This window comes from Weizmannia agrestimuris (assembly GCF_943193165.1).
GTDB classification, from domain to species: Bacteria; Bacillota; Bacilli; order Bacillales; family Bacillaceae_C; genus Weizmannia; species Weizmannia faecalis.
Genome location: NZ_CALPDC010000001.1, coordinates 115,344 through 230,686, shown reverse-complemented (window position 1 = coordinate 230,686; position 115,343 = coordinate 115,344). Strand labels below are relative to the sequence as shown.

Annotated in this window: 102 protein-coding genes, 1 pseudogene and 1 riboswitch (2 of these 104 cut by a window edge); of the genes and pseudogenes, 21 read left to right on the top strand and 82 right to left on the bottom strand. The window is 48.0% G+C overall.

The annotated features are described in order from the left end of the window. The 8 genes from NFR98_RS01095 to trhO all read right to left on the bottom strand — a co-directional run. On the bottom strand, positions 1-1,639 hold the 5' portion of the coding sequence (locus NFR98_RS01095) for a DNA topoisomerase III (RefSeq protein WP_035185002.1). It extends 527 nt beyond the left edge of the window; only the first 1,639 of its 2,166 coding nucleotides appear in the window; the start codon lies at positions 1,637-1,639; its stop codon lies beyond the left edge, outside the window. Between the two features lie 237 nt (positions 1,640-1,876). Further along, the gene (locus NFR98_RS01090) at positions 1,877-2,671 is read right to left on the bottom strand and encodes a 3D domain-containing protein (RefSeq protein ID WP_014098419.1); all 795 of its coding nucleotides are present in this window, start codon (positions 2,669-2,671) and stop codon (positions 1,877-1,879) included. A gap of 213 nt (positions 2,672-2,884) precedes the next feature. After that, entirely contained in the window at positions 2,885-4,414 is a 1,530-nt protein-coding gene (locus NFR98_RS01085; protein WP_017550812.1) for an FAD-dependent oxidoreductase, read from the bottom strand. Positions 4,415-4,481: 67 nt separating this feature from the next. After that, positions 4,482-4,943, bottom strand: a complete 462-nt coding sequence (locus NFR98_RS01080; protein WP_014098421.1) for a CBS domain-containing protein — start codon at positions 4,941-4,943, stop codon at positions 4,482-4,484. Between the two features lie 77 nt (positions 4,944-5,020). Continuing rightward, the gene (locus tag NFR98_RS01075) at positions 5,021-5,875 is read right to left on the bottom strand and encodes an MBL fold metallo-hydrolase (RefSeq protein ID WP_026683479.1); all 855 of its coding nucleotides are present in this window, start codon (positions 5,873-5,875) and stop codon (positions 5,021-5,023) included. 195 nt (positions 5,876-6,070) lie between these two features. Further along, the gene (thiT, locus tag NFR98_RS01070; RefSeq protein WP_014098423.1) at positions 6,071-6,661 is read right to left on the bottom strand and encodes an energy-coupled thiamine transporter ThiT; all 591 of its coding nucleotides are present in this window, start codon (positions 6,659-6,661) and stop codon (positions 6,071-6,073) included. 48 nt (positions 6,662-6,709) lie between these two features. Next, a riboswitch (TPP riboswitch) is annotated at positions 6,710-6,810 on the bottom strand. Positions 6,811-6,867: 57 nt separating this feature from the next. After that, positions 6,868-7,542, bottom strand: a complete 675-nt coding sequence (locus tag NFR98_RS01065) for an SOS response-associated peptidase (RefSeq protein ID WP_046720820.1) — start codon at positions 7,540-7,542, stop codon at positions 6,868-6,870. Between the two features lie 379 nt (positions 7,543-7,921). After that, positions 7,922-8,896 (bottom strand): oxygen-dependent tRNA uridine(34) hydroxylase TrhO, encoded by a 975-nt coding sequence (gene trhO / locus NFR98_RS01060; protein ID WP_035188893.1) that lies wholly within the window; start codon positions 8,894-8,896, stop codon positions 7,922-7,924. 204 nt (positions 8,897-9,100) lie between these two features. Here trhO and NFR98_RS01055 point away from each other — a divergent pair, with 204 nt between their 5' ends. The 3 genes from NFR98_RS01055 (at position 9,101) to yidC (ending at position 13,748) form a co-directional block, all read left to right on the top strand. Further along, positions 9,101-11,188 carry a DNA topoisomerase III gene (locus NFR98_RS01055; RefSeq protein WP_017550807.1) on the top strand — a complete coding sequence of 696 codons (2,088 nt, stop codon included), beginning with the start codon at positions 9,101-9,103 and terminating at the stop codon, positions 11,186-11,188. Positions 11,189-11,555: 367 nt separating this feature from the next. Next, positions 11,556-12,446, top strand: a complete 891-nt coding sequence (locus NFR98_RS01050) for a YitT family protein (protein ID WP_014098427.1) — start codon at positions 11,556-11,558, stop codon at positions 12,444-12,446. A gap of 525 nt (positions 12,447-12,971) precedes the next feature. Beyond that, positions 12,972-13,748, top strand: a complete 777-nt coding sequence (gene yidC, locus NFR98_RS01045) for a membrane protein insertase YidC (protein ID WP_014098429.1) — start codon at positions 12,972-12,974, stop codon at positions 13,746-13,748. Positions 13,749-13,856: 108 nt separating this feature from the next. Here the strand turns inward: yidC and NFR98_RS01040 are convergent, their stop codons facing one another. Next, the gene (locus NFR98_RS01040; protein ID WP_225620986.1) at positions 13,857-14,411 is read right to left on the bottom strand and encodes a Rok-like winged helix domain-containing protein; all 555 of its coding nucleotides are present in this window, start codon (positions 14,409-14,411) and stop codon (positions 13,857-13,859) included. A gap of 304 nt (positions 14,412-14,715) precedes the next feature. On the opposite strand from NFR98_RS01040, the gene NFR98_RS01035 reads away from it, so the two are divergent. Continuing rightward, positions 14,716-16,200, top strand: a complete 1,485-nt coding sequence (locus tag NFR98_RS01035; RefSeq protein WP_061087309.1) for an aldehyde dehydrogenase family protein — start codon at positions 14,716-14,718, stop codon at positions 16,198-16,200. A 52-nt stretch (positions 16,201-16,252) separates the two neighbouring features. Here the strand turns inward: NFR98_RS01035 and odhB are convergent, their stop codons facing one another. Continuing rightward, on the bottom strand, positions 16,253-17,560 hold the full coding sequence (gene odhB / locus NFR98_RS01030; protein ID WP_026683484.1) for a 2-oxoglutarate dehydrogenase complex dihydrolipoyllysine-residue succinyltransferase: 1,308 nt from the start codon (positions 17,558-17,560) through the stop codon (positions 16,253-16,255). Between the two features lie 163 nt (positions 17,561-17,723). After that, the gene (locus NFR98_RS01025; RefSeq protein ID WP_211062159.1) at positions 17,724-20,558 is read right to left on the bottom strand and encodes a 2-oxoglutarate dehydrogenase E1 component; all 2,835 of its coding nucleotides are present in this window, start codon (positions 20,556-20,558) and stop codon (positions 17,724-17,726) included. 297 nt (positions 20,559-20,855) lie between these two features. On the opposite strand from NFR98_RS01025, the gene NFR98_RS01020 reads away from it, so the two are divergent. Next, positions 20,856-21,305 carry an HSP20-like chaperone gene (locus NFR98_RS01020; RefSeq protein ID WP_026683486.1) on the top strand — a complete coding sequence of 150 codons (450 nt, stop codon included), beginning with the start codon at positions 20,856-20,858 and terminating at the stop codon, positions 21,303-21,305. Between the two features lie 147 nt (positions 21,306-21,452). Here NFR98_RS01020 and NFR98_RS01015 read toward each other — a convergent pair whose 3' ends face one another. Continuing rightward, positions 21,453-22,883, bottom strand: a complete 1,431-nt coding sequence (locus NFR98_RS01015) for a HAMP domain-containing histidine kinase (RefSeq protein WP_017550799.1) — start codon at positions 22,881-22,883, stop codon at positions 21,453-21,455. After that, positions 22,880-23,563 carry a response regulator transcription factor gene (locus tag NFR98_RS01010; protein WP_014098436.1) on the bottom strand — a complete coding sequence of 228 codons (684 nt, stop codon included), beginning with the start codon at positions 23,561-23,563 and terminating at the stop codon, positions 22,880-22,882. Before NFR98_RS01010 ends, NFR98_RS01015 begins: the two co-directional genes overlap by 4 nt. Before the next feature lie 256 nt (positions 23,564-23,819). Here NFR98_RS01010 and NFR98_RS01005 point away from each other — a divergent pair, with 256 nt between their 5' ends. The 4 genes from NFR98_RS01005 (at position 23,820) to NFR98_RS00990 (ending at position 28,627) form a co-directional block, all read left to right on the top strand. Then, positions 23,820-25,082: an MFS transporter gene (locus NFR98_RS01005; RefSeq protein ID WP_110133987.1), complete on the top strand. Its 1,263-nt coding sequence runs from the start codon at positions 23,820-23,822 to the stop codon at positions 25,080-25,082. 90 nt (positions 25,083-25,172) lie between these two features. Further along, positions 25,173-27,242 carry a thioredoxin domain-containing protein gene (locus NFR98_RS01000; protein ID WP_251459525.1) on the top strand — a complete coding sequence of 690 codons (2,070 nt, stop codon included), beginning with the start codon at positions 25,173-25,175 and terminating at the stop codon, positions 27,240-27,242. 274 nt (positions 27,243-27,516) lie between these two features. Continuing rightward, on the top strand, positions 27,517-27,870 hold the full coding sequence (locus tag NFR98_RS00995) for a VOC family protein (protein ID WP_014098439.1): 354 nt from the start codon (positions 27,517-27,519) through the stop codon (positions 27,868-27,870). A gap of 187 nt (positions 27,871-28,057) precedes the next feature. Next, positions 28,058-28,627: a PadR family transcriptional regulator gene (locus tag NFR98_RS00990; RefSeq protein ID WP_014098440.1), complete on the top strand. Its 570-nt coding sequence runs from the start codon at positions 28,058-28,060 to the stop codon at positions 28,625-28,627. Between the two features lie 127 nt (positions 28,628-28,754). Here the strand turns inward: NFR98_RS00990 and ltaS are convergent, their stop codons facing one another. From ltaS to ku, 3 genes are all read right to left on the bottom strand, one after another. Then, the gene (gene ltaS, locus NFR98_RS00985) at positions 28,755-30,740 is read right to left on the bottom strand and encodes a lipoteichoic acid synthase (protein WP_014098441.1); all 1,986 of its coding nucleotides are present in this window, start codon (positions 30,738-30,740) and stop codon (positions 28,755-28,757) included. 213 nt (positions 30,741-30,953) lie between these two features. Further along, positions 30,954-31,601, bottom strand: coding sequence for a phosphatase PAP2 family protein (locus tag NFR98_RS00980; RefSeq protein WP_017550793.1), 648 nt, complete (start codon positions 31,599-31,601; stop codon positions 30,954-30,956). 91 nt (positions 31,602-31,692) lie between these two features. Beyond that, complete coding sequence (ku, locus tag NFR98_RS00975; protein WP_251459524.1) at positions 31,693-32,526, bottom strand: non-homologous end joining protein Ku; 834 nt, start codon at positions 32,524-32,526, stop codon at positions 31,693-31,695. A 90-nt stretch (positions 32,527-32,616) separates the two neighbouring features. Between ku and NFR98_RS00970 the strand changes: the two genes are divergently transcribed. Beyond that, entirely contained in the window at positions 32,617-34,458 is a 1,842-nt protein-coding gene (locus NFR98_RS00970; RefSeq protein WP_061577826.1) for a DNA ligase D, read from the top strand. 58 nt (positions 34,459-34,516) lie between these two features. Here the strand turns inward: NFR98_RS00970 and dapF are convergent, their stop codons facing one another. Beyond that, positions 34,517-35,512 carry a diaminopimelate epimerase gene (gene dapF, locus NFR98_RS00965; RefSeq protein ID WP_014098447.1) on the bottom strand — a complete coding sequence of 332 codons (996 nt, stop codon included), beginning with the start codon at positions 35,510-35,512 and terminating at the stop codon, positions 34,517-34,519. Between the two features lie 63 nt (positions 35,513-35,575). Beyond that, positions 35,576-36,310, bottom strand: coding sequence for a hypothetical protein (locus NFR98_RS00960; protein WP_251459523.1), 735 nt, complete (start codon positions 36,308-36,310; stop codon positions 35,576-35,578). Between the two features lie 184 nt (positions 36,311-36,494). On the opposite strand from NFR98_RS00960, the gene NFR98_RS00955 reads away from it, so the two are divergent. After that, positions 36,495-37,859, top strand: coding sequence for an MATE family efflux transporter (locus NFR98_RS00955; protein WP_017550790.1), 1,365 nt, complete (start codon positions 36,495-36,497; stop codon positions 37,857-37,859). Positions 37,860-37,989: 130 nt separating this feature from the next. Here NFR98_RS00955 and NFR98_RS00950 read toward each other — a convergent pair whose 3' ends face one another. The 7 genes from NFR98_RS00950 to NFR98_RS00920 form a co-directional block, all read right to left on the bottom strand. Next, positions 37,990-38,727 (bottom strand): CAP domain-containing protein, encoded by a 738-nt coding sequence (locus NFR98_RS00950; RefSeq protein ID WP_110133981.1) that lies wholly within the window; start codon positions 38,725-38,727, stop codon positions 37,990-37,992. Positions 38,728-39,106: 379 nt separating this feature from the next. Beyond that, complete coding sequence (locus tag NFR98_RS00945; RefSeq protein ID WP_014098451.1) at positions 39,107-39,544, bottom strand: MarR family winged helix-turn-helix transcriptional regulator; 438 nt, start codon at positions 39,542-39,544, stop codon at positions 39,107-39,109. 108 nt (positions 39,545-39,652) lie between these two features. After that, positions 39,653-41,146, bottom strand: coding sequence for a lmo1851 family serine protease (locus tag NFR98_RS00940; protein WP_035188546.1), 1,494 nt, complete (start codon positions 41,144-41,146; stop codon positions 39,653-39,655). Positions 41,147-41,216: 70 nt separating this feature from the next. Further along, a complete protein-coding gene (locus tag NFR98_RS00935) occupies positions 41,217-42,011 on the bottom strand; it encodes a M15 family metallopeptidase (protein WP_014098453.1) in 795 nt (264 codons plus the stop codon). Positions 42,012-42,386: 375 nt separating this feature from the next. Then, positions 42,387-42,566, bottom strand: a complete 180-nt coding sequence (locus NFR98_RS00930; protein WP_014098455.1) for a YozD family protein — start codon at positions 42,564-42,566, stop codon at positions 42,387-42,389. 102 nt (positions 42,567-42,668) lie between these two features. Next, the gene (yodN, locus tag NFR98_RS00925; protein WP_035188544.1) at positions 42,669-43,310 is read right to left on the bottom strand and encodes a germination protein YodN; all 642 of its coding nucleotides are present in this window, start codon (positions 43,308-43,310) and stop codon (positions 42,669-42,671) included. 86 nt (positions 43,311-43,396) lie between these two features. Then, complete coding sequence (locus NFR98_RS00920; RefSeq protein WP_014098457.1) at positions 43,397-43,615, bottom strand: YozE family protein; 219 nt, start codon at positions 43,613-43,615, stop codon at positions 43,397-43,399. A gap of 178 nt (positions 43,616-43,793) precedes the next feature. On the opposite strand from NFR98_RS00920, the gene NFR98_RS00915 reads away from it, so the two are divergent. Further along, a complete protein-coding gene (locus NFR98_RS00915) occupies positions 43,794-45,590 on the top strand; it encodes a methyl-accepting chemotaxis protein (RefSeq protein WP_035188542.1) in 1,797 nt (598 codons plus the stop codon). 48 nt (positions 45,591-45,638) lie between these two features. On the opposite strand, the pseudogene NFR98_RS15870 reads toward NFR98_RS00915, so the two are convergent. The 3 genes and pseudogenes from NFR98_RS15870 to msrA all read right to left on the bottom strand — a co-directional run. Beyond that, a pseudogene (locus NFR98_RS15870) lies at positions 45,639-45,728 on the bottom strand (YjcZ family sporulation protein); the annotation flags it as partial. Positions 45,729-45,921: 193 nt separating this feature from the next. Further along, positions 45,922-46,344: a peptide-methionine (R)-S-oxide reductase MsrB gene (gene msrB, locus NFR98_RS00905; protein WP_017550782.1), complete on the bottom strand. Its 423-nt coding sequence runs from the start codon at positions 46,342-46,344 to the stop codon at positions 45,922-45,924. Then, positions 46,334-46,870: a peptide-methionine (S)-S-oxide reductase MsrA gene (gene msrA / locus NFR98_RS00900; RefSeq protein WP_017550781.1), complete on the bottom strand. Its 537-nt coding sequence runs from the start codon at positions 46,868-46,870 to the stop codon at positions 46,334-46,336. Before msrA ends, msrB begins: the two co-directional genes overlap by 11 nt. Positions 46,871-47,004: 134 nt before the next feature. Here msrA and NFR98_RS00895 point away from each other — a divergent pair, with 134 nt between their 5' ends. Continuing rightward, entirely contained in the window at positions 47,005-48,381 is a 1,377-nt protein-coding gene (locus tag NFR98_RS00895; RefSeq protein WP_035188539.1) for an RsmF rRNA methyltransferase first C-terminal domain-containing protein, read from the top strand. A 145-nt stretch (positions 48,382-48,526) separates the two neighbouring features. Here NFR98_RS00895 and NFR98_RS00890 read toward each other — a convergent pair whose 3' ends face one another. After that, positions 48,527-49,084: a YpmS family protein gene (locus tag NFR98_RS00890; RefSeq protein WP_035188536.1), complete on the bottom strand. Its 558-nt coding sequence runs from the start codon at positions 49,082-49,084 to the stop codon at positions 48,527-48,529. 26 nt (positions 49,085-49,110) lie between these two features. Beyond that, on the bottom strand, positions 49,111-49,884 hold the full coding sequence (locus NFR98_RS00885) for an SGNH/GDSL hydrolase family protein (RefSeq protein WP_035188533.1): 774 nt from the start codon (positions 49,882-49,884) through the stop codon (positions 49,111-49,113). 180 nt (positions 49,885-50,064) lie between these two features. On the opposite strand from NFR98_RS00885, the gene trhA reads away from it, so the two are divergent. Then, on the top strand, positions 50,065-50,703 hold the full coding sequence (trhA, locus tag NFR98_RS00880) for a PAQR family membrane homeostasis protein TrhA (protein WP_017550777.1): 639 nt from the start codon (positions 50,065-50,067) through the stop codon (positions 50,701-50,703). Between the two features lie 40 nt (positions 50,704-50,743). Here trhA and NFR98_RS00875 read toward each other — a convergent pair whose 3' ends face one another. From NFR98_RS00875 to mntR, 10 genes are all read right to left on the bottom strand, one after another. Next, the gene (locus tag NFR98_RS00875; protein ID WP_035188530.1) at positions 50,744-51,232 is read right to left on the bottom strand and encodes a dihydrofolate reductase; all 489 of its coding nucleotides are present in this window, start codon (positions 51,230-51,232) and stop codon (positions 50,744-50,746) included. Beyond that, positions 51,229-52,023 carry a thymidylate synthase gene (locus tag NFR98_RS00870; protein WP_026104540.1) on the bottom strand — a complete coding sequence of 265 codons (795 nt, stop codon included), beginning with the start codon at positions 52,021-52,023 and terminating at the stop codon, positions 51,229-51,231. The genes NFR98_RS00875 and NFR98_RS00870 overlap by 4 nt, the downstream gene beginning before the upstream one ends. Positions 52,024-52,333: 310 nt before the next feature. After that, complete coding sequence (locus NFR98_RS00865) at positions 52,334-52,912, bottom strand: YpjP family protein (RefSeq protein ID WP_017550773.1); 579 nt, start codon at positions 52,910-52,912, stop codon at positions 52,334-52,336. A 110-nt stretch (positions 52,913-53,022) separates the two neighbouring features. After that, on the bottom strand, positions 53,023-53,460 hold the full coding sequence (locus tag NFR98_RS00860) for a BrxA/BrxB family bacilliredoxin (RefSeq protein ID WP_017550772.1): 438 nt from the start codon (positions 53,458-53,460) through the stop codon (positions 53,023-53,025). A 259-nt stretch (positions 53,461-53,719) separates the two neighbouring features. Further along, a complete protein-coding gene (locus tag NFR98_RS00855) occupies positions 53,720-54,844 on the bottom strand; it encodes a conserved virulence factor C family protein (RefSeq protein WP_026683687.1) in 1,125 nt (374 codons plus the stop codon). Between the two features lie 254 nt (positions 54,845-55,098). Then, a complete protein-coding gene (locus NFR98_RS00850; RefSeq protein WP_026683686.1) occupies positions 55,099-56,982 on the bottom strand; it encodes an ABC-F family ATP-binding cassette domain-containing protein in 1,884 nt (627 codons plus the stop codon). Continuing rightward, positions 56,979-57,629, bottom strand: coding sequence for an HD domain-containing protein (locus NFR98_RS00845; protein WP_035185082.1), 651 nt, complete (start codon positions 57,627-57,629; stop codon positions 56,979-56,981). Before NFR98_RS00845 ends, NFR98_RS00850 begins: the two co-directional genes overlap by 4 nt. 83 nt (positions 57,630-57,712) lie before the next feature. Beyond that, a complete protein-coding gene (locus NFR98_RS00840) occupies positions 57,713-58,213 on the bottom strand; it encodes a hypothetical protein (protein WP_026683684.1) in 501 nt (166 codons plus the stop codon). Between the two features lie 14 nt (positions 58,214-58,227). Next, entirely contained in the window at positions 58,228-59,913 is a 1,686-nt protein-coding gene (locus NFR98_RS00835) for a formate--tetrahydrofolate ligase (RefSeq protein WP_014098473.1), read from the bottom strand. A 312-nt stretch (positions 59,914-60,225) separates the two neighbouring features. Continuing rightward, a complete protein-coding gene (mntR, locus tag NFR98_RS00830) occupies positions 60,226-60,645 on the bottom strand; it encodes a transcriptional regulator MntR (protein ID WP_014098475.1) in 420 nt (139 codons plus the stop codon). Between the two features lie 313 nt (positions 60,646-60,958). On the opposite strand from mntR, the gene cspD reads away from it, so the two are divergent. Continuing rightward, the gene (cspD, locus tag NFR98_RS00825; protein WP_013859190.1) at positions 60,959-61,162 is read left to right on the top strand and encodes a cold-shock protein CspD; all 204 of its coding nucleotides are present in this window, start codon (positions 60,959-60,961) and stop codon (positions 61,160-61,162) included. Between the two features lie 234 nt (positions 61,163-61,396). On the opposite strand, the gene NFR98_RS00820 is transcribed toward cspD, so the two are convergent. Next, positions 61,397-61,573: a zinc-finger domain-containing protein gene (locus NFR98_RS00820; protein WP_014098476.1), complete on the bottom strand. Its 177-nt coding sequence runs from the start codon at positions 61,571-61,573 to the stop codon at positions 61,397-61,399. 141 nt (positions 61,574-61,714) lie between these two features. Between NFR98_RS00820 and sspL the strand changes: the two genes are divergently transcribed. Next, positions 61,715-61,855 (top strand): small, acid-soluble spore protein L, encoded by a 141-nt coding sequence (gene sspL, locus NFR98_RS00815; protein WP_013859188.1) that lies wholly within the window; start codon positions 61,715-61,717, stop codon positions 61,853-61,855. Between the two features lie 87 nt (positions 61,856-61,942). On the opposite strand, the gene NFR98_RS00810 is transcribed toward sspL, so the two are convergent. From NFR98_RS00810 to miaA, 6 genes are all read right to left on the bottom strand, one after another. Continuing rightward, entirely contained in the window at positions 61,943-62,842 is a 900-nt protein-coding gene (locus NFR98_RS00810; RefSeq protein WP_026683683.1) for a 5'-3' exonuclease, read from the bottom strand. A 138-nt stretch (positions 62,843-62,980) separates the two neighbouring features. After that, on the bottom strand, positions 62,981-64,252 hold the full coding sequence (locus NFR98_RS00805; protein ID WP_014098478.1) for a methionine gamma-lyase family protein: 1,272 nt from the start codon (positions 64,250-64,252) through the stop codon (positions 62,981-62,983). Between the two features lie 73 nt (positions 64,253-64,325). Beyond that, on the bottom strand, positions 64,326-65,576 hold the full coding sequence (gene hflX / locus NFR98_RS00800; protein ID WP_014098479.1) for a GTPase HflX: 1,251 nt from the start codon (positions 65,574-65,576) through the stop codon (positions 64,326-64,328). A gap of 283 nt (positions 65,577-65,859) precedes the next feature. Beyond that, complete coding sequence (gene spoVK / locus NFR98_RS00795) at positions 65,860-66,801, bottom strand: stage V sporulation protein K (RefSeq protein WP_014098480.1); 942 nt, start codon at positions 66,799-66,801, stop codon at positions 65,860-65,862. A gap of 269 nt (positions 66,802-67,070) precedes the next feature. Next, positions 67,071-67,301, bottom strand: coding sequence for an RNA chaperone Hfq (hfq, locus tag NFR98_RS00790; RefSeq protein ID WP_013859183.1), 231 nt, complete (start codon positions 67,299-67,301; stop codon positions 67,071-67,073). 174 nt (positions 67,302-67,475) lie between these two features. Continuing rightward, positions 67,476-68,429: a tRNA (adenosine(37)-N6)-dimethylallyltransferase MiaA gene (miaA, locus tag NFR98_RS00785; protein WP_026683682.1), complete on the bottom strand. Its 954-nt coding sequence runs from the start codon at positions 68,427-68,429 to the stop codon at positions 67,476-67,478. A gap of 259 nt (positions 68,430-68,688) precedes the next feature. On the opposite strand from miaA, the gene NFR98_RS00780 reads away from it, so the two are divergent. The 5 genes from NFR98_RS00780 to NFR98_RS00760 all read left to right on the top strand — a co-directional run bounded on the left by NFR98_RS00780 (position 68,689) and on the right by NFR98_RS00760 (position 70,410). Then, positions 68,689-68,871 (top strand): hypothetical protein, encoded by a 183-nt coding sequence (locus tag NFR98_RS00780; RefSeq protein ID WP_014098483.1) that lies wholly within the window; start codon positions 68,689-68,691, stop codon positions 68,869-68,871. 89 nt (positions 68,872-68,960) lie between these two features. Next, complete coding sequence (locus tag NFR98_RS00775; RefSeq protein WP_014098484.1) at positions 68,961-69,170, top strand: aspartyl-phosphate phosphatase Spo0E family protein; 210 nt, start codon at positions 68,961-68,963, stop codon at positions 69,168-69,170. Beyond that, on the top strand, positions 69,163-69,456 hold the full coding sequence (locus NFR98_RS00770) for a hypothetical protein (RefSeq protein WP_026683681.1): 294 nt from the start codon (positions 69,163-69,165) through the stop codon (positions 69,454-69,456). The genes NFR98_RS00775 and NFR98_RS00770 overlap by 8 nt, the downstream gene beginning before the upstream one ends. A gap of 80 nt (positions 69,457-69,536) precedes the next feature. Then, complete coding sequence (locus NFR98_RS00765) at positions 69,537-69,896, top strand: hypothetical protein (protein ID WP_026683680.1); 360 nt, start codon at positions 69,537-69,539, stop codon at positions 69,894-69,896. Between the two features lie 247 nt (positions 69,897-70,143). After that, complete coding sequence (locus NFR98_RS00760) at positions 70,144-70,410, top strand: excalibur calcium-binding domain-containing protein (RefSeq protein ID WP_014098487.1); 267 nt, start codon at positions 70,144-70,146, stop codon at positions 70,408-70,410. A gap of 319 nt (positions 70,411-70,729) precedes the next feature. Here the strand turns inward: NFR98_RS00760 and mutL are convergent, their stop codons facing one another. The 35 genes from mutL to NFR98_RS00585 all read right to left on the bottom strand — a co-directional run. After that, the gene (gene mutL / locus NFR98_RS00755; protein WP_017551562.1) at positions 70,730-72,646 is read right to left on the bottom strand and encodes a DNA mismatch repair endonuclease MutL; all 1,917 of its coding nucleotides are present in this window, start codon (positions 72,644-72,646) and stop codon (positions 70,730-70,732) included. Between the two features lie 15 nt (positions 72,647-72,661). Next, positions 72,662-75,289: a DNA mismatch repair protein MutS gene (gene mutS, locus NFR98_RS00750; protein ID WP_014098489.1), complete on the bottom strand. Its 2,628-nt coding sequence runs from the start codon at positions 75,287-75,289 to the stop codon at positions 72,662-72,664. A 259-nt stretch (positions 75,290-75,548) separates the two neighbouring features. Continuing rightward, positions 75,549-76,088 (bottom strand): outer spore coat protein CotE, encoded by a 540-nt coding sequence (locus tag NFR98_RS00745; RefSeq protein ID WP_014098490.1) that lies wholly within the window; start codon positions 76,086-76,088, stop codon positions 75,549-75,551. 189 nt (positions 76,089-76,277) lie between these two features. Then, positions 76,278-76,706 carry a regulatory iron-sulfur-containing complex subunit RicA gene (gene ricA, locus NFR98_RS00740; RefSeq protein ID WP_014098491.1) on the bottom strand — a complete coding sequence of 143 codons (429 nt, stop codon included), beginning with the start codon at positions 76,704-76,706 and terminating at the stop codon, positions 76,278-76,280. Next, on the bottom strand, positions 76,706-78,253 hold the full coding sequence (miaB, locus tag NFR98_RS00735) for a tRNA (N6-isopentenyl adenosine(37)-C2)-methylthiotransferase MiaB (protein ID WP_014098492.1): 1,548 nt from the start codon (positions 78,251-78,253) through the stop codon (positions 76,706-76,708). The genes ricA and miaB overlap by 1 nt, the downstream gene beginning before the upstream one ends. Positions 78,254-78,595: 342 nt before the next feature. Further along, positions 78,596-79,969 carry a putrescine aminotransferase gene (locus NFR98_RS00730; protein WP_014098493.1) on the bottom strand — a complete coding sequence of 458 codons (1,374 nt, stop codon included), beginning with the start codon at positions 79,967-79,969 and terminating at the stop codon, positions 78,596-78,598. Positions 79,970-79,982: 13 nt separating this feature from the next. Beyond that, positions 79,983-81,482 carry an aldehyde dehydrogenase family protein gene (locus NFR98_RS00725; protein WP_014098494.1) on the bottom strand — a complete coding sequence of 500 codons (1,500 nt, stop codon included), beginning with the start codon at positions 81,480-81,482 and terminating at the stop codon, positions 79,983-79,985. 291 nt (positions 81,483-81,773) lie between these two features. Further along, positions 81,774-83,909 (bottom strand): sigma 54-interacting transcriptional regulator, encoded by a 2,136-nt coding sequence (locus tag NFR98_RS00720; protein ID WP_014098495.1) that lies wholly within the window; start codon positions 83,907-83,909, stop codon positions 81,774-81,776. A gap of 121 nt (positions 83,910-84,030) precedes the next feature. Further along, the gene (locus tag NFR98_RS00715; protein WP_172653414.1) at positions 84,031-85,392 is read right to left on the bottom strand and encodes an APC family permease; all 1,362 of its coding nucleotides are present in this window, start codon (positions 85,390-85,392) and stop codon (positions 84,031-84,033) included. 331 nt (positions 85,393-85,723) lie between these two features. Next, on the bottom strand, positions 85,724-86,995 hold the full coding sequence (locus NFR98_RS00710; protein ID WP_014098497.1) for a peptidase U32 family protein: 1,272 nt from the start codon (positions 86,993-86,995) through the stop codon (positions 85,724-85,726). Positions 86,996-87,005: 10 nt separating this feature from the next. Then, positions 87,006-87,917, bottom strand: a complete 912-nt coding sequence (locus NFR98_RS00705) for a peptidase U32 family protein (protein WP_014098498.1) — start codon at positions 87,915-87,917, stop codon at positions 87,006-87,008. A gap of 189 nt (positions 87,918-88,106) precedes the next feature. Further along, positions 88,107-88,367: a stage V sporulation protein SpoVS gene (spoVS, locus tag NFR98_RS00700; RefSeq protein WP_014098499.1), complete on the bottom strand. Its 261-nt coding sequence runs from the start codon at positions 88,365-88,367 to the stop codon at positions 88,107-88,109. Positions 88,368-88,741: 374 nt separating this feature from the next. Then, the gene (locus NFR98_RS00695) at positions 88,742-89,542 is read right to left on the bottom strand and encodes a TIGR00282 family metallophosphoesterase (protein WP_014098500.1); all 801 of its coding nucleotides are present in this window, start codon (positions 89,540-89,542) and stop codon (positions 88,742-88,744) included. Between the two features lie 86 nt (positions 89,543-89,628). Further along, entirely contained in the window at positions 89,629-91,191 is a 1,563-nt protein-coding gene (gene rny, locus NFR98_RS00690; RefSeq protein ID WP_014098501.1) for a ribonuclease Y, read from the bottom strand. Positions 91,192-91,673: 482 nt separating this feature from the next. Beyond that, positions 91,674-92,741: a recombinase RecA gene (gene recA, locus NFR98_RS00685; RefSeq protein ID WP_014098502.1), complete on the bottom strand. Its 1,068-nt coding sequence runs from the start codon at positions 92,739-92,741 to the stop codon at positions 91,674-91,676. A 267-nt stretch (positions 92,742-93,008) separates the two neighbouring features. After that, complete coding sequence (locus tag NFR98_RS00680; protein WP_251459520.1) at positions 93,009-94,241, bottom strand: competence/damage-inducible protein A; 1,233 nt, start codon at positions 94,239-94,241, stop codon at positions 93,009-93,011. Positions 94,242-94,400: 159 nt separating this feature from the next. Next, entirely contained in the window at positions 94,401-94,979 is a 579-nt protein-coding gene (gene pgsA / locus NFR98_RS00675; protein ID WP_046720784.1) for a CDP-diacylglycerol--glycerol-3-phosphate 3-phosphatidyltransferase, read from the bottom strand. Between the two features lie 56 nt (positions 94,980-95,035). Beyond that, positions 95,036-95,941, bottom strand: coding sequence for a helix-turn-helix domain-containing protein (locus tag NFR98_RS00670; protein ID WP_017551555.1), 906 nt, complete (start codon positions 95,939-95,941; stop codon positions 95,036-95,038). A 16-nt stretch (positions 95,942-95,957) separates the two neighbouring features. Continuing rightward, positions 95,958-96,749, bottom strand: a complete 792-nt coding sequence (locus NFR98_RS00665) for a DUF3388 domain-containing protein (protein ID WP_014098506.1) — start codon at positions 96,747-96,749, stop codon at positions 95,958-95,960. A 197-nt stretch (positions 96,750-96,946) separates the two neighbouring features. Then, on the bottom strand, positions 96,947-97,207 hold the full coding sequence (locus tag NFR98_RS00660; protein WP_013859159.1) for a DUF3243 domain-containing protein: 261 nt from the start codon (positions 97,205-97,207) through the stop codon (positions 96,947-96,949). Positions 97,208-97,390: 183 nt separating this feature from the next. Further along, a complete protein-coding gene (ymfI, locus tag NFR98_RS00655) occupies positions 97,391-98,113 on the bottom strand; it encodes an elongation factor P 5-aminopentanone reductase (protein ID WP_017551554.1) in 723 nt (240 codons plus the stop codon). A gap of 37 nt (positions 98,114-98,150) precedes the next feature. Then, the gene (gene yfmH / locus NFR98_RS00650; RefSeq protein WP_251459518.1) at positions 98,151-99,437 is read right to left on the bottom strand and encodes an EF-P 5-aminopentanol modification-associated protein YfmH; all 1,287 of its coding nucleotides are present in this window, start codon (positions 99,435-99,437) and stop codon (positions 98,151-98,153) included. Further along, on the bottom strand, positions 99,438-100,712 hold the full coding sequence (gene yfmF, locus NFR98_RS00645) for an EF-P 5-aminopentanol modification-associated protein YfmF (RefSeq protein WP_014098509.1): 1,275 nt from the start codon (positions 100,710-100,712) through the stop codon (positions 99,438-99,440). Between the two features lie 183 nt (positions 100,713-100,895). Then, on the bottom strand, positions 100,896-101,855 hold the full coding sequence (locus NFR98_RS00640) for an ABC transporter permease (protein ID WP_035185109.1): 960 nt from the start codon (positions 101,853-101,855) through the stop codon (positions 100,896-100,898). Between the two features lies 1 nt (position 101,856). Beyond that, positions 101,857-102,900, bottom strand: coding sequence for an ABC transporter permease (locus tag NFR98_RS00635; protein ID WP_061087331.1), 1,044 nt, complete (start codon positions 102,898-102,900; stop codon positions 101,857-101,859). Continuing rightward, positions 102,893-104,428 (bottom strand): ABC transporter ATP-binding protein, encoded by a 1,536-nt coding sequence (locus NFR98_RS00630; protein WP_014098512.1) that lies wholly within the window; start codon positions 104,426-104,428, stop codon positions 102,893-102,895. Before NFR98_RS00630 ends, NFR98_RS00635 begins: the two co-directional genes overlap by 8 nt. Positions 104,429-104,591: 163 nt before the next feature. Then, the gene (locus NFR98_RS00625; protein WP_014098513.1) at positions 104,592-105,656 is read right to left on the bottom strand and encodes a BMP family lipoprotein; all 1,065 of its coding nucleotides are present in this window, start codon (positions 105,654-105,656) and stop codon (positions 104,592-104,594) included. Positions 105,657-105,852: 196 nt separating this feature from the next. Beyond that, a complete protein-coding gene (locus NFR98_RS00620; RefSeq protein ID WP_251459516.1) occupies positions 105,853-108,204 on the bottom strand; it encodes a DNA translocase FtsK in 2,352 nt (783 codons plus the stop codon). Between the two features lie 121 nt (positions 108,205-108,325). Then, positions 108,326-108,541 carry a YlzJ-like family protein gene (locus NFR98_RS00615; RefSeq protein WP_014098515.1) on the bottom strand — a complete coding sequence of 72 codons (216 nt, stop codon included), beginning with the start codon at positions 108,539-108,541 and terminating at the stop codon, positions 108,326-108,328. After that, positions 108,538-109,275, bottom strand: coding sequence for a ClpP family protease (locus NFR98_RS00610; protein WP_014098516.1), 738 nt, complete (start codon positions 109,273-109,275; stop codon positions 108,538-108,540). The genes NFR98_RS00615 and NFR98_RS00610 overlap by 4 nt, the downstream gene beginning before the upstream one ends. 213 nt (positions 109,276-109,488) lie before the next feature. Beyond that, on the bottom strand, positions 109,489-111,159 hold the full coding sequence (locus tag NFR98_RS00605; RefSeq protein ID WP_251459514.1) for a ribonuclease J: 1,671 nt from the start codon (positions 111,157-111,159) through the stop codon (positions 109,489-109,491). Positions 111,160-111,636: 477 nt separating this feature from the next. Continuing rightward, entirely contained in the window at positions 111,637-112,509 is an 873-nt protein-coding gene (gene dapA / locus NFR98_RS00600) for a 4-hydroxy-tetrahydrodipicolinate synthase (RefSeq protein ID WP_046720791.1), read from the bottom strand. Positions 112,510-112,581: 72 nt separating this feature from the next. Then, positions 112,582-113,826 (bottom strand): aspartate kinase, encoded by a 1,245-nt coding sequence (gene dapG / locus NFR98_RS00595; protein WP_017551547.1) that lies wholly within the window; start codon positions 113,824-113,826, stop codon positions 112,582-112,584. A gap of 267 nt (positions 113,827-114,093) precedes the next feature. After that, complete coding sequence (locus NFR98_RS00590; RefSeq protein ID WP_026104627.1) at positions 114,094-115,140, bottom strand: aspartate-semialdehyde dehydrogenase; 1,047 nt, start codon at positions 115,138-115,140, stop codon at positions 114,094-114,096. Positions 115,141-115,243: 103 nt separating this feature from the next. Continuing rightward, a protein-coding gene (locus tag NFR98_RS00585) for a dipicolinate synthase subunit B (RefSeq protein ID WP_013859144.1) crosses the window boundary here: on the bottom strand, positions 115,244-115,343 show its end. The gene runs 506 nt beyond the window's last position; 100 of the gene's 606 nt are visible here — the last part of the coding sequence; its start codon lies beyond the right edge, outside the window — the gene reads right to left on this strand; it ends in the stop codon at positions 115,244-115,246.

Genomic DNA, 115,343 nt, shown 5'->3' with positions numbered 1-115,343 from the left:
CAGTGGCATAGACCTGATTCTTTTTCACCTCAATATACTTCCGGTCTTTTAAAATGGTGATGACGCCGGCCCTTGTTGCTTCCGTACCGAGCCCTTCCACTTCCGCCATGACTTTTTCTAGTTCCCTATCCTCAATATATTTTCCGGCCGTTTTCATCAGCGTGATGAGCTGGCCTTCCGTGTACCGTTTCGGCGGCTGCGTTTTGCCTTCTTTGACGTTTGTATCGATGACAACCCCTTTTTCCCCCTGCTTTACATCCGGCAAAATTCCATCTTTTTCCTTTTCTTTCGAAAAAATGACTTTGCGCCAGCCTTCCGCTTCCATTTGCGTGCCCTTGGAAAGAAATGTTGCACGGCTATCCACGACCGTTTTCACCGTCGTGTAATGAAAAACGGCATTGCCGTAATGGGCAGCAATAAGGCGGCGGACGATCATATCATAAATTTTTTTCTCACCGTCCGGAAGACTGCCTGGTGCCACAACCTGTTCGGTCGGAATTATCGCGTAGTGGTCGGAAACCTTTTTCTCATTTACATAACGCTTATTTTGAAGGATGGAACGCTTTGGAAGCGGGAAATACGGAGCATATTCCGGGCAGGCGGATAGTTTTTCCAAAATACCGGGAAAAGTTTCGGCTTCCCCTTTTGTCACGTATTGGGAATCGGAACGGGGATAGGAAACGATCCCTTTTTGGTAGAGGGATTGGACAAGATCAAGCGTTTTTTTCGGTGGAAATTGAAAAGCCCTGTTCGCGGCTGCCTGCAAAGATGACAAGTTAAACAACAGCGGAGGCTGGAATTCCTTTTTTTCTTTTTTCAATTCTGCAACTTCCGCCGGTTTTTGGCGGCAAAATGCGGCAATCCGTGCTGCCATGGCCGGGTCATTCAAACGCGATTCGCCATCTTTCACCCATTTGCCTTCGTATTGTTTGTCATCAAATTGAAACATTGCGGTGACTTCCCAAAACGGTTCGGGTTTAAAATGTTCAATTTCCAGCTCCCTTTTTACGATTAAAGCGAGCGTAGGTGTCTGGACGCGACCGACCGAAAAGACATCGCGCATGCCTTTTTGCCTTAAAAGCAGGCTGTAGACACGGGAGGCGTTCATGCCAACCAGCCAGTCTGCACAAGCGCGGGCGTATGCTTCATCATACAAAGGGCGGGTGTCTTCATCATGTAATAAATGGCGGAACCCTTCCCGGATCGACTGCGGGGTTAAAGACGAGATCCATAGACGCCGGAGCGGTTTTTTGGCGCCGCACAAATGAAGGATGTTGCGGATGATCAGTTCCCCTTCGCGGCCGGCATCGCCTGCATGAATAATATTTGTTACACGCGCGTCTTTTACCAGTTTTTTGACGATTTGAAATTGATTGTATTTTGACTTTGCCACTTCATATTTGAATGTTTCCGGGAGAATCGGCAGCGTTTCCAGTTTCCACTGCTCCCAGGCGGGATTGTAATGTTCCGGCGGGACGAGCTGGGTTAAATGGCCGATCGCCCATGTGCAGAAAGCGCCTTCCGGGAAGATCTCATTCGGCCGGATTTCAATATACCCCTCCCGTTTCACATGCGGAAAAACCGAACAAAGGGTGCGCCCCTGGTCAGGTTTTTCAGCGATGATCAAAGGAAAAGACAAACAGATCACTCCTTTCTTTTTCTAGCTCTACTTTACAATGTTTTTCACACGCTGCCAAGAAAAAATAAACGCCCGGCCGGGTAAATCCTTTTCCACTGGATTTACGCGGCCGGGCGGCGTTTCAAAATGCGGTATTTCCCCCATCGTTCATTGTCACTTCCTAAATGGTTGTTTTCTGTTTTGCTGTGCCTGTTGAATGTTTCGGGTGCAAGTACCGGATCACCATCCGTGCGCCCATTAATTCAGCACGGTGATTTGGATCGTACGGCGCCCCCAGTTGGCGGCTTTTCCTGAATCCGGGACGAGGACATCGATACGGTTTCCTTTAATGGCGCCGCCCGTATCACCTGCAACAGCGGTCCCGTACCCTTCGACATATACTTTTGAACCGAGCGGAATCACGTTCGGATCGACGGCAATCACTTTTGCGTTTGGATTATTTTTAACATTGATGCCGGTCGCTGTAACGCCGGAGCAGCCCGGATCATTGGCTGTATAAGCGGTCGCGGTGACGGTCATCGTTTTTCCCTGCGGTTTTGGAGCCGCCTCTTTGGAAGATTCCACGTGCACGGTCGGCTTTTTCACGTCCACTTTTGCATTTTCCGTGTTTGTTTGCGGCTGGACGGAAACTTCCGCTGCACGTTCTTTTACTGTCACTTTGCTGTTCGGATTGGAACGAATCACGATTTGATCATGCGGGAAAATGACATCCGATGACAGATCGTTCCATTCTTTTATTTGTTCAACCGGCACGCCGTATTTTTTCGAGATATCCGACAGCGTGTCACCGGCTTTAATGACATAAACGTTTTTCGGGGAAATGGTTAACTTTTGTGAAGGATAAATCATTTCGGTGGAAAGTTGGTTATTTTGTTTTAATGTTTTAACGGATGTATTGTATTTTTGAGAGATCCCCCAAAGTGTATCCCCCGGTTTTACGGTATAAGTATCCGGCGCTGCGGCTTGTGCATTGACAGCCATTACGCTTGTGATTGTCACCGCAGCTGCAAGTGCTGATACTGCTTTTTTCATAAATTGTAACCTCCTCTTTTTGCCGGCTTTTGTGCCAACACCGTAAATCCTAACACACGGATTTAACAGGCGGATAACGGCAAAATGTTGATTTGGTTACACAAAAACGCTTCTTTGTAATCCCGTGAAAAATTTGTAACATAGGCATAAAGTCACGAATTCGCGCATAGAAGCAGAAAAACACCGTCGAATTGCGGCGGTGTTTGCAGCACTTTAGTCCTGTTGATCGATTTTTTTCAGCGGTTCTTTCGCCGGCCCTTCTACCACTTCGCCTGTACAAGCAAACCGCGAACCGTGGCACGGGCAGTCCCATGTGCGGTCTCCCGAGTTCCATTTCACTTCACAGCCCATATGGGTACACGTCGTATCAAGCAGATAGATGTTCCCGTCCTGGTCTTTGTAGGCGCCTGCCCGCTTTCCATTGATACGGACAACGGCCCCTTCGTCATTTTTTAACGCATCTAAAGATTGATTCCGCATGTCAAGTTTTCCTTTGACGAGCTGCCCGGCAACATCGACATTTGCCGAGATAAATTTTTTGACCATCGGATCCGCTTCAAAACGCTGCGGGGAAAAGATACCGGCATAAGGATTTTCTTTTTGCATAATCCGGTCCCGCATCAGCATGGCGGCGAGATGGGTGCCGGTCATCCCCCATTTGCGGAACCCTGTTGCGACCATGACCCTTTCTTCATTTTTGGTAATGGGGCCGATATAAGGGATTTTATCTAATGTGGTCATATCCTGGGCTGACCAGCGACAGCAGAATGCCCCTATTCCGAATGTTTCTTCTGCAAATTGCTGCAATGCTTCATAGTGGCGGATCTCCGGTTCCCCATGGCCGGTTTTATGGTTCTCTCCGCCGACCAAAAGCAGTTTTTCCCCGGCTCCTTCCGCTTCCCGGAATGAACGCGACGGCTGCTCCGCATTAATGTACATGCCGCCCGGAAAAGGTTTTACAGGTTTCACGGCAAGCAAGTACGAACGTTCCGGATACATTCTTGAGAAATACAAGCCTTTCGCATTGTAAAAAGGATAGTGTGTACAGATGCAAATGTATTTGCACGTCATGGTATGCCCTTTTTCCGTTTTGATTTTTAATGGGCTGCCAAAATCGATATCTTTCGCAGTGGTTTGTTCAAAAATCGGGACATTTTTGTCCATTAAATATTCAATCAGTGCTTTTAAGTACGAAAGCGGATGGAACTGTGCCTGCCCGGCCATTTTCACCGCTTTTTTCCCGGGAATCCCGTCCGGCAGCGAACCGATCCATTCTCCCGGGATGCCGAGGGTTTCATACGCCTGCATTTCTTTTTCCAGTTTTTCAATATATGCATCGGAATTGGTATAGAGAAAGGCATCCTGCCGCGAAAAATCACAGCGGATCCCGTGCTTCAGGATCGTTTGTTCAATGAACGATGCAGCTGTTTCGTTTGCTTTGTAATAAAGGGATGCTTTTTCTTTTCCTATATGCTGGATCAATTCATCATAAATGAGCCCGTGCTGTGCGGTGATTTTTGCCGTCGTATGCCCGCTTGTGCCATTTGCAATGGATCCGGCATCAAACAGGATCGTTTTATACCCTTCGTTTGCCAGCAAATAGGTAGTTACAATCCCGGCCATTCCGGCACCCACAACGGCCACATCGGCTTCCATATCCTGCGTTAACGATGGAAATTGCGGCATCGTGACCGTTTTGCGCCACAACGGTTCAGGAGATTGCGGCATTGAAGTTCCGTTCATGATTTGACCTCCCCGAAAGACTGTTATGTATAGTCTTCCCCGGGGAGGCCGGTCTAAACATTGCGATTTAGCTGTTGAGCAATTTATCCGTAATCTGGCGCATGATATCGCCTCTTGAGATGACGCCGACAACACGCCCTGCCTGATTGACGACCGGAAGCTTTTTAAAATGGTGTTTTGCCAGAATCCTGAGCGCATTTTCAAAATCGTCTTCAGGCCTTACCGTATACAGTTCCCGCCGTTTCATAATCTTTTCCACCGGGAAGTCCAGGCTGTGCACCAATTTTTCATTAAAGTCTTCCTGCTCATTTACCACGATCGTAATATAAAAATCGTAAACGGTCCGTGCCTTTGGCTGCAAAAAGCGGATGACATCCCCGTCGCTGATCATACCGAGCAGCTTTCCTTCCGCGTCCACGACCGGTACGCCGCCGATCCGGTGGTGGGCAAGCACCTTTAACAGTTCCCGGATCGTTGTCTCTTTTTTTACCGTAATAACATCCCGGATCATAAAATCTTTGACTTCCAATTTTCTCGCCCCTTTATATCCATCCATTTACAAATTATTGTAAACCTTTGCGGGGAAGGAAGCAATGAACAAACCGCCTATTGTGTGCCATCTACGTATTTCCCGTGATCCGGGAGCGCGATTTCATCAAATCTGGATGCAAGGTCCTCAAGCCCTTTCCTCAAGCCGGAGCCAGACATCGGGATCCCGTGGCCGCAAACAGCAGTTTCCGGCTTTAAAGCAGCTAATTTTTCAACTGAGCGTTTGGCCGCTTTCCAGTCATTTGTAAAATAGCGCGGTGGCCCGTTTACTTCCTGCCTTTGCACCAGCACTTTCCAAAATTCATCCTGCCTGACGGTGATAAATGCGTCCCCCGTGATCAACACGCTGTCTGCTCCCCTGAAGAACGACACATGCCCTCTCGAATGGCCGGGCGTATGGATCCATTTCCAGCCCGGCAAAAACGGGACCGTCCCGTCTTCGGGAAGGGGCTGGACAGCATGGCCAAGATCAACCGGTTCATTCGGATAAATCATGGAAATCTTCGCCAGCAGGCCGCCTTCAACGGACGGATCGGGATCCGGATACGTTTCACGCCCGGTTAAATAGGGCAACTCCAATCGATGTGCAAAAACCGGCACGTCCCACTTTTCCAATAATGGCGCAATCGCTCCGACATGGTCAAAATGGCCGTGCGTCAGTAAAACCGCTTTTGGTTTTGCCTTTTCCCCGAAGCGTGCCCGCACGGCTGAAAATATCGCTTCGGCAGAACCCGGCATGCCGGCATCCACGAGGACAAATGCATTGGTTCCGGCCCTGCCGATCAGGCACACATTGACAATTTGGATGGTAAGGCAATAGATATCCGGCAGCAATTCCCTGCCTGTTCCGCTTTCAATCGAAGTCATCGGGATGACCCGGTGGCCAAACGGGTGATGAATGTCTTTGTCCATAAAATCCCCTTCTTTCATTTTCCTTCTATTTATCTTTTCCCGTTTCTCGAAAGCCTTACCCGTAACCTCCTATCATCAACCGAAAAAGCAGTCAAAACCGGACTGCCGACTTTACAAGGCGCCTGTTACCATGAAGCCTGGTGCCTTCAGCGAAAACGGCAAGGCGCAGTTGGCCTTGCCGTTTTCAAGTTGCTTTTATGCCGCATGCCTGTGTGGATTGCGGTATTTTGTCAGCAGCTGCGGGGCGGCATTCAAGAGAATCGCCGCAACAGCTGCGCATAAAATCGCATTCCCAATCATCGTGCCGCCGTTCATGATGAGAGAATAGAGAAACGCCGACTGTCCTTTAGGCGCATAGGAACCCCAAAAAATCACGCCGGCTACGAAATGCCAGAAATAGCGGGCGAAACTTCCGGTAAGAACGGAAAGGCATATCCAAAAAGTCATCGTGCCCTTTTTATCGTGACGACAGCTTCTTTCGACAAGCGGCCGGAAAAGCCCGGCAAACCCGATGAACGAAAAAGCGACCGGATATTCCATGATGCCCTGAAGCGGGTTAAGAATATCATTAGCATCACCGGTGACGATCTGCAGCAGGCTCCAAATAAATCCGGAAGCAACACTTGCTTTAAATCCCCAGCGAAAAGCGACCACAAAAATCGGCAGCATGGCAAACGACAGAGAAATCGCGGACGTCACCTTAATGGACGGCAATAAGTCCAACACGAGCGCGAACGCCGCAAAAATAGCCGCTTCAATCATAGCCTGTAAACTTAATTTGCCCATAAAAAAATCCCCCTTTTGGTATGCATGAACATAACGAACCATGGGAGGACAAAAGAAATTCCACATCCCTACGCCGGCATTAACCGGACAGGTTCAAAGGGTCAGAACATGGCGTTCACTCTCAGCTTAACGCTCCCCCTGTGGTTACGTTCATGAAATTGTCACCTTTATGATAAACTTTTTGCCACAACATTTCAACAAAAAATTTAATCTTTTGGCAATAACAGCTCCGGAAAATTGTTTTTCGGCGAATTGACGCGTTCAGATACGGCATACATTTCCATTAGGTCTGCATCATACTGCGAAAGGAGTGGCAACAGCCGGCCCGCCTCAGTGACCGATGTGTCCAGCCATTTTTCTTCATCTTCCCTGCGTAAAATCACCGGCATCCGGTCGTGAATTTTTGCCATCATCCTGTTCGCCTTTGTCGTTAAAATCGTGCAAGTAAAGACCGGATTCCCTTCCTGGTCCATCCATTTTTCCCAAAGCCCGGCCATCGCAAAAATGCCCCTGTTCTTAAGCCTGATCCGCATCGGCGCCCGGGTGCCGTCTTTTCGGTTCCACTCAAAAAAAGAATCGGCCGGAATGAGGCAGCGCCGCCTTTTCACTGCCTCCCGGAAACCCGGTTTCTGAAATACGGTTTCGCTTCTGGCATTGATCATCTTATGCCCGATTTTCGGATCTTTTGCCCAGGAAGGAATCAAGCCCCATTTTAAAAAACCGAGTCTGTACTGCCCATGGGCGCTGATCACGGCAGCCACCATTTGCGAAGGCGCGACATTATAACTTTTGGCATATTCACTGCTTGAAAAAGAAGCTTTGGCATGGAACCTTTCTTCCAATTCATTTACAGATGCCGTTAACGTGTACCTCCCGCACATCCAAATCCCGCCTTTCTTTCTATCCTGAAAATATTGCCCGCTGATTTTCATCCTCTGCCATACCGCGTATGAAGCGGCAAAGATGCCCATTTTTCCCCATTTTACACAAAAAACAGGCAGATAAAAAGGATTTGGCCCAGTTGCACCAAATCCTTTCTCTGTTCCGGAACGCACCGCTTGTTAACCCTGCCCCCGAGCTGGGATGTTTGCAGCAGTTCCCGGTTTTTCTTCTCTTTTTCACATTCCGCTCTTTAGGCCTTGTTTCTTTCAAGAAAATGCCGTTTCCGAAGCAAGGAATCGTTCCGGCAGGGAGCGAGCACGGTTTCCATGCCCTTTTTCACCATCCGCTTTCCGGATCGTAAGGTTAAAAGCCACCCGGTTACCGGTTTAACGCCGCGTCTTCTTCTTCGATCCGGCGCAGCCGTTCAGCCACTTCTTCCGGTGTAAGGCCGTGTTCTTTTACATATAAGTTATTTGGTACGGTGCGGCATTCATGCGAGCAACTCCGCATATATTTATGTTCATTTTCTTCCGAGCATAAAATTTGCTTGTTGCAGGCCGGGTTGGCGCAGTTGACATAACGTTCGCACGGTTCCCCCGTAAAATAATCCCGGCCGACAACGACATGTTCTTTTCGGTTGACCGGAACGGAAATCCGTTCGTCGAATACATACAGTTTGCCGTCCCACAGCTCGCCCTGCACTTCCGGATCCTTTCCGTATGTTACAATCCCGCCGTGCAGTTGGCCGACATCTTCAAACCCCTCTTCCAAAAGCCAGCCCGAAAATTTTTCACAACGGATGCCGCCTGTGCAATACGTCACAATTCTTTTGCCTTTTAATTGATCTTTATGTTCGCGCACCCATCCCGGCAGTTCACGGAAAGCGCGGATATCCGGGCGCAATGCCCCGCGGAAATGCCCGAGATCATACTCATAATCATTGCGCGCATCCAGTACGACGGTATCTTCAGCCAGCAGCGCCTCGCGAAATTCTTTCGGAGACAAATATTTTCCCGTTTTTTCATTCGGATTGATGTCTTTTTCAAGCCGCAGCGTAACCAGTTCCTTGCGCGGGCGGACGTGCATTTTTTTAAACGCATGGCCATCTGCTTCATCTTCTTTAAAGACCATGTCCCGGAACCGGGGATCGGCGTGCATCTTTTCTTTATATTTGGTTGTTTGTTCAACCGTTCCGGAAACGGTGCCGTTGATCCCTTCTTTGGCAACGAGGATACGCCCCTTTAAACCGGTCTCTTTGCAAAACTGCAAATGTTCGGCTGCAAAGGCTTCCGGATTTTCAATTTCAACATACTTGTAATACAATAAGACTCTGTACGGCTTTGTTTGTTCCATTATTGATAACCACCTATCCAATTATATTTGCAAGATATAATGCAGGCTTTCAGGTTACACTGTCTCTTACAAACCACCATTTTACCAAAAGCCCGTTTGCATTTCAAAATTTTCACTGTGAAAACAGAAGAAACGAAATGATTTATCAATCCTGTTTGATGCGTTATACTTGTTCAGACAGGAATAAAAGAAAGGTGTTATGCAATGAAATCGCTTGTACTCGCCGAAAAGCCGAGCGTCGGGCGCGAACTTGCGCGCGTCCTCGGCTGCACGGAAAATAAAAAACGTTATATTGAGGGGCCGCGCTATATCGTGACATGGGCGCTCGGCCATTTGATCGAACTGAAAATGCCGGAAGATTATCATCCGAAATATAAAGAATGGCGTATGGAAGACCTGCCGATTCTTCCGGATAAAATGGAAATTAAAACAATCCGGCAGACCTATCCGCAATATAAAGCGATCGAACAGCTTGGCAAAAGAAGCGACATCAAAGACTGCATTATCGCAACCGATGCCGGGCGCGAAGGCGAACTTGTCGCACGCTGGATTCTGGAAAAAATGCGCTGGAAAAAACCGGTGAAACGGTTATGGATTTCTTCCCAGACCGATAAAGCGATTAAAGACGGATTCAAACAGTTAAAACCGGCAAAGCAGTATGACAATCTGTACCACTCCGCCGTTTGCCGCAGCGAAGCAGACTGGCTGATCGGATTGAACGTCTCCCGTGCTTTAACCGTGAAATACAACGATCCGCTCTCCGCCGGGCGCGTGCAGACGCCGACATTGGCGATGGTGCTCGAGCGCGAACGGGAAATCCAGTCTTTTGTGCCGAAAAAATACTGGACCATTGAAGCGCTCGCCGGAAAACTCGAAGTATCGTATGACCAGCATGGCGAAAAACGGATATTTGACGAGCAAAAAGCAAATGCCATACATGCGGCTTTATCCGGGCAGACTGCCGTCGTGACAGAGGTGATCCGCAAACAGAAGCAAGAGCAGCAGCCGCTCCCTTACGATTTGACGGAACTGCAACGCGATGCCAACCACCGTTTTGGTTTTACAGCAAAAAAAACATTGAACGTGCTGCAAAACTTATATGAACAGCATAAACTCGTTACCTACCCGCGCACCGATTCGAAATATTTGACGAAAGATATGGAAAATACGATGTACGACCGGCTGCTTGCGGTGAAAGATGCATACAAAGAAGAAGTTCAGCCGGTCCTTTCCCGGAAAGGTAAAATACTGGCCAAACGTGTCATCAATGATGCGAAGGTGACGGACCACCATGCGATTATTCCAACAGATGAACGCCCGGCCTTATCAGATTTGTCTGCCGATGAACGGAAAATCTATGATCTGATCGTAAAACGGTTCCTTGCGCTATTCTATCCGGTTTATGAATATGAAACCGTCCAATTTAAACTTCAAGCAGGCGGAAAAACCATGACCGGGCGGACAATGGCCGTGAAAAATGCCGGTTTTACCGCTGTTTTGCACCATGAACAGGAGCGGGAAAATACGACGCTGCTTTCGATCAAAGAAGGAAAAAAATTTAAGCTGGAACAAATCCGGCTCAGCCAGCATTTAACCGAAGCACCGAAACGGTATTCCGAAGCGGATATTCTTTCGAGAATGGAAAAATACGGACTCGGGACGCCGGCAACACGCGCCGATATCATTGAACGGCTCGTCTCCTCCGAAACGATCAGCCGTGAGTCCGGCCGCCTTGTGCCGACCCCGAAAGGCAAGCAACTGATCGACCTTGTCAATGACGAGCTAAAATCGCCGGAACTCACCGCCAAATGGGAAGAACAGCTTGAAGCAATTGCCCGCGGAAAAGGCAACCCGAAGCAGTTTTTGGAAACCATCCGCCGGGAAACCGTACGCCTCGTCCGTGAAATCCGGACGAGTGACAAAAAATACCGCGCCCACAATTTAACGGGAACAAAATGCCCGGAATGCGGTTCCCTTATGAAAGAAGTAAACGGAAAAGACGGGAAAAAGCTTGTCTGTTCAAACCGGGAATGCCGGTTTACAAAGCGGAAAAGCCCGAAACTATCAAATAGGCGCTGCCCGACCTGCCATAAAAAGATGGAGATTCATCACGGCAAATCCGGCGTCTATTTCCAGTGCCGCCACTGCAATATTGTCCAAAAAGCAGACGAAAAGAAAAAAACTTTGTCAAAACATGAAGAAAAGAAATTGCTGCAAAAATACACAAAGAAAGAGGAAAGTTTCGGCAACAGCCTGGCAGATGCTTTAAAAGCCGCCTTGGAAAAAGAATAGATTGGATATTTGAAAAGCCCGGCCGAGCCGGGCTTTTTTTATAAACATTTTCGCGGTCAATACGGGCAATTTGGGCCCCTAAAAGCGCGCCCTTCCCCATGATTCAAAACGGCCGGGAAAAATTTAAACAACATGGAAATGCATATTCATTCACTTTTTAACTTTCTTATAATATAATTATATTATAGATATTTATACCGCTTTTTCTCATCTGTTTGATCGGGAGCGTCCTTCATTGTAAATATTTTTTCGTTCTCCGGTTCAGGGAAAAATCCTTGGCTTTGGAAAACCCCGCTCTTAAAGGAACGGCTTATGTATGCGTAAAATGTACATTTTTTCACAAAAACATTTGGAAAGGGGATAAAATATGGAAGAAACGGCAAAAACATATGCCCAATTCAGGCAGAAGAAAAATAAGTGGGCGGTACTTGGCCAGCGTTTTATCTTTGTCAGCCTCGGCGCGATGATTATGGGGGTTGCCCTCGAGCTGTTCCTTGTCCCGAACCAGATTCTGGACGGCGGCATCACCGGCATCTCGATTATCCTTTCCCACCTTGCCGGCTGGAAACTGGGGCCAGTTATTTTCATCTTAAATCTCCCATTCTTTTATATCGGGTACAAGCAAATCGGGAAAACTTTTGCCTTGACCACCCTTTACGGCATCTCCATCATGTCGGTGACAACCATCCTGCTGACCCCTGTAAAAGTGTTTACGGATGATTTGCTGCTGTGTACGGTTTTTGGCGGTATTATCCTTGGCATCGGCGTCGGCCTTGTCATCCGCTGGGGTGGCTGCCTTGACGGAACAGAAGCGCTTGCCATTCTATTAAACAAAAAGCTTCCTTTCTCTGTCGGTGAAATCATACTCGGTCTCAATCTCTTCATTTTTACCTGTGCCGGCTTTGTGTTCAGCTGGAAATATGCTATGTATTCGGTCATTACCTATTTTATCGCCACAAAAGCAATCGACGTGGTTGTACAGGGGCTGGATGAATCCAAATCGGTATGGATCATCAGCGACGAGATGTATGACATCGGTGATGCGATCATGGCCCGCCTCGGCCGCGGGGTAACCTATCTAAACGGGGAAGGCGCTTATACCGGAGACAATAAAAAAGTCATTTTCTGCGTCATCACCCGCCTTGAGGAAGCAAAATTGAAATCGATTGTAGAAGAATTTGACAAAAGCGCCTTTATCGCGGTTGGAAACATATCAGAAGTGCGCGGCGGCAGATTTAAGAAGAAAGACATTCACTAACAGCGTAACTGAGGACTGTCCATCCGGGCAGTCCCGTTTTATATGCGCGTAAAAATTTTTCCATTTTCATGCTGCCCGGGCATACTCCCCCTCCCTTAAATTAGGATTCTTTCGCAGTGTATGGTAAAATGATGATTACGATTGTAAAACAGACAAAATTAAAGTATACTTTGTACTGATCTCTTTAAAGTGAGTGAATAGCTTTGATTCAAAACATCATCGATTTTGTAAATGACCCGGCCGTCTGCACGCTGTCATTTTACGTACTGGCAGCAGGTTTTCTTTATTTGAGCCGGTTTGTGATCAGGCCGGCAGCGTTTGTTGAAGCAAGGCCTGCCGCCGTCATGCAGGATTTTACTGTACACACTCGCCCGGCTGCGGAATGCCGGTGCAATTTCTTTACGATTTGGATTTTAAGTTGCGTCAGAATACGGACATATCCTTCTGAAGATCCTGATTCGGAACCGGATTTAAGACCGGTCAGAAAGGACAGGATTTGTGCAATATACTAAAGGAGGATATTTCATGAAAAGATTTTTCAGTTTTACATTGGTTTTAAGCAGTTTGCTGTTCGTTTTAAGCGCATGTTCAAATTCAACAAACAGCACGCACAGCGGTGGATTTTTCCATCATTATTTTGTTTCCCCGTTTTCAGTTGTCATTAAAGCAACGGCCCAGCTGCTTCATGGTGATTACGGGATTGCCATTATTGTTTTGACGTTAATCATCCGGCTGATTCTCATGCCTTTTATGCTGCATACATTCAAAAAACAGCAAATCATGCAGGATAAAATGAAAGTTTTGAAGCCGGAAATGGATAAGCTGCAGACAAAAATCAAAGCGGCCAAAACGAAAGAAGAACAGGCAAAGCTGCAGCAGGAAATGATGGGGTTGTATCAAAAACACGGCGTTAACCCGCTGAATATGGGCTGCCTGCCGATTATCATCCAAATGCCGATTTTAATGGGGTTTTATTATGCGATCCGCGGCTCGAAAGAAATCGCCACCCACTCCTTTTTATGGTTTAATCTCGGACAAACAGATATTCCGATGGCCATTCTCGCTGGTGTCATTTATTTTATCCAAGCCCAAATTTCACTGATCGGTATTCCTGAGGAACAGAAGAAACAAATGAAATATATGATGCTCATGTCGCCGATCATGATCCTTTTTGTTTCTTTTTCAGCTCCGGCGGTTCTGCCGCTGTACTGGACAGTGAGCGGGCTCTTTATGATCGGACAAACACTGATTCAGAAAAAATTTTATCAGTCCCATCCGCCGAAGGAAGAATCCAATTCATAATTGTATCTGATCATCAAAATATAAAAAAGCGGCGGGTCACAGTTGATGTGTTCCCGCCGCTTTTATGTTGTTTACAGCCCCGGGTTTCCGGGGATTTTTTATACCGGTTTACTTCTGTTCAGTAACTGCCTCGTTTTCCTCCGGCAAGTTCTCATTTTGCTCCATTTCCTGATGCGGTTCTTCCGTATTTGCTGTATCATTCACAAATTCGTACAACCCACGGTCCGGTTTGCGGATACGCGGATCGAGTTTTTCGACGGATTTCATGAAAGAGGTCATATTAGCGATTTTATAGCCGGTTTTTTCTTCGATCATCCGCTGCAGTTCAGCCCCTCTGATCGGTTCCGAAACGTTTTTTAGTATTTGGATAGCCTCTTCTCTCATCTTGCCCGACCTGCCCTTTTTTGACGACCGCGATTTCCGCACCTTTCTTTCATTCGTAAGGGCTTCGCCGCCTGAGGTTTCCGGCGAGACGGACGCAAGCGCATTAAAAGATACATATTCCGGTTTGCCGGATGCTTTTACCTGCTGGCCTTCATTTTCATCCAGCTCCCTTAATCTTTTAAAAATATTTTCCCGTTCTTTTTGGAATTCCTGTATAACCCGAATCTCAGCGTCTTCCAGCTGCTCCAGGCGGATTTTTAGTGCCATTCTCTCATTCATTGTCAATTTTATCCCTCGTTTCTTAAAATATATGTATATATAGATTATAATATGAAACTAGTAAAATAAAAAGATAAAATAATTATTTTTTATTAGAAAATTAGTAGCGAATAATTATTCATAAAGGGGTATGTCGAATTTTTGCGATTTTCCGCAGATTATGTTCAAATTATTCGAATGATTTCTATTGCGTCTATTTTTGATATTTAGTAGAATATGGATGTAAGCGCTGACAGGCTGGCGCACAAAGCAAGTATATAAGGAGGCTTGTCTCCTTGAAATTAACATAAATGGAGGGGTTGGAATGGAACAATTAACCGTGCAGTTGGATGAAAGGGTTCAGCATTTCCTTCAGGGCAAAAAGAAAATGTTCATCAACGGGCAATTTGTTGAAAGTGCATCCGGAAAAACATTTGATACGCCGAATCCGGCTACCGGCGAAACGCTGGCTACGATCTATGAAGGGAATAAACAAGATATCGACCGTGCCGTACAAGCAGCCAGAAAAGCATTTGACGAAGGCCCGTGGCCGCGGATGAACCCTGCCGATAGAAGCCGGTTAATGTATAAATTGGCGGATCTGATGGAAGAGCACCGGGAAGCGCTGGCGCAGCTCGAAACGCTCGACAACGGGAAACCGATCCGTGAAACGGCAAATGCCGATATTCCGCTTGCCATCGAACATATGCGGTATTATGCCGGCTGGACAACGAAAATCACCGGCCAGACCATTCCCGTAAACGGCCCTTACTTTAACTATACCCGCCATGAACCGGTCGGGGTTGTCGGGCAAATTATCCCTTGGAACTTCCCTCTTTTAATGGCAATGTGGAAAATGGGTGCCGCGCTTGCGACCGGCTGCACGATTATCTTAAAACCGGCTGAACAAACGCCGCTTTCCGCCCTTTACTTGGCGCAGCTGGTAAGCGAGGCTGGCTTCCCGGACGGCGTTGTCAATATTGTGCCAGGCTTTGGGGAAACTGCCGGAGCCGCCCTTGTCGACCACCCGCTTGTAGATAAAATTGCCTTTACCGGTTCTACTGAAGTCGGAAAACTGATTATGGCCAATGCCTCGAAAACGTTAAAACGGGTGACGCTCGAACTTGGCGGAAAATCCCCGAATATTATTTTGCCAGATGCCGACTTGTCGAAAGCGATTCCTGGCGCCTTAAACGGTGTCATGTTCAACCAGGGGCAAGTATGCTGTGCCGGTTCGCGCGTGTTCATTCAAAAGAAACATTTTGATAATGTCATTGCCGATATGGCCTCCCACGCCCAGTCGATTAAGCAGGGCTTCGGGCTCAATAAAGATACGGAAATGGGGCCGCTTGTTTCAGATGAGCAGCAAGCGCGCGTTTTGAATTACATTGAAAAAGGACTCGATGAAGGAGCGGAAATTGTAACAGGCGGGAAAAAACCGCGTGAAGAAGGCTTCTTTGTTGAACCGACGATTTTTGCAGATGTCCGTGATGAGATGACGATCGCCAAAGAGGAAATTTTCGGTCCTGTTATTGCGGCCATGCCATATGAATCCCTTGATGAAGTAATCAGCCGCGCCAACAGCAGCGAGTACGGGCTTGCGGCAGGGGTTTGGACGGAAAATGTGGCCAATGCGCACTATATTGCAAACCGTCTCCGTGCGGGCACAGTTTGGGTCAACTGCTACAATGTGTTTGATGCCGCTTCCCCGTTTGGCGGTTATAAACAATCCGGCATTGGACGTGAAATGGGTTCTTACGCACTCCAAAACTATACGGAAGTCAAAAGCGTCTGGATTGCCAACCCTTAAAGGGCACCAAAAAGAAAAGCATCGGCAAAACCGATGCTTTTCTTTCATACTATTAAGATTCCAGCAGCAAATCTTCAGGGTTTTCAATTAATGTCTTCACCGTTTTCAAGAAACCGACAGCATCCTTTCCGTCAATGACGCGGTGGTCATAGGAAAGCGCCACGTACATCATCGGGCGGATCTCAATTCGGTCTCCATCGACTGCAACCGGGCGTTTTTGTATGGTGTGCATGCCGAGGATACCAACCTGTGTCCCGTTGATAATCGGTGTCGAGAACAACGAGCCGAAGACACCGCCGTTTGTAATCGTAAAGGTTCCCCCCTGCAGATCGCTTAATGCAAGTTTATTATCGCGTGCTTTTTGGGCAAATGCAGCAATATCCGCTTCAATTTCCGCGAACGATTTCCGGTCGCAATCCCGGACAACCGGTACGACAAGCCCTTCTTCTGTGGATACTGCAATGCCGATATCATAATATTTTTTCAGCAGCAGCTCATTGCCCTGAATCTCCGCATTAACATACGGATATTTCTTCAATCCCGCAACCACGGCTTTTGTAAAGAACGACATAAAACCGAGACGGATGTCATGATCTTTAACGAACTGTTCTTTTTTCCGCTTTCTTAAATCCATGACAGCTGTCATATCAATTTCGTTGAATGTCGTCAGCATCGCCGTTGTCTGTGTCACTTCAACGAGCCGTTTTGCGATCGTCTGGCGGCGGCGTGACATGCGGATTCTTTCAATCGGTTTGCCGGCTTCTTCCGGCACAACTTTTCCAGCTGCAGGTTTTTCCGGTGCTGCCGGCGCTTTTGCCGCAGCTTGCGGATTGAAAGTTTCCACATCTTGTTTCCTTACCCTGCCAAGCGGATCCACTGCCGGCACTTGCGATAAGTCAATGCCTTTTTCGCGTGCCAGTTTGCGGGCAGCCGGAGAAGCAATCGGGCGGCTTTCGCTTTCTTCCTGAGCCGGCTTTTGTTGTTCCGGAGCAGACGCTTGTGTTTGCGCCGGCTTTTGCTGTTCCGCAGCAAAAGCTTGTGTTTGTGCCGGCGCCTCTGCTTGTGCCGGTTGTGGTGCTTCCGCTTCTTTTTGCGGCGCGGATGGCGTTGCACTGTTTTCCCCTGTTCCTTCGCCGACAATTGCAATGACATCGCCAACTTGTACTGTGTCCCCTTCTTCAAAAAGGAGGGACTGGACGACACCCTCTTCTTCCGAAATGACTTCTACATTTACTTTATCTGTCTCAAGTTCTACAATATATTCACCTTTGTCCACATGGTCCCCCGGATGTTTCAACCATTGTGCAATGGTTCCTTCCGTGATGGATTCTGCCAGTTCAGGCACTTTAATTTCAGCCACAACACTTGTCCTCCCTTAAAAGTATCACTTTTTTTATATCAAAGCCTCCTCCTTCATCTTCCGAGCAGCGCGGCATGTGCGGGCTGCAGGATGAAGCGGGCAAAGCAGCGGTTATTTTGCGCATATTGAAGCCCCCGCCCCTTTGGAAGGAGCGGGCCGCCGTTTAAGGGCGGGTAATGGCTTCAGTCAGAATTCTGTTTTGTTCCTTTTTATGGACGACCGGGTCGCCTTCCGACGGGCTTGATCTTCTCGGCCGGCCGATGTACCGGATTTCCGCTCCCTGAGGCGCCAGCTTTCTTAAATACGGTTCAACGAAAGACCAGGAACCCATATTTTTCGGCTCCTCTTGCATCCATACAATTTCTTTCGCGTTTTTAAAGCGCGCGAACATTTCCTTTAATTCCTGTTCAGGGAAAGGATAAATTTGCTCAACCCTTACCGTATGCAGCCAGCTGGTATTTTCCGCACTGTTCAGCTTTTCTTCCAAGTCTACAGCCACTTTCCCGCTGCAAAGCAGGATTCTTTCGACTGCATCCGTATTTTTCGTACCCGGGCCTTCCAGCACGGTGTGGAATTTTCCGTCCGTCAGTACAGACGGCTCTACAGATGCCAGCGGGTGGCGAAGCAGGCTTTTTGGCGTCATGAGAATGAGCGGGCGGATTTCTTCTTTTGCCAGCCATTTTGCCTGCCTTCTTAAAATATGGAAGTATTGGCCGGCTGTCGAAACATTTGCCACTGTCCAGTTGTTTTCCGCTGCCAGTTGCAGGAAGCGTTCCACCCTGCCGCTTGAATGTTCCGGACCCTGTCCTTCGTATCCGTGCGGCAGCATCATGACAAGCCCTGATTTTTGCCCCCATTTTGCCCTGCCAGATGAAATGAACTGGTCAAACATCACTTGCGCCATGTTTGCAAAATCGCCGAACTGGGCTTCCCAAATGACGAGCGTATCTGGCGAAAAGACGTTATAGCCGTATTCAAAGCCAACGACGCCAGCTTCAGTCAGCGGACTGTTATAAATGGCAAATGAAGTTTGAACGCCGGACAGATGATGGTGCGGAATGTATTCTTCCCCCGTCTGTTCGTCGTGCAGGACGAGATTGCGCTGAGCGAACGTGCCGCGCTGTGTATCCTGGCCGGTAAACCGGATCGGCACGCCATCTTTTAAAATGGCTGCAAACGCGAGCGCTTCCGCATGGGCCCAGTCAATTTTTCCCTTGCCGTCAAAGACGTGTTCGCGGCGTTTCAAAATCCGCGCCAGTTTTTTAAAGACATGGAAGTTTTCAGGCCAGGCGAGCAATTCAGCGTTCCAAGCCCGCAGTTCCTGTTCCGGCACCCCTGTTTCCATGCTCAAATAACCTTTTTTCACATTTTCAGGGGGTTCCATGGCCGTATCGGGTTCCGCTTCGCCGTCCGGCACTTTTTCGTAAGCCGCCTGCAGTTTTTTCTGGACGGCTTCATCGATGGTTTTGACCTCTTCGGCTGTCAGGACGCCTTCTTTTGCAAGCTGTTCACCGTAAATGGCCCTGACCGTCGGATGATTGTGCACTGCATGGTACATTACCGGGTTGGTTACCATCGGTTCATCCATTTCGTTATGACCATAGCGACGGTAGCCGACTAGGTCGATCACAAAATCTTTATGGAATTTTTCGCGGTAAGCATACGCAAACAGCGCCGCCTGTACGCATGCTTCCGGATCATCCGCATTCACATGGAGGATCGGCACTTCATAACCTTTTGCCGGATCGGAAGCATATTTCGTTGACCGCGAGTCATACGTTTCGGTCGTAAACCCGATATTGTTATTGGCGATGATATGGATCGTCCCGCCTGTCCCGTATCCGTTCAGCTTGCTCATGTTCAGCGTTTCTGCGACAATGCCCTGCCCCGCAAATGCGGCATCCCCGTGGACAAGAATCGCAAAGGCGCGGTCCGGATCGCGGTCCGGATAGCCCGTTTTGTTCCGGTTATCCTGCGCGGCGCGTGTATACCCTTCGACAACAGGATCGGCAACTTCCAAATGGCTTGGATTGTTGGCAAGTACGATGCGCGCGCCGATCGGTCCGCCGTTTTGCCCTTTTCTGTCCGCGCCGAGATGGTATTTAACGTCGCCGGTCCATCCGTACGTAATGCCGATCGATCCTTCGGAAGGGATTAAATCTTTATTGGAAGCATGCTTGAATTCTGCAAAAATGAGCTCATACGGTTTTTCAAGAATATGGGCAAGCACATTGAGGCGGCCTCTGTGCGCCATGCCGATATTAACGGTTTTCACACCTGTTTTTACCGCTTCAATAATCATTTGTTCCATCAGCGGAACGAGCGCATCAAGCCCTTCAATGGAAAAACGCTTTTGCCCGACAAATGTCCGGTGGATAAATTTTTCAAATCCTTCCACATCGGAAAGGCGTTTTAAAATGCCGATTTTCTGTTTCCGGCTGAGTTCGCGGAAAAAGCTGCCCGATTCAACAGTCCGTTGCAGCCAGTGCTTTTCTTCCATGTCGTGAATATGGTCAAACTCAAAGGCAACTTTTTGGGTGTACACTTCTTTTAAATAATTGATGGCATCAAGCCCGTTTTTGACCCTTTTAGGTGCATCCGGGCAAATAAAGGATGCCGGCACTTTTTTCAAATCTTCTTCGGTTAAATCAAATTCTCCCAGTTCAATTCTTCTGACATCCCCAACAGGTTTTTGGAGCGGGTTGATATCCGCTGCGAGATGGCCAAAAGTCCGGATATTGTCCGCCAATTTGACGGCAGCGACCATTTTGCTGAAAATCGTCGGGTTTGCCGGCAATTGGAAAGAAATATCCGCCTGCCCCTGTGTCGGGCTCCCGCCTTCGGAAACAGCGGGCGCGCCCCACTGGTCAAATACTTTTCTCGCCTCTTCGTCGATGCTCTCCGGATCTTCCAGGTATTGTTCATATAAATCCATGACATACCCAAGATTAGGCCCGGAAAAACTTTCCCAAAATCCCTTTGGTGTAGTTGCATTCATTTTGAAAAACCTCCAGCCCTTCGTCCCTTATTCACTTTCGTATGATTTCGTCTGGCGGATACCAAAACGGAACCATGAAATTATGTAACGATAAAGAATTTTGAAAGCTGTAACGCTTACAAACTCAATTTTAGCACTGTAAGCGTAATAGATAAAGTTAAAAACTCTTATTTTTAAAAATTTGCATGAATAGTGATTCATTCTGTTTTTTCCCGGAAAGTGATGCTGCATTTGCCTCACCTGATTGTTCAAAACCGCATATTTTATTATATCCCCGTTGCAGAAAGGAGCAAAAAAATGTTCCCATGGAAAACGTTTCCGTTCACCGAAGAGATCTTCAAGATGATGAATATGCCATTTCCGCCTGTACAGGAACATATCAACCAAGCCCTTTCTCAATGGGACGAATGGGGCGCTGCGTTCAAGAAGGGGGACGGGGCCGATGATCCGGCTCCCTCTTCCCCGGATACGGGCGCCCCGTCTATAGAAATATTTGAAACACTGGATTTTATTTTTATCCGCGTCCCTGTCCAGGAGGAAAGCATGCTCACAGGCTTAAAAATCTTCCACACTTCCCTTCAAGTCATGTTAAAATCATTTCCAAAACCGGACTCGGAACAGGTGATACGGCTGCCTTCCCCGGTACGCAGGAAAGGGACGACCGCAAAATACCGGGATGGCATCCTGGAAATCCGGCTCCTGAAAAAAAGCGAACATGAAATGACAGAAGTCGGCATTGATTTTTAACGACTCTGCCTTCTCGATAAAACTTACAGTTGGTTCTGACAGTTCCCGTTTTTTTGCGTATCAAAAGACTTACCCATCACGGGCGAAAGGCGGACACCTTGCCAGACACGGCCCTGCACCTTTTCTTTAAAAAGAAAAAAGAACGTTTCATTTTTTCGAAACGCCCTCTTTTCCACCTGTTTTTTGTTTTGCGACAAGGGGGAATGTAAACCGGATCTCGGTCCCTTTACCAACCTCGCTCGCTGCTTCTATCGTGCCGGAATATCCTTCAGTCAGTTGTTTGGCAATGGCGAGCCCGAGTCCGTTCCCGCCTTTTGCGCGGCTCCTTGCTTTATCCACCCGGTAAAAGCGGTGGAAAATTTGCGGCAAATCTTCTTTCGGGATCCCGATGCCGTAATCTTTTACTGTTAACATGGCCCTCCCCTTTTCCTGCTTGAGTCGGATATCGACTTTGTAAATGCGGTCGGAATATTTTATCGCATTATCAAATACAATGATCAGCACCTGCTCAAGATGGTTCTCGCTCATTTGGATGTCATAGGCCTGATTGGGATCATATTGAAAATTGAAGTCGAACTGCTGATGGATCATTTTAAAATTGCGGATCACCCTTTCTGTGACTGCCAAAAGATCTGCTTTTTCCTCATTGGCCAGTATTTTGGCTTCTTCCGCCCGCGAAAGATCGAGCAGTTCCTCCACCAGTTTTTTCATTCTGCTTAATTCCTGCAGCGAAGCCTGGAGCGACTCTTCAAGAATCGCAGGGTCATTTTTCCCCCACCGGTTTAACAAATTTAAGTGCCCTTCCATCACTTGGACGGGGGTCCTTAATTCATGGGAAGCATCCTCGACAAACCGTTTCTGCTGCCGGAACGACTGTTCAATTTGGTCCATCATATCGTTAAAAATATTGGTCAATTCCCCCATTTCGTCTTTAGAGGCGCTCGGCTCCATCCGTTCTTGGAATCCTTTTTTGCGGATGCTTTGCATCGTGGAAGAGAGCTTTTTCAGCGGTTTGAGGAAATTTTTTGCCATCATAAACCCGAGAAAAGCACTCAAAAGCAAGCCCACGCATCCGGCGACCATCATGACAAACAGAACATTCCGCATTAAATTTTCATACCGGTATAAAGGATAGATCACTTCAATATAGCCGTTGAACGATTGGGAGCGGAACGGGCTCCTTCCGACTAAAATTTGATGATTGCCCGCGCGGATCAGGCTGACCCGTTTTTCGTTCACCGGCACAAACGGCACTTTTGCATCGGTGGAATGAATGCTTTTTACGACAAGCATTTCCTTTCCGTCCGCATTGATAATCCGGATCGACTGATCTTTTTCCAGCACCTGCTGAAAGAGCGTCCGGTTCGATAAAATGTCATCGATGTTTTCCCCCTTGTTGTTCAAATCATCCAGCGCCTCGGATACCGAAGTCGCCTCTTCATGCAAAAGCCATCTGCTGATCAGCGTATACTGGAAAAAGCCGAAAATCAGAAACGTTAAAAAGATCGCAATACTTGCGCCAACGGACCATTTTACTTTCAAGGAACTTTTTTGCAGCCAGTGTTTTACCGCTCTCATTCGCGCATCACATATCCTGTCCCCCGCACTGTCTGAATATAGCTGTCTTCGCCTTCTGTATCAATTTTATTGCGCAAGTACCGGATGTACACATCGACAACATTCGTTTCGACCTCGGTTTCATATCCCCATACTTTGTTCAGGAGTGCTTCCCGGGTCATGACAATATTTTTATTTTCCAAAAGCGTAAGCAACAAATCGTATTCCCGTTTTGTCAACTCAATGGTTTTTCCTGCCTTTTTAACAAGCCGGCTTTCTTTTTCCAGCACAAGGTCACGGAACTTGTACGTTGTTAGCGCTGCTTTTTTGGGCTCGGCGTACTCCATCCTTCTGAAAATGGCCCTTAGCCTTGCGAGCAATTCTTCAATCGCAAATGGTTTGACAATATAATCATCCGCCCCGTGGTCAAGCCCGGATACCCGGTCCATAATGCTGTCCCGGGCGGTAATCATGATGACCGGTGTTTCTTTTTCCTGTCGTAAGCGGCGGCATACTTCAAGGCCGTTCAGTTTCGGCAGCATTAAATCAAGGAGAATCACATCCCAATCCTCCTCCAAAGCCGACTGCAACCCTTCCCGTCCGTCATACGCCACTTTCACTTCGTATCCTTCATGCCTTAACTCCAGCTCAATAAAACGGGCCAGATTTTTTTCATCTTCCACCAGTAATATCCGTTTCATGATGATTCCCCCTCGAAGTTCTTTTGCCGGAACTCTTTCTTTTCCGCTGCCCTTATTATAGCTCCGGACAGCGCATGATCAAGGAGAATCCGCTTTTTCTTATATGCTAACCGAATGAAAGGAAAAAGATATGAATGGTTTGTTAAAAAATGATGAGAAAGAAAACCCGTTTTTTCCATTCATAAATGTCTCCGGTTGGGCAGATAGTAGTAAAGAAGAGTGCTGACATTGAGAAGAAGAAAGGAAAATACAGACAATGGATCATTTGACAACGAACACACCTTTATCCGATAAAAACAATGAAATCCATCAAAAAAGATGGGCGATTGTTGCATTATCGTCCATTCCCCTGATTATGACACTGGGGAATTCAATGTTGATTCCGGTCCTTCCCCTCATGGAGGACAAACTGGGCATCAGCAAAGTCCAATCCAGCTATATTATCACCTTTTATTCAATTGTCGCCATTTTCCTTATTCCGGTTGCCGGATTTTTATCGGACAGATACGGCCGAAAAATGGTCATTATCCCGTCACTTGCGATTACGGCTATAGGAGGGGCGATTTCGGCATACGCGGCCTGGCAACTTGATCACCCGTATTCCCTTATTTTGATCGGCCGGACTTTGCAGGGCGTTGGGACGGCCGGCGCAGCACCGATCGTTTTGCCGCTTGTCGGTGATATGTTACACCGCAACCGGGATGTGAGCACCACCCTCGGCATTATTGAAACGGCCAATACGTTTGGAAAAGTATTGAGCCCGATTCTCGGATCCTTCTTGGCAGGATTGATCTGGTTTTTGCCTTTTGCGGCCATCCCTGTCTTTTGCCTGATCTCTATCCTGTCTGTTTTGTTTCTTGTCAAAAGGCCGGCACACGAAAAACAGGGGCCGGGAATCAAAGCATTTATAGGGAATACGAAAAAGGTGTTCCGAAAGCACTGGCGCTGGCTGTCGGCCGTATTTGCGATCGGGGCCATCGTGATGTTTATTTTGTTTGCGGTGCTGTTTTATTTGTCGTCCAATCTGGAAGACCAATACGGCTACCATGGCGTGAAGAAAGGGTTTATTTTGGCCGTCCCGCTTGCGGCATTGTGCCTTTCTTCCTTTATAACCGGGAAAATCATTAAAGAAAACATGGTACTGATGAAATGGATTATTTTCTCCAGCGTGCTCATTACCGGAGCCTCCGTGCTCGTGATCACTTTTTCGGACCGTTTTTTCTATTTAATAGGGACCTTTCTCATTTGCGGAATTGGAATCGGCGCCTCCCTTACGCCTTTGGATGCGCTGATTAATCAGTCGATTGAAAAAGAAGTCCGCGGAACGATCAGCGCCATTTACAGTTCTATGCGCTACATCGGCGTGGCGGCAGGTCCGTTATTTATGGCCAATTTTATGAAAGGGCGGGTTGAGATCAGCATGGTGATCATGGCCGGTTTCTGCCTGGTGGCGGCAGGACTTACATTTGTGGCGGTGAAACCGGACAAATCACGCGCTGAAGCTTCTTCCCCTGCCTAAATTTTGGCGCTGTGCGATATCATTTGTAGCGCCTTACCGTTTCAGGTAAACTGATGACGAAGAAACTGAAAGAAAGAAGGAGGGAATGCTTTGGCTGAAAACAGACCATTCAATCGGTTAATCCATGAAAAATCGCCTTATTTGCTGCAACACGCCCGTAATCCGGTTGACTGGTATCCGTGGAGCGAAGACGCTTTTGCGAAAGCGAAGCGGGAAAACAAGCCGGTTTTTGTTTCCATTGGCTATTCAACCTGCCACTGGTGCCATGTGATGGAACGGGAGTCTTTTGAAAATGAAGAGGTAGCGCGGATCCTGAATGAGAAATTTGTGGCGATTAAGGTGGACAGGGAAGAGCGGCCGGATATTGATGCTATCTATATGCTTGTTTGCCAAATGATGACTGGGCAGGGCGGCTGGCCGTTGAGTGTATTTTTGACGCCGGAGAGGGTTCCTTTTTATGCGGGAACCTATTTTCCGCGGGAAAGCCGGTATGGGATGCCCGGTTTTAAAGAAGTGTTGCTTTATTTATCCCAACAATATACCGAAAATCCGGACCGTATCAAGGATGTAGGGGTACAAGTCAAACAGGCGCTCGAGGCAAGCCGGGAAAAAGGGAAACAAACGGCTTTAACAAAAGAAACGATTGGGCGCGCTTTTCAAGCTTACAAACAAGGTTTTGATCCCCGCTACGGCGGTTTTGGAAAGGCGCCGAAATTTCCAATGCCGCATTCACTCGTATTTTTACTGATGTATGCCAAATTTTATGAAAACCGGGATGCGCTTAGGATGGCAACCAAAACATTGGACGGGCTGGCGCGCGGGGGAATTTATGACCATATTGGTTACGGTTTTTCCCGCTATTCCGTTGATGAAAAATTTTTGGTGCCACATTTTGAAAAAATGCTTTATGACAATGCGCTGCTTGTGCTGGCCTATACCGATGCTTTCCGGATGACGAAAAATGCCCAGTACAAAAAAATAACGGAAGAAATCATCACGTATGTGCTGCGTGATATGGCCCATCCGGATGGCGGGTTCTATTCCGCGGAAGATGCCGACTCAGAAGGTAAGGAAGGAAAGTTTTATGTGTGGACGCCTGCAGAAGTAAAAGATGTGCTGGGGGAACAGTTGGGCACGCTCTTTTGCCAGGCATACGGCATTACCGGGCAGGGAAATTTCGAAGGAAAAAATATCCCGAACCAGATTACAACGCATTTAGAATCAATTGCAAAAAAAGAAGGGATTTCTCCCGCGGCGCTCGCAGAAAAATTAGAAACGGCACGGCAAAGCTTGTTTCAACACCGGGAAAAGCGGGTACGCCCGTTCCGCGATGATAAAATTTTAACGGCATGGAACGGCTTAATGATTGCAGTGCTCGCAAAAGCAGGGCGTGTTTTTCATCAACCATCCTATGTGCAGGCTGCAGAAAAAGCGGTTTCTTTTATCAGGGACAACTTGATTCAAAATGACCGTGTAATGGTGAGATACCGCGATGGCGAAGTAAAGAATAAAGGTTTTATAGACGAATATGCCTTTCTCCTGTGGGGATATATGGAACTGTACGAATCCACTTTCGCCCCTTTTTATTTGGCGGAAGCAAAAAAACTGGCCGGCAATATGATCGATTTATTTTGGGATGGTCATGGAGGAGGCTTTTTCTTTAGCGGAAACGACGATGAACCATTGCTCGTCAGGCAAAAGGAGTCTTATGACGGGGCACTGCCTTCCGGGAACAGTGTCGCAGCCTGCCAGTTGTTAAGGCTTTCGAAACTGACTGGGGATTTTACGTTGGAAGAAAAAGTCCAGCAATTGTTTCAGGTCTTCAGCAAGGATATCCATGATGAACCCACTGCCCACGCCATGATGCTGCAGGCAGGGATGCACGCACAGCAGGCAACAAAAGAAGTCGTGATCGTGATGGATGATGAAACAAAAGAAGTTGTTGATTTCATTAACCATATACAGAAGAACTTCTACCCTGGCATTTCCGTCATGGTGGTAAAAAGGCGTGAACAGGCGAAACTTTCCAAAATCGCTTCCTTTATTGAAGATTATGCCATGATAAACGGACAACCAACCATTTATGTCTGTGAAAACTTCAGCTGCAATCAACCGACAAATGATTTTCAAACTGCCATGGATTTGCTCTTTAAAAAATGATTTATGCATGGAAGGTGGATGCCTTCCTTTTTTTATTACATACGGGGAGCAGAAAATGAACAGTTGCCCGGAACTATGATGATGCTGCTCCGTTTGCTTTGCTAGGATAATCCCTTTTTGAAATACGCACCATTTTCTGATTGCCGTTAAATCTATCTTCTTGCATTTTCCATTCATCTTCTTTCTTCCAATTTTTTATATCAAAAAAACATGTTTACACATTATAAATTTTTGATATAATAAAAGCGACCAAACCTATGAAGGAGGCAATATCATGTTTACGAGTGCGAATGTAACAGTTACGGTAGCGGATTTAAAAAAAACCGTTCAATTTTACACCGAAACCCTTGGATTGAAGCTGCAGGGCGAAATGGACGATCATTTTGTACAGATCGAAGCACCGGGATTGACGATTGGGCTCCTGCATCTTACCGGAGAGCGGAATGCCCAATCGGCAAAATCAGAAAGCATGTCGATTGGATTTGTGGTGCAGGATTTAGAGGCAGCCATCAAGACATTGAAATCCCATGGTGTTAAATTCCATGATTATGTTGAAGGGAAGGCAGCCCAGGTCGTACACTTCAATGACCCTGACGGCAATACCCTTTACTTAGTATCTGATCATTAAAAAAGAGGCGGCTTTCAAATGTCATCCATGCCAACTTGGCAGCCGCCAGACAGGTTAAGCGGAATCCCGGCGCTTCCCGCTGCACCATCTTCCCACAATTATATGGCGAGAGTCTGTTTGTTGGATATTCATGGTTCAGCATCCCTTGTTCCATAAAAAGGAAGTTAGACGGAAAGGAGACGTTCGCTTGAACGAATTGTTCATACTTGGCGAATTGATGAACAACCCGATGCACGGCTATTTGCTGCATCAAATTTTGAACGCAATTGTGGGCCCCACACGAAAAATCAGCTGGGGGGCGCTTTATCCACTCATTCACAGCATGCTTGCAGACGGTCTGATCGAGCAGGTCCCCGAAGAACAACCGGAGGGCGCTCGGCGGGGAAAAGGAAAAAAGAAAAAGATTTACAAACTTACAGATGAAGGTAGAATCCGGTTTTTCCGGCTGATGGAAGAACCGATTCCATACTCACCGGATTATGAACTGCATTTTTATATGAAGCTGAAAAATTTTGGTCTGGTCAGTGAGGAAGTGCAGTTTTTAATTTTGCATCAATATAAAGATTACTTGCGTTATGAAATCCGCCATGAGGAAGAACGGTTGGTTTATGCGGGAGGGGATAAACGGATTCCCAAGGAAGAACAGCAGTATATCCTGACCTTTTTCCGGCACCGGTTAGAAAAGCTCCGTTTTGACGAAAAGTGGGTATTACAATTAATCCATCAACATCGTGAGAATAGACAAGGGCTTGAATAAAGTGTGAAAACGGAAAGCTGGACATACTTGTGCAAACCCATAAGAAATCCGGAATGATGCATTCACAATATTCTTTTTGCACGGCACAACAAACAACCCCCGGTTGATTCACCGGGGGTTGTTTGTTTTATTTATTCTTTTTGGCTGAATCCGGAATGGAGGTTTCAGGCAACCCACTCATATCCGTCTGGTCAAAGGAATAATCGTACTTGTTCCGGTTCACCGGCGTAAAACCTTTTGGTGTGTAGAAACGGAGCAGGTCGTCGTACACCACTTTATCAGACAGATTCAGCATCTCTTTTGCAATCTTTTCATCATTTTTGCCAAGTTTTGGATTGACTTTTTCACCGGTCGCATTGTCGTAAAGCGTTCCGGATACTTGCGTGAACTTATTGGTGACAAAATCGCCGTTACGGAACGGAACGACTTGGCGATGCTGGCTGGACAAAAGATCAGACCCGAACTGGATGTAGTCTTTTGTATCAACGCCAAGCAAATGCATCACCGTCGGCATTACATCGACTTCACCGCCGTACGTATGCTTGATCCCGCCTTTTACGCCCGGAACATGGATAAACAGCGGCACCCTTTGCAGCTGCGCGTTCAAATATGGCGTAATTTCAGGGACACCGAGCACTTTCGCCATTGCCGCATTGTGATTTTCCGAAATGCCGTAATGGTCGCCGTACATGACAATCACGGTATGGTCATAAAGCCCGGATTCCTTCAAATAGGTAAAGAACTGCTGCATCGCTTCATCCAGATAATGGGCGGTTTGGAAATAGTTATCAACGGTTTTATCACCGAAATTGCCTTTCGGGAAGTCAGCATCCTCTTCATCCAATGGAAACGGGAAGTGGTTTGAAAGCGTAATAAACTTCGTATAGAAAGGCTGCGGCAATTTGGTCAAATACTGCATCGATTCATTAAACCAAGGTTTGTCCTTCATCCCGTAGTTTAACGTATTTTTGTCGCTCATATCGTAATACTTGGCGTCAAAGAAACGGTCATAGCCGAACGATTTGTACATTTCGTCACGGTTCCAGAAAGTCTTATAGTTTCCGTGGAAAACAGCCGATGTATAGCCTTTCTGGCCAAGAATGGCAGGTGCTGCCTGGTACGTATTTTGTGCTTTCGTCGTAAATACAGACCCCGTCGGCAGCGGGAACAGCGAGTTTTCCATCATAAACTCGGCATCAGACGTTTTCCCCTGGCCTGTCTGGTGGAAAAAGTTATCGAAATAAAAGGTGTTTTTATCCTTTGTCAGCGAGTTTAAAAACGGTGTGACTTCTTTGCCGTCCAATTTGTAATTGATCAAAAAGTTCTGGAACGACTCAAGTGAAACGTAAATGACATTCATACCCTTTGCCGCGCCGAAATATTTGCTGTCCGGCTCGGTATAGTTCGCTTTCACATAGTTTTCCACATCGCTCACGTCACTGCTGTCAGCCATCGCCCGCTGTGCAGACGATTTTGTTGTCTGGATCGCATCATAAAGCGTGTAATTGTACATACCGAGATATTTCACGATATAGCTACGGTCAAAAGTCCGCGTTAAAAGCTGCGGGCGGTCCGCTTCGGCAAGGCCGAGATTAAAAATGAAAAATGCAATCGCGGCAATCATCAGCCCGGCAAGCGAGCGGCGGTTGATTTTCCCTGCGTTGGCCCTGACGGTTTTCGTTGCAATCAAGGCAATGAGGATGATCGTATCAAAAAAGTAAAAAATATCATAAGGCTTCATTAATGCAGCTGCACTCCCGCCGAGGTCGCCGAAGTTTTTCGTCTGCGACAAAACCGGCAGCGTAATGAAGTCATTGAAGAAACGGTAATAGCATACATTCGCGTACAGCAAAACAGACAAAAGCACGTCAATCACAGTCATTGCAATGATCCGGCCGCGTCCCTTAAAGAAAAGCGCAAGCGCAAAGAAGAACAGTGCCGAGCTGATGGGATTGATGGCAAGCAAAAATTTCTGCATGCCGTTTTGCAGATCCAGATTGAATTCCGCTTTATAGACAATATAAGTTTTTACCCAGAACAATAAAACCATGAGAAAGTACAGGGCGTATTTTTTATTTAGCAAACTTTTAATCTGGTTAAACGAGATCTTCATTCAGTATTCCCTCCCAATTGCCAAACTCTCCGGCAACAATTTCAGGACGCTTCATTTATTCATACCAACATATTGTAATACAATTTTAAAAAAAAGCAAGCGCTCATCAACGGCTTTTCCAGCCCCTGGGCAGCCCTTTCCGGCCAAGCGGGGCTGTCCGCGCCGGAATTCCGCATACCCACCGCCAAATATTTTTATTTCCACCATATTTTATTACAATTTCAATTTTCTTTCAAACAAGTTCAACGCAAGCGCAGATAAAATGACCCAAACAAGGCCGGCCGCATATCCTCCGGCAACGTCGCTCGGGTAGTGGACCCCTAAATAGATGCGGCTAATGCCGATGGCAAGCACCAATAAAAGGGCAAACAGCGTCCCCGCGACCTTCACCCACCGGCGTTTCGCAATGCGGAACAGGATCAATACGAGGCAGCCGTATAAAATCATGGATCCCATCGAATGCCCGCTTGGGAAGCTGTAACCCGTTTCCTGGACGACACGCATAATATCGGGACGCTGGCGCTTGAATATGTATTTTAATATGGTGTTAAAAACCCCGGCTCCAAGCGCGACAGATACAGCGAGATAAAGGCTTAGTGTACGGTATTTTTTGATCCAGAGCACAAGGGAAAGAAAGAGGGTGACCGCCGCCGCCCCTTTTACAGATCCGAGAAAGGTAACAGCCAGCATCACGCTCGTTAGCCGGCCGGAAATATTCCCCTGGACAAATGAGATAATCGGAAGGTCAAAATGCCGGATCTCCGCCTGGTTGAAGTGACCGGCGATTTCAAAAAAAATCCAGGTGCAGAAGGAAAGCACCAGTAAAACGAACAGCCATTGCACAATCGTCTGCCTTTTCATCATCAACCTCCAATATGAAATAATTTACCATATTGGAGGCTTTCCGGCAAATTTTCCGGCATTCCCCGTGCTATCCGGTACCGCCCGGTTTTTACGCTTCTTTTGCCTTTGTTTTGGCCGCTTTTTTTGGTTTTTTTGCCGGTTTTTTTGCCGGCTTTGCCCTGTCGATGGAAGCCTGGAGCGCCGCCATCAGGTCGGTCACATTGTTTTCCGGTTCTTTTACTTTTGCCGTGACGAGTTTTTTTCCGGTCCGTTTCGATTCAATTAAAGCCATCAGGTTTGACCGGTATGCATCCGTATATTTTTCAGGCTCAAACGATGTCGTTAACTGATCAATCAGCAAAATTGCCGTCTCAATTTCTTTTTTCGAGACTTCATCATCTTGCGGCACATTCGGAACGTCAGATGCTTTCCGGACTTCATCCGGGTAATGGATCGTTTCCATCAAAAGCGTGTTTGCATACACGCGGATAACGGCGAGCTGCTCCTTTGAACGCATAACAATCCGGGCAAGTCCGACTTTCTCTGATTCGGTCAACGCTTTCCGCAACAAGCCGTAAGCTTTTACGCCCCCTTCATTCGGGGACATGTAATAACTCCGGTTAAAATAGACCGGGTCGATCTCCCGCATATCAAGAAAATCCATAATTTCCACTGCTTTTTCTTCTGTCTGTTTGCGCAGTTCTTCCAGTTCTTCCTCTTCCAATACGACAAACTTTCCTTTCGCGATTTCGTATCCTTTTACGATTTCTTTTGCGTCCAATTCTTCCTCGCACACCGGACAAACCTTTTCATACCGGATCGGGGAATGGCATTTTTTATGAAGGGAACGCAATTTGATATCTTTATCTTCCGTTGCGGCATGCAGTTTAATCGGGATATTGACGAGTCCGAAACTGATCGTGCCTTTCCACATCGTATGCATGAATGAAACGCCTCGCTTTTTGAAGATAATATATGTACGAATCCACCCCGCTATGTACTTCAACTTTTGGAAAAAGAAAGGGTGCTCGAAATGAAACCGATGTTGCCGGTTTTAAAATGGTCTCTGCCAGATACAGGAAAGTGGGTATACGAAATTAAATATGACGGTTATCGCGCGATCCTCGACTGGACAGAAGACGGCATGCGGTTATGGAGCCGCAACGAAAAAGATTTGCTGCCCCGGTTTCCGGAAATCCGCACCTTTTTGCAAACGCTTGAAGGCCGTGTAAAAGGGCAGCTTCCGTTACGGCTTGACGGCGAACTTGTGCTGCTTGAAAATCCGTATAAAGCTGGCTTTGGGGAGCTGCAACGCCGCGGGCGGATGAAAGCTGAAGCAGCTGCAGAGCAGGCGAAAATGCGCCCCGCCCATTATCTCGTATTTGATTTGCTCATGCTTGGTGGAGAGGATATGGCCGGCAAACCGTATTTGCAGCGAAAAAAAGCATTGGAAAACTTATGTGAAACGCTCGCGCTGCCGCTCTCCCCCGCCCCGGGCGAAACGGCACGGGTTCAGCAAATCCCGTTCACCCGTGACGCATCCGTCTTAAAAGAGACGGTGAAAAATTTTAACAGTGAAGGCATTGTCGCAAAACAAACGGACAGCAAGTGGGAAGCGGGAAAACGAGTTGAAACATGGATAAAAGTGAAAAATTGGAAGACAGCCGCCTGCTTTATTACGGCTTACGACGAGAAAAACGGGTATTTCGATGTCGCAGTGTTTAAAGATGGCGACATTTTTCCAATCGGCCAGTTTCTTTTCAGCATGAATCCGGACGAAAAACAAATCCTCACAGAAGCGGTCAGGAAAAATGCCACAAACAATGAAAACGGCGTCTACACGATCGATCCTTCGATTTGCGTCGAGATATTTTATTTGGAATGGGACGGCGCCAATCTGCGGGAACCGCATTTCCACCGCTTCCGCTTTGACCTTTCGCCGGATGCCTGCACGTTTGAAGATTTCAGGCTCCGTAACGCCGCCATTCCGGAAGAAGTGGAAGTGACGCATCCGGATAAACCGCTATGGAAAAAGCGCCATGTGACAAAGCTCGACTTTCTTGCCTATATGCGGGAAATTTCTCCTTTTATGCTGCCGTTTCTTTCGGACAGGCTTTTGACCGTCATCCGTTACCCGCACGGCGTCTTCGGCGAGGCATTTTACCAGAAAAACTGCCCCGATTATGCGCCCGCTTTTGTGGATACGGCTATGCATGAAGACATCCGGTATATTGTCTGCAACCATTTAAAAACACTGATGTGGCTCGCAAACCAGCTAGCGGTGGAATACCATATCCCGTTTCAGACCGTAAACAGCCGTTTCGTCAGTGAGATTGTATTTGATTTTGACCCCCCTTCCCGGGATGCGTTTCAACTTGCAGTAGAAGCGGCTTTGCTGTTAAAACAGGTGACGGATGCCCTTCATTTGGAGAGCTTTGTCAAAATTTCTGGAAATAAAGGGCTGCAAGTCTACATTCCATTGCCGGACAGGCAGTTCTCATGGGAAGATACAAGGCTGTTCACGGAATTTATGGCTGCTTATTTCATTTCGAAATCGCCTGAACATTTTACAATCGAACGGATGAAGAAAAAACGGGGCGGAAAATTATATGTTGATTTCGTCCAGCATGCGGAAGGAAAAACGATCATTGCACCTTATTCGATGCGCGGGCATGAGGATGCGCTTGTGGCGGCGCCGCTTTTCTGGGAAGAAGTAAACGCGTCGCTTTCGCCGTATGACTTTACTATTGAAACGGTCCTTTCGCGTGTGAACCGGTACGGCTGCCCGTTTGCGCGATTCTTTGCCTGCAAAAGCGGCCAGCCTTTTGCCCCGGTACTTGCATTTTTAAAGCAGAACAAAGGGCGCCCCATATAGTTTGGCGCAGCTTTCCAATCGAAAAAAATACGCCTCCCTTTTACAGGAGACGAAAATTTTAAGCCAATGCTTTCTCTACCGTTTCTTTTGCATGGGTTTCGAGCTTTTGATACAGCTTCTGTTCGCCGAAATCCTTTTTTTCTGCAATCCGGAACTGTTCCGGGTGCCCATCGTCAAAAGAAACAGCGGTTTCGTATAAATAGGTGGCATTACCGATCAGGTCAATCGTGTATGCCGGTTCCCCTTCTTTTTCAATTTTTTGGACAAAGCACCGTACTTTACCGCCATTATTGAACACGTCGATCATTTCACCGAACGGGCGCAATCTTAACAGGCAGGCCACAAGGCTTGAAGCGGACATCGCCGTTCCGCACGCATTTGTAAAACCGACGCCGCGTTCAAACGTGCGGACGTATAAGCCATTTTCACCAATCGGTTTGGCAAAGCTGACATTCACGCCGTCCGGAAAGATATCATTTGGTCCGTTCACATACTCGGACAATGTTTTTTGCGTATCAGACCGGAATCCTTCATTTTCGACAAAGGCGATCAGATGCGGATTCGGCACCGCAACTGCTGTAAACGACAAATCTTCCGACAAGGCCTTAACCGGTTCATTGATGAGCACTTCTTTATCAATATGCATCGGCAGTTTGTTCAAGTCAAAGGAGACAGGCGAGATTTCGACCCGGAACGTTGGGATGCCGTCCAATAGGGGCTCTGCTTTGCGGGCATATAGATTTGCTTTCATCGTTTCAATTAACAGATCGTCTTTCCCGCGTTTTTCGGATACGTACCGCGCAACACAGCGCAGGCCGTTCCCGCACATGGACGCCTCGGAACCGTCCGCATTGAATACCCGCATTTTTGCGTCTGCCTGCTGGCTTTCCGACACAAAGAGCAGGCCGTCCGCCCCGAGCCCGGCATCGCGCCGGCAAAATGACAGAGCCATTTTTTTGCGGATGTCGTCCGTTAATGGCGCAGAGATTTCCGTTTCATCGATCAGCAAAAAATCGTTGCCTGAGCCGTGGCATTTAATCAGTTTCACATGCATGATGGATTTCCTCTCTTTTTCTTTCTTTATTCTTACAAAAATTGTATCATTTCTTCTTTTTTTTTACACGAAATATTTATTATGCCTGTAAAAAAAGGCGAGCAGTGCGATGACGAGTACTTCGTCTTCTTCCGTCCCCCGTATAAAAGTAAGTACCGGTGCATTAAGCGGAAACTTCTGCTGCCAGCTTACCGGCATCACGCCGCGTGACACCACTGCTAAAAGTTGTTCGTCCCGGTAAAATTCCAAATCATGGTTTCCATTTTTCCGGATCGCACAAGTCCGGCTGCCGTTTTCAAATATCATTTCTTTTCCCTTTGCTCTTTTTAATGAAAAGAACCGTTCATATGCCGGAAACCAGATGCTGATTTCCCAATTTTGCCGTTTGCGGACCGTGGCGCTAAATGTGGCGCCCGCTCCCCGTTCAAGGCGGAAATACCGGATTTGTTGTCTGAAAGCTTTTTCCTCAAGCAGCCACCCTAAGCGGCCGCTTCCATCATAAAGCTGCACCGAGAGTTTTGCACCGGGCGGAAACTGGATCAAGTACTGCCCGCTGTCCGCTTGTCTTTCTTCCTCCCCTTTTTCTCCGGATATGTTTTCTTCTATCTTTTGATAGTAGAAATAGCGCGCAGCAAAGTAGAGAATGAACAGCCAGACGGCCAAAATCAGCCAGTTGAACATGCCGCCGCGCCCGATATACATCAGCGTGAGACAAAATGCGGAAAGGCCGCATGCAAGAATAACGGTTTGACACAGGTACATGTGAGACAACGTCGAATAGGTTTTTTTCAGCTCCATACAGACTCTCCCGTTTTTGTCTGGTCACTCTATTATATGAGACTTTTTATAAATCATGATGGTTTTACGGGTTTGCAAATCTTTCGCCGGGCATTTCCATCTTCATGGCAGGCTATCCATGGCGGCCCGAAAAATGAATATGTTATAATTTTTTGGAGTCCGTGGAAAAGTTGGGGGAATGAACATGAAACAAACCTTTACCTTAAAAGAAAAAATCGCACAGCTTTGGCATTTATTTCTGCCGATTCTCATCACCCAGCTTGCGATGCTGCTCATGAATTTTTTCGATACAACGATGTCCGGCCATTTTTCCAAAGCCGATCTGGCCGGTGTTGCGATCGGCGCATCCCTCTGGTTCCCCGTTTCAACCGGGCTTGGAACGGTTTTACAGGCGGTTACCCCGATCATTTCCCATTTGATCGGCAGCAAAAACACGGATGAAATCCCCCGTACATTTATCCAGAGCCTTTACGTCGCCGTCTGTATGGCCGTACTGGTGCTGTTTGCAGGCGGGCTGGTGATTGGGCCGGTCCTTGGCCGGATGGATTTAGCGCCGCATGTGGAGAGGGTCGCGCATCGGTTTTTATTTGCCCTGTCTTTCGGGCTGATTCCGTTGTTCTGTTACCAGGTTTGCCGCTCGCTGATTGATGCAACCGGGCTGACAAAAATATCAATGTTGATCACACTGTTGGCGCTGCCCATCAATATTGGATTGAATGTTCTGTTCATCTTCGGGCATGCCGGATTTCCGCAGCTTGGCGGGGCAGGTGCCGGCGTTGCGAGTGCCATCACCTACTGGCTTATCTTGTTGATTGCAATCCTTGTGCTTATGCGTTTGCCACGTTTTGCTGAAATGCGGCTGTTCCGCACGTTTTACCCGGTTTCGTTCCGCAGCTGGAAAGCGCTGTTGGCGCTTGGGATCCCGATGGGGTTGTCGACTTTTTTTGAATCAAGCATTTTTTCGGTTGTGACATTGTTCATGAGCAAATTTGGCACTGACACAATCGCTTCCCATCAGGCCGCCATGAATTTTGAATCGCTTTTGTACATGCTTCCGCTCAGCATTTCGCTTGCAATGACGATTCTTGTCAGTTTTGAAGCAGGGGCCGGAAGATTTCAAGACGCCCGCCAGTACAGCACAATCGGGCTTATAACCGCTGTTGTGATCGCCACCTTGACCGGGCTGTTGCTCTACTTATTCCATGAACAAGTTGCAGCGTTTTACAGTGATGATCCGGCTGTCATCCGGTTAACCGGACATTTTTTGCTGTATGCCATCTTTTTCCAATGGTCAGATGCGGTTCAGGCGCCGGTGCAAGGTGCGCTTCGAGGGTATAAAGATGTCCGGATTACGACCATTATGACGTTTGTTTCATATTGGGTTATTGGGCTTCCGCTCGGATATTTGCTGGATGCCGTCACCGCCCTCGGCCCGTTTGCCTACTGGATCGGACTGATCACAGGCCTTGCTGTAGGTGCGGTAACACTTTTAGGGCGCTTGCATTATATCCAGCAAAAAGCCGGAGATTTGCTGAAAAAGAATGGATAAGGTTTGGCGCAAGCGGGGCTTATCCGGCAGATGGACCAGCGTACAGGAAAGTGGACCCGTTTTCCGTAAGTGACGTTTCAAAAAGTGCGCACAAAAAAGCAGCCCCGTAAAAGAGGCTGCGATAAGCAATTTATTTTCCAATAAATTCTTGTGTCCAGTAATGGCCGTTTTCAACATAGCCCACGCCGATATGGGTAAAGTTTTTATTTAAAATATTCGCTCTGTGGCCTTCGCTGTTCATCCATGCATTCATGACTTCCTGCGGTGTTTGCTGGCCCATTGCGATGTTTTCACCGGCATATTGATACGAGATCCCGAATTGCTTCATCATATCGAACGGAGAGCCGTAAGTCGGGCTTGTATGGTCAAAATATTGATGGGTTGCCATATCATTCGATTTGACGCGCGCCATTTTGCTCAAAACCGTATCGATTTTCAGCGCGCCAAGGCCGTTTTTCGCCCGTTCTTCGTTTACAAGGGTCACCACTTGTTTTTCATAGGCGTTTAACGTGTTGGCAGCCTGTGACTGCGTGCCGCCTGCCGGTTGCGTTGAAGTTTGTTTTGATGCCGATTGCTTTGGTGCTGCTGTTTGTTCCGGTGCCGATTGCTTTGGTGCTGCCGTTGTCTGGTTCGTTTTGCCTGCGTTGTTTGAAGCCGTTTGATTGGTTGCCGGTTTAAAAGAAAAACGGATGTTATGCTGCTTTAACCAGTTCTCCAATTCCTGCATGCTATGAAACTTGTATTCATGTTGAACAACCGTTTTCGGGCTGCAGTTTGTTTCGTTTGAGGCTGCCCCCGCCTTGCCGGAAACTGCCGGTGCAAGGATCAGTGCAAGTGCTGCTGCTGTTGTGAACATGGCCTTTTTCATCAATGATGTCCTCCCTCGTTTTCGTTGGTTTCTCTCTCGTACACAATAGAATCATAACATACGATTTTTGTAATATTTCTGGGAGAAAATAGAACAAGCAGCAAAGCAGGGGCCTGCTTGCAAACTGAAAATGAAAAAGCCAGCTGTATCAAAGGTTCCCATGCATCGTGCGAATTTCCTATCATTTCACACATTGGCACCGTCTTTTTAAATATCCAAAAGATGGAAGGATTTCGGGGTTGACAAGGCGGAAAAAGGACGGGTATTGTTACATTTTTTTCTTAAATGTTGCATGCTGCCACATTCATTTAAAAAAAGCGCCCCGAAGCCGGGCTTGCGGCTTCAGGGCGCTTTTTGTGTATATGGGCGCGTTTTCATATCAGTGCATTTGATTGAGGTGATCTTCAAACTTCCGGAATAGCCTGTACAATGTTTCCCGTTCTTCCTCCGTAAAAACGTCCAACTGGTCTTTCAGAAACCGGGATTTGGTTTCTTTCAACTGACTGATTAACGATTTTCCTTTTTCCGTTAAAATTAAATCGACCACGCGCCTGTCTTTATTGGATCTTCTCCGCTCAATCAGCCCTTTTTCCACGAGCGAATCGGTTACAGAAGTAATATGGCTGGCGGAAACTTGCAGTATTTTCGACAAATCGGATGAACGCATCGAGGATTCCGATAAAAGTTTTAACACCATAAATTCGTTAAGCGTCACATGCTCTTTTAACAAGCTATGCAGTTCTTCTTTAATTTTTCGGTATATTCTACGGAAGATGAATTCCAGATCAACTGTATCTTTTGTCTCCAACACTCCCATTCCTTTCCTTTCTCATATGGGACAGCGAATCTCCTGACTTTATTATATCATTTTTCGTGCATGGGATTGCATAAAATAAGCCGGGAGATTTGCTCCCGGCTTATTTTGCTATTTTTCTTTTTGGACAACTTCTTCGGCTTTTTTGAGCTGCGTATCATGCCGCGTAATAAGATTGCTGATTTCAGACATCAGTTTTGTTGCCGTATCGCCATTGATGATGCCTGTCGGCTGCATTTTTTCATGCATTTGGAAAGCTTCGACAGCCGTTTTTGTATTCCAGTCGAAGTACCCGTCAACCCTGCCCGGATTGTAACCGAGTGCTTTTAGCATTTTTTCCGCCGTCTTTACATCTTCCGAGACCGAATACAGTTTCAATTCTGCATCTGTTCCGATCACCGGAAGTTTGGCATAATCCGGAAGCGACACTTTCTCATCCGGCTCAATCCCTTTTTTATGGATCCAGCTGCCATTTGGTGTCAGCCATTTTTGGACGGTGAATTTTAAAATCGATCCGTCGTTGAATTTTTCAGCAGACTGCACGGTGCCTTTGCCGTATGATTTTTCGCCGACAAGCGGAATGCCTGCCGATTCGTTCAGTGCGGCCGCCAAAATTTCAGAAGCGCTCGCGCTGCCGCCGTCGATCATCACAACCGCCGGGACCGTAATTTTCGTGCCACTTTCTGCCACATATTTCTCCCGGGAGCCGTTCCGGTCTTCCGTCTGCAGGATCGTACGCCCTTCCGGCACAAACATATTCGCAATTTTAATAGCCTGGTCAAGCAGTCCGCCCGGGTCCTGACGCACATCGACAATCATCGACTTCATGCCCTGCTTTTTCATGTTCTCAACGGCCGCCTTGAATTCTTTATATGTGCCGTCTGAAAATGTCGTAATCTGGATATGGGCAACCCCGTTTTTCAACATCTTCGCATAAACCGTATTGACCGGGATCGTGTCGCGTGTCAAGGTCACTCTCGTTTCGTCTTTCGATCCGACATGCTGGATCGTGAGTGTCACCTTTGTCCCTTTTTTGCCCCTGATCAACATGACCGCTTCATTGGCGCTCATGCCATGGACGCTTTTGCCGTCAACCGCGAGTATTTTATCGTTCGGCTTCAGGCCGGCTTTTTCGGCCGGAGAACCTTTAATCGGCGAAACAATCACAATATAGCCATCTTTTTCTTCCACTTCCGCACCGATTCCTTCAAAAGAAGAAGAAATGGTGTTATTGAAGTCTGATGCTTCGGTTTTTGACATATAATCAGAATACGGGTCATTGAGCGATTCCACCATTCCGTTAATGGCCCCATCGACAAGCGTCTTCTGTTTTACTTTTGTGTAATATTTTTTCTGGATGCTGTCATATGCTTTATACAGTTTGTCAAACTCCGGCCGGTTGACAGTCGTCACGTTGACGGCTTTTTGGTCGCCGAACGCAAAGGCAGCGGTCGTAATGCCGGCTGTTATGAAAATCACGAAAAACAAAAGCATGACAAATTTAAATTTTTTCATACGGATATAACCGGTTTGTTCTTCCTGGCCGGATTCCGTCTGTTTCTTCTCATCGTCCAAAGGCTTCACCACTTTCATGCCGTTTTCCAAAAGTCATAGCTCCCGATTTCTAACTTCTTTATTCTACCAGCTTTTTCTTTTTAATAAAAGAGCCCAGGATTTATTCAGCTTTATGTACATGTTCGAAATACTCTTCAAGCGTCCAGCCGTGCTTGTAAATGACGGCTGCCGCCTCTTTTCCGACATACCGGAAATGCCAGGGCTCGTACTCATATTTCGTAATGTTCTCTTTGTTTTTCGGATACCTTAAAATAAACCCGTATTCATGCGCATGTTTTGCAAGCCAGATGCCTTCCTTCTGCTTCCCCATTTGCTGTGAGAGAAGGAAATGGGCGGTCTGGCTTGTAATATCAACGGCGAGACCGGTCTGATGTTCGCTCGACCCCGGGATGGCAACCGCCTGTTCTGCATGTTCTTCCCCCGAACTTTGCACTTCTGCCGCATACACAGCTTTCTGGCGGTTATACGACCGGTATGCGGAAGCGGCATATAATTCAATGCCGTCCTTCTCGGCGGCGGCAAACATTTTTTCAAGCGCCGCGGCTGCTTCTTTCCGCATATAGCTTTTTTCGATTCTTTCGTCGCCAAATGAAAAGCGGACATTCGGCCGGACGAGGTCTTTCGGTTTGTAATCCCCGAGAATATAGTTTTTATTGACAAGCGCCAAAATATTGTCCGGATTCTGGATCACTTTTTTCCCGTTAACCGTTTTGATTTTGTTAAAATATTTTGCATCAAGCACCAAACCGGAACCGGTTTTTTTCGCGGTATCCGTGTGGGCCGGTTTCGCCGGCGCGGTACTTTTATGGGCGCCCGTTTCCGGCTGGTTTCCGTTTGTTACACTGCAGCCGGCCAAAAAAATCGCGGCAAGGCCGGTATATACATATTTTCTCATGTTGTCACCTTTCTCTATCCTAAAAAATTTGTGCTTTTGATCCTTCTACCGGTACCGCGTTCACTGCGGCATGGGCTTCTGTCCCAAAATGGATGCTCGCCCCCATTTTGAGCCGGTACTGCAAAAGAAGCGGCATGAATGCCCCATCCGGATCTTTCTGCGATGGAAAAAGCAAGCACATTCCCGTTAAGCGCACAACCGTCCGCATCCCGCTCCTTTGCCAAAAAAAATCGCAGGTTTCTCCCCCTGCGATTTCTCTTTTTATTTTAAGGCAAATTCAACGGGACATCAAGTGCTATTTCGTGCGGGACCGAAAAAGGCTGTCCCGGATACCGATGCTGCACCTTTCCCTGTACGGCCTGCAAACAGATCGCCTCATATGGAATCGTCTTCATATTCTTCGTCTATGATGCTTTTTGCAAGCAAGTATTCAAAAGTGATATCGGCAATTTCGTCCAGTTCTTCTTCACGGGGCGCAAATCCCCTTTTCACGAGCTCTTTAAAAAAGAATGCGGCGATTTCCTCTGTATCAATATAAACATCCATATTCTCCATTAAAAACGCCCCCTTTTTTCATCCCGCAGCCACCCCGCGTTTTGTTCTGTTTGTTGATATAAATATGACCCCGTACGGTCTGATATGCCAAACCCCGCTAAACTAATCCGGGCCGCCGTGCGCCGAAAGAACCTGGATTTGCATTTTGACCGCCTCAAGCATGGCTCTGTACGCCTCATCACCAAACAGGTTTAACAGCAGCGTATAATCATTATACATATCGAGCAGGTGGTCGATTTTTTCCTGCGTTTTCAAGTCGGAAGTGACAAGCTGGTACAGGGGGCTGCTTTTCATCGGGTAAAAAAATTGATAACGGCTGACAAACGAATCGGCCTGCCCGGCATCGGCGATTAACAAAAGTTCTTCTTCATCCGCTTCAAGCCATTCGCCCTTTGGAATGCTGACCATTTCATAAATCACATCTTCCCATGCATCTTCTGCATACCGCCAAATCTCCGTGCGGAAACCAACAATTTTAAAAAGAACGCCGCCATAGCCTTTTACTTTTACAATATCCCCGATAAAAAATTTCAATTCTATATTGACTTCCTCTTTCTTATACAGAATCCCGTCATATTCTTCCAGGCGGGCGAGGCTTTGTTCGGCTAGGAGGCCTTCCCGGTCATTGACCACATAGAAATACCCTCCTTCCAGCTGTCTCACAGCCGTAATTTTTCCCACCGTCCCGTATACTTTTACGACCACTGTATCTCCAACTTGAAACTTCGGCGCTTTTGCATCCATTTTTCATGCTCCTTGAAAACGAAACACGTTTTACTTCATTCTATGCATGCGCTCCGGAAAAAGCGAACAGCACAATTTTCGGCCGGTTATTTGCTTTCGCCTTTATAAATCTCCCATGCCCGATCAAAAACCGACATTGACGGGATATAATGCCCGTTTAATTCGAGATAGGAACTGATTTCATGATAGTTGGTTGAATGTTTCGGAAAACTGTGATCATTGTATGCCCCATTGGCAAAAACCGTCAACTCGTCACGGAGATGCGGATCCCTATATCTCATTAAAAACTGGTAAAAAGATTTCATAAGTATCCTCCAAAATGATTTTTACTCCAATATAGCGGATCGTCTCCCCCGCGTAAAGTAGAAAGGGTGGCATTACGGGAAGAGGAATTTTTTACAAAAAACTAGAAAAAGATAGAAAACATGTTTAAAATATAGATGATGATTTGCGGTTCACAGGGTAAAAAGGAGGGGCTTTTGATTGAATAAAAGGAACATTTTTGCAATAAGAAAGCAAAAAAGCGAGAAACGGAAAAATTCCCGTCCGAACCGCCAGCTGCATCGGCTTCCCCTTTATTATTTGCAGACGATCAGGGGAAAAATTGTGATTTCATTCGGGGTTTTAACCGTCTTGCTCATTGTATTAACCGTCACTTCATACATAAACATGCGCGAGCTGGAGAATGAAATCAATCATGTTGTCCAGCATGACCTCGCCGTGCACGATCGTGTCCAAAGCCTGCTCAATCAGACCGGCGAAATTGAAACGGGCGCCCTGAATTACGCCATTTCCGGAAATGAAGCTGCGTTACGGCCGTATGACCAGGGGAAACAGGAAGCCAGCAGCACGTTAAGCCGCTTGCAAAAAATGCTGAAAGATGACCGGTTGCAGAGCCAAAAACTCGAAAAAATTTCGGAAGCCTATAATTTCTGGGTAGGAACAGTTGACCGGGTTGTCGAAGCAAGGCAGTACGGGTCGGAACAAGAAGCGGTTGCACAAGTGAAGGATTCCCAGGCATCCGACTACATGAAAAATTTGAAAAGCAGCATCCATGATTTGCTGATAAGCACCACACAGGCATCAGAAAGCCGGATCGGCGACTTGCATCGTTCCGTCCTGATTGCGCGGATCGTAACCGTCACCCTTTCCTTGCTTGCCATCGTGCTGGCTGTCATGCTCAGCATCAGCCTAACGAAAAACATCAAATCGAGCACGAGAAAAATCAGCCGGTCGATTTTGGGAATCGCAGATGCCGGCGGGGATTTGACAAGGCGGATTGAAGTGACGTCCAATGACGAACTGGCAAAACTGGCAAGAGATACAAACCAGCTGATAGACGGCATTGCCCGGCTTGTAAAAGAAGTATCCGCGATGGCGGAAAGTGTCTCTGCCTCAAGCGAAGAACTGCTCGCTTCTTCTGAAGAAACATCGAAAACGATCCAGTCGATTGCGGAAACAGCCAATGAAATCGCGGCAGACAGCGAACAAACTTCTTCCAAGATGGATACATCCTTATCGAAAATGAAGTCGCTTGAAGAAGTGGTCGATACGCTTTTCCGGCAGGCGGAAACGGTAAAACAGGCTTCGCTCCATATGAAAGAATCGGCAGAAAAAGGCAGCCGGTCCATTATGGAAACGTCCGGCAAAATGAAGAGCATTGAAGCGATCATGACAAATACGAGCAAAACGGTAGAGGCGCTCGGTGGAAAGTCGGATGATATTACAAAGATCATTATGACGATCACCGGGATTGCCAAACAAACCAATTTGCTTGCATTGAATGCGGCAATCGAGGCAGCCAGGGCCGGGGAGCACGGGCGCGGCTTTGCCGTCGTAGCAGATGAAGTCAGAAAACTGGCCGAACAATCCCAGTCTGCTGCCCAGGAAGTCACGAATATTGTGCGTTCGATCCAAAAAGAAATTAGCACCATTATCGGCCAGAATCAGGAAGGGGTAGAGGCGGTTACTTCCGGCGTGCAAATTTCCAATGAAACGATGCACTCGCTAGAAGTCATTCAAAAACAAACGAATGAAACGACAAATGTCATTATTGACATGGCCGCCCAAATTGAAAAAACGCAAAAACTTTCTGTCGATGTCGCCAATTCGTTCGATGCCGTCAGCAAGATTGCCATGAATACCGCGGCAAATACGGAAATGACCGCAGCAAGTACCGAGGAAGGGTCTGCATCGATGGAAGAAGTCACAGCCGCAGCCTCGGAGTTGTCAAAGCAGGCAGAAAACCTGCGCAAGCTGATCGGAAACTTTAAAATATAAAAGGGACACGAAAAAAGCCCAGGGCATAGCCCTGGGCTTTTTTCATTTTTAATTGGGGCCGATCCAGCATGCGCCGATAATGATCAGCAAAATAAACAGCACAACAATTAAAGCAAAGCCGTTTCTGTGTCCTGCAAAGCCCCAGCCGTAACCGGAACCGTATCCGTAACCAGACCCATAACCGTATCCGTAGCCGCAGCAGGGGTCATATGCAGGGTAAGCACCTTCATGGCCGTAATACATCCCATTCACTCCTCAAAAAAACTGTTTTTCTGTACAGTGCATCGTATGGGATACGGGCCCGTTTTGTATGTGCATCCGCCCAGCCGGCTTATTCTTTTTCTTCAAAGAGCGCAAGATACTCCCCATATCCTTCTTCCTCAAGCTTTTCTTTCGGAATAAAACGCATCGCGGCTGAATTCATGCAGTACCGAAGATGCGCAGGGCCTGGCCCATCCGGAAACACATGGCCCAAATGCGCGTCAGACGCCTTGCTTCTCACTTCCGTACGAATCATGCCGTGGCTCGTATCAAGCCGTTCGGTAAGTTGGCCGGCATCAATCGGTTTTGTAAAACTCGGCCAGCCGCAGCCTGCATCATATTTATCTTTTGAACTGAACAGCGGTTTTCCGGAAATAACATCGACATAAATACCGTCGCGGAACTCGTTCCAGTATTCATTTTGAAACGGCGGTTCCGTTCCGTTTTTCCGCGTCACTTCATATTGCAAAGGCGTCAGTTTTTCATCCTTCATGTTCATCCCTCCAATGGTTGCGGATAAATGCGGCCCTGCCTGAACCTTGCCGGTAAGCCTCGTAATGGGTCGGATTTTTCCGGTAATAATCCTGATGGTAACTTTCCGCCGGATAAAAGGCAGAAGCCGGTTCAATTGTGACAGCAATCGGCTTTTTAAACCGCCCGCTCTCTTCCAGCCGTTTTTTTGAAGCTTCCGCCGCCTGCCGCTGGGCTTCGTTTTGATAGAAAATAACCGGCCGGTAAGAGCCCCCCCTGTCGTAAAACTGCCCGCCTGCATCTGTCGGGTCAATTTGCCGCCAGTAAATGTCAAGCAGCTTTTCGTAAGGAAAAACTTCCGGATCAAACGTAATTTCAACAGCTTCTGTATGCCCGGTCGCACCGGAGCACACTTCCTCATATGTCGGGTTCGGCTTTGTTCCGCCTGTGTACCCAGAAACAACTTTTTGAATGCCGGGCAATTGGTCAAAAGGATGGACCATGCACCAGAAGCATCCGCCGGCAAAAATCGCGGTTTCCTCTGCCATGCGGCTCCCCCCTTTATAAAAGATTATTTTTTATTTTACCTGTTGATGTTGTTTTCATCCAGTTTCGTGACTGCAAGCCCCGATTTCATTATAATGGATCATAGCGGCGATTTTAACGGAAAGGGGTCTCATGATTGGAATTACCTGAAACCTTTATGGAAAAGATGGGGAAGCTGCTTGGAAAGGAAGCCGATGATTTTTTCCGCTCCTATGAAAAACCGCGGGCGTCCGGATTGCGCCTGAATCCGACAAAAGTGAGCGAAACGGAATGGCATGCGCACAACCCTTTCCATTTGGAAAAAATTCCTTTTGCCTCCGGTTATTATTTTGATGAAGAAAAAGACAAGCCTGGAAAACACCCGTACCATGCCGCCGGGCTCTATTATATCCAGGAGCCGAGCGCGATGTTTATCGCAGGGCAGCTCGGACTTGAAAAAGGCGATAAAGTGCTTGATTTATGCGCCGCGCCGGGGGGCAAATCGACGCAAATTGCATCTGGAATCGGCGAAAACGGATTTCTGCTTGCAAATGAAATCCATCCGAAGCGGGTGCGCGCGCTTTCTGAAAATATTGAACGGCTTGGGTTCTCCAATACCGTTGTGACAAACGAAACGCCTGAAAAACTGAGCCGGCATTTCGAAAACTATTTCGATAAAATTTTGGTTGACGCCCCCTGCTCCGGGGAAGGCATGTTCAGAAAAGATCCCGAAGCCGCGCGTTTCTGGAGCCAGGAACATGTCGAAGCGTGCGCGCAAAAACAACGCACGATCTTGGAGCATGCCTGGAAGATGCTAAAGCCCGGCGGCACCCTTGTTTATTCGACCTGCACCTTTTCTCCGGAAGAAAACGAACAGACAATTGAAGCTTTTTTGGCGCGGCATGAAGACATGGCACTGGTGCCGATTCCCCATGAACACGGCGTTGGACCGGGAAAGCCGGAATGGGCAACAGAAAAGCGGAAAGATTTGTCCAATGCGGCGCGTTTATGGCCGCACCGCTTAAAAGGCGAAGGACATTTTGCTGCAAAAATGCGCAAACACGCGGAGGAAACGGGGCAAAAGGTGCCGCTTGAAAAGGGCATGAAGCTTTCAAAGCAACAGGAAAAAGACTGGACAACCTTTGCCAAAAACACCCTCGAGCATTTTGACCCGGGCAGGCGCTCCTTTTTTCTGTATAAAAACGAGCTTTTCCTGCTGCCTTTTAACTGCCCGCAGTTAAAGGGGCTCCATCTTGTCCGGTGCGGCCTGCATCTCGGTACTTTCAAAAAAAATCGATTTGAACCGAATCACGCGCTCGCGCTTTCCCTGAAAGCCGGACAATGCAAACACCGGATGGACCTTCGCGCCGAAAGCAGTGAATGCATCCGCTATTTAAAAGGGGAGACACTACCGGGAACAAGCGAGAACCGCGGCTGGATCTTGATCACGGTGGACGGTTTTCCGCTCGGCTGGAGCAAAGAAGCGGGCGGCATTTTGAAAAACTTTTATCCGAAAGGGTTAAGGATCGTTTAAAACCCGTGTAATGCGCCCAGACAAGTGTTTTGGTGCCGTTTACGTCCGCGTCAAGATCGTTTAAAATCCGTATCATGTACACAGGCGGCGGCGAAACCTTCTGTGGCATATTGAAAAGCCGGCTTTTAAAGGCCGGCTTTTTGCTTTATTTTGGAAATCCAAGTGTAAACGAGATGTCATCATGCTGCAAATCAAATTCGTTGACTTTCACCTTGGCGCCGTTTTCCAGCTTCATATTTTGCAGCTGGACATACACCAGTTTTTCGCCCGGCTGGATGATCACCCATTTCGGCAGATGGTAGGTCGTTTTGACGAATTTTAAAATATAGGATACCGGGAGATGGACGGAACCGAGGGATACCGATTTTTGTTTTAAAACGAGATCCCCGTTCTTTAACGCTTTCGGCTTAAACGTCATCTTATACTGCATTTTTTCGGAAAACACCCCGACAGTTCCATAGTAGACGACTTCATCATTTAAAAGCACTTTCCCTTTTATTTTTTCTTCCCGCAAATAACGGTTAATGAGCGCCGTTAAGTCCGCCTTGTTTGTCTCTACCCGCAAATCAATCGTTTTTCCGGTTTTTTCCGGTTTGGGCACGTGGCCATCCGGCACAAAAAGAAAAAAGGAAAGCACGAGTACAAAGGCCACAACCAGTGAAGCTAGTGCAAAAAAAGCGATTTTCCATGGGTTTCTTTTCACGCAAGCATCATTCCTTTACCACTTTGCTATTTTGGAATCCCCAAAAAATTCCCTTTCAGGAGATACCGGTAAATCCGTTTCGACATCCGTTTATACCCTTCATCGTTCGGATGGAAATGATCGTCATAAAGCAATTCATCTTCGTTGTTCTCAAAAATATCTGCAACTGGGATAAAAATGGTATTTTTATAGCGCGATGCCACCTCTTTGCTGGCATCATTCCAGGCTGCAAGCATTTGTTCCACTTCTTTTATATCGGTCAGCCACTTCGAAAAAGGGTTATAGAGCCCGACGAGCGCAATCTTTACATCCGGATTGATCGCGCGGATGCGGCGGAAAATTTGATCGAGCCGTTGTTTGTACCCTGGAATGGCCGCCTCAAACTCCTGCTTGTTTAAATTGGAAATATTTTCACGGAGCACTTTCATCATATCATTGCCGCCGATGGTAATCATAACAACATCTGAATCCTTGATGGACTTCCGAATTTTTTCATCCTGGAGCCGGGCAAGCAATTGGTCGGTCCGGTTCCCTTTTACGCCATAATTGGCAATGGTGGTTTTTTTCACACCCTTTAAGGCGTCCAGTTCATTTTTCAAGTAATAGGTGTAACCGCCGCGCCCTTTGCTGTCGCCTACGCCTTCAGTCAGGGAGTCCCCGATCGAGACGATGTGCAGCGGAACGGGCACCATCTTTTTTTCGTTGCTTGCCGGTTTAAACAACAGGCCGGTTATGCCGTGTGAACAGCCCGATAAAGCAAGCGCAACGGAAGCGAGAAGAGGAATGAACCATTTTTTCATTTTTGACACCACTTAGCCTTTCTGAATTTACAATGTACCCATTATAACATGAAAAACGGGATCTTCTGCTGATGAATGCATAAAATTGCACCCGCTAAAGACGCAAGTTGTTTCCATTGCAGATTGCCCCGCAAAACCCTATAATAAAGAGAAGCTTAAAGACGAAGGTGGTTTAAATTTTTGACAACTTCAACACTGCTTTCATCCTGGAAACAGGAACTGGCCAATGCCGTTACGCATGGCATCGGTTTTCTGCTCAGCATTCCGGCGATGGTTATACTCGTCGTTTTCGCCGCAGAAAAGAATAACCCGCTCTATCTAGGAAGTTTTCTTGTTTTCGGGGTTTCCATGCTGCTTTTGTATTTGTTTTCCACACTGCTGCACAGCTTTTACTGGACGAAAGTGAAAACATTTCTCGCGATTCTGGACCATTCTGCCATTTACTTGTTAATTGCCGGAACGTATACGCCGATTGTGCTGATTACACTGCATGGCACTTTGGGATGGGTACTGTTTTCGGTCGTATGGGGAGTTTCTGCCATTGGCATTGCCGGAAAATGTTTTCTCATTCACCGCTTTAAATTATTGTCCACAATGCTTTACTTAATCATGGGCTGGCTGATCCTCATTGCGATTGAGCCTTTGTATAAAGGGCTTACGGCTCCGGGATTCTGGCTCCTTTTTTCAGGTGGGATCTGCTACTCGGTAGGCGCCGTGTTCTACACATGGAAAAACCTTCCTTACTCCCATGCGATCTGGCATATCTTTGTCATTGCCGGAAGCGCGTTTATGTACTTCACGATTTTATTTTATGTCTGATGGCACAGAGAAAAAACCATGGGAATGTTTCCATGGTTTTTTACCTTTTCCGTACAAATACTTGAAATTCGTAGTCATAAGGATTTTTTTCGTTTTTTATCCCTTTTGTGCTGGAAGCTATTTCCCACTCCTCCCAGTCAACAGGCGGAAAATAGGTATCGCCTTCCATGTCAGCATGTATTTTCGTCCGGTACAATTTTTCCGCTTCCTCAAGCAGCAGGGCAAAAATCTCCGCGCCGCCCGTGACAAAAATCTCACCGCCATGTGCATCCGCCCATTTTAACAGTTCTGTTTTGCCTGCGACAACGACGCAGTCTTGGGCCTTAAAATCCGGGTCTCTCGTCATCACAATATTCGTTCTGCCGGGAAGCGGCTTTCCGATCGATTCAAACGTCCGCCTTCCCATGACAACCGGATGACCCATTGTTATGTTTTTAAAATACTTCAAGTCTTCGGGAAGATGCCACGGAAGCGCATTGTTCTTTCCAATCACGCCTTTTTCATCTTCCGCCCATAAAAAGGAAATCATACACTCACCTTCCCCGGGATGTGCGGATACGGATTGTAATCTTTTAATGTAAAATCTTCGTACCGGAAGGAGAAAATGTCTTTTACTTCAGGATTCAAAACCATTTTCGGCAGCTTGCGGGGCTCCCGTGTCAGCTGCAGCTTCACTTGTTCGATATGGTTCAAGTAAATATGGGCATCGCCAAGCGTATGGACAAAGTCCCCCGGTTCCAGCCCCGTAACCTGCGCAATCATCATCGTAAGCAGCGCGTAAGAAGCAATGTTAAACGGCACGCCGAGGAAAATATCGGCCGAACGCTGGTACAGCTGGCATGACAGCTTGCCGTTTGCCACATAAAACTGGAAAAAGCAATGGCACGGCGGCAGGGCCATCCTGTCAATCTCCCCAACATTCCATGCGTTAACGATCAGGCGCCTGGAATCCGGATTGGTTTTGATTTGTTCAATGACCTGGGTGATCTGGTCGATCGTCCGCCCGTCCCGGGTTTGCCATGAACGCCATTGTTTCCCGTAAACCGGGCCGAGGTCGCCGTTTTCATCTGCCCACTCATTCCAAATGCGGACGCCGTTTTCCTGGAGGTATTTTACATTCGTATCTCCTTCAAGCATCCAGAGCAGTTCATAAATAATCGATTTCAAATGCAGTTTCTTAGTTGTCAGAAGCGGAAAACCGTCCTCCAGATGAAACCGCATTTGATGGCCGAAAACGCTGATCGTTCCGGTACCGGTCCGGTCATCTTTTTTGACGCCGTTTTCAAGCACTTCGCGGCAAAGATCTAAATATTGTTTCATCATGATTCCATCCTTTGTCATTCAAATATCCGGGTTTCTATCCTGGAAAATTGCGTTATATAAATTGAAATCCAGTTTTTACAATGGGGCAAAACCATCCATTTGCATAATTATTCCTTTTTGCGGCCGGCAACAAAGAAGCCATGTTTCGCTCATTTTACATCCTTCTGCCGGTGCTGTATTCACTGCGTTTGCAAAAAGCGCATGAAATGTTCGACTGGATGAGGTGTCCGTCTTCCACACCGCTTTAGTCTTTTATCCGTTGCAGCGCTGTCAGCTGCTGCCGCGACAAGCGTTCTTCAACCCGCCTTTATCCTTTCATCCATTGCGGCGGCATGTTTTTGCCCCAGTAAATGGTGCCAAGGTGGCGGTGCGTTTGGAAATGGTCAAAGGCTACATGGTAATGGAAATTAAAATAGTAGCCGTCGCCGGGCGGATGGTCGCGCCGGACATGGAAACGGATGATGTCTTTATTTGTTTCCGTATTGTAAATATGAAACATTTTTTCACCGGTTCCCGCACTCGGCTGGTCTGAAACAGCGAGCAGCGGTAGTTTGTCCTGCGGGTATTCCTGCAGCGTTTCCGCGATGGCGGTTTGAATGTTTGGCAAAACGGCAGCACGGAACTCGTCTTCAATAACAGGCCTGATCCTTTCCCCGAATTTCAGATAAGCCCGTTTTTCTGCATCTTCAACGAATGACCGAGCAAGCGCGGCACTGTCAATCTTGCGGCTTGTGGCAGCCGTCCGATTGGAATAAGCAGAAGTCGTTTCCGCCGTTTCATTGCCAGTTTTATAGAGATGATTCCAGATTGCATGGGAAGGGGGGACAAGGCCGAATGTTAAAACAGAAACAAGGATAACCATTGATTTTTTCAGCCAGTTTTTCACGTGATCCCCTCCATATCCCAACAGTTCGAATATGTATTTATTATATAATATTTACACAGAAAAAACAGGCCCCATTTTGCAACCGGAATGATGCAAACGGGGCCGCAATTTTATGCGCAGTGTTGGTCAAAAGCAGCATGCAGATTTTCGATGATTTCTTCGACTTCATGCCCTTCGATATCGCTTCTCGGGATAAAATGGGCCACTTCTTTCCCTTGAAGCAGCGCCACAGAAGGGGAGGAGGGTTCGATGCCGGTAAAATACTCACGCATTTTTGCCGTTGCTTCTTTGTCCTGGCCGGCAAATACCGTAACAAGATGGTCCGGCTTCTTTTCAGCCGTCCGGATTGCCTCAACAATTGCCGGACGCGCAAGCCCGGCTGCGCAGCCGCACACCGAGTTCACGACAACCAGCGTGGTGCCTTCCGCTTTTTCCATATAGGCCTCTACTTCTTCCGGTGTACGCAGTTCCGTAAACCCGTTTGCCGTCAATTCTTCCCTCATCGGGGTAATAAGCGCCCGCATGTATTCTTCATATGCCATTGACATGTTGATGTCCTCCTTTAATTAGGGCTTGCTGAATAAGCGAAATTCCTAGATTTGGCAAGGATCCTGATAGCTTTGGCAACCATTTAAATGCAAGGGTTTTACAACAAATCCAGGGAAATGCCTGCACTCGAAAGCCAATTCAACGTCCGGAGAAGATCAAATCACCCCTTTTCGCAAAAGGATTCTTCTATATTTTGAGACAGAGGTTGCAGATAAATTGGGCACAAACTCAGCATCGGATTTGTTCAGCAAGCCCTAATTATGGCTGGATTTGCCTTGCTTCTGTCATCTGCTTCCAGACCGAGCCTTTTGCTTCTTCGCCTTTTGTAATCCGCTCAATCGCCATTCTGACCTGGAGCCTGACTTCAAATTCAGGGTCGTTTTCCGCTTCCCTTAAAGCCGGTAGAGAAGCTTCGTCACCCGCTTCGTATAAAAACATGGCGGCGCGCCACCTGACAATTTTGCTTTTGTCTTTGAGCGCTTTTGCCATTTCCCCGCATGCCTCTTTGAACCCGAGATCGCTAAGACAGTCGCCTGCCGTCCGCCGCACGCTTGCATTCGCATCATGCAGACCACGGTATAAAAGCGGCAGTACCCGCTTGTCTTTCACCATGCCCAAATAAACAACGGCAAGCCGCCTGATCGATGGTTTTTCATCTTCCAAGGCTTTCTCAAGGACAGGCAGGTCGGAAAGATCTGGGTCTTCCATTTGTTCAAGGAGCCGGTACCTTTTGCGCCAGTCATCCGTTTCCAGCATGCCGGGCGTTAATTTCAGCCTTTTTTTGGCAGTGGGAACCTGCTCCGGATGCTGCGCTTCATTTACAAGCCGGTTTAGCCTTTCTTTCGGATAAGCGGCAATGATTTCTTCTGTGACTTCCGCACCGATCTCTTGCATCTCTCCGTACCGCACGCCGAAGTCTTTCCATTTCCGCAAGAAAACATAATTGTCGCCTTCCAGTTGCGCAGCGGCCAGCGCCTCGGCAAAATAAGCCGGCAGCCCGAAACGTTTTTCCTGTTCCCCGTCCGTCAGTTTGACCTGGAGCGGAATGCCTTTAAACATCTGGACAAACACCTGGACTTCCCCGAAATGCTCATTGGCACGAGGGCTGTTTCCGGTTTCTGTTTCCGCCTCCCCGAACACCTCACGCACTTTCGGCAAAATGTCCTGCCAGTCCGTTTTACCATGCCGCTCCACCGCGAGAAAATCCGCAACATGGTATACGCCTTTCACGCCATCAATATCAAGGATACGGCGGATCACAGGCGGCACCCCTTCTTCCTGCCCTTTCTTATAATTGCTGCGGGCGCCGTCCGGCAGTGCTTCCGTCAATACGACTTTCATCGTATTCGGGCTCGGCGTTGGTTCAATCGCTTTAATTTTCATTTCCACACCGCCTTTCCCATCCAGTCTACTTGCATTTTAACATAAACACAGTGGATACACGAATGAGTTGATTCTTTTCATAAATATCAAGCGTACCTTAAAAATGGGAAACATCTTTCGCGCGTTCGCCGGCTCGCCCTTTTTTCCTTTCAAAAAGCATGTTTCCGGCTGCCGCCCATTCCTCCAGCCCGGAAAGCGACGGACCAACTGTCACGCTTTTCCGGCAAAAAACGGGTCGCCTTCCTCAGAAAAAGTTAGTTGTCGTTTTTTTCCTGCAGCTCGGAAAGATAGCTCCAGCGTTCAATAAGGCCTTCCAGCCGCTCGTTTTCTTCTTCGAGCGCTTTTGAAATGTCCTGGGCCCTGACAAAATCGGAGCCGGCTTGTTCCAATTGTTCGTTCAGTGCGGCAATGGCTTGCTCGCATGCTTCAATTTTTTCGTCTATCTCTTCCCATTCCCGCTGCTCATTGTAAGACCATTTTTTTCGTTTCGGTTCCCGTTTAGACTTCGGCACATCCGTTTTTTCCTCCTGTGCCGGCGTTTCATGCGCGATTTCGAGGTAGTCGCTGTAACGGCCAAAAAAGCGGCTGATTTTGCCGCCGCCTTCAAAAATAAGCAGCTGCTCCGCGGTTTTATCAAGAAAATAGCGGTCGTGTGAAACCGAGATGACGACGCCCGGAAACTCTCCGATATAATCTTCAAGCACGGTAAGCGTCTCCGTATCGAGATCATTCGTCGGTTCGTCCAAAAGCAGCACATTTGGCCGCGACATCAGAAGCCTGAGCAAATACAGCCTGCGCTTTTCGCCGCCCGACAGTTTTCTGACCGGGGTGCCGTGCGTGTGCATGTCAAAAAGAAATCTTTCCAGCATTTGCGCGGCGGAAATCGTTTCCCCGTCTTTTGTTGTCACCGTATCCCCCGCTTCCCGTATATACTCGATCATCCGCTTATCTTCATTCATGCCTGGCGTTTCCTGACGGTAATACGCGATTTTGACGGTCTGCCCGGTGAGGCGTTCCCCGGAATCGAGCGGAATCCTGCCAGCGAGAATGTTCATCAAAGTTGATTTTCCGCTTCCATTTTTCCCGACGATGCCGATCCGGTCACCAGGCTTTACGAGCAGGTTGAAATCCTTTAGAATCGTCTCTGAACCGAACGCTTTATTAGCATGCTGCAGTTCAAAAACCTGTTTGCCGAGGCGGCTGCCGGACAAAGCGATATCGGCTTCCTGCTGCCGGGGGCTTTTACCGAGGCTGGATTCCAGTTCTTCAAAACGCCCGATCCTTGCTTTTTGTTTTGTCGAACGCGCCTTTGCCCCGCGCTTCATCCAGGCAAGCTCCCGCCTGTACAAATTTTTCCGTTTTTCTTCCTGCTGCAGTTGCGCTTCTTCCCGCTGCGCTTTTGCTTCCATAAAATCCTGGTAATTCCCTTTGTAGCTGTACAGTTTTCCACCATTAAGCTCGAAAATCCGGTTTGCCGCCCGGTCGAGGAAATAGCGGTCATGTGTCACAAACAGGACAGAACGGGGATATTTTGCAATAAATGCTTCCAGCCACTTGACAGCCGGATAGTCGAGATGGTTGGTCGGCTCATCCAAAATCAACAAATCGGGTGTTTCCATTAATACCCGGGCAAGGGCGACCCGCTTTTTCTGTCCGCCTGACAATCCCGAAATTTTTCTGTCCAAATCGCGGATGCCAAGTTTTGAAAGGACCGTCTGTGCATTGGCGCCGGCTTCCCATGCACCGCCGGCATCCATTTCTTTTTGCAGCCGGAACAATCGATCCTGTTTGTCTGCATTTCCCGGATCCTTCCCGACTTCAAGCAGCGCCTCTTCATAGGAACGTAAAAGCGCCATAATTGGAGACTCGCTTTTATATACCTGTTCAAGGACCGTGAAGGCCGGATTCAGTTCAGGCTCCTGCGGCAAATAACCAATGGTATAATCGTTCGGCGTGCTCAGTTCCCCGCTATCCGCTTCATCCTGTCCCGCAATGATTTTCAGCAGGCTCGATTTTCCGGTGCCATTGACGCCGACAAGGCCGATCCGTTCCTGTTCCCCAATGTGGAAAGAAAGATCACCAAACAGCACTTTTTCCCCGTAAGATTTTGTCAGTCCCTGAGCTTGAAATATTTTCATCGTTCAACATTCCATTCTTTGAAAAATTCCTGTAAAAACTGCTCCATAAAGTAGTGGCGTTCTTCTGCAAGTTTTTTCGCCGTCTCAGTGTACAGCCTATCTTTTAAAAGTAATAGCTTTTCATAAAAATGATGGATCGAGGAAGTTTTCCCGTTTCGATATTCTTCTTCAGTCATTTGTTTTCTCACTGGCAGTTCCGGGTCATAGAGCGGCTGACCCTTTTTTCCGCCGTATGCGAATGCGCGAGCGATCCCAATTGCCCCGATTGCATCCAACCGGTCGGCATCACGGACAGCCATTGCCTCAAAATGCAACAGTTCTGTTTCATTGCCGCCTTTAAAAGAAATGCTTGCAACGATATTTTGAATTTGCTCTTTTTGATATTCCGCTAGCGGCAGGCTGTTTAAAAAGGCCTTCAGTTTTTTCGCCCCTTTCTGGTTGTCCGCGTTCAGCTTTACGTCCGGAATATCGTGCAAAAGGGCGCTAGCTTCAATGATAAATCGATCACCTTTTTCCTCTTTTTCCGCAATATAGAGTGCAAGCCCGCGGACACGCCTAATGTGGTGCCAGTCATGACCGGAAGCATCTCCGCTGTGGAAAGCGCGGGCGAACAGTTCAATCTGTAAAAGAACCGGATGTTTATACATAAATGCCCCTTTCTTTGCCTTCATTTTATCATGTTTTTTGGGCAAGCAAGCCAAAAGCTGCACGACAGAGCATGCAGCTTTTGTTAGACCCTCATCCGGCGCAAAGTCTTCACGGCATCTGCGGGCATCTTAAGCAAATCATCCATTAAATCTTCCGTTATCAGCCGGGCAAAATCGATGGCAACTTCTTCGGTTACACCCGAGCGTGATGAGCGGACAGTCCTTTCCTCGATGCGGCGCCGGTTGCCGTTTCCCCATGCGGAAAAGATAATCTGTTTATAATCAGCGGATCGGTCTCTGTTTTTCCAGGAAAAAGTTACGGCCGCACTGGCACCCGCTTTGGCGCCGGACGCGAGATCCAGTATTTCCGCCGCCAGCTGCCCGAGCGAAGCCGAAAGACAGATCGTTACGCTTGCTTCCTGCCATTCCGGAAGCTGAAGCGTAATGCGGTATTCCCGGGACATTTCCGCCAGGTCGACCAGGTCTTTTCTTCCGGTGATGGATGCTTCCCCTCGTAAATCAAGCTCATAGGCAGCACCTTCGAATACAGTCTTCATATTTTCAAAAGCAGTTGGGTCAAACATCGCCTGTCCCCCGTTTAAAAGAGCCCGGATGCGCGGCCGTCCGCATCAACATCCATCCGGTAAGCGGCCGGTTCTTTCGGAAGACCCGGCATGGTCAGAACGTCTCCTGTCAGGGCAACGATAAACCCGGCGCCAAGCTTCGGGACAAGTTCGCGGACATGGATCGCAAAATCATACGGACGGCACGTTTTGTGCGGGTCATCGGATAAGGAATACTGCGTTTTTGCAATACAAACAGGAAGATGTCCCCATCCGAATTGTTCAAATTCGCGGATTTGTTTTTGCGCCTTCGCGGAAAATTCGGCACCGCGGCCGCCATACACCTGACGCACAATCGCCTCTATCTTCTCTTCAATGGTTGATTCAAGCGGGTAAACCGGCCTGAATGTATGTGGCTGTTTGGCGGCTTCCAGCAGTTTGGCCGCAAGATCTATGCCACCTGCGCCCCCTTTTTCCCACACTTCCGTAAGCGACACAGGAATGCCACGTTCACTGCACCAATTTTCTAAGACAGCAATTTCCGCATCACTGTCCGATATAAACCGGTTGATGGCAACGACAAACGGCAGACCGAATGAAGCGATCGTTTCAACATGTTTTTGCAGGTTTAAAAGCCCGGCTTCAAGAGCCGCAATATTTTCTGCCGCCAAATCTTCCTTTGACACCCCGCCGTGCATTTTTAATGCGCGGATGGTGGCGACAATCACAACGCCGTCCGGTTTCAAGCCGGCTGCCCGCGCTTTAATGTCGAGGAATTTTTCAGCACCGAGATCGGCACCAAAGCCGGCTTCCGTGACGACATAATCGGCCAGTTTCAAAGCGGTTTTGGTCGCCATCACGCTGTTGCAGCCGTGCGCAATATTGGCAAACGGGCCACCGTGGACAAGCGCCGGTGTATGTTCGATCGTCTGGACAAGATTCGGTTTCAAAGCATCTTTCAGCAATAAGGCAATCGCGCCTTCGATTCCGAGGTCACCGACGGTCACGGGTTTCTTTTCGTAATTGTAGGCTACAACGATGTTCGCAATCCGCCTTTTTAAATCTTCGAGATCTTCCGCCAGGCATAAAACGGCCATCAGTTCAGAAGCCACCGTAATGTCAAATCCGTCTTCACGGGGCACGCCCTGGCCGGGACCGCCGAGACCGACGACCACATGGCGCAGCGCCCGGTCATTTAAATCGACCGCCCGCTTCCAGACAATGCGGCGCTGGTCAATCTGCAATCGATTTCCCTGGTGGATATGATTGTCCAGCAAAGCGGAAATGGCATTATTGGCAGCGGTAATCGCATGAAAATCGCCTGTGAAATGAAGATTGATCTCTTCCATCGGCAAGACTTGTGCATAACCGCCGCCCGTTGCGCCCCCTTTCAGCCCCATGACCGGTCCGAGTGATGGCTCCCTTAAGGCAATCACGGTTTTATGGCCCAGCTGTTTTAATGCATCGCCGAGTCCGATTGTGACGGTTGACTTGCCTTCCCCAGCCGGCGTCGGATTGATGGAAGTGACAAGAAATAATTTTCCGTCTTTTTTGGTTTTAAGCTGCTTGATTTTTTCATATGTAATTTTCGCCTTGTATTTCCCGTAATATTCAAGGTCTTCTTCTGCAAGCTGCACGGTTTCCGCAATTTCTTTGATCGGTTTCAGCGAAGCATGCTGTGCAATATCAATATCCGTCTTTCCAATCGAATGGCTTGGCAATGTCAAATCCTCCGCTTCATCAAAAATCTGCTTCCATCTTCTATTCTACATACCCCTGTAGCCCATTGCACCTGAAAAAAGGATTTTTTCACCCATACCGGAAAATCGTTTGGCTCTAGCCCTAATTTTCTGCATAAAGGCGCCATGCGAAGTTTGTTTTCCGGCTGGCGGGAAAGAGCCCTGCTTGCATCAAGCAGGGAGGGTTCTAAATCCTGATGCGTGCCGGCAGACAGCCTTTTAGGCAACATGCCCCATCATCCGGTGCATAAAAAGGAACCAGCACCCATTTCAAGGGCAGGGAGGCCGGAAAATTCAATCCTCGTTTTGTGCCTGAAGCCGCTTCAGGTCGTTCACCCGGCCCGGATCTTCCTCAAAGTATTGGACAAGGTCTCCGATCCGGTCAATGGAATTCCAGCTCAGGTGATGTTCAATTCCTTCTACATCTCTATAAATATTTTCTTCGTCGACCCCGATGATCCTTAAAAACTGTTCAAGCAAATGATGGCGGTCGACGAGCCGTTTTCCAATTTTTTTACCTTTTGGGGTGAGGACCAGTCCGCGGTATTTTTCATAAACAAGATAATCATCCTTATCCAGCTTCTGTACCATTTTCGTGACGGATGAAGGATGAACGGAAAGCGCTTCTGCAATATCAGAAACACGCGCATATCCTTTGCTTTCAATCAGAATAAAAATCTGTTCAATGTAGTCTTCCATACTAGGTGTCGGCATCCACGGGCCCCCATTCTTACAACAAATATTGAGTCTGCCGGTACAATAACAATACCATCAGTTTACTATAATCACGGATGATGTACAAGAATTCCTGAAAAAAGCTGCGCCAGTTTTAAACCGCTTGCAAATTTAAGAATTCACAACAATTTTCCCTCATTTTTGATTCGTTTGTCTTGACTATCCATACCGGATGGAGTATATTAATTATAACATTAAACAAGTGATTTCCCAGACCTTGATGGCGGTTTTTCATCTGTTTAATGCAACATTTTTTGGCACGAACGTGCTTTTGATTTAGGAGGATTAAGAAATGCAAAACGGTAAAGTAAAATGGTTCAATAACGAAAAAGGCTACGGGTTCATTGAAGTTGAAGGTGGAGACGATGTTTTCGTTCATTTCACCGCTATTCAAGGTGAAGGATTCAAAACATTGGAAGAAGGCCAAGCTGTTTCTTTCGACATCGTTGAAGGCAACCGCGGACCTCAGGCAGCGAATGTAACAAAACTTTCATAAATCATAGAATGCAACGAGGCTGGCTTTTATGCCAGCCTTTTATTTTTCTGCATTTGTGTAAGTCCTCACAATACCGGATTGTGGCATTTTTCCGGTTGTTGCATCAGTATACTGTTTACAGTCTGCGATGTCTTCCGCCACGCCTGTTGTCTGAGCCGACTTTGTTCGATTTAATACGGCAAGACGGGCAACCGTTTTCGGGTGCCGCCTGTTTCCCGCATTTTGTAACACCCGTCACGATAACCGGTCGCCGTATTTTTTCAGCTTTTCGCCTACCGTGCATTGCCGGATGCAAAACTGGTGGGCATATTTTTTCCCACGTGTTTTCCGGAAATGCGATTTTAAAAAACAGCCTTCACAATACGTCTTTAATATTTCATCCACTTCCCGGATGAGTTGTTTTCTTTCCATCTTTATCCCTTCTTTCTTTCCGCCAGCTTTCCCATCCGCATTGCACGTGCATTTATCCATTGCGGCACGCCTGACTTTCCCGGGGATCCCTTTATCAAAATTTCCCCGAATTTGGGCATGCTATAACAAGAGGTGATCAGGATGGCTAAAAAAGACAATACAAACCGCGGTAAAGCGGCAAATTCCGTTACGCCGCAAGGAATCGCACAGGATGCGGCATTCGCGCCGGACCCAAAAACAACCCTTGAAAACCGCGCGAAAAAGTCCAATACAAAAATCTGACAATCGCAAAACGGAGAAGAAAAACAGCATTCTTGTCCTGAATGCTGTTTTTCCACTTTCCGTCCCCAATTAAACCGGGCAAAGTGGTTAAGAAATGAAGCTTGCGTTTATCCGCGCTGTAACCAAATGGCGTTTTACCATTTTTAATTCCAGTTCCTCCATCAGTTCCATAAACGTTTCAGGAATCTGGCCAAACCGCGCTTCTTCCAAAGAAAAAGCCACAGGCACATCACAACGGATTTCAGCAAGTTTTCTGCTCAGGTGCAGCATCTCCAATCCCGCTTTGATTTTTTTCTGCTGCGACGGGGTGAGCTCCCCGAGATGCCCCAAAATGCCGCTGATGTTTCCAAACCGGCTGACGAGCTTAAACGCTGTTTTTTCACCGATCCCCTTCACACCCGGATACCCGTCGCTTGCATCGCCCATCAGCGCTTTTACATCGATAAACTGCCGCGGCGTCACCCCGTATTCGTCCATAAACGCCGCCTTTGTATAGGTTTTATAATTTCCGAACCCTTTTTGGAGGAGATGGACTTCCACATGGTCATCCAAAAGCTGCAAGATGTCGCGGTCGCCGGTCAAAATGGAAATATCCGCCTCGTCTTTGAACCGGCTGCTAAGGGTGCCAAGACAGTCGTCCGCTTCATACCCGGCCACTCCGACATTTGGAATTTCAAAAGCTTCCACTGTTTCTTTCGCCAGGTCAAATTGCGGAATCATCTCAACCGGCGGGACGTCCCGGTTTGCTTTATATTCACCGTACAGGTCGTTGCGGAACGTTTTGCTCCCCATATCCCAGCAAACGGCCACATGCGTCGGTTTTTTGTTCTCAGCCGCCAAAAGCAAATGGCGCAAAAAGCCCTGCACGCCGTTTGTCGGCATCCCTTTAGAATTCACCATAAACTGCCCCGTCACGGCAGTGGCATAAAAAGCCCGGAAAAGGAGCGCCATCCCGTCAATTAAAAGCAAATGCGGCCTCTTATTCATGCGATCACCTCATCAAATATCATCCTGTTATTATAACACAACCAGCAACTGGCCGCATTGAAAAAAGGCGGTTCTAAACGGGCGAACCATTGTGCCCGGTTGAAATCCAGCCGACCGTAGATCAAAGCAGGGAAAAATTCAACTGGGATCTACAAGATTTTCTTCCATCAACCGGTCGAGCGCGAGCAGGACGGCCATTTTGACATGCGCATACGTAAGGCCGCCCTGAACATAGGCGGTGTATGGCGGGCGGAGCGGGCCGTCGGCGGAAAGCTCGATGCTTGCCCCCTGGATAAACGTGCCAGCTGCCATGATGACATCGTCCGCATAACCGGGCATATCACTCGGGTATGGCGTCACATATGAATTCACCGGTGAAGCAAACTGGATCGCCTGGCAAAAGGCGACCATGCTGTCCGGGTCGCCAAATTCAACGGACTGGATGAGGTCCGTCCTCGGCGCATCCCATTTCGGATACGTATTCATCCCGGATTTTTCCAAGATTGCCGATGTAAACACCGCACCTTTTAATGCCTCTGCCACCACATGCGGCGCCAGAAAGAAGCCCTGGTACATCTCAAGAAGGCTGTAAAGCGATGCTCCTGCTTCCGCGCCAATTCCGGGAGATGTCATCCTGTAAGCGCAGCTTTCCACCCATTTTTTCTTCCCGACAATATAGCCGCCCGTTTTCGCAAGCCCGCCGCCCGGATTTTTGATAAGCGAACCGGCCATTAAATCCGCGCCAACATGGCATGGCTCCTTCTCCTCTACAAATTCGCCGTAGCAGTTGTCGACAAACACAACTGCATCCGGCTTGATTTCTTTTACAAAGCGGATCATTTCCCCGATCTCATCCACTGTAAACGAAGGTCTTGACGCATATCCTTTTGAGCGCTGGATCGCAACCATTTTTGTATGGGGATGGATCGCTTTTCTTACCGCTTCAAAATCGACCGTGCCGTCTTCCTTCAAGTTTACATAATTATAGGTTATGTTAAACTCCTGCAGCGAACCGTTGCCACTACCGTGCACCCCTGTAATTTCATCAAGCGTATCGTACGGCTTTCCGGTTATGTATAGCAATTCATCCCCCGGGCGGAGGACGCCGAAAAGCGCAATCGTAATCGCATGTGTCCCGGAAATGATTTGCGGGCGGACGAGCCCGGCTTCCGCGCCGAAAACATCGGCATATATGTTCTCAAGTGTTTCCCTGCCGGCGTCATCATAGCCGTATCCGGTCGACGGATAAAAATGCGACTCGCTCACTTTATACTTTTGAAAACTTTGCAAAACGCGGAACTGGTTCGCTTCCGCCCGTTTTTCTATTGCGCTGTGGACCGGGCGAATTTGACGCTCGGCCTCTTCTGCCATTTGCCTGAGTTTGGCACCATGAGTCAAATACTGGTACATCTTCTACACCTTTCCGTTCAAAATATGGGGTGCATGCAAGGCAACCCGCTGCATGCACCCGCGCGCAAGGTTTTTATTCAGCATATTGTTGTATCGCGCCCAGAACCGGATGGCCTGGAAGCGCATATCCCTTGCACTGGTATGCCTCATTTTCTTCTTTAAAAATTAGTTCTCTTAAAATGGTATCACTTTTTAAAACTGAAAGCAGCTTTCCTTCTGTTTGCGGGACAAGCGCGCGATACGGCACCATTTCGGCCAACACTTGTTTTTCAATTTCCAACAGCAGCCGGTGGATGTCTTTTTCGTCTTTCGCGCTGATCATGATGCTGTTTTGTGCATTGGGCACGAAATGGCTGTCTTTTATATCCATTTTATTGTAAACGGCAAGCTGCGGTAGATGGTTCATTTCCAGTTCGGAAAGCAGGCGCTGCACCGTTTTTTGATGGTTGTCATAATCCGGGTTGGAACTGTCAATGACATGCAAAAGCAAATCGGCTTCCCGCACTTCTTCTAAGGTCGAGCGGAACGCCGCAATCAGTGTCGTCGGCAAGTCCTGGATAAATCCGACCGTATCCGTCAACAAAGCCGTATAACCGCTTGGCAACACAACTTTTCTTGTCATCGGATCAAGCGTGGCAAACAGCTGGTTTTCTTCATAAGAATTTGCGGCAGACAGGCGGTTAAACAATGTCGATTTTCCGGCATTGGTATAGCCGACAAGCGCAATTTGAAACACATGGTTCTTTTTCCGCCTTTCGCGGTACCGCTCCCGGTGGTGGACAACCGTTTCAAGCTGCGCCTTGATTTCAGAAATGCGGCGGCGGATATGGCGGCGGTCCGTTTCAAGCTGGGTTTCCCCCGGCCCCCTCGTGCCGATTCCGCCCCCGAGCCGCGACAGCTCCGTCCCGCGCCCGCCAAGACGCGGCAGCAAATACTCAAGTTGCGCCAGTTCCACCTGGAGCTTCCCTTCTTTTGAGCGGGCACGCGTCGCAAAAATATCAAGGATGAGCTGTGTCCTGTCCAGCACGCGGCAATCCACCGCGGCCTGGAGATTGCGGAGCTGGCTCGGCGAAAGTTCCGCGTTAAAAACAATCAGATCAGCTTGCAGTTCTGAAACAAGCGCCCTTAGTTCCGCTACCTTGCCTTTTCCGATATACGTAGCAGCATCTACCCTGTCCCGTTTTTGTACGACTTCAAGCACCGCTTCCCCCTGCGCCGTTTCGACAAGCCGCTTCAGCTCCTCCATTGAATAGGCAAAACGGCTGTGGCTGATGCCGCTCCATTCGCATCCGACAAGAATTGCTCTTTCTTTTTTATTTTCCATTTCATCACCTGTTCCGTCCAGTATACCTGTTATCTTACCAAAAAACGCCCAAGTATAACATGTCGAGGCGCTTTTTTTGGGAAACAGGGCATGGCTTCATGCGATATCGCTTTTTTACCGCCCCCATTAAAAAAGCCCGGGCGCTGTTATGCCCGGGCTTACCTTTCTTAAAAATGTCTTCCCGGGCTGCTTATTTTCCGTGCGAAACATCTGGCCGAAAAAGCCGATTTAAGCTTCCCTACGGAAAATAAGCGCCTGCTGCAAACTGCATAGGATGCAGGCGTCAGTCCGGAAAAACAAGGTCACTGCTGCGCAGCGTGACCAGCTCATGGCGGTCATAGCAAGCCTGCATTAACAGCCGCATGGCCTGGGCGCGCACTGACTTTTCAATTACATTCCGCACATACCGGCCGTTTGAAAAACTGGCAGGGGTGCTCGTTGTTTTGACAAAAGCCAGATGATCGCGAAGCTTCCGTTCTGCATCCAAACTGAGCGTATACTCTTTTTCCGTCAGCATCCTTTTCCCGATATCCATGAGTTCCTCTACCGAGTAATCAGGAAAGTTGAACACGATCGGAAACCGGGAATACAGTCCCGGATTCAGGCTCAGGAAATAATCCATTTCGTTTGAATAGCCGGCCAAAATTAAAATAAATTCGTGCTGTTTGTCTTCCATATGCTTTACAAGCGTATCGATTGCTTCTTTCCCGAAATCTTTCTCGCCGCCGCGGCCGAGAGAGTACGCTTCATCAATAAATAAAATGCCGCCGATCGCTTTTTTAATCAAATCTCTTGTCTTTTGCGCCGTATGGCCGATGTATTCGCCAACCAGATCGGCCCTTTCCGCCTCAATCAAGTGGCCTTTTGACAATACATTCATTTTATGGAACAATTTCCCGATCAATCGGGCGACAGTTGTTTTGCCGGTTCCGGGATTGCCTTTAAACATCATATGAAGGGCCTGCTTTCCCGTTTTTAACCCGGCGGCTTCCCTTTTCTTGTTAATATAGATCCAGGCATAAACTTCTTTAACCATTTTTTTGATTTCTTCCATTCCGACGAGCGTGCCAAGTTCATCTTCAATTTCTTTTAAAATTTCATGTTCTGCTGATAAATCTTTTTTGCCGGTTTCTATTTTCGGCTGGGGAATAACGGCCTCCCTTTGGCCCGCATGGAGGACAATATTGATCTGGCCGTTATTTTTCATACGAATCGGTTGATCCATCACCGCCACCTCGCATTCTACAGACAATATACGCGGATTGGGCCGGGAGTGTGACAAATGCCCACGTACAAAAACTTGTTGTCCGGCATAAGAAAACCGGTTGTTTTTCAAATCCGCACCGGTCGAAAATCAGCACCATCCAAAATGGCGGGGGAAATTGTCGGTTTTTGCGCTTTCCCGAGAAATAATGATCTGTATCAGTTTATGTTTCAGAAGCGGATAACAGTACACATATTTAAAATGCCCGGCAAGCTGCCGGACATTTTGTTTTAATTTTCCTCGAAATTGATTTGAACATTTTTTTGCGGCTGGAACGTTGAAATCGCATGTTTGAAAACGAGTTGCTGTTTGCCGTCTGTTTCAATCAGCACGGTGAAGTTATCAAAGCCTTTTACCTGGCCGCGAAGCTGAAAGCCGTTCATCAAAAAGACTGTGACAACCGTACCGTCTTTCCGCAATTGGTTTAAGTACTGGTCCTGAATATTGATGGCTTTGTTCATTGCGAATCCTCCTCTTTCTCTCTATTTTAACCTGCTCATGACTAAAGCCGCGAGATTCCTGCAAACGCCGGTGGATCTCCGGTGATTTTAGCAGGCAGCCCCCGCAGTTTCTGCGGTTCGGTGCCCGGAGCATCTCATGACTGAAGTCACGCGTGTTCCTGGCTATACTCTATATTATAAACTATTCGATTTTAATTGTAGCTTTCCTGCTATGAAAGCGGAAATTTCTTTAAATTTTTTTTCCTTTTCTTCCTCTTTTGTCATGTCAAACCACTCAATTTCCATCTTATTGCGGAACCAGGTAAGCTGTCTTTTGGCAAAACGCCTTGTATTTTGTTTTAAGCGGGAAACAGCCTCGTCAAGGGTCATGCGCCCGTCAAAGTAATCGTAAAGCTCTTTGTAGCCGATCGCCTGGATGGACTGGACACCGCGCAAATTTTTGTCATACAACTTTCTCACTTCCTCGATTAAACCGCGTTCCATCATTTGATCGACCCGTTCGTTAATGCGTTGATACAGCTTCTCCCTCTCCATCACAAGCCCAATGAGCGCCGCACAATAAAGCGGTTCATCCTGTTGCTGTTTCTTGTAGTCTTGCATCGTCCTACCGGAAAAATGGCCTACTTCCAACGCCCGGATCACCCTTCTGACATTATGTGGATGAATCTTTGCGGCACTTTCCGGATCGGTTTTTTCCAGTAATTTATAAAGCAGGCCGGGCCCTTCCCGCCTTGCAATCTTTTCAAGTTCCGCGCGGTATGCCGGATCTCCGGCAATGTCCGAAAAACGGTAATCGTATAAGACAGATTGTATGTAAAGCCCTGTGCCGCCGACGATCATGGGCAACTTGCCGCGGGAAGCAATATCGCTTATTTTTTCCCGTACCAGTTGCTGGAATTCAGCAACCGAAAAAGACTCATCCGGATTTTTAATGTCGATCAGGTGATGGGGAATCCCTTCCATTTCAGCCTGCGTAATTTTTGCTGTGCCGATATCCATGCCTCTGTATACTTGCATCGAATCGCCGCTGATGATTTCAGCATTGAATTTTTTCGCGAGGCGGATGCTAAGTGCCGTTTTTCCTGATGCTGTCGGGCCGATCAGTACGATCAGTTTTTGTTTTGCCATTCGTACCCTACCTTTTATGCCGGAGATTGCAGCATTCTTTAAATCCCCGGATTTTTCCGTCTCTATCGTACCATAAAACAGCAAACAGAACATCTATACAGTTTCCCTTTTTTCGGGATTTTATTCATCCTTGAAAATTCACTTACGAAAAAATATTTAAAAAAGTGTGTATAGGGCTAAAGTCCTGCTTCACATCCGGTCCATTTATACTATATAATAAGGATAATCATTATGATCTATGTAAGGCAGGTTTTTTCGTATGGTTAAAAATGACGAACGCATCATTTTCATCATTGAATTAGGGCGGCTTTTAGATGAATACCACAAATGCCCGTATGAGGCTGTGAAAAAAAGCATATATGAAGATATCGTTTTGCTCAGGCATGCCATTGACCCTGATTCAAACGATATGCCTGCCAGCTCCGCAAAAAAACCATCTTAAGCACAACCGCCTCCAAAACACGCTCATGCTGCCTTTTCTTCAAAACTGTTTTTCTAATCTTCTTATTTTTCTCCGAAAGGGATGTTTGCATGGAAAAAACGAATCAGTATCTCATACTTGCCTCTGCCCATCTGTCCCGCAATATTTTCATCCTCCGCGAACAATTGATGCAGTGTGCCAAACAAAACGGCATGAACCACCCGGAAACAATCCGCCAAAGCCAATTATTGGACAAACTGATTTATGAATACCAGCTGGTAATGCTCGCACAAAGCAAAGACGGCTCTTTCCATGATTAATTCCTTCCATCCGCCCAATACCTTAAAACAAAGACCAGTCGCTGCTTTTCTGCACGTCGTCGTGATGGTGGCCCGTCAGCCGTTGCATCCTGGAAAAGTGGCCTCCGGCGTGGCGCTTGCAATCGACGAGGAAACAAAAGGACTTGTACGGCCCGTGATTGAAAGCAATCTGCGCCTTGCAAAACAAATGAGATGTCATACCGCATCGAATGCGGCACCAGCGGAAGATGAGAATCAGCCGGCGCATATTTTCAGGACAGAGATGAATTCCTATGGATTGGATTAAAAATGCAATATATAATGGATGGTGATAGAAATTCACCCCGAAGAAGAAGCTCATCAAAACCATTTGAAAGGAGATTGATAATGGATCAGAAGCTGGAACTTATCCTTAAGAAGCTAAGCTCACTGGAATCGGGTCAAAAAGAGCTGAACCAAAAGTTTGAAGCCTTAGAATCCGGCCAAAAAGAACTGAACAATAAGTTTGAAGTCTTAGAATCGGGTCAAAAAGAACTGGGACAAATTGTCAGAACCATACGCGACCGCCAGGAAGAAACAGATGCAAAGATTGATGCCCTATCAATGGATGTCCACCATGTCCACGGTGAGATTGCAGGCGTCAAAGAGGAAATCAAAGATCTTCGGAATGGTGTCATTTTTGTAAATAGAAAAGTTGCAGACGCAGAATTCGAAATTAATATGATGAAGCAAAATAAAAATCAGTGACCAAATCGTATATGTAAAGGAAGTTGCCCCTCTGTAAAGTCATTTGCAGATGAAAATCGGATGAATGCATGGAAACCTCAGTCTATTTGATAGATATGTATTCTATATTCTTTAACACGATGGTATCCAATTGCTCATACCGAAGTTGTTCCGTCCACTACAAGAATTAGGTATATATGGAAGTTATAACATCTTTTTCATTGGTGACTATATAAAATCATTTAAGTGAACTTGGAGGAGAATTATAGTGAGAAAAATCATTTCAGTCGCAGTTGCTTCCGGCCTAATTTTCGGAGTATCGTTTGCTGCTTCTCATGATGTTGATGCGGCAAAGGCAAAGACTTATGCCAACTGTAAAGCCTTGAATAAAGATTACAAAGGCGGCGTTGCAAGAAGTAAAAGCGCAAAAAACAAAGGTGGAAAGACACACTATAAGCCATACGTTTCAAAAGCATTGTATGACAAAAATAAAACAAAAGACAGGGACCATGATAGTATCGCTTGTGAAAGATAGGAAAAGGCCCTCTAGGCTTTTTCTTAGAATCAAAGACGGAACCTATATGGCGTGAACAGCGATTCTAAACAAGGCGTCATCACAATGAATGACAAAAGTCAAGAATCAGAACAAAAAACTTCACCCCCTCTCGTATTATCCAAAGCACTTATCGTTAACGGGCTGATGGGCCTTTAGTGGAAGATGGTATCGATACGCTAGTAAAAGGTTGAACAATACAACGATCTCAAACATGTTTGAAATGTGGTCAAATTGTGGTCAAACACCCGTTAAAAAGATTGAAACCCCTTGATCATCAAGGGGTTTCGCGATCCGGGAGTTACATGACCCGTTTAAACATTTTTTCGAGTTCGTACACCGAATAATGGATGATGATTGGACGGCCGTGCGGGCATGTAAACGGGTCGGATGCCATTCGGAGCGCATCGAGCAGTGCCTGGATTTCGTCATTGCGCAAATGCCGGTTCGCCTTGATGGACCCTCTGCAGCTCATCATAATCGCCGCTTTTTCACGCAATTTTTTAATATCGACTTTTTTTATAGAAAGGACATGCTCGATCATTTCCTCAATGACCTCTTTTTCCTCATTTTTCGGAAACCATGTCGGATGGGAACGGACAATGAAGCTGTTGTGCCCGAATGGTTCAAGGAAAACGCCGACCTCTTTCAGCGCATCGAGGTTCTCCTGAATTTTAATGGCTTCGTCCGTTGCGTATTCTAAAGTCAGCGGCACAAGCATTTCCTGCACTTCTTTTTTCACTTCGCCGACTTTTTCGCGGAAAAATTCATACTTGACCCGCTCCTGGGCGGCGTGCTGATCAATGATATACAAGCCGTTTTCATTTTGGGCAAAAATATACGTGCCGTGCATCTGGCCGATCGGATACATCGGCGGGATGCGGGATGCCGGCTGCTGTGCCGCGTCCTGCCCTCTTGCCTCTTCAACATCAAATCCATCGCGCGCCGGTTCATGGATTTCATCTGGAAAAACAGAATCCAGATTTTCCCCTGAAAATGCCGGGAAATCTGCGGCCGGCTGTTCCACGCTGAGATGGGGTTCTGCATCCGGGCTTTTATCGTGCTGCCCCATTTCCGTTTCCTCCGGCCGGGGCGATGGGTGCGGCGCAACAGGCGCGGAGAAAGCTTTCGGAGTTTCCGGTTCCGTTTTTCCCGGCAAATGGTCAAGCTGGAACGACACCTGTTCCTGTTTTGGTTTTTCTGCTTGCCGCACCATGCCGGACGGAATCAATTCCTGCTTTTTGAAAGCAGCTTTAATCGCGCCCGTAATCGCCCGGCACAGCTCCTTTTCTTTGCTGAACCGCACTTCAAGCTTGGCCGGGTGAACATTCGCATCGACTAAAACCGGATCCATTTTTAGCGACATCAACACAATCGGGTAGCGGCCGATCGGGAGCAGTGTATGATACCCTTCCAATATGGCCTTTACAAGCACGTAATTTTTGATAAACCGGCCGTTTACCATCGTGGAAATATAGTTGCGCGAAGCCCGCGTAATTTCCGGCAAAGCGATAAACCCGTTGATTTCAAAATCAAGCGTTTGGCTGTGTACCGGAATCATTTTTTTGGCAATGTTTAAGCCGTAAATGGCGGCAAGCACCTGGCGCACATCGCCGTTCCCGCTTGTCTGAAGCAACATCTTTCCGCCGTGGCGGAGGCGGAAAGACACCTCGGGGTGGCTGAGCGCGAGGCGGTTCACCACATCGGTAATATTGCCGAGCTCGGTATGGATCGACTTCATATATTTTAACCGCGCAGGCGTGTTAAAAAATAAATCGGTGACCGTAATTTCCGTTCCTCTCCGGCTCGGTGCCTGTTCGCGGGCCACCCATTTCCCGCCTTCAATGACCGCTTTTGTCCCGGGCCCGTTTCCGGTTGAGGTGACGATCTCAACACGGGAAACAGCAGCAATGCTCGGGAGCGCTTCGCCGCGAAAACCGAGCGAACGAATCCGGAACAGATCATGTTCGTTTTTGATTTTGCTTGTGGCGTGGCGTGAGAAAGCAAGCTCAACATCGTCAGGCTCGATGCCGGTTCCATTATCAATCATACGGATTTTTTCCATACCGGCTTCCCAGACATCAATTTCGATAACTGTGCTTTCCGCGTCAATGGCATTTTCCGCCAGTTCCTTCACGACAGATGCCGGCCGTTCGACCACTTCACCGGCTGCAATCCTGTTAGAAAGCAACTCGTCCAGTTGTGCAATTTTTCCCATCGCGGACAACACCACCTATTTTTTTAATTTTTTCTGAATCTCATAGAGTGCATTCATGGCCGCAAGCGGCGTCATCTCAAGCAAATCGAGTTCCCTAATTTGCTTGAGCACCTTTCTTTCCTTTGCTTCAACCGTTTTCTGACGCGGCGTTTCCGGCTCTTCAAAAAAGGACAGTTGCGCGGGCTCTGTGGCAGCAGCCGCCTCCGGGGGGTTCATCTGCGTTTCGCCGTTATCCTGGTTTTCAAGCGCATGGAGAATTTTTTCGGCGCGGCAAATCACTTGTTCCGGCAGGCCGGCCAGCTTTGCCACATGGATCCCGTAACTTTTATCTGCAGGGCCTTCTTTGATTTTATGGAGGAAAACCACTTTGCCGTTTTGCTCCATGGCGCTGACATGGACGTTTTGCAGCTTACCCAGTTCTGTAGAAAGCGCCGTCAGCTCGTGATAATGGGTAGAAAAAAGCGTTTTGGCCCCGATTTCATCATGGATGTATTCGATCATCGCCTGGGCGAGTGCCATCCCGTCATATGTAGACGTTCCGCGCCCGATTTCATCAAATAAAATCAGGCTTCGTTCCGTTGCGTTTGCAATCGCGTTTTTCGCTTCAAGCATTTCGACCATGAACGTACTCTGGCCGGAAATGAGATCATCGGCTGCGCCAATCCGTGTAAAAATCCGGTCAAAAACCGGCAGCTCCGCCTCGCGCGCCGGCACAAAGCAGCCAATTTGCGCAAGGATTACCGTCAGCGCAATTTGCCGCATATACGTGCTTTTCCCGGACATGTTCGGCCCGGTAATCAGCAGAATCTCTCGGTTTTCATCCATCAGGCAGTCGTTTGGCACATAGCTTTGCGAATCGAGTACTTTTTCCACGACCGGATGGCGCCCTTCCGTAATCTTCAGCACGCCGTCTTCCCGGAATACCGGCTTTGTGTAGTGGCGTTTTTCGCTTACGACGGCAAAGCTTTGCAGCACATCAATCGTGCTGACCGCTTTTGCGAGGCGCTGCAGCCTGGGAATAAATTCTTTTACATGTGCCCGGATTTCCGTAAACAGCTCGTATTCCAGATCGATCATTCTTTCTTCCGCCTGTAAAATAAGCGCTTCTTTTTCTTTCAATTCCGGTGTGATGAACCGCTCGGCGTTCGCCAACGTCTGTTTCCGTTCATAGCGGCCTTCTTCGAGCAGGTGGAGGTTCGCCTTCGTCACTTCAATATAGTAGCCGAACACGCGGTTGTATCCGACTTTCAGCGACTTGATTCCGGTCCGCTCGCGCTCGTCGCGTTCGAGGCTTGCAATCCACTGCTTGCCGTTTTTGCTCGCGTCGCGGTAGCGGTCCAGCTCTTCGTTATAGCCGTCGCGGATCATCCCGCCTTCCTTCACGGAAACCGGGGGATTGTCCTCAATCGCGCGTTCGAGCAAATCTGTCAGTTCTTCACACGGGTCAAGAAGCGCCGCCAATTTTTTGCTTTCCGGGCTTTCCAAGCTTTCCATGACCGCCCGGATACCCGGAATTTGCTGTAGCGAGCATTTCAGCTGGATGAGGTCACGTGCATTCACATTGCCAAATGCCACCCGGCCGGCAAGCCTTTCCAGGTCGTATACTTCCTTCAGGCGCTCGCGGATATCCTCCCGCTCAAAGTAATGGTTTAAAAAGGTTTCCACCATTTGAAGCCGTGCTTCTATTTTTTCCTGCTTAAGCAGCGGCCGGCCGATCCACTGTTTTAAAAGCCTGCCGCCCATGGCTGTCATCGTTTCATCGAGCAGCCATAAAAGCGATCCTTTTTTGCCTTGCCCGCGGATCGTCTCAGTCAGTTCGAGATTACGCTTGGAGTAATAATCAATATTTAAAAACCGGCGGACTTCATACATTTCAACCGGCTGCAGATGATCGAGGCTCCTTTTCTGCGTGCGGAATAAATAGTTTAACAGTCTTGCTGCAGCCAGCCGCAAAAGCTCCGGTTCCAACTGGGGCAGAAGCCTTTCAAAGCCTTCCTTTACAGCCGTATCCGTTTCAAACGAAATGGTGATATTTCCTGTATTTTTCATTAGCCGCGCGTATTCATCCGGAAATTCCGGATCTACCACAGCTTCTTTTGCGCCGATCGACGCCAGTTCGTTCAGTACTTCTTCAAACGGGCCTTCCAAAAGACAAGCCCTGCCCTCCCCTGTTGACAAATCTATATAGGCAATCGCGAAATTCCCGTCCGCCGGGGATGCAACAGACGCAATATAGTGGTTTTCTTTTTCCGCGAGCGATTTGCCCTCCATCAAGGTGCCAGGGGTAATCAGCTGGATGACTTCCCGCTTGACAACACCCTTTGCCAGTTTCGGGTCTTCCATCTGTTCACATATCGCCACTTTATAGCCTTTATCAATCAGCTGTTCAATATAAGTGCTGGCGGAATGGTACGGTACCCCGCACATCGGGATTTTCTCGTCGCCGCCGCCGTCCCTGCTCGTTAATGTAATTTCCAGTTCCTGGGACGCTTTAATGGCATCTTCGAAGAACATTTCATAAAAATCGCCGAGACGGAAAAATAAAAAGGCATCCTGATATTCCGCCTTCACTTGCAAATATTGCTGGATCATTGGGGTATACGCAGCCATTCTTACCAAATTCCTTTCCTGCTTTTCAATCATTCTTCAATCCTGTTTATTATAACATATTTGCATGAAGGCCTTCATAAATTGAAATACGGATCATTTTACAAAGCCGGGCCTTGTCTGTTGATTTTCAATGTCTCCTCCAGGGATGCCAGGTTTTTTCTGCCTGTGTCAAAACCCATTACAGGATTTCGCGTGCATTCTAAGCATGCGTTTTGGTGGGGCAAATGGCCGCGCTTTTACCGCCGGATGCCCAGAAAAAAACTAGGAGTGCATGTCTCCTAGTTTGTGGCTTCTATTCTTCTTCACTTCCCACTAAAAAGTCAGGGTTTAATTCTTCAAACTCGTCGCTGCTTTCTTCTTCCCATTCATCGTCATCGCTGCATCCTTCAGGCGAGATGGCAACACAAACCTTTGTTTCTCCGATGACTTCCACGAGAAACTCTCTTTCAACACTGACAATGATTTTATTGCCGTTTGGCGAAATGACCGCTTCAATGCAATTCGGCTGCTGCAGGACGCTTGCGATGACTTCTTTGTCGTCCAGGCAATCCGGATCCCTGTAATGCAATTTAACGGTATCGGTATACTCGACTTTTTCCGTCATGACCGATGTCTTCGTATTGTCATTATGGGAATACCAGATGTTCACATCATAAGAGCCGCGGATTTTAACTTCTTTATCTATTTTCCTGGCTTCGTACTTATGGTTGATAATCCAGCAGCCTAAAATGCTCGAAGGATGCTGCGGCGGGCAAATCGTATGATTGGACTGCGTAAATTTGCGCCCTTTCGCAACGACTGCTTTTGTAATGATTTCTCTATATTCTGCCATTCGAGCGAACCCTCCTCATCTATTTTCAATTCATCCTATGCTTTTACCCAGGCCGGTGTGCCAATTCTTTTTCTCGCCACCTCCGGGTAATCCTAACATATGCCGCGACAATAGGAGGGTGCCCGTACAATGGATTTGCCTTGTGCTGCGCACCAAAAAAACGGTGTGCACAGATGCACACCGTTTTTTTCAGTGGAGGGTGCCGGAAGAATATTTCACCTGGGATCCGGTTTGGCCTTTTAAAAGATCGCCGCCGGTCGATTTGATGATTTCATCCGTGACCGTATTGGAAATGGTATTTGTGACAATCTGGAGCAGGTCGTTTACGTCCACCTGTGACTGCTTGAATTCCTGAACGACCGGGATGCCGTCCAGTTCTTCCTCCAGTTTATCTATTTTGGCTTCTACTTGTTTTAATGCTTCTTTTTTTCCATAATGCTGCAAGTTGACAGCCTGCTTTTGCAAAGCTTTAATATTGGCAATTAAATTGCGGACTCTCTCATTTTCATTGATTTGCGCTTCCGCCCGCTTAAAAAAATCGACCTCTTCCGTTTCCGCAATCATTTTCGCAAGTTCGGCAGCTTTTGCGACGATATCATCTTTTGTAAACTTCTGCATCACGCTTCCACCCCGGCCGGATCAGGCACGGCCACCATTTCCCCGTCCAGTGACCATGTTTTCGCCTTCGTAATTTTTACCTGCACAAGTTTTCCAATTGCTGATTTCGGCCCCTTAAAGTTGACGAGTTTGTTTTTGCGTGTGTAACCGGCTAAAATTTCCGGATTGTTTTTGCTTTCGCCTTCTACAAGCACTTCCACAACCTGGCCTTCGTATTTTTCCATGGCCGCTTTTGAATAGGCATTGACGAGTTCATTCAGGCGCTGCAGCCTTTCCTTTTTCACTTCCATCGGGATATTATCTTTCATTCTGGCTGCCGGCGTGCCTTCGCGCGGGGAATAAATAAACGTATAGGCCGTTTCGAACCCGACTTCTTTATACAGGGACAAGGTTTCTTCAAACTGCTCTTCGGTTTCGTTCGGGAAACCGACAATAATATCGGTGGACAGCGCTACATCCGGAATCGCGGCTTTGATTTTTCTGACGAGTTCCAAATATTGTTCCCGCGTATATTTGCGGCCCATAATTTTTAAAATTTCGCTTGAACCAGACTGGACAGGAAGATGGATATGCTCGACAAGGTTTCCTTTTTTCGCCAGCACTTCGATCAGACGGTCGTCGAAATCGCGCGGATGGCTCGTGGTAAAGCGGATGCGCGGGATGTTGATTTTGCGCAGATCATCCATCAAATCGCCAAGTCCGTATTCAAGGTCATCAAAATCTTTTCCGTAGGCATTGACGTTCTGGCCGAGCAGCGTGATTTCCTTGTAGCCTTTGGCTGCCAGTTCACGCACTTCCTGGATGATGTCTTCCGGACGCCTTGACCGCTCTTTTCCGCGCGTATACGGCACGATACAATACGTGCAGAACTTATCGCATCCGTACATGATGTTTACCCATGCCTTGATGTTGCCTTTGCGCACTTTCGGCAGGCTTTCGATCACGTCGCCTTCTTTGGACCATACTTCCACAACCATTGCCTTGGACATATACGCTTCTTTTAAAATATGCGGCAGGCGGTGAATGTTGTGGGTGCCGAAAACCATATCGACATGCGGGTGTTTTTGCAAAATTTTATTGACGACGGATTCTTCCTGCGACATACAGCCGCAAACCCCGATCAGCATGTCCGGTTTTTCCGTTTTCAACGGTTTCAGGTGGCCGATTTCGCCAAACACTTTATTTTCGGCATTTTCACGGATGGCGCATGTATTTAGCAGAACCACATCCGCATCTTCCACCGTTTCGGTCGGTGTGTAACCAAGCTGCATAAAAATGCCGGCCATCACTTCCGTGTCATGTTCGTTCATTTGGCAGCCGTAAGTCCGGATGTAAAATTTCAATCCGTCGCCCATGCCTTTTAAGTCTTCATCGATTTCGAAGTCTTTAAAATACTGGACTGGTTTCCGGCTCCGTTTTCTTGCTTCTTTTAAATTCGGCGGAATATAAACCGATTGGAAATATTTGCTGTAGTCCTTTTCGGATTTTTTGTCCGCAGGCTCTACAGGGTTCACTTGCTGCTGTTCCAAACGTTGTTTCTCGTTCATGGCAATCCCCTTTCTGTTTGCACCATGCCGCGCTCAATTTGCGGCAACCATATAAAAATCATGCGTATAACCAGTATAAATGGTTTTTTCTCCTATTACAACAAACCCCCGTTCCCGGTATGTGTCAAGTTTTTCACGATTCCCGGAACATCCGGACTTCAAAAGCCGTTTGTTTAACCATTTAACGCGGATTCATTCGCGGTTTGTGCCGGTGTCACATTGGCAAAACACCGGGCTGTGCGCTTTACCGGGAAAAAAGAAGCCGTTACCTTCGTGCCCGGCGCAAAAAGCCCCTTCCTGTTTCAGGCAGAGGCTTTTTGCGTTTCTCTTCCGTTTTACATTTTATGCCTTCACTTGCGATAAAACGTGTTTGAACGTACGGATAACCTGGTCGATTTCTTCATAGCTGATTGTAAGTGCCGGTTCAAAGCGCAAAGTTTTCGAATTAATCAATGTGCCTGCGACAAGCACGCCCCCGTCAAACATGCCTTTTGCCACTTCATAACCGAGTTCATCCGAATGGAATTCTATCCCGATCATTAACCCTTTCCCGCGGACTTCCTGGACAATGTCTTCGTGGCCTTTTGCCGCCTCTTTTAAGCCGTTCAGGAAATAATCCCCGGCAACAGCTGCGCGTTCCGGCAGCTTTTCCTCGATGAGGACACCGATCGTTGCAATTGCCGCAGCACAGGCAAGCGGATTTCCGCCGAAAGTGGTAGTATGCATGAACGGATTCGGGAACCAGCTTTTGAACACTTCTTCTTTCGCGACCACCGCGCCGGCAGGCATCACACCGCCGCCAAAAGCTTTCGCGAGACAGAGAATATCCGGGACGACGCCGTAAAGTTCCGCCGCGAACATTTTTCCGGTACGGCCCATGCCGGTCTGCACTTCATCAAAAATGAGCAGCGCGCCAAACGCATCGCAAAGTTCACGGACTTGTTGCAAGTAGCCCTCCGGCGGGAGAATAATGCCGCCTTCCCCTTGGATCGGCTCCAGCATGACGGCTGCAACATCTTCTCCGACAAGGGCGCATGTTTCAAACGTTTTTCGCATCATGTCAATGTCGCCGTACGGGATATGGCGGAAGCCCGGAACAAGCGGAAGGAATGGTTTGCGGAACATGCCTTTCGCCGTCCCGGACAATGAACCGAGGCTTTTCCCATGAAAAGCACGGGTAGTCGAAATGATGGTTGTCCGGTCGCTGTACATTTTTGCGAGTTTCAATGCCGCTTCCACGCTTTCCGTTCCGCTGTTTGTGAAAAACGCATATTTTAAATCGCCGGGCGTGATATCCGCCAATATTTTTGCAAGCATGGCCCGAAGCGGGTCAAGCAAATCCTGGCTGTGGAGCGCCTGGCGTTTCAGCTGGTCGGTCACAGCTTTTACGACTTTCGGATTACGGTGCCCGACATTGTAGATTCCGAAACCGCCCAGACAGTCGATATATTCTTTGCCGTTTACATCTTTAAAACAGGCGCCGCTGTCGGACCATTCGACTGCCGCAAACTGGCCGCCTTCCGTCACGGTTTTCCGGTATTCCAGAAAGCCCGGATTCACATATTCGCGGAATCCGTCCACCGTTTCCTTCGTAATCCATTCCGCTTCTTCCTGCGTGACTTCCTGTTTTTCAATTAAATTCAGCACTTTATGAATATAACCGAGTACCGCTTGTTCTTCGCTGTTTTTCTTCTCTTGTTTGATATCTATCCCCATTTATGATCTCTCCTTATTTTTCATGTGAAAACCAGCCGGTTGGTTCCACTTGTAAATTGATGTTGATTTGTTTGATTTCCTGAAATTCTTCGAGCCCGAATGTGCCGAGGCTGCGCCCGATTCCGCTTTGCTTATAGCCGCCCCACGGCGCTTCGTTATAAGTAGGATGATAGGAATTGATCCACGTAATGCCGGACCGGATCTTTTTAATGACCCTTAACGCCTTGGCCCCGTCATTGGAGAAAACCGCACCGGCCAGCCCGTATACCGTGTCATTGGCCAATTTTACAGCTTCCGCCTCATCCTTGAATTTTTGAATAACAACGACAGGGCCGAAAATTTCCTCCTGGACAATCCGCATGTTTTGTTTAACATCCACAAACACGGCCGGCCCGACAAAATACCCTTTATCCAGCCCGTTTTCCAATAGGCGGTTGCCGCCAAGCGCTAAGGTGGCGCCTTCCTGCTTGCCGATTTCAATATAAGAAAGCACTTTTTTCATATGTTCTTCGCTGACAAGCGGGCCCATTTCCGTATCCGGATCATCCCCCGGCCCGACTTTAATTTTGGCGGCTCTTTCCACAAAATGGGAGACAAATCTTTCGTACAAGCTTTCTTCAACAAGGATTCTCGAGCCGGCGGAACATACCTGGCCGGCCCCGCTGAAAATGCCGTACAAGGCGTAATCAACGGCCGTTTCAAAATCTGCATCGGCAAAAATAATATTCGGAGATTTCCCGCCGAGTTCAAGGGAAACTTTTTTCAACGTATCGGCCGCCTGCCGCATCAGATGTTTCCCGGTTTTCGTGCCGCCGGTAAAGGAAATCATATCCACTTCCGGATGGGTGACGATCTCCTCGCCTACTACCGGCCCCGCGCCCATGACCATATTGGCGACACCTTTCGGCAAGCCGATTTCTTCAAAGATTTCAAAGAGCTTCATGGCTGTCACCGGCGTCACCTCGGACGGTTTAAAAACGATCGTATTTCCGGCTGCCAGTGCCGGCGCGATTTTCCAGACGCTCATTAAAAGCGGATAATTCCATGGCACGATAAGGCCGCATACCCCGACGGGTTCCCGGACAACCATTGCCTGCATCGGATCTGCGACATGGTAGGTAAACCCGTCAGGCTTCGTAATTAAGCCGGCGTAGTAACGGAAACAGGCAGCCGCATCGGCAATATCATAGCTTGCTTCTCTTAACGGTTTCCCGTTGTCCAACGTTTCAAGCCTGGTTAAAGCCTTCGCGTTTTCGTCGATTTTATCGGCAACTTGAAATAAATACGCTGCCCTTTCCTGTGCAGGAATGCCGGACCATATCCCCGATTCAAAAGCTTTTCGAGCTGCATCCACTGCTTCATGGGCATCACGGGTGGTGCCTTCCGGGGCAATGGCGATGGTTTCACCGTTCGCAGGATTTTTTATGGCACGCGTTTCCCGGTTATCTGCATCGATCCATTCGCCGTTAATATACATTTTCAGGTTGATGACGGATTGTTGTACCCCGACCATTTTTCATCCTCCTTTATTCTCTTCGACGAATAATCTTGCAAGAAGGGTGCCAATTAATTTTCAGCCTGATTTATGCGGTTTCGCACGCACAGCATTATGCAGTTTTGCATAATGCTATTTTTTTCTGCATGGAAACGGAGCGGGGAAAGTAAAAAAGAAAACCGGCGCGTTTACACCGGGAGGCACTGAAACAAGTTGCAGGCTGCAAAAAAACGGCGGGACACTGTGAATGGTAGCGTCCCGCCGTTTTTTAGGCTTTGTTTGCGGCAGCAGGGGTTTTTAGAAGAAGCTTTACTTGAAAACGGCATCCTCTGTTTTCCTGTTTTTCTTGTTTAATATTTTTTGGTATTTGCGGCTGACGGAAGACTGGCTGATGCCCAGTGCTTTCGCCGCTTTTGTTGTCGTTTTGTACTGGTTCATGGCCAGCAAAATGAGCTGCTCCTCGACGGACTCCATCGCCTCCTGCAACGGCATGATTCTTGTGACGACCGGCTTCATTTTTTTCCTTTCAGAGCCGAATGTTAAAAACTGGCTGACAAACCCGCCATCGATGGCAGCATGGTCCGCAGTGACGACCAGCCTTTCAATAATATTTTGCAGTTCCCTTACATTTCCCGGCCACGGGTAACATTCCAGCACATTGATCGCATCAGGCGTTAAATAAAACTTCCGGCCGTATTTTTCGTTTAATTGCTGCAAAAAGTGGAAGGCAAGCAGCGATATATCTTCCGGCCGTTCCCGGAGCGGCGGGATCCGGATCGGAATGACGTTCAATCGGTAATATAAATCTTCCCGGAACCGGCCCTCTTCCACCATTTTTGCCAGGTTTTGATTTGTCGCCGCAATGATCTGGACATCGATTTTAATGGGGGTTGTGCTGCCGATCGGGATCACTTCCTGTTCCTGCAGCACCCGCAGCAATTTGACCTGCAGGTGCACCGGCAATTCGCCGATTTCATCAAGGAACAAAATGCCGCCGTCCGCCTGCTTAAAGTATCCTTCTTTTCCGTTTTTTTCCGCACCTGTAAAGGCGCCTTTGACATATCCGAACAATTCGCTTTCCAGCAAAGTTTCCGGAATCGCACCGCAGTTCAGTTTTAAAAACGGTTTTTCCGACCTTTTCCCGAATTGGTGGATCGCCTGGGCAATGACTTCTTTTCCGACGCCCGATTCGCCGGACAGTAAAACAGTGGACGAAAATTCGGCGATTTTCTTTACCTGGTGCATGATTTTTTCCATTTTCGGGCTGCAGTAAATCATTTTTTTCAAAAACCGGTCTTTGTTTTTGAACTGGTCGAGCTCTTTTTTGTACCGGGCTGAAATTTCTTTCATCTCTTTCAGTTCGGTTTTTAACCGGGTCGTCTCGGTTATGTCCCGCGATGCAATAATGATCCGGTCAAGCGCGCCTTTTTCATTAAAAACCGGGTTCCCGACGGCCAGAATTTTTCTTCCCGTCCGCGTTTCCTGCACAACGGATACTTTTTTCCGTTTTTCCATCACGAGCCTTATAACCGACGGGGTGAATAAGCCCTGGTCTTCAAAATCGAGGATATTTTTCCCGATCAGCGTTTTTACGTCCACCTGCCAGAAATCTTCAATGATGTTCTCCCCGTAGCGAAGCAGTTCGCCCTTTGCATTGACGACAAGAATTTCGTCATAAATCGTCGACAGAATCGCATTCAAGTCTTTATTTAAGTCTTTTATATATTCGATTTCAAGTGCCATTTCTTCTACCATCGGCAAATCCTGAACGACAATGATCAGGCCTTCAACTTCACCGGCGAAATTTTGAATCGGGCTGTAGTCGGCCAAAACCCCGACCCCGTTTGCGAATTCAAGATGGTTCAGATACGTTTTCCCGGTTTCAAACGCTTTTGCGATATGGTCATGGCTGAAAATACTTTTACCAGGGGCATTCAGCACCGCTTCGTGCGGCAATTTAATCATTCGTAAACCTGCTTCGTTACAATGGATGATCCGTTTTTCCCTGTTGAGCACAAAAATGCCCATTGGGATCGATGCGAGCAAGATTTTCAGAAAGTGGGCGCTTTCGTTTTCCTGTTTAAAGAGCTCCGCCAGCATGTCCTCTCTTTGGATGTAGCCGGACGGGCGGCCATCTTCGCTTCTCACAAGCGCAAATGGTTCACCAATGATTTGGAACAAGCTCGTAATGGAAATATGGTCATCGAGACGGCTGATCCCGTCAAGCGGTTTTGCGTGGCGAAGCAGGGTTTCTTTTGAAAAGTTGCCTTTTTTAAGCTTTTCCAGCAGTTGATGATTCAGCAAGGCATAGGCAAATAATTCTCCGTCCTTCTTTAAAAACAGAAAAGGCCCTTTATGCTTTTGTAACGCCAGCCTTAAATCTTCTTCACCGTCAACCGAAAAGGGGATGATCGGCTTTATTTTTTCTTTTGCAATTGCCGGCATTGCGATTCCTCCTTGCACCTTCTAAAAATATAGTATCACTATATTTTAATATTGGAAATAGTCCGGCACAAAAAAAGAAGATGCCTGCACATCTTCTGCCATGTAACCATTGCTTTTTATCTTAAAGAATAGAAGTTTTTTCTGCTTCATCCAATTGAAAATCGATGACCTGCTTGCGGAAAAATTTCGTTTGGATCGCCATATAAATAAATCCGATGCCTGACCAGATAATGCCGAAAATGAGGGCGTCTTTTTGCAAGTTGGACCATAAAACGCCCGTCAGCCCTGCCCCGGCTAAAGGCATCACCAGGTAGGAAAACACATCTTTTGCCGTTTTATAGCGCTTTTTCCGGAAGACAAAGAAGGCAATAACAGATAAATTGACGAATGTAAAAGCAATCAGGGCGCCAAAGTTGATAAACGAGGAAATGAGTTCCAGGCTGGGCGTGATCGCAAGCAGCGACACCAGGCCGACAAGGATTACATTCCATGCGGGGGTCCGGAATTTCGGATGCACGTACCCGAACCATCGCTTCGGCAGGACGCCGTTTCTCCCCATCACATATAACAGCCGCGAAACACTGGCATGGGAAGCAAGGCCGGACGCAACCGTGGCGGCAAATGCACCGGAAATAAACAATAATTTAAACAGCGTTCCGCCCACATACAATCCGATTTCGGGCAATGTGTCATCCGTGTTTTTAAAATGGGAAACGTCCGGAAACAAGGCTTGCGCGAAATAACTGGCGATAAAGAAGACCGCACCGCCGATAAAAACCGTTAGCATGATCGCTCTCGGCATGATTTTGGGATCTTTCGCTTCCTCCGCATACATCGTTACCGCATCAAAGCCGATAAACGAGAAGCATACGACTGTCGCTCCGGTCAGGACCGCGCTCAAACGGACATTGGAGTGGTAAAGCGGATCGAAAGTGAAAACCGTACCTTTTCCCATTCCGTGCGAAAATTGTACAACGGCCAGCACAAGAAAAGCACCGATTAGCACGAGTTCAAAAACGACAAGAATGGTGTTCATATTGGACGTTTTCCCCATGCTCCATACATTGATGCCCGTCACGGCGGCTACATACGTCACCACCCAGATCCAGGCGGGCACGTTTGGAAAGACGGATACCATATAAATCCGGATAATTAAAGCATTCACCATGGGCAACAGCAAATAGTCGAGCAACGCCGCCCACCCGACAAGGAAACCGAGATGGGGGTTCATCGTTTCCCTTGTATACGTGTAGGCAGATCCGGCGTTCGGGAAAACTTTTACCATCTTCCCGTAACTGATGGCGGTAAACAGCATGACAATCAACGCAGTGATATAGGCAAGCGGCACCACCCCGTTGGTTTCCTTTGATACGATGCCAAAAGTATCAAACACAATGGTAGGCGTCATATACCCTAATCCAAGTCCGACGATGGCCCATAAACCGAGTGAACGCTTTAATGTCGCATTCTCCAATTTTATCATCCTCCCTCTCTCTTCCACGAATCAAAGATGTTTGCTTTTTGGTACGCTAATAAGGCTGCTCCGCTTCCATCCATGCGAAGGCCTATTATTCTACATCTTTGCAATTTTCATACCAATTATTAGAAAAACAAGAGGAGGATTTGAAAAACTCAGAATTCAGGAAAAGCAGTCGCGGGAGTTCGGAGGGGTAGGGGGAAAAACGGAAAGTTTCTTATGCAATATTGCATAGTTTCACCTGTTTTGCATACCATTGGAAGGCAAATTGACGAAAGCCGGGGATGCAAAAACGGCGGGAACGTATTTTTGTATCCCGCCGTTTTGAGGTAAATTTTCATTCACTTGGAGCCTGTCCAGGAAAGTTTGAAAAGCGTGCCGTACTCACCGGCATTTTGCGTATCCGCATCAAATCATAAGGTTTTACAGGATGGTCGACGATTGTTTTCACGGTCATCATCGCATTCGGGGCACGTTCAATGCACTTGCCGTCTTCATCCCAAAGCTTGCGGATGGTTTGGGTGAAACGGGCAAATCCCGGCCCGTAAAACTCCACTTCTTCCCCTGTCGTAAAATGGTTGCGCTGTTCAAGCGTGGCGATTTTTGTAGCCGGATCGTAATCCAAAACACGGGCAGCGAAAGTATATTTCGGAATTTTGCGGGGGCGCCCGAACAGTTGCTGGTGGGCATCCGGTTCCCCAAAGTAAAAACCGGTGGCCAGTTCCCGTTGTGCCACTTTCCAAATTTCTTCCTCCCACGCCGGGTCAAAAACAAAATGGTCCGGATCTTCACAATAGGCATCGACAATCGCCCGGTACACATTCGCCACAGTCGAAACATAGTGGATCGACTTCATTCTGCCTTCAATTTTAAAACTTCCCACACCCGCTTCAATCAATTCCGGCACGTGATGGATCATCGTAAGGTCCACCGCACTCATGGAAAACGGCTCGCCGCCAGCTGTTAAGATGTCGGCTCCTTCATTTTCAAACAAGTCATATTTCCAACGGCATGACTGGGCGCATCCGCCGCGGTTTGCATCGCGGTTCGCCATATGATTGGACAGTACGCAACGCCCGGAATACGAAATGCACATCGCCCCCTGTACAAACGCCTCTATTTCCATACCGGTATTTTTCCGGATTTCGCGGATTTCTTCAAGGCTGACTTCGCGGGCCAGGACCACCCTTTCGACCCCTTCCTGCTCCCAGAACTGAAGCGCTTTGTAATTTGTTGCAGAAGCCTGGGTCGACAAATGGACGGCAAGGCCGGGCGCCTCTTCCATACAAATGGTGATAAAACCCGGGTCGGAGATGATGACAGCGTCAATCCCGATCTCCTTTAATGTGCGGAAAAAATCCCCTGCCCCTTCATCATCGCCTTCATGGCCGACCATATTTGCAGCTACATACACTTTTGCGCCGCGGGCATGCGCAAAGCGGACCCCTTCCTTCATTTCGTCATACGTAAAATTGCCGGCTCTTGAACGCAAGCCGTAAGCCTGTCCGCCAATATATACGGCATCCGCGCCATAGCGGACGGCGATTTCCAGTTTTTCAAGATTTCCGGCCGGCGCAAGCACTTCCGGTTTTTTGATGATGTTTCGCATATTCTCCCTCCTACTGTACTTCATCCGGCTGCCGCAGGAAAAACCCCGTGCCAAGCTTCCGCGTTTCCGGCTGCAATTGCAAAAGCTCAGCTGAAAAACGCGCCGCATCAAAAGTGCCGGACAGCACCGCTTCTTTTGCCCGGACATAAAGGGCGGCAATATCCGTAAAGGTTTCCCCTTCGGCCAAAATGCCGTCGAGTTTCCACGTATCCAGCCCCGCCCTGTGCAGATCCGGCAAATACCGAATGAGCGCAATGTCTTCTGCGGAAAAAATATGGGTGCCATTTTCATCCTCAAAAAGCGGATACTGATTTTCCCTGTCTTTTTTCTCGCTGATGCTGAGCCTGTCACGGACAGTTGTGCCGGCATTAAGATGCGCAAATTGGGTGTAATTCGAAAGCAAGCGGCGCTTCGAGTGGTGGATGCATGTCGGGCCGTATACTTGTACCTCGACGGGTTGCTTGATTTGCGCCTGTATCTCTTTTAATTCAATAAAAGTACATTCGCGCGCCGCCACGGCCCCTATTGCCCCGCGTTTGAGCCAGAACTTTATCTGGTTTGCCGATGTGACAAGCGTCTGTGCATCGTAAATATAAGGCAGATTCAGTTTCATTTCTTTTAAGAGCTGTATCACGCCCGGATCCCCGGCAGTAATCGCATCCACTCCCGCTTTTTCAAGTGATAACAAATATTCCGGAAGCGCCTCTATATGGCCGTTATGCATCAATCCGTTAACGGCTGTATACACTTTTCTATTCTGCCGGTGTGCAAACTTTGTAATGTCGCCTATGTCTTCAAGCGTGATATGGCCGGGCATGCGCAAGCCGAAACGGTTCCCCCCGATATAGAGGGTATCCACTCCGGCCGCAATCAGCGCTTCAGCCTGCCCGGACGATTCAGCAGTAGCAATGATATGGATCAACTTCCACCCCTCCTTCAGCCACTTTTCAGGCTGCAGTAAAAAAGGCGCAAAGATAAAGCGCGCCACGATTTTACTTTATCACGTGGACGGGTTCTTTTTGCTGATAAAGTATGACAGTTTCCGCAAACCTTTTTTCCATACAAAAAAAAGCTGTCTGCTTCTGCAAACAGCGTTTCTTTTCAATCTATATCAGCGGGGTTCAATGATGAGTTTAATAGCGGTTCTTTCTTCTCCTTCAATCTGAATATCCGTGAAAGCCGGGATGCAAATTAAATCCACACCGCTCGGGGCCACAAACCCTCTTGCGATGGCAACGGCTTTTACAGCCTGATTAATGGCGCCCGCCCCGATCGCCTGGATTTCCGCCCCCCCTCTTTCACGAAGAACACCGGCAAGTGCACCAGCTACAGAATTAGGATTAGATTTTGCTGAAACTTTTAATATTTCCATTCCTTCTCCTCCTTGTCTCCTTCCGTTAACCGAATGTCCGTTCAGAGTGACGATTCATGTTCGAACGTGAAGTATCTCTTGCCCGTTTCCAGCCCGGCCTTTTCCCGGCTTCGCTGGAAACGGGGCGGCTGTCCGAAACAATCCGGCAGCCGCCCCGCATATAGGCTACTGATTTTCCTGCTTGTCGTGCGGGCTTTCGTGAACGTCTCTTGCTCAAAAAAACTCCGGGGAGCTGCCCCCCGCACAGCGGGAAAAATCATTTCACTGCTACTATATTCCTTTGTTCTGCGAGTTATGCCATCCTTCATAAGCACCGGTACATAAAAAGAGGCGCTGTCCTGCCCGGCACCCATCCGGAAAAAGAAAAAACCCGTTTATTCAGAGATAAACGGGTGGTCTTCATTAATTAAAATGTTCTGGATCGTTGCGGCTTTGCCTGTTTTTTTATCAAGGCTGATGATGCATCCGCTTAATATTTTCCTTCCCGATTTCGGCACTTCAAAACGGACAGGAAGCGAAGTCAGGAATTTTTTCATTACCGCTTCTTTGTCCATGCCGAGAATGGCATCGTACGGCCCGGTCATGCCGGCATCGGTCAGATAGGCTGTACCGTTTGGCAAAATTCTTGCATCCGCGGTTTGCACATGCGTATGCGTCCCGATCACGGCAGACACTTTGCCGTCGAGAAACCAGCCCATCGCCTGCTTTTCGCTTGTCGTTTCGGCATGAAAATCAACAAAGATAAAATGAGTTCTTTTTCTTGCCAGTGCCACCATCTCTTCTGCTTTCCGGAACGGGTCATCGAGCGCGTTCATAAACGTTCTGCCCTGCAGGTTGATGACTGCAAACTCCGTTCCTTCCGCTTTGATCAACGCCATCCCTTTTCCCGGGGTCCCGTCCGGAAAATTGGCCGGGCGCACCATCCATTTTGCATCCTCAATAAAGTCGAAAATCTCTTTGTTGTCCCATGCATGGTTTCCGAGCGTGATGATATCCGCACCTGCATCCAGCAGGCCGCGGTAAATATTTTTGGTAATCCCACGCCCGCCGGCTGCATTTTCCCCGTTTACGATGGTCAAATGCGGCCTGTATTTCGCCTTTAACTTCGGCAAATATTCATTCACCATCTCACGCCCTAATGACCCTACAACATCCCCTATAAATAAAATCTTCATGCAATAAATCCTTTCTATGCTTTGTAAAACAATCTTTATTTTCTTTTCAAAACGTTAAAGAAAATAAGCGGTGAACACGTCACCGCTTATTTTGCATATTCAACAGCCCGCGTTTCCCGAATAACCGTTACTTTAATATGGCCCGGATAATCCAGCTCATTTTCAATTTTTTTGCGGATATCACGTGCCAGGCGATGAGCTTCCAGGTCGTCGATCTGTTCCGGTTTCACCATAATGCGTACTTCTCTCCCCGCCTGGATCGCGAACGATTTTTCAACACCGTCATACGATTCGGCGATTTCCTCCAGCTTTTCAAGCCGTCTGATGTAATGCTCAAGCGTTTCGCTGCGCGCCCCAGGCCGTGCAGCGGATAAAGCATCAGCGGCAGCGACAAGCACCGCGATAACAGAGGTCGGTTCCGTATCGCCATGGTGAGAAGCAATACTGTTAATGACCACCGGATGTTCTTTGTATTTGGTTGCGAGTTCGACGCCAATTTGCACATGGCTTCCTTCTACTTCATGGTCTACCGCTTTTCCGATATCATGAAGCAGACCGGCACGGCGGGCAAGGATTTCATCTTCCCCGAGTTCGGCAGCCAGCAATCCGGAAAGGAATGCGACTTCTATCGAGTGCTTGAGGACATTTTGCCCGTAGCTCGTGCGGAATTTTAACCGGCCAAGAATTTTGATTAAGTCCGGATGGAGGCCATGGACACCAACTTCAAAAGTGGTTTGTTCCCCCACTTCGCGTATATGTTCATCCACTTCCCGCCTTGCTTTTTCAACCATTTCTTCAATGCGGGCCGGATGGATGCGGCCGTCTTGAACCAGTTTTTCCAGTGCAATGCGTGCCGTTTCCCGGCGCACTGGATCGAATCCCGAAAGAATCACCGCTTCCGGCGTATCATCGATGATCAGGTCAATCCCGGTCAGCGTTTCAAGTGTCCGGATATTGCGGCCTTCCCTTCCGATGATGCGGCCTTTCATTTCATCATTCGGCAGGTTGACAACCGATACCGTTGTTTCAGCAACATGCTCGGCTGCACACCGCTGAATGGCCAGCGAAAGAATGCTTTTCGCCTTTTTATCGGCTTCTTCTTTTGCCCTTGTTTCCGCTTCCTTTACCTTAACGGCAATGTCATGGGAAAGCTCGTTTTCCAGTTTTTCAATAATGATGGCTTTCGCCTGTTCGCGATTGAGGCCCGAGATTCTTTCCAGCTCAGACTCCTGCTCGTTAACCATCTCCTCCAATTTGCTTTCCATCTCTTCAATATGTTGTTGTCTCAGGTTTAAAGAATCCTCTTTCTTTTCAAGCATCGATTCACGCTTATCGAGCGATTCATCTTTGCGATCGAGGTTCTCTTCCTTTTGCAATAAGCGGTTTTCCTGTCTTTGCAATTCATTTCTTCGTTCACGCAATTCCCGTTCCATATCCGTACGAAGTTTATGATTTTCATCCTTCGCTTCAAGCAGGGCTTCTTTTTTCAGGCGATCAGCTTCGCGTTTTGCTTCATCAACGATCTGATCTGCCGCATTTTTCGCCCCTGCAATTTTCGCTTCATAAATTGATCTCCGGATGAAATAGCCAACAACTACACCGACGATAAGGACAAGCAAAAGGGAGATGATCCATATGAGAGACTCCATCAATCTCACCTCCTCTTGCTATGAACTTCTTCTACGTTAAAAATGTCGGCTGTTACATTAATCCTTAGGTTTACAGTATACAGCGCCTGGCTTAAAAAGTAAAACGTTGATCCCGGGGCAAGCCCCTCCGGTGTATATGCATGAAAACCCAATCATGCGTTTCGTCCCGGTCCGGCTGAAGACAAGGATGGTTCCATCAGCCGCATGCGGAAAAGCCGCCGGATGAAAAAACCGGCCCCCCTTCCGGAAACTTCCGGGAGGATTTGCTTTCCGTACAGGAGAAAGTCATTTTTAGAAAAATAAAATATACATATTAATTTTAAAGGTGGGAATTTTTATTGTCAAGTGAAGCGGAAAGATTGCCATTGTAAATTTGTGTTGATTCCTCTCCGCCATGCAGATTTTGTGGCGCAAAAAAGTGCGGTAAATGGACGGCAAAAAGCGCCTGGATGCGGTCAGCATTTCAGGCGCTTATACACCGGTTACTCCAAATTTAATTCTTCCTGTCCTTCCACAGCTTCTTGTTCATCTATAGCTTTCTCGGTTTCATGGGAACCGGCATCTTCTGTCAGGTCGTAATGTTCCCGGATTTTTGCGGCAATCTCGTTTTTCAGATCCGCATTTTCCTTTAAAAATTGCTTCGCATTTTCACGCCCCTGGCCGAGCCGCTCGCCGTTATAAGCATACCAGGCCCCGCTTTTTTGGATGATGTCAAGGTCGCTTCCCATATCGACGATCTCGCCTTCTTTTGAGATCCCCTCGCCGTACATAATATCCACTTCTGCCGTTTTAAACGGAGGCGCTACTTTGTTTTTGACAACCTTGATTTTCGTTTTGTTGCCGACAATGTCGCTCCCTTGTTTGATCTGTTCGGCACGGCGCACTTCAAGGCGCACGGATGAGTAGAATTTGAGCGCACGGCCGCCCGGTGTGACTTCAGGATTACCGAACATTACGCCGACTTTTTCCCGGATTTGGTTAATGAAAATCGCAATCGTGTTCGATTTGTTGATTGCACCCGATAATTTCCGCAGCGCCTGGGACATCAGCCGTGCCTGGAGGCCGACGTGGGAATCGCCCATTTCCCCTTCAATTTCCGCTCTCGGCACAAGCGCAGCAACGGAGTCAACGACCACAATATCCACTGCGCCGCTGCGGACGAGCGCTTCCGCAATTTCCAGCGCCTGTTCGCCCGTATCCGGCTGGGACAGGAGCAGCTCATCAATATTGACACCGAGCTTTTGGGCATAAACCGGGTCAAGTGCATGTTCCGCATCAATAAACGCCGCTTGTCCACCCTGTGCCTGGACTTCCGCAATCGCATGCAGGGCAACCGTTGTTTTACCAGAACTTTCAGGGCCGTATATTTCAATGACGCGGCCGCGCGGGTAACCACCGACACCAAGGGCAATATCAAGCGCAAGCGAACCGGTCGGGATCGTGGAGACAACCCGGTCGGTCTGCTCGCCCAACCGCATAATGGAACCCTTACCAAATTGCTTTTCTATTTGTTTCAGAGCCTTGTCTAAGGCTTCTTGACGATCATTCACAAAATTTCCTCCTTTTATTCATTCCAAACTCTCGAAAGCAATGAATCTATATCTATACTATACCCGTTTTTTCTCTGTTTGCCAAGCAAAATCTCGAACGCTCATTCGTCTCTTTTTTGCAAAAATCCGGCAAAAAAATGGGGTTTTCCCCCTGTAAAAATGAAAATTCCCCCGGCAAAAAGAGCCGAAAATTGAATTTTTGGCAAACAAATTTTTTTATAAAAAGGCCGCTTCCGTCACTTGCCATGAGCAGAAGCGGCTTTCGACCTAAAGCAGTTTCAGCAAATGCCAGCAGCCGTATTTCACCGATCGCGTGCGGATGTTGTTGCGGGATCCGGGAAGTTCCAACAGATAAGTGGCAGTTTCTTTCCCTTTTATCGCAATGCCGATCCACACGGTTCCCGGCGGATGGCCTTCAAGGGAGTCCGGGCCAGCCACGCCTGTAAAACTGATGCCAATGTCGGCATCCATAATGCTGCGGATATTTTCCGCCAGTTCTTTTGCACACTGGCTGCTGACGGCGCCGTACTTGTCAAGCGTTTCTTTTTTCACTTTGGCAAGCTTCATCTTCGCTTCGTTTGAATAGACGACAACGCCGCCTTTCAACATTGTGCTGACACCCTGGATGGACGCCATTTCCGCTGCAAATTTGCCGGCAGTCAGACTTTCCGCGCAGGCAAGCGTCAGCTGTTTTTTCGAAAGCTTTTCGAGCAGGGCCTCCATTAATGTCATATCATTATAACCGTAAAAATACGATCCGGCAATTTGCATAATCTCTTTTTCCACTTGATCGATCATTTCGTTCGCCGTTTCCGCCGACTGGTGTTTCGCCGTAATCCTAAGTGTCACTTCCCCTTCTTTCGCAAGCGGAGCGACAGTCGGATTGGTTTGGCTATCCAATATATGGCGGATTTCTGTTTCCAGCTGGGATTCGCCGATCCCGAAGAAGCGGAGAACGCGCGATTCGATTTTTTCGATCGTTTCCAGTTCTTCCTGGATTGCGGGGCTGGCGTAATGGATAAACATCGGTTCCAGTTCATGCGGCGGGCCGGGCAGCAGCATATAATAATGGTTTCCGCTTTTGGCCAGCATGCCCGGCGCCATACCGTGGTCATTCGGAAACACTTTTGAACCTTCGATGACCAGTGCCTGCTTTTTGTTGTTTTCCGTCATTTTTCGTTTTGTACGGATAAAAAACTGTTCGATGGAGCGCATGGCATCTTCGTTTGTCACCAGTTTTTTTCCGATATGCGATGCAATCGTTTCTTTTGTTAAATCATCCTTTGTCGGACCGAGCCCACCAGTAAAAATCAATAGATCGGCGCGGCCCTCCGCTGTCCGGATTGCCGCTTCGAGCCGCTCTGCGTTATCGCCGACAACGGTCTGGTAGTACACATCTACGCCGATTTCCGCCAATTGTGCGGCAATAAATGTGGCATTTGTATTGGTGATCTGGCCAAGCAAAAGTTCCGAACCGACTGCAATAATTTCGGCATTCACTTTCCATTCCTCCCTTTCTTTTAAAGCAAAAAAACGAACACATGACGGCGCAATCCAGGCCGCCAATCCACCCGAAGCAATGGCTTCCTTTTTCTCCGGAAACCCTGTAGCCCCGCTGGCGGGCAAAAAAGCAGTGAAAGGTTGCCTTTCACTGCATGGTTATTTCGAGCGGGCAAATACGCCCCGGTTTAAATAGAAATAATCAGCGCCTGACCAGATGGTAAAGATGAGCGCTACCCACAAAGCGATCAGATCCAAGCGGAAAGAGAGCGCCGAAAACGGGAAGTTATGCAACAGCAATAAAAGGATGGCAATGATTTGCGTCCATGTTTTGATTTTCCCAAGCATATTGGCTGCTGCTACTTCCCCGCCCTCTGCTAAAATCAGTCGCAAGCCTGTCACGGCAAACTCGCGGGCAATGATTACGACAACAATCCATGCCGGCGCCAGCTTGAGCCCGACGAGCAAAATAAATGCCGTTGAAACAAGCAGTTTGTCCGCAAGCGGATCGAGAAATTTCCCGAAGTTGGTAACGAGATTGTATTTGCGGGCATAGTGGCCGTCGATCCAGTCTGTCATAGAGGCAATGGCAAAAATCACCGCACCGACAAAATGGGTGACCGGAATTTTGGCTCCCAGCCAATCAAAGGTGCCCCAATCGAACGGCACCGCCATGATGAGTAAAAAAACAGGGATTAAACATACACGTGATACAGTAATTTTATTCGGCAAATTCACTGGCTTTTCCTCCAACTGTCTATATATTTTCCAAAGAAAAAGCCTTAAAACAAGGCTTATTTCGTTTGTGACCCGTTAAACTGGACGATCATATCCTGGCGTACTTCTTTGGATGCCGGAATATTGTATTTTAGTTTTTTGCCATTGATATACACTTCCGTATTGACGGTGTTTCCGACCGTGATCGTGACTTGTTTTTGTTTTGACAGATCCGCTGTCCGGCTGTCCCCGTCATTCAGCAATTGTTGAAAGTTCGTTGAACCGTCGCTGTTTTTCACCTGTACCCATGACCGTCCGCCGTTTGCTTTCAGTTCAAGTTTGAACTGGTTGGTGCCGGCCAGTTTATAGGTGGTCGTGTACCCGCTTGAAGATACGGTTTCCAGTTTTTGGGCTGTTTTCTTCGTTTTCGAGGCCGGTTTTTTTGACGTTTTCGCCGCCTTTTTTTCGGAAGAGCTGCCGGTGTTTTTGCCGGATGACACCTTTTCAGCCGATTTGACGTTTTCTTTTTGTACGCTCACATCGCCGGAAGCCCCGCTGTTTAACTTTTCCTTTGTGTTGTGACCGGCAAACTTATATACGACAAACCAAAGCAAAAATAAAATCGCGATGATGGCGGCGACCACAAGGATCCTTGGCAGCACGTTCATCATCTTGACGGTATCCGGTGCGGCCCTTTTGGAGGACGTCTGCACCCGCGAAAGTTGCTCGGGAAATTCTTCCTGTTCCGTACGGGGGATGTCGCTCTGGTACTCTTCAAATAAAGTTTCCGGATCAAGCCCGACTGCCTCGGCATACTGCTTAATAAATGCCCGGACGTAAAATTTTCCAGGCATTGAATCATAATTTCCTTCTTCAATGTTTTTCAAATATCTTTTTTGGATCTTGGTCATCTCCTGCAAATCATCCAGGCTGATGCCCTTTTCTTTCCTTGCTTCTTTTAAACGATTCCCTAATTCCGTCATGGTAACACCTGCCAATCTAGTAATCAAATCCTCCAAATTCGCCTTGAAACATCCGGTTTTGCTGGAGTAAGTCATATGTAATTTCCTGTGACGGGTCTTCTCTCAACTCAATAATGTAATCAAAATCATCAAGCGTGTATTCCGAACGCTGCACGAAAATATCCGGGTGTTCCACCACTTTAACAGCCGGAAGCCGCATGATTTCACGGATCAGCTGCCAGTGCCGTTCGTTTCCCCTCTCAGCGGATACGACGCCATCCAGGATAAAAATATTGTTTGCATTGTATTCATCCTCAATCAGACTACTTCTCACCGTCTGTTTGATCATCGTGGAGGAGAGAAAAATCCACTTTTTATTGGCGCACACGCTTGCAGCCACAATCGATTCTGTTTTTCCGACGCGCGGCATCCCGCGAATGCCAATCAGCTTATGGCCTTCCTGTTTAAAATGCTCGGCCATAAAATCGACCAGAATCCCGAGATCATCGCGCACAAAGCGGAATGTTTTCCGGTCGTCATGATCGCGCTGGATATACCTTCCGTGCCGGACTGCAAGCCTGTCCCTGAGCTTGGATTCCCTGATTTTCGTTACTTTTATCGTTTCCACTGTTCGCAATATCGATTCGAGCCGGCCGATCTGTTCTTCATTTTTGACAAACAGCAGCAAGCCTCGTTTTTTATGGTCAACGCCGTTAATGCTTCTGATATTGATCGCTAACATGCCCAAGAGAGAGGAAATATCACCCAACAGCCCCGGCCGGTTGATCGTGATTTCATATTCCAAGTACCACTCTTTCCTGTCATCCACCCATAACCCCTCCCGAAATCCGGATCCAAACGAACATATCTAGGTTATATGATATATGATTTTACATCAATAAGGAAGCGAAAGCTCTAAAAATCGTGAATTTTGTCGTGACATGAAAAAACCGGCGGCATCAGCCAAACAACCGGCTTTTCTTGTAAAAAAGCAGCCAATTGTTATCATGATGCGCCGGTATTTCTTTATGACTGGGTACCGTTATTTTGAACGAGTTTTACCATTACATTGGCAATGGCTTGCTGTTCTTCCTGCGATGCCACTGACCATAAGTCAGCAAGAACGCGTTCCTGTTCATTTTTCGGATCTACTTGTGCGGCCAAATAATCGCCGACCTGCTCAGCAAGTTTGTTAATCGTTTCCTGGGGCATCCCCTGTTGCTTTGCCTGGTTGAGGCGGTCCCCCAAAAAGTTTTTCCATTGGTCCCAGTTTTCGAATACGTTCATGTCACAGCCTCCTTTCAAGTTGTTCAACCTTAGTTTGTGACCCGGCGTGGAAGGCTATGCATGGAAAATGGAACCCGTGCTTCTTTCAAGGCACCAGCCGGGCAAAACGGTGTGCTGTTGCCCTTTTTTGGTTAATCCGCGAAAAAACAAAGAGGATTCCTTTGCAACTTTCTCCAGGCGGGACTACATATACCAGCCCCCATTGACGCCAATCGTCTGGCCGGTGATGTAATTGCTTTTTTCCGAGAGCAGGAAAGAAACCGCGCCGGCAATTTCTTCCGGTTTGGCAAGCCGGCCGAGCGGGATGTCCGCTTCGAGATCCGAAATTTCTTCCGGCGCAAACCTTGAAAGCATATTGGTGCCAACCGCCCCGGGCGCGACCGCATTCACCCGTACGCCGCTTCTTGCCGTTTCTTTGGCGAGCGCTTTTACAAATGCGATCTGTGCGCCTTTCATCGCCGAATATACGGCTTCGCACGCCGCGCCTGCCTGTCCCCAGATTGAACTGACAAGCACAATGTGTGAAACCGCATTTTGCCGCAATTTGGGCAACAGCTGCCTGATGATCAGAAGCGGCGCCTTCACATGAATCCGGTAAAGCTTGTCAATGGCTGCCTCATCGATATCCGAAAGCAGCCCGTAGTGGGAAATGCCGGCCGCATGGATGATCGCATCGAGATGAAAAACATTTTCTGCAATCGTTTTTACGGTGCCGTCCGTTGCAAGATCGGCGCGGATCGGGATCGCTTCCGCCCCGAAATGCCGGCAAATGGAAAGCAGTTCTTTGATGGCCGCTTCATTTTGATGGTAATGCAAATACAAATTCCATCCTTCTTTTGCCAGCATTTCAGCTGTTGCCTTCCCGATGCCGCCACTCGCACCCGTAATCAACGCAAACTTTTTCAATTTTCTCCCCCACTTAAAAACCCGGGAGAGTCCCGGGTTATTTCGGTAAAACTTGGCAAACGGTAAACCGTTCTTCTTCAAAAAAAGCTTCCGCCGTTTCCAGCACATCACTGAACCGGATTTGTTCAAGCGCAGGGACGACGTCAAATAAATTCATATCATTAAACGCATATCTTGTAAACTGGTTGGCGATAAATTCAGGTGAATTCAGCTGGCGCAGGAATCCCCCAATTTTTTTCTTTTTCGTCCGTTCAAGCGCTTCTTCCGCCAAACCTTTTCCTTCTTTTGCCGCAATCATCACCTCTTTCAGCCGTTTTGCCAAAAGGTCCGGATCTTTCGTATCCCCTCCGGCCATCGCAAATCCAAATCCCTGCTCCTGGGAATAGTCAAAAGAAAAACTGGTGTCGATCAGGCCGTCATTGTACAACGCATTGTACGCATCTGAACTGCGCCCGAACAGCATGTCAAGGAGAACATTGACCACAAGTTCGTTCTTTTGCATTTCAGCGCCGCGCTGGCTCGTATGAAGTGCCTTAACGCCAACAAGGCATTTTGGAATCTGCACATTCATATGCAATTTCTGCTCTTTTTCGGCCGCCTGTGCCGGTTCTTCCGGAAAACGTCTTTTAATCTCCGGTGCTTTTTCGTACTTTTTCTTCGCCTGGTTTTCTCTCATAAAAGAAAGAACCTCATCCGGCGATACATTTCCGACGACAAACAGCAACATATTGCTTGGATGATAAAATGTATGGTAACACTCGTACAATTGCTCCGCGGTGATTTTTGCGATCGAGTCAACCGTGCCGGCAATGTCAATTTTTACTGGGTGATTTGCATATAAATTTTCAATCAGGCCGTAATACAGCCGCCAGTCCGGGGTGTCATTGTACATCATGATTTCCTGGCCGATAATCCCCTTTTCTTTTTCAACCGTCTGTGCGGTAAAATATGGCGTTTGCACCATATCGACCAGCGTTTCCAGGTTTTTCATCACCTGATCGGTGCTTGAAAACAGGTAGGCCGTCCGGTTAAAACTTGTAAAAGCATTGGCGGATGCGCCCTGCCGGCTAAATTGCTGAAACACATCCCCGTCTTCTTTTTCAAACATTTTATGTTCGAGAAAATGGGCAATGCCGTCCGGGACCCGCACAAAATCGCTTTTTCCAAGCGGGACAAACGTATTGTCAACAGAACCGTATTTTGTCGTAAACGTGACAAATGTTTTGTTAAACCCGCGCTTCGGGAGCACATAGACTTTTAATCCGTTATCAAGTGTTTCACCGTAAAGCGTTTCGCCAAGCTGGCTAAATTGTTGGGTTTCCATTTATTTCCCCTCCATTCCGGACAAGAAGTAGATCGTATCGGGTTCAATTTTTGCCGCCACTTTCACAATCTCCCCTTTTCCGACTGCCTTGATTTCCCTTATCCAGTCTTCCACGCCGGTCTTGGTGCCGGCAATGACGTTATGGTACAAAATTTCAACGAGGCCGCGGGATGTATCCGTTGACTCAAGCAGCTGGTTGCGGATAACGGCTTTCGTTTGCCCGATTTCCTGCTCACTGAAATCACCGTTTTTCATTGCTTCCAGCTGTTTTTCAATAATGGAGACGGCCTTGTCAAAATTCGCGGATTCGATGCCGCTCATCACCATCATGAGCCCTTTATGGCTCTCGATCTGGCTCGCGACATAATAGCAAAGGCTTTCTTTCTCCCGTACATTCAGGAAAAGCTTGGAGTGGGAAAAACCGCCGAAAATGCCGTTAAACATCTGGAGCGGAAAATAATCGCTGTCTCCGAACGTAATATTGGTGCGGTAGCCGATATTCAGCTTGCCCTGGCGGATATCCTGCGATTCTTTGATTTTTTTGACGCTGGAGACCTTTTGAAGCGTTCTTGCGGCAGCGCGTGTCGGCTCGCGGTCCGGAAAACGCAGGCATTCGCAAATGGCCGCAAGCCGGTCTTCATCGACATCACCTGTCACAAATAAGTCCAGTTCATCTTCCCGGATGGCTTTTTGATAATATTGATAAAGATCGGCAGGCGTGATGGCGTCCACATCATCAAGAACACCGTTTGCCTGCAGTGCGTACGGCTCTCCTTTGCACATTTCTTCAATCAGCCGCATGCTTGCATACCGCATTTTATCATCGTATACAGACTGGATCCGCTGTTTCAGCACCCGTTTTTCCTTTTCCACCGTTTGGCTGTCAAACTGCCCGCCGTCTGCATGCGGGTTCAGCAAAACTTCCGCCAAAAATTCAACCCCCCGTTGGAGCAGCGGTTCTGCATCCTGCAAAAACTTTTCGTTCGCAATTTCAATCGTAAAGGTTAGAATATGGTATTCCCCTTTTTTGGCCGTATCGACATAAAAATGAGCGCCGTACAAATCATCGAGATACGCCCTTAATTTTGCGGTCGTATTCAAACGCTTCGTGCTGCTTTGAAGCACATTCGGGAGCAGGGCCCGCAGCGTAACCGTGTCTTTTTCAAGCGGTGCTTTCATTTTCCATACAAGCGTATTCGTTTTGTATTTGTCCGTTTTGATGGTATGTAGTGTGTACCCTTTCATTTTGCGAACCGTCTCTTTTGAAATGGCCATATGGATCCTCCTTTTTCAACGAGCTTCGTGCCAATAGTAAAAGTATGCCTGACTAGGGGGTTGTTTAACCTGTAAATGCATTAATTTTACTATACAAGGGAGACAGGTGTCCCGGCAAGTTTTACGGCACATAAAGAAACCGGCACCAGGCGGGAAAAGCAGCCTGATGCCGGATGGAATAACCTAGCGTTCACCCTTGATATAAGGGACGCCGTCTGCTTTCGGGGCTTCCGCACGCCCGATGAATCCGGCGAGTGCCAGAATGGTCAGGACATACGGCGCAATGAGCAAATAAACGCTCGGGATTTCTTTCAAATACGGAATGCTGTTGCCAACGATGCTGAGGCTCTGTGCAAATCCGAAAAATAAAGCGGCCCCCATCGCGCCGAGCGGATTCCATTTGCCGAAAATCATCGCAGCCAGCGCCATATACCCTTGCCCTGAAATCGTCGAAGAACTGAAATTCAGGGTGATCGACTGTGCGTACACGGCCCCGCCGATTCCGCCGAATACACCGGATAAAAAGACGGCAAAGTAGCGCATTTTTACAACATTGATGCCCATCGTATCGGCCGCCATCGGATGTTCCCCGACCGAACGGAGGCGTAGGCCGAACGGCGTTTTGTAAAGGATAAACCAGACGAGAATCGCAATCAGGATGGCAATGTAAGAAGGGTATGTAATCCCCTGGAAAAACAGTTTGCCGATCCCGGGAATATGGCTGAGGCCGGGAACATCCACCTGCTGGAAATATTCGCTGATCGTATTGGTCTGGCCTTTCCCGTAAATGTTTTTGATGAGAAACATCGCGACGCCGAGCGCAAGGAAGTTAATCGCAACGCCGCTGACTGTCTGGTCGGCGCGGAAAGAAATGGATGCAGCCGCATGGATCAAGGCAAATAATCCGCCGACAAGCATCGCCACCAGCACCGCGATCCACGGCGTCCAGGCGCCCAGGGCATGAGAAAACGTTAAATTAAAGACAATCGATATAAAAGCCCCCATGATCATTAACCCTTCAAGGCCGATGTTCACCACGCCGGAACGTTCGGAGAAAACGCCCCCCAAAGCAGTAAAAATAAGCGGTGCTGCAGATAGTAAAGACGCCGAAATAATGATTTCCAAAGCGGTCATAAAATGCATTTTATTTCGCCTCCCTTTTCAAACGGGCCAGGGACCATTTGATGATATAGCCGGATGCGACAAAAAGAATAATCAAAGCAATGACAATGTTGACCAGCTCATTTGGCACGTTGGCATCGACCGGCATGTTCAGCGAGCCGACTTTTAAAGCGCCGAATAAAACAGCTGCGATCAAAACGCCGGGCGCTGTATTCCCGCCGAGCAGCGCCACTGCAATACCGTCAAACCCGATGCCGGAGAAGTTAGATTGCAAAAAGGCAAAGCCGTAATTCCCGAGCCCTTCCATTGCGCCGCCGAGCCCGGCAAAAGCGCCGGAGATGACCATAGAAAGGATAATGCTGCGATTCACACTCATGCCAGCGTATTCGGATGCGCTCTGGTTAAACCCGACCGATTTCAGTTCAAAGCCGAGCGTGGTCTTTTCAATGATAAACCACATCACCACAACAGCAACCAAAGCAAGGTAAATGCCATTGTGCAAAGTGGAAAAGTCAGTAATCTTCTGAAAAAACGGAGACGAAAGCGATGCCGAATGATGAATATGCGGTGTCGTATCCTGCTGTTTTGAAAGCACATTCCGGATTAAATAGTTGGATGTGTGCAGCGCAATATAATTCATCATAATGGTCACAATCACTTCGTGCACCCTGAGCCGCGCTTTCAAAAGGCCGGGAATGAATCCCCAAAATGCCCCGGCGCAGCAGGCGGCAAGTATCGCGAGCGGCAAGTGGATCACTTTTGGCAGATCAAAAGCAACGCCGACCCAGACAGCCGCAATCCACCCGACGATCAGCTGGCCTTCAGCCCCGATATTAAACAGCCCGGTCCGGAACGCAAAGGCAATGGCAAGCCCCGCAAAAATATAAGGCGTTGCAAGCCGCAGCGTTTCGCCGACGTAAAAAGCCTGGCCGAAAGCGCCGTTCCAGAGTGCAATATATCCATCCACCGGGTTATAGCCGCTGACAAGCATAATCAATGCGCCTGCCAAAAGTCCGAGAATGACAGACACGACAGGGATCAGAAGGTTCAATGTTCGGTTAGACATTGGTTTGTTCACCTTCCCTTTCTTTTTTGGAACCGGCCATCAAGAGCCCGAGCTCCTGTTCTGTCGTCTGCTTCGGATCGACAATATCAATGATGGCTCCTTCGTAGATGACGGCAATCCGGTCACTTAAGTTCATAATTTCATCCAGTTCAAACGATACAAGCAGGACAGCCTTTCCGTGGTCTCGCTGTTCAATCAGCCGCCTGTGGATAAACTCAATTGCCCCGACATCAAGCCCGCGGGTCGGCTGTGCCGCAATCAAAAGGTCCGGATCGCGGTCCACTTCACGCCCGATGATCGCTTTCTGCTGGTTTCCCCCTGAGAGCGCCCGCGCTTTTGTAAATTCGCTTGGGGTACGGACATCGAATTCTGCAATAATCGATTTTGCCTTTTTATAAATTTCTTTGTAATTTAAGATACCGTTACGGGACATTGGGTTTTTGTAATACGTTTGCAGCACCATGTTTTCCCCGATCGTATAATCGAGTACAAGCCCGTATTTATGCCTGTCCTCGGGAATATGGGAGACGCCCGCTTCCGTTACTTTGCGCGGCCTTAAGTTCGTAATGTTTTTACCGTTCAGGCGGACCGTGCCGCTGTCTGCTTTTCTGAGCCCTGTAATCGCTTCAATCAGCTCTGATTGCCCGTTACCGTCCACACCGGCAATACCGACAATTTCGCCGGCCCTGACCGTTAAATCCAGCCCTCTGACCGCTTCCACCCCGCGTGAATCTTTCACATGCAATTGCTCGATTTCAAGCACATTTTGTCCCGGGCGGCCCTCCGTTTTTTCCGTCTTGAAAAGGACATCCCGCCCGACCATTAAATGGGCGAGCTCCTGCGGGTTTGTATCTTGGACATTGAGCGTCCCGATGCCCTTCCCTTTGCGGATGACGGTAACCCTGTCGCATACTTCCATAATTTCTTTCAATTTGTGGGTAATTAAAATGATGGATTTTCCTTCCTGGATCAGCGTCTTCATGATGCCGATCAGTTCATGGATCTCCTGTGGCGTAAGCACAGCCGTTGGTTCGTCAAAAATAAGGATTTCTGCGCCCCGGTACAGCGTTTTTAAAATTTCCACCCGCTGCTGCATACCGACGGAAATATCTGAAATTTTCGCTTGCGGATCCACATCCAGCCCGTAACGGTCGGAAATTTCCCGGACTTGCTGTTCCGCTTTTTTGATATCGATGGTAAAGGATTTTTTCGGTTCCTTGCCGAGGATAATATTTTCAGTCACCGTAAACTTATCAATGAGCATAAAATGCTGATGAACCATGCCGATGCCGAGATCATTTGCGACATTCGGATCTGTAATGTTCACTTTCTGGCCGTTTACACGGATTTCTCCCTTTTCCGGCTGATACAGCCCGAAAAGCACATTCATTAACGTCGACTTTCCGGCGCCGTTTTCTCCAAGCAGCGCGTGGATTTCTCCTTTTTTTACCTGCAGGGTGATGTCATCGTTCGCAACAATTCCCGGAAATTCTTTGCGAATATGGAGCATTTCAATTACGTAATCCACCCTTTATCACTCCTTAACATTGGGGTATAAAGAAAGCAATCGTCATGGCGTCTTTAGACAGCAGCTTCGGGGAATCCGCCCTGCCTTTGTGGCTGAAATTGTTTCATTTTTTAAACATTTTTAACACGGGACCGGCAAAAACCAGTCCCGTGAGATGGATCGATTACTTCAATTTTGACGGAATGTTCACTTTCCCGTTAATGATCTTTTGTTTCCAGTCTTTCACGGCCGATTTCATTTCAGGCGTTAAATTGTCCTGTGTCGGCGCAATCCCGATGGCATCTTCTTTCAAGCCGTAAACAATATTTTTCCCACCCGGAAATTTGCCGTCCTTCGCTCTGGTCGATAAATCGATAACTGCCTTATCAACCCGTTTGACCATTGAAGTCAGTGTCACATTGTATTCCTTTCCTTTAACCGTTACCTTTCCTTCATCTGCCTGGTCGCGGTCCACACCGATCACCCAGACGTTTTTGTTCGGATCATTCTGTTTTATATTTTTCGCTTCTGTAAAGACGCCTTTCCCGCTGCCACCGGCTGCATGATAAATCACGTCGATGCCAGATTTATACATTGCTGAAGCCATCGACTGCCCTTTGCTTGCATCATCAAACGAGCCGACATATTGAATTTGCACATTTGCTTTCGGATTGGCAGCTTTGACGCCCGCACGGAACCCGGCTGCGAATTTGTTGATCAAATCGCTGTCTGTCCCGCCGATAAATCCGATTTTATTTGTTTTTGTCGCCAGGCCTGCCACGACCCCGACAAGGAAGGAACCTTCTTGTTCTTTAAACGTAATGCTTGCCACATTTTTCTTTCCGGTAATGACATCGTCAATGATTGCGAAATTGGTATTTTTACGCTGATCCGCAATTTTTTCAATGGCCGGCTTCAGCTTGTAGCCGACGCCGTAAACGAGGTCAAACTGGTTCCGGACGGCCGTGTTCAGATTTGTTGTGTAATCTGCATCCGATTTGGATTGCAAATAGTCAAAGCCGCCTTTACCTTTTGATAAGTGATTGTCCTTCCCGAACTGCTGTAAGCCTTCCCATGCCGACTGGTTAAAAGAACGATCGTCAATTCCGCCCGTATCGGTTACGAGTGCAACGGTGAACTTGTCCTTACCTTTGCTTGCGGAATTGTCGCTCTTTGTGCCGCATGCGCCGAGAAGCGTCCCTGCTGCCAGGACAGCGGCAAGAGCCAAACCAAATTTACGTTTTTTCACTTTTGTTCCCCCCGGGAAAGTTATTTTGGATAACAGTCTTTAGAAACAGCCTATTATCCTGCTTACCGACATAAATATATCATTTTTTAATTGCGAAAGAAACATAAATTTATATTTTTGTCGAAAATAGTAAAACCTGCGCGCACCGCGGCGTTTTGTGGCCGCTAAGGTGTGCGCAGGTTTTTTCTTTGGCGTGCTATGAGCTCTGTTCTTCTGAAGGTTTCGGGATTAAAACCGCACGCGGCTTGCTGCCTTCATACGGCCCGACAACCCCTCTTGCCTCCATTGCATCAATCAGCCGCGCCGCCCTTGTATAGCCAATCCGGAAACGGCGCTGCAACATGGAGACGGAAGCGGTCTGCATTTCCGAGATTAAGAGAACCGCTTCATCATATAATTCATCGTCGAAATCCGGTTGGTCCTGAGGCTCTTCCGGAATCATCTCTTCCTGGTACTGTGCTTTTTGCTGGGAAATGACGAAATCAACGACTTCTTCAACTTCTTCATCGGAAAGATAAGCGCCCTGGACGCGTACCGGTTTGGAAGCCCCAACCGGCAAAAACAGCATGTCCCCGCGGCCAAGCAGTTTTTCCGCGCCACCCGTATCCAAAATCGTTCTCGAGTCAGTCGCCGAAGACACGGCAAAAGCGATTCTTGACGGGATGTTCGCTTTAATGACACCGGTAATGACATCAACAGACGGCCGTTGCGTGGCAATAATCAGATGAATACCTGCCGCCCGCGCCATTTGCGACAGCCGCGTAATGGAATCTTCCACATCGCCGCTTGCCACCATCATTAAATCGGCAAGCTCATCGATAATGACAACGATATAAGGCAAAAGCGGCTGCTTGTCCCCTGTTTCGATGTTGCTTTTTTTAATATGATCGTTGTATCCTTCGATGTTGCGTGTGCCGGTATGGGAAAAAAGCTCATACCTCCGCTCCATCTCATTCACGACTTTTTTCAGCGCCTGGGAAGCTTTTTTCGGATTGGTCACAACCGGTGCAAGCAAATGCGGGACACCGTTATAAACATTCAATTCGACCATTTTCGGGTCAATCATCATCATTTTCACTTCATGCGGTTTGGCGCGCATTAAGATGCTCGTAATGATCCCGTTAATGCACACGCTTTTCCCGCTCCCCGTTGCGCCGGCCACAAGCAGGTGAGGCATTTTATTCAGCTCTGCGAGTACCGCCTGCCCTGTAATATCCCGGCCCAGCCCGATCTGCAGTTTTGCCTGCGGGTTATTTTCCTTTCCTTCAAGCACTTCCCTGAGCGATACGACCGCGATTTCCTTATTCGGGACTTCGATGCCGATCGCTGATTTTCCCGGGATCGGCGCTTCCATCCGAATATCTTTCGCCGCCAGCGCAAGGGCAATGTCGTCACTTAAACTGACAATCTTGCTGACTTTCACGCCGACATCAGGGTGCACTTCGTATTTTGTAACGGCAGGCCCTAAATGCACCTGTGTTACACGCGCCTTAACCCCGAAGCTTTGGAAAGTCCGTTCGAGTTTTGCCGCATTGGCATGGATTGCTTTATATTCGCTGCTCTGGTCCGCTGCCCGCGGCCTATTTAACAGCGTCAGGGGCGGCAATTGATAGTCTTCATTTTCATATTCCGTAAACTGGATCGGAGGCGTATGGTCCTCTTCCGCTTCTGTATCCGGCGTTTCCGGCTGCGCTTCTTCCGCTTGCGGAGCCGTGCCGGCATACTGCTCCGTAAAGCTGGAAATAATCGGGGGAGGCGTTTCCTCGCCTGCCGGTCCGGCATCCCCGTCGCTGACTTCCCCGTCTGCGGAGGCGGATTGCGGCTGCGACGGCGCTTTCTGCCGTTTCTTTTCCTGTTTTTCTTTTTTGGCTTCCCGCCATGCCTGGAACTCTGTTTTCATCTGGTTCCATTGCTTTTTTAAAAACAGCCAGAGCCCTTCCAATGCCTTTTCCACATACGGGCTTACAGGCTTGCCCGTTAAAAGCATCAGAGCGATGAGCGCGAGTAAAACGCAAATGATTTTCGTACCCGCCGAGTCAAATAAAAAATGGGAGGCCGCATACAAAATTGCACCTGCCATGCCGCCGCCGATCTGCGTACTGAAAATATTGCCGTGCACATCCCCGCCGAGCACAAGCTTCCACCAGATCTGCTCTTCCTGATGCCAGATCCTGATCGTATTTTCGACCGCGCTGTTGCCGGACAGTTCATGCGCATTTGCCAATGACCCGATAAGCCGCTCATGGCAGTATAGGAGGGCGCTCGCAAATAATAAATAAAAACCGGTCATGCGGACAGTGAAAAATGCAGGCCATGCCCGTTTAATCATGAGAAAAACGCTGAGCACGACCAGAGAGGCAACCGCAACCCAGTACAGCCGGCCGAAGAAAAACCGGAAGAACAGAATCAGGGTTGTGCCCGTTTTGCCGATATGGTAAAGGGTAAAAATGCCGAGCGTAAGCAGGATGATACCGAGCAGCTCAAACTTTAAATCTATCTTGATTTTTTCAGCAGCTTTTTTTCTTCTGCGCCGCTTTTTTTTCGCCATATAACCACCTTCGATAGTGAAAACGTATTTTTCAGTCTTGCCTGCCGGAACGGGATGCAAGAAAGCAGCCTGTGTGGCTGCTTGTTTTAACATATTATAGCATATTTGCGGCCCGGGTGGTTTACGGTCCGAAATGGCGGATCACATTTCCGGGTGCAAGCTCCGGATTCAGATAGTCGAAAGGATTGGAGCTGAGAATGCGGGTAATCCGGTACCCTTCATCAAGCTGCTCTGCCAGTACCGGCACGCCTTTTACGTTTAACATTTTAATTTTATTCCAGGCGTTTGCATCTTCAGGAAAAATCAGCTCCTGCGGCATCATCGTATAGAGAATCATTGGATCAGCCCCTCTTTCCCTTTTTCATCCCGGTATTTTTCAATGAGGCTGTTTAATTTGCCAAGCGCTTTGCCAATCCCGCCCACTTCATCAATCAAACCGTACTGGACGGCTTCCTGACCGACAATATTGGTGCCGATATCCCTTGTCAAATTCCCTTTCGCAAACATTAAGTCTTTAAAAACCTCTTCTTCCACATGCGAATGCCGCGTCACAAACTTGATCACCCGTTCCTGCATTTTATCCAGATATTCAAACGTTTGCGGGACGCCAATGACAAGGCCTGTGAGCCGGATCGGATGAATCGTCATCGTCGCGGTTTCAGCAATAAAGGAATACGAACAGGATACAGCGATCGGCACGCCGATGGAATGCCCCCCGCCGAGCACAATCGAAACAGTGGGTTTGGAAAGGGAAGCAAGCATTTCGGAAATGGCAAGCCCGGCCTCCACGTCCCCTCCGACCGTGTTCAGAATGACGAGCACCCCTTCAATTTTCGGATTTTGTTCAATCGCCACAAGCTGGGGGATCATATGCTCATACTTTGTCGTTTTATTTTGGGGCGGCAGCTGCAGATGTCCTTCAATCTGGCCGACGATGGCCAGGCAGTGGATATTGGAGTCCTGCCCGAGCTGCGGCACATTTGTCTGGCCGAGCTGCTGGATTTTCTCTACAAGCGCGGATGCCGCATTTCCTTCTTTCGGTTCTTCTTTATTCGGTTGCTGGTCGCTCATTTTTCTAAAACCCCTTTTTGCCTGTAATGTAAGGGCGTGACGCCTTTACGCCTTATTATTTGCATGGAAGGGGTTTTCATACGGAAGCCCCGCGGTTTCCGGAACCGGAAGCGGGGCTTTGCTTTGCATTTTTAATGGTGCACCAGGCGGGCCTTGTGCCGCAATGAGCGCGGGCACGCGGGAACCCCCGCCCCGCCCTCTGTCGTTTAAGCATCAAACTTCCATAATAATTGGCAGGATCATCGGGCGCCTTTTCGTCTGCTCATATAAAAAGGAGCTGAGATGGTCGCGGATCCCCTGTTTAATACTCGTCCAGTCAAAAGCTTCCTGTGACGTGTTCTGCTCCACCACTTCTTTTACGATGTTGGACGAATGGCTGATCAGCTTTTCGGATTCGCGTACATAGACGAACCCGCGCGAGATAATTTCAGGGCCAGCAGCCAGTTTTTTATGCTTTTTATCAAGCGTGACGACGACAACCAATATCCCGTCCTGGCTTAAAAGTTTTCGATCCCGCAATACAATATTGCCGACATCGCCAACGCCGATTCCGTCAATGAGAATATTGCCGGAAGCAACCCGGCTGCTCGCTTGGAATTTGCCGTGCTTGTATTCCAATACTTCCCCGTTGCTGGAGATGATGACTGACTCTTTCGGCATCCCCGTTTTGTACGCCAGTTTTGCATGGGCATACAGGCTCCTGTATTCCCCCTGGATCGGGACAAAGTATTTAGGCCTCATTAAATCAAGCATCAGCTTTAAATCTTCCTGGCAGCCGTGGCCGGTCACATGAATTTTCCGGTCGCCCGCGTAAACATCGGCTCCTGCACGGTACAGCATGTCGATCGTTTTCGCCATGAACAGTTCCAGCCCCGGAGACGGCGTTGTGGCAAGGATAACCGTATCCCCTTTTTGAATATTGACCTGCTTATGGTTCTTTTTCGCCATTTTCTGGAGGACGAGAAACGGTTCCCCCTGGCTCCCTGTTGTCAAAATCGCCAGTTCTTCGTCCCGGTATTTTGAAATTTGTTGCAGCGGGATGATGAGATCCTCTGTCCGAGCCTGCAAGTATCCCAATTTTAATGCAATTTTATATATTTTTTCAAGATAATTTCCGACAAACGCAACTTTGCGGCCGGTAGCAGAAGCCGCATCGAGCACTTGCTGCACCCTGATTAAATTCGAGGCAAAGCTTGCGATAATAATCCGGCCCTTCGCATCGTAGAAAGCATCCGTTATTTCTTCCGCCACAACAGACTCATGGGTCGTGTAGCCTGGATGTTCCGCTTCCGTGCTGTCGGATAGTAACAGGAGCACGCCTTCTTCACCGATTTTCGACATTTTTCCGATTTCTGAACGATAATGCCCGCCCAGTTCCTGGTCAAATTTAAAATCGCCGGTATACACAATATTGCCTTTCGGTGTGGAAATGCAAATGCCGACCGAGTCGGGAATGCTATGCGTTGTTTTGAAAAAGTGAATATCGCAAGCATCAAAATGGAGAACCGTGTCGGCATTGATTTCCGTAAAGCGGATATGCTTTTTCACTTTTAATTCCTTCAATTTTTCTTTCGCCAGCGCGACGGTAAACTTTGTGGCATACACCGGCACGTTCAGTTTCATCAGGATATACGGCAGGGCGCCAATCGCGTCCTCATGCCCGTGTGTCAGGAAAATCCCTTTTATCCGCTGCCTGTTTTCCATTAAATAAGTAAAATCCGGGATGACGATATCGATCCCGAGCATTTCGTCTTCCGGTAGCATCAGCCCGGCATCGAGCACAAACAGATCCTCTCCGGTTTCCACCACGTACATATTCTTTCCGATTTCACCAATTCCTCCTAAAGGAATGACCTTAATGGTTTCGTTTTTTTCCTTACGCAAAATTCTTTTCCTCCCGTGTTGTCTGAAATTCTAGAGCAGGAATCACGTTTCTTTTTGATAGATCGCAAAGGGTTGCCGGATTCCGTCCGATACGGCTTTGCGCATATTCAAGTTTCCGGCATAAAAATAAGCGGCCGGCTCTCCCACCGCATCCCTTTAAAAACGTCATGCCTGGCATGAGGCGCCCGCACGATCACTTGCACCGTTCCGGTTCTATCGAAAAAGACTTTCTGAGCCCGTAAAAATAAATTGCTGTCCGATCCTTTCTCTTATGTATAGCTTAACCGAAAAGGGTATATCCGGTCAATGAAGAGCGTGTGATATTTCTATCGACAAATGCTGCCCATTTCCGCTATCTGCTGTTTGCCGGAAGATTCGCAGAAACGGGGCCTGTTTTCCTTTCCCGAAGCCGGTATGGGATCACTTAAGCAAAAGAAAACGGCCCTGTCCGTTTTTCCGGAAGGGCCGTTTTTTTGCTTAAAGATCGCCAAGCAGGCGGTGAATGGTTTCCCGTTCTTCTTTTGTTAACGGAACGAGCGGGAGGCGGACGCCGCCGACATCCATCCCTTTTAATTGCAAAGCGGTTTTGACCGGTGCCGGATTAGGCGCCATAAACAGGCCGCGCATCAATGGAAGCAGCTTTTGATGCAGTTTTGCCGCTTTTGTTACATCCCCGGCAAAAAAGGCTTGCACCATTTCCTGTAGGGCCGGGCCGGCAACATGGGAAGCAACCGAAATCACACCCGCCCCACCGATTGAAAGCACGGGAATTGTCAGGCCATCATCCCCGCTGTACAATTCAAAATCATCCGGCGTACGGGCAATAATTTGCGCCATCGCATCCAAATCCCCGCTTGCTTCTTTTACCGCAACGATATTCGGGATTTTGGAAAGTTCGATGATCGTTCCCGGTTCAATATTGACAGCCGACCGGCCAGGGATGTTGTAAATGACAACCGGGAGGCTGGTGGATTCTGCAATCGCTTTGAAATGGGCATACATGCCAGCCTGGTTCGGCTTGTTATAATACGGGCCGACAGCCATAACGGCATCCACGCCGCATGATTCCGCACGCTTCGTCAATTCGATCGAAGCATACGTATTGTTGCTCCCTGTTCCGGCAATGACCGGTACCCGCCCGTCTGACGTTTTCACAACCTGCTTGAACAGCGCGGTTTTTTCCTCAGGCGAAAGTGTCGGGGATTCCCCCGTTGTTCCAGCAACAACCAAAGATTCTGTTCCGTTTTCAATTAAATAATCAACCAGCTTTGCCGCCTTTTGCAAATCCAGATTCCCTTTATGGTCAAAAGGCGTCACCATTGCCGTTGAAACTTTTCCGAAACGACTCATACTTACACTCCTCATCCTGCCAGGTTTTGCAAGTTGCAAGGTGAAAACACCCGGCAGAAAATCTTTCATTTTTTACGCATGAATTTCATACGTTTCCGTTTCGCTTTCTAAATTAAAGGCATCATGAAGGGCATTGACCGCTGTAACCAGATCTTCCTGCTTCACAAGCACCCAGATGGTTGTATGGCTGTCAGCAGACTGTAAAATCCGGATCCCTTTTTCGGAAAGCGCCGACACGATTTTATACGTGATACCCGGCACGCCCGCAATCCCGGCGCCGACAATCGATACTTTGGCGCAGTTCCGTTCAATTACCGGTTCATGCCCCAGTTTTTTCAGCACCGCTTCAGCCCGGTTTGCCACCTCTCCTGAAACCGTGTAGACAACGCTTGTCGGGGAAATATTGATAAAATCGACACTGATATTTTCAGCAGCCATCGCTTTAAACACAACCGTCTGCAAATCATACTGCCCGTCTTTTGCATATACTTTGATCTGTGAAACATTCGGTACATGCGCAATTCCGGTAACAGTGCGTTCTTTTATATCGGTCCCGAGTTTCTGACGGTGGCTTAAAGATGTGACAAGCGTACCGATATCGTCGGAATAAGTGGACCGGATGCGGATCGGCACTTTCGACTGCATCGCGATTTCAACGGCGCGCGGATGGATCACTTTTGCGCCCTGATAAGCCATATTGCAGACCTCGTTATACGTGACAACCTGAAGCTTCCGCGCATTTTCAGCAATCCGCGGGTCAGCTGTCATGATGCCTTCCACATCGGTAAAAATATCAATCCACTCCGCCTGAAGCGCAGCACCGAGCGCCGCAGCGGATGTGTCACTGCCCCCGCGTCCGAGCGTGGTGACGTCCCCGTTTTTTGCGGCTCCTTGAAATCCTGCAACGACGACAACATCGTGCAGTTTCAGTTCACGCAGGACACGGTCGCACTTCATGTCCGTGATTTTCGCATTGGTATGCTCCGCGTTCGTGTGGAAACCGGCTTGCGCACCGGTCAGGGCACACGCACTGATGCCGTGTGCGTTTAACATATTGGCAAACACAAGGCTGGAGATGATTTCGCCGGTTGACAACAGTAAATCCTGCTCACGCCTGCTTAAACAGGTGTCGGATCCGCCAACGAGTGACAGGAGCGTATCTGTTGCATACGGTTCCCCTTTGCGACCCATCGCCGAAACGACGGCAACCACCTTATAGCCTTCTTCCAGCGCTTTTTCTACATGATGTTTGGCATGCATTCTTGCATCATGATCCCGTACGGATGTGCCGCCGAATTTTTGGACAACGATTTTCAATGAAGAACACCTCTGTTATGAACTGATAAATAAGAACAGTGATTCCGGTAACGTGCGGGCTTTGCCGGCCGTTTTTTTGCCAAAGGCCGTTTTAAGGGCCGGCCGTTTTTAAACCGTTTCCTTCCCGGCCGGAAAGGAAACGGCATACGTGTCCATAAAATATATCAGGAAATGGAACCCTCTCCGATACCGGATTCCGGCATAACTTTTCTTTCCCTATATCTTATCACCAATATTGCAAAAAGGTCAGCCTAAATTGTCCACAAATCAGATGAGCCCCATCCTGATCAGGCTTTCCGCAATCTGGATGGAATTTGAGGCAGCGCCTTTCAGCAAATTGTCGGAAACAACCCACATATGGAATCCGTTGTCTTCATCCGGGTCTTTGCGGATCCGCCCGACAAAAGTGTCATACTTGCCGACCGCATTGACGGCCATCGGGTAAATCTGTTCTTCGGGGCGGTCTTCCAGTACAACACCAGGTGCAGACGCGAGCACTTCCCGGATCTGCCCAGCATTTATGCCGTCCTTTTCGGTTTCAAAATAAACCGATTCCGAGTGGCCGGTTGCAACCGGAATCCGGACGCATGTGGCGGAAACTTTTAATTCCGGCATATGCATGATTTTTTTCGTTTCGTTGATCATTTTCATTTCTTCAAATGTAAAGCCGTTGTCCGTAAACACATCGATTTGCGGGATGGCATTAAACGCAATCTGGTAATGCTTTTTGTCACCTTTTACCGGCAGTACATGCGGCTCGTAAGTCTGCCCTTCAAGCAACGCCTTCGTCTCGTCGTTCAGCTCCTGGATGGCAGCCGCGCCCGAACCGGAGACAGCCTGGTACGTGGAAACGAGCACCCGCTTCAGGCCGAAATTTTTGCGGACGGGTTCCAACGCAACAACCATCTGGATCGTCGAGCAGTTCGGATTGGCGATGATGCCGTTATGTTTTTGAATGTCTTCTTCGTTTACTTCCGGGACCACAAGCGGCACTTCTGGGTCCATGCGGAAGGCGCTCGTATTGTCAATGACAATTGCCCCGCGTTTCACCGCTTCCGGCGCAAACTTTTTCGACACGCTCCCGCCTGCGCTGAAAAGGGCGATATCCACTCCTTCAAAGCTTTCCGGCACCGCTTCTTGGACCGTAATTTCTTCCCCGTTTACCGTTATTTTTTTGCCGGCGGAACGCGAAGATGACAGCAGCGTCAATTTGTTATACGGAAATTTGCGGTTTACCAAAGTTTTAATCATTTGCTGGCCGACAGCGCCGGTTGCCCCGACAACGGCTACGTGATAACCTGATGTGTTTGCCATTGGCGTATTCCCCTTCCAATTCCAAAACCAAATTCATTTTTATAGCTATTATTGTATCACAAGTCTTCCGGCACCGTGTGTATTTTTTAATTTTAAATCGTTTTCAAGGCGATTTTCCGTCGCGGAAACGTTCGACAATGACAGGCTGGATTTGTTTCCCCTCGAGTGCAAGCGAAACCGTATCGGCAAGGGCAGTCATTCTC

Bases quoted from the DNA above. Each gene is read 5' to 3' on its own strand.
- NFR98_RS00980 (WP_017550793.1), bottom strand. From the start codon at position 31,601: ATGAAAAGGCAGACGATTGTGCAATGGCTGTTCGTTTTACTGGTGCTT.
- NFR98_RS01035 (WP_061087309.1), top strand. From the start codon at position 14,716: ATGGAACAATTAACCGTGCAGTTGGATGAAAGGGTTCAGCATTTCCTT.
- mutS (WP_014098489.1), bottom strand. From the start codon at position 75,289: ATGATTGAAAAGCAGGAAAGGAATTTGGTAAGAATGGCTGCGTATACC.
- yodN (WP_035188544.1), bottom strand. From the start codon at position 43,310: ATGGATGCAAAAGCGCCGAAGTTTCAAGTTGGAGATACAGTGGTCGTA.
- NFR98_RS01025 (WP_211062159.1), bottom strand. From the start codon at position 20,558: ATGAATGCAACTACACCAAAGGGATTTTGGGAAAGTTTTTCCGGGCCT.
- yfmH (WP_251459518.1), bottom strand. From the start codon at position 99,437: ATGGAAACCCAACAATTTAGCCAGCTTGGCGAAACGCTTTACGGTGAA.
- yidC (WP_014098429.1), top strand. From the start codon at position 12,972: ATGAAAAGATTTTTCAGTTTTACATTGGTTTTAAGCAGTTTGCTGTTC.
- NFR98_RS00710 (WP_014098497.1), bottom strand. From the start codon at position 86,995: ATGCGAAACATCATCAAAAAACCGGAAGTGCTTGCGCCGGCCGGAAAT.
- NFR98_RS01015 (WP_017550799.1), bottom strand. From the start codon at position 22,883: ATGAGAGCGGTAAAACACTGGCTGCAAAAAAGTTCCTTGAAAGTAAAA.
- NFR98_RS00920 (WP_014098457.1), bottom strand. From the start codon at position 43,615: ATGAAATCTTTTTACCAGTTTTTAATGAGATATAGGGATCCGCATCTC.
- spoVS (WP_014098499.1), bottom strand. From the start codon at position 88,367: ATGGAAATATTAAAAGTTTCAGCAAAATCTAATCCTAATTCTGTAGCT.
- NFR98_RS00855 (WP_026683687.1), bottom strand. From the start codon at position 54,844: ATGAAAATTAAAGCGATTGAACCAACGCCGAGCCCGAATACGATGAAA.
- miaB (WP_014098492.1), bottom strand. From the start codon at position 78,253: ATGAACGAGAAACAACGTTTGGAACAGCAGCAAGTGAACCCTGTAGAG.
- NFR98_RS00970 (WP_061577826.1), top strand. From the start codon at position 32,617: ATGAAACCGATGTTGCCGGTTTTAAAATGGTCTCTGCCAGATACAGGA.
- NFR98_RS00930 (WP_014098455.1), bottom strand. From the start codon at position 42,566: ATGGAGAATATGGATGTTTATATTGATACAGAGGAAATCGCCGCATTC.
- hflX (WP_014098479.1), bottom strand. From the start codon at position 65,576: ATGGAAAATAAAAAAGAAAGAGCAATTCTTGTCGGATGCGAATGGAGC.
- dapF (WP_014098447.1), bottom strand. From the start codon at position 35,512: ATGCATGTGAAACTGATTAAATGCCACGGCTCAGGCAACGATTTTTTG.
- thiT (WP_014098423.1), bottom strand. From the start codon at position 6,661: ATGGGCAAATTAAGTTTACAGGCTATGATTGAAGCGGCTATTTTTGCG.
- rny (WP_014098501.1), bottom strand. From the start codon at position 91,191: ATGGAGTCTCTCATATGGATCATCTCCCTTTTGCTTGTCCTTATCGTC.
- NFR98_RS00615 (WP_014098515.1), bottom strand. From the start codon at position 108,541: ATGATTCTCTATACGATGATGCCGCAGGAGCTGATTTTTCCTGAAGAT.
- NFR98_RS00950 (WP_110133981.1), bottom strand. From the start codon at position 38,727: ATGAAAAAGGCCATGTTCACAACAGCAGCAGCACTTGCACTGATCCTT.
- NFR98_RS01040 (WP_225620986.1), bottom strand. From the start codon at position 14,411: ATGAATGAGAGAATGGCACTAAAAATCCGCCTGGAGCAGCTGGAAGAC.
- NFR98_RS00775 (WP_014098484.1), top strand. From the start codon at position 68,961: ATGGAAAAAACGAATCAGTATCTCATACTTGCCTCTGCCCATCTGTCC.
- NFR98_RS01065 (WP_046720820.1), bottom strand. From the start codon at position 7,542: ATGTGCGGGAGGTACACGTTAACGGCATCTGTAAATGAATTGGAAGAA.
- NFR98_RS00935 (WP_014098453.1), bottom strand. From the start codon at position 42,011: ATGAGAAAATATGTATATACCGGCCTTGCCGCGATTTTTTTGGCCGGC.
- NFR98_RS01050 (WP_014098427.1), top strand. From the start codon at position 11,556: ATGGAAGAAACGGCAAAAACATATGCCCAATTCAGGCAGAAGAAAAAT.
- NFR98_RS01085 (WP_017550812.1), bottom strand. From the start codon at position 4,414: ATGAACGGAACTTCAATGCCGCAATCTCCTGAACCGTTGTGGCGCAAA.
- NFR98_RS00810 (WP_026683683.1), bottom strand. From the start codon at position 62,842: ATGAATAAGAGGCCGCATTTGCTTTTAATTGACGGGATGGCGCTCCTT.
- NFR98_RS00840 (WP_026683684.1), bottom strand. From the start codon at position 58,213: ATGTTTGACCCAACTGCTTTTGAAAATATGAAGACTGTATTCGAAGGT.
- msrA (WP_017550781.1), bottom strand. From the start codon at position 46,870: ATGGCAGAGGAAACCGCGATTTTTGCCGGCGGATGCTTCTGGTGCATG.
- NFR98_RS00875 (WP_035188530.1), bottom strand. From the start codon at position 51,232: ATGATTTCCTTTTTATGGGCGGAAGATGAAAAAGGCGTGATTGGAAAG.
- NFR98_RS00850 (WP_026683686.1), bottom strand. From the start codon at position 56,982: ATGAAAATATTTCAAGCTCAGGGACTGACAAAATCTTACGGGGAAAAA.
- NFR98_RS01005 (WP_110133987.1), top strand. From the start codon at position 23,820: ATGGATCATTTGACAACGAACACACCTTTATCCGATAAAAACAATGAA.
- NFR98_RS01055 (WP_017550807.1), top strand. From the start codon at position 9,101: ATGAAATCGCTTGTACTCGCCGAAAAGCCGAGCGTCGGGCGCGAACTT.
- NFR98_RS00610 (WP_014098516.1), bottom strand. From the start codon at position 109,275: ATGAGCGACCAGCAACCGAATAAAGAAGAACCGAAAGAAGGAAATGCG.
- ku (WP_251459524.1), bottom strand. From the start codon at position 32,526: ATGCATACGATGTGGAAAGGCACGATCAGTTTCGGACTCGTCAATATC.
- NFR98_RS00660 (WP_013859159.1), bottom strand. From the start codon at position 97,207: ATGAACGTATTCGAAAACTGGGACCAATGGAAAAACTTTTTGGGGGAC.
- NFR98_RS00780 (WP_014098483.1), top strand. From the start codon at position 68,689: ATGGTTAAAAATGACGAACGCATCATTTTCATCATTGAATTAGGGCGG.
- NFR98_RS00725 (WP_014098494.1), bottom strand. From the start codon at position 81,482: ATGGTCGGGGTACAACAATCCGTCATCAACCTGAAAATGTATATTAAC.
- trhO (WP_035188893.1), bottom strand. From the start codon at position 8,896: ATGGAACAAACAAAGCCGTACAGAGTCTTATTGTATTACAAGTATGTT.
- sspL (WP_013859188.1), top strand. From the start codon at position 61,715: ATGGCTAAAAAAGACAATACAAACCGCGGTAAAGCGGCAAATTCCGTT.
- yfmF (WP_014098509.1), bottom strand. From the start codon at position 100,712: ATGGCCATTTCAAAAGAGACGGTTCGCAAAATGAAAGGGTACACACTA.
- NFR98_RS00945 (WP_014098451.1), bottom strand. From the start codon at position 39,544: ATGGGAGTGTTGGAGACAAAAGATACAGTTGATCTGGAATTCATCTTC.
- NFR98_RS00635 (WP_061087331.1), bottom strand. From the start codon at position 102,900: ATGTCTAACCGAACATTGAACCTTCTGATCCCTGTCGTGTCTGTCATT.
- NFR98_RS00820 (WP_014098476.1), bottom strand. From the start codon at position 61,573: ATGGAAAGAAAACAACTCATCCGGGAAGTGGATGAAATATTAAAGACG.
- NFR98_RS00885 (WP_035188533.1), bottom strand. From the start codon at position 49,884: ATGAAAAAATGGTTCATTCCTCTTCTCGCTTCCGTTGCGCTTGCTTTA.
- NFR98_RS00765 (WP_026683680.1), top strand. From the start codon at position 69,537: ATGGATCAGAAGCTGGAACTTATCCTTAAGAAGCTAAGCTCACTGGAA.
- mutL (WP_017551562.1), bottom strand. From the start codon at position 72,646: ATGGGAAAAATTGCACAACTGGACGAGTTGCTTTCTAACAGGATTGCA.
- NFR98_RS00590 (WP_026104627.1), bottom strand. From the start codon at position 115,140: ATGGCAAACACATCAGGTTATCACGTAGCCGTTGTCGGGGCAACCGGC.
- NFR98_RS00860 (WP_017550772.1), bottom strand. From the start codon at position 53,460: ATGTCAATGGCATATGAAGAATACATGCGGGCGCTTATTACCCCGATG.
- ricA (WP_014098491.1), bottom strand. From the start codon at position 76,706: ATGCAGAAGTTTACAAAAGATGATATCGTCGCAAAAGCTGCCGAACTT.
- NFR98_RS00640 (WP_035185109.1), bottom strand. From the start codon at position 101,855: ATGCATTTTATGACCGCTTTGGAAATCATTATTTCGGCGTCTTTACTA.
- NFR98_RS01020 (WP_026683486.1), top strand. From the start codon at position 20,856: ATGTTCCCATGGAAAACGTTTCCGTTCACCGAAGAGATCTTCAAGATG.
- hfq (WP_013859183.1), bottom strand. From the start codon at position 67,301: ATGAACAAAGCCATCAATATTCAGGACCAGTACTTAAACCAATTGCGG.
- NFR98_RS00620 (WP_251459516.1), bottom strand. From the start codon at position 108,204: ATGGCGAAAAAAAAGCGGCGCAGAAGAAAAAAAGCTGCTGAAAAAATC.
- spoVK (WP_014098480.1), bottom strand. From the start codon at position 66,801: ATGGATCAACCGATTCGTATGAAAAATAACGGCCAGATCAATATTGTC.
- NFR98_RS00715 (WP_172653414.1), bottom strand. From the start codon at position 85,392: ATGATAAAATTGGAGAATGCGACATTAAAGCGTTCACTCGGTTTATGG.
- NFR98_RS00955 (WP_017550790.1), top strand. From the start codon at position 36,495: ATGAAACAAACCTTTACCTTAAAAGAAAAAATCGCACAGCTTTGGCAT.
- dapA (WP_046720791.1), bottom strand. From the start codon at position 112,509: ATGAGTCGTTTCGGAAAAGTTTCAACGGCAATGGTGACGCCTTTTGAC.
- NFR98_RS00670 (WP_017551555.1), bottom strand. From the start codon at position 95,941: ATGACGGAATTAGGGAATCGTTTAAAAGAAGCAAGGAAAGAAAAGGGC.
- NFR98_RS00995 (WP_014098439.1), top strand. From the start codon at position 27,517: ATGTTTACGAGTGCGAATGTAACAGTTACGGTAGCGGATTTAAAAAAA.
- NFR98_RS00770 (WP_026683681.1), top strand. From the start codon at position 69,163: ATGATTAATTCCTTCCATCCGCCCAATACCTTAAAACAAAGACCAGTC.
- cspD (WP_013859190.1), top strand. From the start codon at position 60,959: ATGCAAAACGGTAAAGTAAAATGGTTCAATAACGAAAAAGGCTACGGG.
- NFR98_RS00805 (WP_014098478.1), bottom strand. From the start codon at position 64,252: ATGTACCAGTATTTGACTCATGGTGCCAAACTCAGGCAAATGGCAGAA.
- NFR98_RS01010 (WP_014098436.1), bottom strand. From the start codon at position 23,563: ATGAAACGGATATTACTGGTGGAAGATGAAAAAAATCTGGCCCGTTTT.
- ltaS (WP_014098441.1), bottom strand. From the start codon at position 30,740: ATGAAGATCTCGTTTAACCAGATTAAAAGTTTGCTAAATAAAAAATAC.
- NFR98_RS01090 (WP_014098419.1), bottom strand. From the start codon at position 2,671: ATGAAAAAAGCAGTATCAGCACTTGCAGCTGCGGTGACAATCACAAGC.
- NFR98_RS01075 (WP_026683479.1), bottom strand. From the start codon at position 5,875: ATGGACAAAGACATTCATCACCCGTTTGGCCACCGGGTCATCCCGATG.
- NFR98_RS00870 (WP_026104540.1), bottom strand. From the start codon at position 52,023: ATGAAACAATATTTAGATCTTTGCCGCGAAGTGCTTGAAAACGGCGTC.
- NFR98_RS00720 (WP_014098495.1), bottom strand. From the start codon at position 83,909: ATGCCGGCAATTGCAAAAGAAAAAATAAAGCCGATCATCCCCTTTTCG.
- NFR98_RS00745 (WP_014098490.1), bottom strand. From the start codon at position 76,088: ATGGCAGAATATAGAGAAATCATTACAAAAGCAGTCGTTGCGAAAGGG.
- NFR98_RS00960 (WP_251459523.1), bottom strand. From the start codon at position 36,310: ATGGAGCTGAAAAAAACCTATTCGACGTTGTCTCACATGTACCTGTGT.
- miaA (WP_026683682.1), bottom strand. From the start codon at position 68,429: ATGGCAAAACAAAAACTGATCGTACTGATCGGCCCGACAGCATCAGGA.
- NFR98_RS00845 (WP_035185082.1), bottom strand. From the start codon at position 57,629: ATGTATAAACATCCGGTTCTTTTACAGATTGAACTGTTCGCCCGCGCT.
- msrB (WP_017550782.1), bottom strand. From the start codon at position 46,344: ATGAAGGATGAAAAACTGACGCCTTTGCAATATGAAGTGACGCGGAAA.
- mntR (WP_014098475.1), bottom strand. From the start codon at position 60,645: ATGCCGACACCTAGTATGGAAGACTACATTGAACAGATTTTTATTCTG.
- NFR98_RS00695 (WP_014098500.1), bottom strand. From the start codon at position 89,542: ATGAAGATTTTATTTATAGGGGATGTTGTAGGGTCATTAGGGCGTGAG.
- NFR98_RS00730 (WP_014098493.1), bottom strand. From the start codon at position 79,969: ATGGGGATAGATATCAAACAAGAGAAGAAAAACAGCGAAGAACAAGCG.